Annotated in this window: 104 protein-coding genes, 3 rRNA genes, 2 pseudogenes and 1 riboswitch (2 of these 110 only partly in view); of the genes and pseudogenes, 49 read left to right on the forward strand and 60 right to left on the reverse strand. The window is 71.3% G+C overall.

All coding sequences use genetic code 11. From position 1 onward, the window contains the following. The 4 genes from recN to OHB41_RS12850 form a co-directional block, all read right to left on the reverse strand. Positions 1-629, reverse strand: the beginning of a protein-coding gene (gene recN, locus OHB41_RS12835; protein WP_266705831.1) for a DNA repair protein RecN. It extends 1,090 nt beyond the left edge of the window; only the first 629 of its 1,719 coding nucleotides appear in the window; its start codon is at positions 627-629; the stop codon falls past the left edge of the window. 448 nt (positions 630-1,077) lie between these two features. Further along, entirely contained in the window at positions 1,078-1,983 is a 906-nt protein-coding gene (locus tag OHB41_RS12840; protein WP_153291379.1) for an NAD kinase, read from the reverse strand. Beyond that, the gene (locus tag OHB41_RS12845) at positions 1,980-2,795 is read right to left on the reverse strand and encodes a TlyA family RNA methyltransferase (protein WP_266698100.1); all 816 of its coding nucleotides are present in this window, start codon (positions 2,793-2,795) and stop codon (positions 1,980-1,982) included. The genes OHB41_RS12840 and OHB41_RS12845 overlap by 4 nt, the downstream gene beginning before the upstream one ends. 55 nt (positions 2,796-2,850) lie before the next feature. Further along, complete coding sequence (locus tag OHB41_RS12850) at positions 2,851-3,168, reverse strand: hypothetical protein (RefSeq protein ID WP_266698101.1); 318 nt, start codon at positions 3,166-3,168, stop codon at positions 2,851-2,853. 42 nt (positions 3,169-3,210) lie between these two features. Between OHB41_RS12850 and OHB41_RS12855 the strand changes: the two genes are divergently transcribed. Further along, positions 3,211-3,558, forward strand: a complete 348-nt coding sequence (locus OHB41_RS12855; RefSeq protein WP_266698102.1) for an alkyl sulfatase C-terminal domain-containing protein — start codon at positions 3,211-3,213, stop codon at positions 3,556-3,558. A 190-nt stretch (positions 3,559-3,748) separates the two neighbouring features. Here the strand turns inward: OHB41_RS12855 and OHB41_RS12860 are convergent, their stop codons facing one another. The 4 genes from OHB41_RS12860 to OHB41_RS12875 form a co-directional block, all read right to left on the reverse strand. Further along, positions 3,749-4,612, reverse strand: a complete 864-nt coding sequence (locus tag OHB41_RS12860; protein ID WP_266698103.1) for an ABC transporter ATP-binding protein — start codon at positions 4,610-4,612, stop codon at positions 3,749-3,751. Further along, entirely contained in the window at positions 4,609-5,652 is a 1,044-nt protein-coding gene (locus tag OHB41_RS12865; RefSeq protein WP_266698104.1) for a FecCD family ABC transporter permease, read from the reverse strand. Before OHB41_RS12865 ends, OHB41_RS12860 begins: the two co-directional genes overlap by 4 nt. Further along, entirely contained in the window at positions 5,649-6,692 is a 1,044-nt protein-coding gene (locus tag OHB41_RS12870; protein WP_266698105.1) for a FecCD family ABC transporter permease, read from the reverse strand. Before OHB41_RS12870 ends, OHB41_RS12865 begins: the two co-directional genes overlap by 4 nt. Before the next feature lie 122 nt (positions 6,693-6,814). After that, a complete protein-coding gene (locus OHB41_RS12875) occupies positions 6,815-7,843 on the reverse strand; it encodes an HAD-IIA family hydrolase (protein WP_266698106.1) in 1,029 nt (342 codons plus the stop codon). A gap of 86 nt (positions 7,844-7,929) precedes the next feature. On the opposite strand from OHB41_RS12875, the gene OHB41_RS12880 reads away from it, so the two are divergent. After that, positions 7,930-9,222, forward strand: coding sequence for a DUF1015 domain-containing protein (locus OHB41_RS12880; RefSeq protein WP_266698107.1), 1,293 nt, complete (start codon positions 7,930-7,932; stop codon positions 9,220-9,222). A gap of 65 nt (positions 9,223-9,287) precedes the next feature. Here the strand turns inward: OHB41_RS12880 and OHB41_RS12885 are convergent, their stop codons facing one another. The 6 genes and pseudogenes from OHB41_RS12885 to OHB41_RS12910 form a co-directional block, all read right to left on the reverse strand. Next, entirely contained in the window at positions 9,288-10,202 is a 915-nt protein-coding gene (locus tag OHB41_RS12885; protein WP_266705833.1) for a tetratricopeptide repeat protein, read from the reverse strand. A gap of 186 nt (positions 10,203-10,388) precedes the next feature. After that, a pseudogene (locus tag OHB41_RS52605) lies at positions 10,389-11,069 on the reverse strand (hypothetical protein); the annotation flags it as partial. Between the two features lie 593 nt (positions 11,070-11,662). Next, positions 11,663-11,779 (reverse strand): 5S ribosomal RNA (gene rrf, locus OHB41_RS12895). 136 nt (positions 11,780-11,915) lie between these two features. Continuing rightward, a 23S ribosomal RNA gene (locus OHB41_RS12900) occupies positions 11,916-15,037 on the reverse strand. A gap of 314 nt (positions 15,038-15,351) precedes the next feature. Continuing rightward, positions 15,352-16,877 (reverse strand): 16S ribosomal RNA (locus OHB41_RS12905). Together the 16S, 23S and 5S rRNA genes form the textbook arrangement of a ribosomal RNA operon. Before the next feature lie 633 nt (positions 16,878-17,510). Continuing rightward, on the reverse strand, positions 17,511-18,152 hold the full coding sequence (locus OHB41_RS12910; protein ID WP_266698109.1) for a DNA-3-methyladenine glycosylase: 642 nt from the start codon (positions 18,150-18,152) through the stop codon (positions 17,511-17,513). Positions 18,153-18,337: 185 nt separating this feature from the next. Between OHB41_RS12910 and OHB41_RS12915 the strand changes: the two genes are divergently transcribed. The 3 genes from OHB41_RS12915 (at position 18,338) to OHB41_RS12925 (ending at position 20,361) form a co-directional block, all read left to right on the forward strand. Next, the gene (locus tag OHB41_RS12915) at positions 18,338-19,123 is read left to right on the forward strand and encodes a sporulation protein (protein WP_266698111.1); all 786 of its coding nucleotides are present in this window, start codon (positions 18,338-18,340) and stop codon (positions 19,121-19,123) included. 39 nt (positions 19,124-19,162) lie between these two features. Beyond that, complete coding sequence (locus OHB41_RS12920; protein ID WP_266698112.1) at positions 19,163-19,696, forward strand: YbhB/YbcL family Raf kinase inhibitor-like protein; 534 nt, start codon at positions 19,163-19,165, stop codon at positions 19,694-19,696. Between the two features lie 158 nt (positions 19,697-19,854). Then, positions 19,855-20,361 (forward strand): HNH endonuclease, encoded by a 507-nt coding sequence (locus OHB41_RS12925; RefSeq protein WP_148007559.1) that lies wholly within the window; start codon positions 19,855-19,857, stop codon positions 20,359-20,361. Positions 20,362-20,438: 77 nt separating this feature from the next. Here the strand turns inward: OHB41_RS12925 and OHB41_RS12930 are convergent, their stop codons facing one another. From OHB41_RS12930 to OHB41_RS12940, 3 genes are all read right to left on the reverse strand, one after another. Further along, positions 20,439-21,374, reverse strand: coding sequence for an SPFH domain-containing protein (locus OHB41_RS12930; protein WP_266698118.1), 936 nt, complete (start codon positions 21,372-21,374; stop codon positions 20,439-20,441). A 133-nt stretch (positions 21,375-21,507) separates the two neighbouring features. After that, entirely contained in the window at positions 21,508-21,942 is a 435-nt protein-coding gene (locus tag OHB41_RS12935; protein WP_266698119.1) for an NfeD family protein, read from the reverse strand. Positions 21,943-22,069: 127 nt separating this feature from the next. After that, a complete protein-coding gene (locus OHB41_RS12940) occupies positions 22,070-22,861 on the reverse strand; it encodes an ABC transporter ATP-binding protein (protein ID WP_168527423.1) in 792 nt (263 codons plus the stop codon). A gap of 121 nt (positions 22,862-22,982) precedes the next feature. Here OHB41_RS12940 and OHB41_RS12945 point away from each other — a divergent pair, with 121 nt between their 5' ends. Further along, positions 22,983-23,771, forward strand: coding sequence for an Rv1486c family protein (locus OHB41_RS12945; protein ID WP_266698120.1), 789 nt, complete (start codon positions 22,983-22,985; stop codon positions 23,769-23,771). 612 nt (positions 23,772-24,383) lie between these two features. Here OHB41_RS12945 and OHB41_RS12950 read toward each other — a convergent pair. From OHB41_RS12950 to OHB41_RS12965, 4 genes are all read right to left on the reverse strand, one after another. After that, positions 24,384-24,623 (reverse strand): chaplin, encoded by a 240-nt coding sequence (locus OHB41_RS12950; RefSeq protein ID WP_323138371.1) that lies wholly within the window; start codon positions 24,621-24,623, stop codon positions 24,384-24,386. 205 nt (positions 24,624-24,828) lie between these two features. After that, a complete protein-coding gene (locus OHB41_RS12955; protein WP_168527425.1) occupies positions 24,829-25,074 on the reverse strand; it encodes a chaplin in 246 nt (81 codons plus the stop codon). 152 nt (positions 25,075-25,226) lie between these two features. Further along, positions 25,227-25,868 carry a response regulator gene (locus OHB41_RS12960; RefSeq protein WP_266698121.1) on the reverse strand — a complete coding sequence of 214 codons (642 nt, stop codon included), beginning with the start codon at positions 25,866-25,868 and terminating at the stop codon, positions 25,227-25,229. Next, positions 25,861-27,006, reverse strand: a complete 1,146-nt coding sequence (locus tag OHB41_RS12965; protein WP_266698122.1) for a GAF domain-containing sensor histidine kinase — start codon at positions 27,004-27,006, stop codon at positions 25,861-25,863. The genes OHB41_RS12960 and OHB41_RS12965 overlap by 8 nt, the downstream gene beginning before the upstream one ends. A 185-nt stretch (positions 27,007-27,191) precedes the next feature. Between OHB41_RS12965 and OHB41_RS12970 the strand changes: the two genes are divergently transcribed. The 3 genes from OHB41_RS12970 (at position 27,192) to OHB41_RS12980 (ending at position 30,005) form a co-directional block, all read left to right on the forward strand. Beyond that, positions 27,192-27,887: an SDR family NAD(P)-dependent oxidoreductase gene (locus tag OHB41_RS12970; protein WP_266698123.1), complete on the forward strand. Its 696-nt coding sequence runs from the start codon at positions 27,192-27,194 to the stop codon at positions 27,885-27,887. Then, on the forward strand, positions 27,884-28,963 hold the full coding sequence (locus tag OHB41_RS12975) for an S-adenosylmethionine:tRNA ribosyltransferase-isomerase (RefSeq protein ID WP_266698124.1): 1,080 nt from the start codon (positions 27,884-27,886) through the stop codon (positions 28,961-28,963). Before OHB41_RS12970 ends, OHB41_RS12975 begins: the two co-directional genes overlap by 4 nt. A 304-nt stretch (positions 28,964-29,267) precedes the next feature. After that, positions 29,268-30,005: a transglycosylase SLT domain-containing protein gene (locus OHB41_RS12980; RefSeq protein ID WP_266698125.1), complete on the forward strand. Its 738-nt coding sequence runs from the start codon at positions 29,268-29,270 to the stop codon at positions 30,003-30,005. Positions 30,006-30,085: 80 nt separating this feature from the next. On the opposite strand, the gene OHB41_RS12985 is transcribed toward OHB41_RS12980, so the two are convergent. Then, complete coding sequence (locus tag OHB41_RS12985; protein WP_266698126.1) at positions 30,086-32,590, reverse strand: ABC transporter ATP-binding protein/permease; 2,505 nt, start codon at positions 32,588-32,590, stop codon at positions 30,086-30,088. Between the two features lie 242 nt (positions 32,591-32,832). On the opposite strand from OHB41_RS12985, the gene OHB41_RS12990 reads away from it, so the two are divergent. Both OHB41_RS12990 and serB read left to right on the forward strand, forming a co-directional pair. Beyond that, positions 32,833-34,605 carry a streptophobe family protein gene (locus tag OHB41_RS12990; RefSeq protein WP_266698127.1) on the forward strand — a complete coding sequence of 591 codons (1,773 nt, stop codon included), beginning with the start codon at positions 32,833-32,835 and terminating at the stop codon, positions 34,603-34,605. A 173-nt stretch (positions 34,606-34,778) separates the two neighbouring features. Then, entirely contained in the window at positions 34,779-35,990 is a 1,212-nt protein-coding gene (gene serB / locus OHB41_RS12995) for a phosphoserine phosphatase SerB (RefSeq protein WP_266698128.1), read from the forward strand. A 138-nt stretch (positions 35,991-36,128) separates the two neighbouring features. On the opposite strand, the gene OHB41_RS13000 is transcribed toward serB, so the two are convergent. The 4 genes from OHB41_RS13000 to OHB41_RS13015 all read right to left on the reverse strand — a co-directional run bounded on the left by OHB41_RS13000 (position 36,129) and on the right by OHB41_RS13015 (position 38,941). Next, positions 36,129-36,647 carry a SixA phosphatase family protein gene (locus OHB41_RS13000; protein ID WP_266698129.1) on the reverse strand — a complete coding sequence of 173 codons (519 nt, stop codon included), beginning with the start codon at positions 36,645-36,647 and terminating at the stop codon, positions 36,129-36,131. Positions 36,648-36,767: 120 nt separating this feature from the next. Further along, on the reverse strand, positions 36,768-36,983 hold the full coding sequence (locus tag OHB41_RS13005; protein WP_266705837.1) for a hypothetical protein: 216 nt from the start codon (positions 36,981-36,983) through the stop codon (positions 36,768-36,770). Between the two features lie 180 nt (positions 36,984-37,163). Continuing rightward, entirely contained in the window at positions 37,164-37,280 is a 117-nt protein-coding gene (locus OHB41_RS13010) for an SGM_5486 family transporter-associated protein (RefSeq protein WP_266698130.1), read from the reverse strand. A gap of 341 nt (positions 37,281-37,621) precedes the next feature. Then, a complete protein-coding gene (locus OHB41_RS13015) occupies positions 37,622-38,941 on the reverse strand; it encodes a CynX/NimT family MFS transporter (RefSeq protein ID WP_266698131.1) in 1,320 nt (439 codons plus the stop codon). Between the two features lie 111 nt (positions 38,942-39,052). Here OHB41_RS13015 and OHB41_RS13020 point away from each other — a divergent pair, with 111 nt between their 5' ends. Beyond that, on the forward strand, positions 39,053-39,745 hold the full coding sequence (locus OHB41_RS13020) for a FadR/GntR family transcriptional regulator (RefSeq protein WP_266698132.1): 693 nt from the start codon (positions 39,053-39,055) through the stop codon (positions 39,743-39,745). Here the strand turns inward: OHB41_RS13020 and OHB41_RS13025 are convergent. The 3 genes from OHB41_RS13025 to fabG all read right to left on the reverse strand — a co-directional run bounded on the left by OHB41_RS13025 (position 39,720) and on the right by fabG (position 41,723). Then, complete coding sequence (locus OHB41_RS13025) at positions 39,720-40,073, reverse strand: hypothetical protein (protein ID WP_266698133.1); 354 nt, start codon at positions 40,071-40,073, stop codon at positions 39,720-39,722. The genes OHB41_RS13020 and OHB41_RS13025 overlap by 26 nt on opposite strands. 157 nt (positions 40,074-40,230) lie before the next feature. Beyond that, positions 40,231-40,998, reverse strand: a complete 768-nt coding sequence (gene fabI, locus OHB41_RS13030) for an enoyl-ACP reductase FabI (RefSeq protein WP_266698134.1) — start codon at positions 40,996-40,998, stop codon at positions 40,231-40,233. 5 nt (positions 40,999-41,003) lie between these two features. Beyond that, complete coding sequence (gene fabG, locus OHB41_RS13035; RefSeq protein WP_148007539.1) at positions 41,004-41,723, reverse strand: 3-oxoacyl-[acyl-carrier-protein] reductase; 720 nt, start codon at positions 41,721-41,723, stop codon at positions 41,004-41,006. A 251-nt stretch (positions 41,724-41,974) separates the two neighbouring features. Here fabG and OHB41_RS13040 point away from each other — a divergent pair, with 251 nt between their 5' ends. The 3 genes from OHB41_RS13040 to tyrS are packed head-to-tail and all read left to right on the forward strand — an operon-like array spanning position 41,975 to position 46,211. Beyond that, the gene (locus OHB41_RS13040; RefSeq protein ID WP_266698135.1) at positions 41,975-43,498 is read left to right on the forward strand and encodes a TldD/PmbA family protein; all 1,524 of its coding nucleotides are present in this window, start codon (positions 41,975-41,977) and stop codon (positions 43,496-43,498) included. Then, complete coding sequence (locus tag OHB41_RS13045; protein WP_266698136.1) at positions 43,495-44,898, forward strand: metallopeptidase TldD-related protein; 1,404 nt, start codon at positions 43,495-43,497, stop codon at positions 44,896-44,898. The genes OHB41_RS13040 and OHB41_RS13045 overlap by 4 nt, the downstream gene beginning before the upstream one ends. A gap of 44 nt (positions 44,899-44,942) precedes the next feature. Next, positions 44,943-46,211 (forward strand): tyrosine--tRNA ligase, encoded by a 1,269-nt coding sequence (gene tyrS / locus OHB41_RS13050; RefSeq protein WP_266698137.1) that lies wholly within the window; start codon positions 44,943-44,945, stop codon positions 46,209-46,211. A gap of 80 nt (positions 46,212-46,291) precedes the next feature. On the opposite strand, the gene OHB41_RS13055 is transcribed toward tyrS, so the two are convergent. After that, positions 46,292-46,567, reverse strand: coding sequence for a GlsB/YeaQ/YmgE family stress response membrane protein (locus OHB41_RS13055; RefSeq protein WP_266698138.1), 276 nt, complete (start codon positions 46,565-46,567; stop codon positions 46,292-46,294). 242 nt (positions 46,568-46,809) lie between these two features. Here OHB41_RS13055 and OHB41_RS13060 point away from each other — a divergent pair, with 242 nt between their 5' ends. Continuing rightward, positions 46,810-47,220, forward strand: coding sequence for a DUF3099 domain-containing protein (locus tag OHB41_RS13060; RefSeq protein ID WP_266698139.1), 411 nt, complete (start codon positions 46,810-46,812; stop codon positions 47,218-47,220). A gap of 334 nt (positions 47,221-47,554) precedes the next feature. Then, positions 47,555-47,797 (forward strand): hypothetical protein, encoded by a 243-nt coding sequence (locus OHB41_RS13065; protein ID WP_266698140.1) that lies wholly within the window; start codon positions 47,555-47,557, stop codon positions 47,795-47,797. 20 nt (positions 47,798-47,817) lie between these two features. Here the strand turns inward: OHB41_RS13065 and moaA are convergent, their stop codons facing one another. The 3 genes from moaA to OHB41_RS13080 all read right to left on the reverse strand — a co-directional run bounded on the left by moaA (position 47,818) and on the right by OHB41_RS13080 (position 50,928). Then, on the reverse strand, positions 47,818-48,807 hold the full coding sequence (gene moaA / locus OHB41_RS13070; protein WP_266698141.1) for a GTP 3',8-cyclase MoaA: 990 nt from the start codon (positions 48,805-48,807) through the stop codon (positions 47,818-47,820). 145 nt (positions 48,808-48,952) lie between these two features. Next, positions 48,953-50,575, reverse strand: a complete 1,623-nt coding sequence (locus OHB41_RS13075) for a monocarboxylic acid transporter (protein ID WP_153291341.1) — start codon at positions 50,573-50,575, stop codon at positions 48,953-48,955. Next, positions 50,572-50,928, reverse strand: coding sequence for a DUF485 domain-containing protein (locus OHB41_RS13080; protein WP_266698142.1), 357 nt, complete (start codon positions 50,926-50,928; stop codon positions 50,572-50,574). The genes OHB41_RS13075 and OHB41_RS13080 overlap by 4 nt, the downstream gene beginning before the upstream one ends. 391 nt (positions 50,929-51,319) lie before the next feature. On the opposite strand from OHB41_RS13080, the gene OHB41_RS13085 reads away from it, so the two are divergent. The 3 genes and pseudogenes from OHB41_RS13085 to OHB41_RS13095 form a co-directional block, all read left to right on the forward strand. After that, complete coding sequence (locus OHB41_RS13085) at positions 51,320-52,846, forward strand: S8 family serine peptidase (RefSeq protein ID WP_266698143.1); 1,527 nt, start codon at positions 51,320-51,322, stop codon at positions 52,844-52,846. Positions 52,847-53,077: 231 nt separating this feature from the next. Continuing rightward, entirely contained in the window at positions 53,078-54,475 is a 1,398-nt protein-coding gene (locus tag OHB41_RS13090; protein WP_266698144.1) for a CoA transferase, read from the forward strand. A 144-nt stretch (positions 54,476-54,619) separates the two neighbouring features. After that, positions 54,620-54,912 (forward strand): annotated as a pseudogene (locus OHB41_RS13095) (hypothetical protein); the annotation flags it as partial. A gap of 73 nt (positions 54,913-54,985) precedes the next feature. Here the strand turns inward: OHB41_RS13095 and OHB41_RS13100 are convergent. From OHB41_RS13100 to OHB41_RS13135, 8 genes are all read right to left on the reverse strand, one after another. Beyond that, positions 54,986-56,035: a zinc-dependent alcohol dehydrogenase family protein gene (locus OHB41_RS13100; RefSeq protein ID WP_266698145.1), complete on the reverse strand. Its 1,050-nt coding sequence runs from the start codon at positions 56,033-56,035 to the stop codon at positions 54,986-54,988. Between the two features lie 42 nt (positions 56,036-56,077). Further along, positions 56,078-56,764: a lysoplasmalogenase gene (locus tag OHB41_RS13105; RefSeq protein WP_266698146.1), complete on the reverse strand. Its 687-nt coding sequence runs from the start codon at positions 56,762-56,764 to the stop codon at positions 56,078-56,080. Continuing rightward, positions 56,761-57,633 (reverse strand): sterol desaturase family protein, encoded by an 873-nt coding sequence (locus OHB41_RS13110; protein ID WP_266698147.1) that lies wholly within the window; start codon positions 57,631-57,633, stop codon positions 56,761-56,763. The genes OHB41_RS13105 and OHB41_RS13110 overlap by 4 nt, the downstream gene beginning before the upstream one ends. Positions 57,634-57,802: 169 nt before the next feature. Beyond that, positions 57,803-58,513 carry a VIT1/CCC1 transporter family protein gene (locus OHB41_RS13115; RefSeq protein ID WP_266698148.1) on the reverse strand — a complete coding sequence of 237 codons (711 nt, stop codon included), beginning with the start codon at positions 58,511-58,513 and terminating at the stop codon, positions 57,803-57,805. A gap of 24 nt (positions 58,514-58,537) precedes the next feature. After that, the gene (locus tag OHB41_RS13120) at positions 58,538-59,767 is read right to left on the reverse strand and encodes an amidohydrolase family protein (protein WP_266705839.1); all 1,230 of its coding nucleotides are present in this window, start codon (positions 59,765-59,767) and stop codon (positions 58,538-58,540) included. Between the two features lie 32 nt (positions 59,768-59,799). Then, a complete protein-coding gene (locus tag OHB41_RS13125; protein ID WP_266698149.1) occupies positions 59,800-61,083 on the reverse strand; it encodes an amidohydrolase family protein in 1,284 nt (427 codons plus the stop codon). A gap of 11 nt (positions 61,084-61,094) precedes the next feature. Continuing rightward, positions 61,095-61,979, reverse strand: coding sequence for an SDR family NAD(P)-dependent oxidoreductase (locus OHB41_RS13130; protein WP_266698150.1), 885 nt, complete (start codon positions 61,977-61,979; stop codon positions 61,095-61,097). Then, positions 61,979-62,776 (reverse strand): acetoacetate decarboxylase family protein, encoded by a 798-nt coding sequence (locus OHB41_RS13135; RefSeq protein WP_266698151.1) that lies wholly within the window; start codon positions 62,774-62,776, stop codon positions 61,979-61,981. The genes OHB41_RS13130 and OHB41_RS13135 overlap by 1 nt, the downstream gene beginning before the upstream one ends. Before the next feature lie 99 nt (positions 62,777-62,875). On the opposite strand from OHB41_RS13135, the gene OHB41_RS13140 reads away from it, so the two are divergent. From OHB41_RS13140 to OHB41_RS13165, 6 genes are all read left to right on the forward strand, one after another. Next, positions 62,876-63,493 carry a TetR/AcrR family transcriptional regulator gene (locus OHB41_RS13140; protein WP_266698152.1) on the forward strand — a complete coding sequence of 206 codons (618 nt, stop codon included), beginning with the start codon at positions 62,876-62,878 and terminating at the stop codon, positions 63,491-63,493. 75 nt (positions 63,494-63,568) lie between these two features. Beyond that, positions 63,569-64,609, forward strand: coding sequence for a DEDDh family exonuclease (locus tag OHB41_RS13145; protein ID WP_266698154.1), 1,041 nt, complete (start codon positions 63,569-63,571; stop codon positions 64,607-64,609). 290 nt (positions 64,610-64,899) lie between these two features. Beyond that, entirely contained in the window at positions 64,900-65,133 is a 234-nt protein-coding gene (locus OHB41_RS13150) for a metallothionein (protein WP_266698156.1), read from the forward strand. A gap of 67 nt (positions 65,134-65,200) precedes the next feature. Next, positions 65,201-65,992: an SURF1 family cytochrome oxidase biogenesis protein gene (locus OHB41_RS13155; protein ID WP_266698158.1), complete on the forward strand. Its 792-nt coding sequence runs from the start codon at positions 65,201-65,203 to the stop codon at positions 65,990-65,992. Positions 65,993-66,183: 191 nt separating this feature from the next. After that, positions 66,184-67,998 carry a glycoside hydrolase family 15 protein gene (locus OHB41_RS13160; RefSeq protein ID WP_266698159.1) on the forward strand — a complete coding sequence of 605 codons (1,815 nt, stop codon included), beginning with the start codon at positions 66,184-66,186 and terminating at the stop codon, positions 67,996-67,998. Positions 67,999-68,021: 23 nt separating this feature from the next. Then, on the forward strand, positions 68,022-68,777 hold the full coding sequence (locus OHB41_RS13165) for an SDR family oxidoreductase (protein WP_266698161.1): 756 nt from the start codon (positions 68,022-68,024) through the stop codon (positions 68,775-68,777). Positions 68,778-69,314: 537 nt separating this feature from the next. Here the strand turns inward: OHB41_RS13165 and amaP are convergent. The 5 genes from amaP to OHB41_RS13190 are packed head-to-tail and all read right to left on the reverse strand — an operon-like array spanning position 69,315 to position 71,651. After that, positions 69,315-69,893: an alkaline shock response membrane anchor protein AmaP gene (gene amaP / locus OHB41_RS13170; RefSeq protein WP_266698163.1), complete on the reverse strand. Its 579-nt coding sequence runs from the start codon at positions 69,891-69,893 to the stop codon at positions 69,315-69,317. Between the two features lie 5 nt (positions 69,894-69,898). Further along, positions 69,899-70,576 carry a DUF6286 domain-containing protein gene (locus OHB41_RS13175; protein WP_266698164.1) on the reverse strand — a complete coding sequence of 226 codons (678 nt, stop codon included), beginning with the start codon at positions 70,574-70,576 and terminating at the stop codon, positions 69,899-69,901. Beyond that, positions 70,573-70,959 carry an Asp23/Gls24 family envelope stress response protein gene (locus tag OHB41_RS13180; protein ID WP_526024912.1) on the reverse strand — a complete coding sequence of 129 codons (387 nt, stop codon included), beginning with the start codon at positions 70,957-70,959 and terminating at the stop codon, positions 70,573-70,575. The genes OHB41_RS13175 and OHB41_RS13180 overlap by 4 nt, the downstream gene beginning before the upstream one ends. Continuing rightward, positions 70,956-71,141, reverse strand: a complete 186-nt coding sequence (locus OHB41_RS13185) for a hypothetical protein (protein ID WP_266698166.1) — start codon at positions 71,139-71,141, stop codon at positions 70,956-70,958. The genes OHB41_RS13180 and OHB41_RS13185 overlap by 4 nt, the downstream gene beginning before the upstream one ends. A 33-nt stretch (positions 71,142-71,174) precedes the next feature. Then, positions 71,175-71,651, reverse strand: a complete 477-nt coding sequence (locus OHB41_RS13190) for an Asp23/Gls24 family envelope stress response protein (protein ID WP_168527460.1) — start codon at positions 71,649-71,651, stop codon at positions 71,175-71,177. Between the two features lie 87 nt (positions 71,652-71,738). Here OHB41_RS13190 and OHB41_RS13195 point away from each other — a divergent pair, with 87 nt between their 5' ends. Beyond that, positions 71,739-72,758 (forward strand): hypothetical protein, encoded by a 1,020-nt coding sequence (locus tag OHB41_RS13195; RefSeq protein WP_266698168.1) that lies wholly within the window; start codon positions 71,739-71,741, stop codon positions 72,756-72,758. A gap of 73 nt (positions 72,759-72,831) precedes the next feature. Here OHB41_RS13195 and OHB41_RS13200 read toward each other — a convergent pair whose 3' ends face one another. From OHB41_RS13200 to OHB41_RS13215, 4 genes are all read right to left on the reverse strand, one after another. Next, positions 72,832-73,635, reverse strand: coding sequence for an enoyl-CoA hydratase/isomerase family protein (locus OHB41_RS13200; protein WP_266698170.1), 804 nt, complete (start codon positions 73,633-73,635; stop codon positions 72,832-72,834). Between the two features lie 136 nt (positions 73,636-73,771). Then, complete coding sequence (locus OHB41_RS13205; protein WP_006123601.1) at positions 73,772-73,993, reverse strand: helix-turn-helix domain-containing protein; 222 nt, start codon at positions 73,991-73,993, stop codon at positions 73,772-73,774. 396 nt (positions 73,994-74,389) lie between these two features. Continuing rightward, positions 74,390-75,988 carry an ABC-F family ATP-binding cassette domain-containing protein gene (locus OHB41_RS13210; protein ID WP_266698172.1) on the reverse strand — a complete coding sequence of 533 codons (1,599 nt, stop codon included), beginning with the start codon at positions 75,986-75,988 and terminating at the stop codon, positions 74,390-74,392. 91 nt (positions 75,989-76,079) lie between these two features. After that, entirely contained in the window at positions 76,080-76,892 is an 813-nt protein-coding gene (locus OHB41_RS13215; RefSeq protein ID WP_266698174.1) for a PQQ-binding-like beta-propeller repeat protein, read from the reverse strand. A 314-nt stretch (positions 76,893-77,206) separates the two neighbouring features. Here OHB41_RS13215 and ypfJ point away from each other — a divergent pair, with 314 nt between their 5' ends. Then, positions 77,207-78,097 carry a KPN_02809 family neutral zinc metallopeptidase gene (gene ypfJ / locus OHB41_RS13220; RefSeq protein ID WP_266698175.1) on the forward strand — a complete coding sequence of 297 codons (891 nt, stop codon included), beginning with the start codon at positions 77,207-77,209 and terminating at the stop codon, positions 78,095-78,097. Between the two features lie 95 nt (positions 78,098-78,192). Beyond that, positions 78,193-78,606, forward strand: coding sequence for a VOC family protein (locus tag OHB41_RS13225; RefSeq protein ID WP_266698177.1), 414 nt, complete (start codon positions 78,193-78,195; stop codon positions 78,604-78,606). A gap of 61 nt (positions 78,607-78,667) precedes the next feature. Here OHB41_RS13225 and OHB41_RS13230 read toward each other — a convergent pair whose 3' ends face one another. From OHB41_RS13230 to OHB41_RS13240, 3 genes are all read right to left on the reverse strand, one after another. After that, on the reverse strand, positions 78,668-80,077 hold the full coding sequence (locus OHB41_RS13230; RefSeq protein WP_266698179.1) for a hypothetical protein: 1,410 nt from the start codon (positions 80,075-80,077) through the stop codon (positions 78,668-78,670). 269 nt (positions 80,078-80,346) lie between these two features. Continuing rightward, positions 80,347-81,474, reverse strand: coding sequence for an alpha/beta hydrolase family protein (locus OHB41_RS13235; RefSeq protein WP_266698180.1), 1,128 nt, complete (start codon positions 81,472-81,474; stop codon positions 80,347-80,349). Positions 81,475-81,663: 189 nt separating this feature from the next. After that, entirely contained in the window at positions 81,664-82,401 is a 738-nt protein-coding gene (locus OHB41_RS13240; protein WP_266698181.1) for a class II aldolase/adducin family protein, read from the reverse strand. 196 nt (positions 82,402-82,597) lie between these two features. On the opposite strand from OHB41_RS13240, the gene OHB41_RS13245 reads away from it, so the two are divergent. The 10 genes from OHB41_RS13245 (at position 82,598) to cobI (ending at position 96,340) form a co-directional block, all read left to right on the forward strand. Then, entirely contained in the window at positions 82,598-83,347 is a 750-nt protein-coding gene (locus tag OHB41_RS13245; RefSeq protein ID WP_266698182.1) for a lysozyme, read from the forward strand. Between the two features lie 179 nt (positions 83,348-83,526). After that, positions 83,527-84,771 (forward strand): inorganic phosphate transporter, encoded by a 1,245-nt coding sequence (locus OHB41_RS13250; RefSeq protein ID WP_266698183.1) that lies wholly within the window; start codon positions 83,527-83,529, stop codon positions 84,769-84,771. A gap of 12 nt (positions 84,772-84,783) precedes the next feature. Continuing rightward, entirely contained in the window at positions 84,784-85,008 is a 225-nt protein-coding gene (locus OHB41_RS13255; protein ID WP_266698185.1) for a hypothetical protein, read from the forward strand. 188 nt (positions 85,009-85,196) lie between these two features. After that, positions 85,197-85,337, forward strand: a riboswitch (cobalamin riboswitch). Positions 85,338-85,444: 107 nt separating this feature from the next. Beyond that, the gene (locus OHB41_RS13260) at positions 85,445-86,416 is read left to right on the forward strand and encodes a cobalamin biosynthesis protein (RefSeq protein ID WP_266698186.1); all 972 of its coding nucleotides are present in this window, start codon (positions 85,445-85,447) and stop codon (positions 86,414-86,416) included. Continuing rightward, entirely contained in the window at positions 86,413-87,921 is a 1,509-nt protein-coding gene (locus OHB41_RS13265) for a cobyric acid synthase (protein ID WP_266698188.1), read from the forward strand. The genes OHB41_RS13260 and OHB41_RS13265 overlap by 4 nt, the downstream gene beginning before the upstream one ends. Continuing rightward, the gene (gene cobN, locus OHB41_RS13270) at positions 87,918-91,571 is read left to right on the forward strand and encodes a cobaltochelatase subunit CobN (protein ID WP_266698190.1); all 3,654 of its coding nucleotides are present in this window, start codon (positions 87,918-87,920) and stop codon (positions 91,569-91,571) included. Before OHB41_RS13265 ends, cobN begins: the two co-directional genes overlap by 4 nt. Further along, the gene (locus tag OHB41_RS13275) at positions 91,568-93,595 is read left to right on the forward strand and encodes a putative cobaltochelatase (RefSeq protein ID WP_266698191.1); all 2,028 of its coding nucleotides are present in this window, start codon (positions 91,568-91,570) and stop codon (positions 93,593-93,595) included. The genes cobN and OHB41_RS13275 overlap by 4 nt, the downstream gene beginning before the upstream one ends. Then, entirely contained in the window at positions 93,595-94,194 is a 600-nt protein-coding gene (cobO, locus tag OHB41_RS13280; protein WP_266698192.1) for a cob(I)yrinic acid a,c-diamide adenosyltransferase, read from the forward strand. The genes OHB41_RS13275 and cobO overlap by 1 nt, the downstream gene beginning before the upstream one ends. After that, positions 94,188-95,612, forward strand: coding sequence for a cobyrinic acid a,c-diamide synthase CobB (locus OHB41_RS13285; protein WP_266698194.1), 1,425 nt, complete (start codon positions 94,188-94,190; stop codon positions 95,610-95,612). The genes cobO and OHB41_RS13285 overlap by 7 nt, the downstream gene beginning before the upstream one ends. Next, positions 95,609-96,340 carry a precorrin-2 C(20)-methyltransferase gene (gene cobI / locus OHB41_RS13290; protein WP_266698196.1) on the forward strand — a complete coding sequence of 244 codons (732 nt, stop codon included), beginning with the start codon at positions 95,609-95,611 and terminating at the stop codon, positions 96,338-96,340. Before OHB41_RS13285 ends, cobI begins: the two co-directional genes overlap by 4 nt. An 11-nt stretch (positions 96,341-96,351) precedes the next feature. On the opposite strand, the gene OHB41_RS13295 is transcribed toward cobI, so the two are convergent. Continuing rightward, a complete protein-coding gene (locus tag OHB41_RS13295) occupies positions 96,352-97,086 on the reverse strand; it encodes a ZIP family metal transporter (protein ID WP_266698197.1) in 735 nt (244 codons plus the stop codon). Between the two features lie 118 nt (positions 97,087-97,204). Here OHB41_RS13295 and cobM point away from each other — a divergent pair, with 118 nt between their 5' ends. Genes cobM through cobC form a run of 6 tightly spaced genes read left to right on the forward strand, consistent with a single transcriptional unit; the run spans position 97,205 to position 103,660 of the window. Then, entirely contained in the window at positions 97,205-98,029 is an 825-nt protein-coding gene (gene cobM / locus OHB41_RS13300; protein WP_266698199.1) for a precorrin-4 C(11)-methyltransferase, read from the forward strand. Beyond that, complete coding sequence (gene cbiE / locus OHB41_RS13305; protein ID WP_266698201.1) at positions 98,026-99,318, forward strand: precorrin-6y C5,15-methyltransferase (decarboxylating) subunit CbiE; 1,293 nt, start codon at positions 98,026-98,028, stop codon at positions 99,316-99,318. The genes cobM and cbiE overlap by 4 nt, the downstream gene beginning before the upstream one ends. After that, positions 99,315-101,024, forward strand: coding sequence for a precorrin-3B C(17)-methyltransferase (gene cobJ / locus OHB41_RS13310; protein WP_266698203.1), 1,710 nt, complete (start codon positions 99,315-99,317; stop codon positions 101,022-101,024). The genes cbiE and cobJ overlap by 4 nt, the downstream gene beginning before the upstream one ends. Beyond that, entirely contained in the window at positions 101,021-101,623 is a 603-nt protein-coding gene (locus OHB41_RS13315) for a precorrin-8X methylmutase (RefSeq protein ID WP_266698205.1), read from the forward strand. Before cobJ ends, OHB41_RS13315 begins: the two co-directional genes overlap by 4 nt. Continuing rightward, a complete protein-coding gene (locus tag OHB41_RS13320) occupies positions 101,620-102,564 on the forward strand; it encodes a sirohydrochlorin chelatase (RefSeq protein WP_266698206.1) in 945 nt (314 codons plus the stop codon). Before OHB41_RS13315 ends, OHB41_RS13320 begins: the two co-directional genes overlap by 4 nt. Then, positions 102,554-103,660: an Rv2231c family histidinol phosphate aminotransferase CobC gene (gene cobC, locus OHB41_RS13325; protein WP_266698208.1), complete on the forward strand. Its 1,107-nt coding sequence runs from the start codon at positions 102,554-102,556 to the stop codon at positions 103,658-103,660. The genes OHB41_RS13320 and cobC overlap by 11 nt, the downstream gene beginning before the upstream one ends. Positions 103,661-104,012: 352 nt before the next feature. On the opposite strand, the gene OHB41_RS13330 is transcribed toward cobC, so the two are convergent. From OHB41_RS13330 to OHB41_RS13350, 5 genes are all read right to left on the reverse strand, one after another. Continuing rightward, positions 104,013-104,948 carry an SCO1860 family LAETG-anchored protein gene (locus OHB41_RS13330; protein ID WP_266698209.1) on the reverse strand — a complete coding sequence of 312 codons (936 nt, stop codon included), beginning with the start codon at positions 104,946-104,948 and terminating at the stop codon, positions 104,013-104,015. A 189-nt stretch (positions 104,949-105,137) separates the two neighbouring features. Then, the gene (locus OHB41_RS13335) at positions 105,138-106,229 is read right to left on the reverse strand and encodes an amidohydrolase family protein (RefSeq protein WP_266698210.1); all 1,092 of its coding nucleotides are present in this window, start codon (positions 106,227-106,229) and stop codon (positions 105,138-105,140) included. A 10-nt stretch (positions 106,230-106,239) separates the two neighbouring features. Next, complete coding sequence (locus tag OHB41_RS13340; RefSeq protein WP_266698212.1) at positions 106,240-107,061, reverse strand: amino acid ABC transporter ATP-binding protein; 822 nt, start codon at positions 107,059-107,061, stop codon at positions 106,240-106,242. Further along, complete coding sequence (locus OHB41_RS13345) at positions 107,058-107,891, reverse strand: amino acid ABC transporter permease (protein WP_266698213.1); 834 nt, start codon at positions 107,889-107,891, stop codon at positions 107,058-107,060. Before OHB41_RS13345 ends, OHB41_RS13340 begins: the two co-directional genes overlap by 4 nt. After that, positions 107,888-108,736: a transporter substrate-binding domain-containing protein gene (locus tag OHB41_RS13350; RefSeq protein ID WP_266698214.1), complete on the reverse strand. Its 849-nt coding sequence runs from the start codon at positions 108,734-108,736 to the stop codon at positions 107,888-107,890. The genes OHB41_RS13345 and OHB41_RS13350 overlap by 4 nt, the downstream gene beginning before the upstream one ends. 292 nt (positions 108,737-109,028) lie before the next feature. On the opposite strand from OHB41_RS13350, the gene OHB41_RS13355 reads away from it, so the two are divergent. Continuing rightward, entirely contained in the window at positions 109,029-110,150 is a 1,122-nt protein-coding gene (locus OHB41_RS13355; protein WP_266698215.1) for a pyridoxal-phosphate-dependent aminotransferase family protein, read from the forward strand. A 74-nt stretch (positions 110,151-110,224) separates the two neighbouring features. Here OHB41_RS13355 and OHB41_RS13360 read toward each other — a convergent pair whose 3' ends face one another. Then, positions 110,225-111,037 carry a GbsR/MarR family transcriptional regulator gene (locus tag OHB41_RS13360; RefSeq protein ID WP_266698217.1) on the reverse strand — a complete coding sequence of 271 codons (813 nt, stop codon included), beginning with the start codon at positions 111,035-111,037 and terminating at the stop codon, positions 110,225-110,227. 246 nt (positions 111,038-111,283) lie between these two features. Between OHB41_RS13360 and OHB41_RS13365 the strand changes: the two genes are divergently transcribed. From OHB41_RS13365 to ectB, 3 genes are all read left to right on the forward strand, one after another. Further along, the gene (locus tag OHB41_RS13365) at positions 111,284-111,955 is read left to right on the forward strand and encodes a DUF4097 family beta strand repeat-containing protein (protein WP_266698218.1); all 672 of its coding nucleotides are present in this window, start codon (positions 111,284-111,286) and stop codon (positions 111,953-111,955) included. Between the two features lie 411 nt (positions 111,956-112,366). Beyond that, a complete protein-coding gene (ectA, locus tag OHB41_RS13370) occupies positions 112,367-112,924 on the forward strand; it encodes a diaminobutyrate acetyltransferase (protein WP_266698220.1) in 558 nt (185 codons plus the stop codon). Between the two features lie 29 nt (positions 112,925-112,953). After that, on the forward strand, positions 112,954-113,642 hold the 5' portion of the coding sequence (gene ectB, locus OHB41_RS13375) for a diaminobutyrate--2-oxoglutarate transaminase (protein WP_266698222.1). The gene runs 583 nt beyond the window's last position; the window shows 689 of its 1,272 coding nt (coding positions 1-689); it begins with the start codon at positions 112,954-112,956; its stop codon lies off the right edge, out of view.

A 113,642-nucleotide genomic window follows, 5' to 3' on the forward strand; every position in this document is an offset into this window, starting at 1 on the left:
GACAGCTCCGCGTCCTCGCCCGAGCGCGGCTCCACCGCGGCGATCTCGTCGAGTCCGAAGCGCAGCATGTCGGCTTCCTGGGCCCGCTCACGCGCGCGGGTGGTGATCTCGTCCAGCTCGGTCGTGATCGCCCGCAGCCGGCGGTAGGCACCGGCGTACTTGGCGAGCGGTGCGGCGACCGCGTCCCCGGCGTACCGGTCGAGTGCCTGCCGCTGCCGGGACAGTTTGAGCAGCCCCTGCTGATCGGTCTGTCCGTGCACGGCGACCAGCTCGTCGGCGAGTTCGGCCAGCACGCCCACGGGTACCGAGCGGCCGCCGATGTGCGCCCGCGAGCGCCCTTCCGCCGAGACGGTGCGGCTGATCAGCAGCGCGCCGTCGTCGAGTTCGGCTCCCGCCTCCTCGGCCCGCAGGATCGCCGTTCCTCCCGTGGGTACGGCGATCCGGCCCTCGACGACGGCGCTCTTGGCGCCGATCCGTACGAGGGCGGGGTCCGCGCGCCCGCCGAGCAGCAGCCCGAGGCTGGTGACCACCATCGTCTTGCCCGCACCGGTCTCACCCGTCACGGCGGTGAAGCCGGGCGACAATTCGACGACTGCGTCGTCGATGACTCCGAGCGACCGTATCCGCATCTCCTCCAACACGGACACGACCTTACGAGGTCAGGGACCCGATGTGCGACGGGCCCTGCCCTGCTTGTGCGAAGCCGCAGGTGGCGGGGGTCACCCGGGCACGTGTGTCACCCGCTGGGGTGGGGTTTGCCGATCGTGGCCCCGCGGTGCCCGTCCGGGACCCCGGACGGGCAGCCCGCGCGGCGGGCACCGGCGGGTGTGCCCCGCCGGCTCGCGGGCCTTTCCCGGGCCCAGGGGCCCTCCCCGGCCCTTCCCGGTCCCTCGTGGGTCCGCCCAGACCGTCCTGGGCCTCCCCGGGACTCCGTGGGCCTCCTGACGGGCCGCGGGAACCCGCGTGAAGTTCGCCGCGATCATCCCGGCCGTCGCGATCACCTCGTCCGTCGCGGCGAACCCCCGCCCCGCTCTCCTTCGAGCGCCCGCCGGACGGTCCTGCCGCCCGGCCGGCGGCTCAGTGCGGTGCTCCCCGCCACCCCGCCACCGGCAGCGCGAACTTCGCGACCAGCCGGTCGGTGAACGACGCGTGGTGCAGCCGTGCGAGCCGTACCGGAACGGCTCCGCGCCGTACCTCGACCCGTGCTCCCGGCGGCAGCTCCACCGTGCGCCGCCCGTCGCACCACAGCACGCCGGGCGGAATGTGCGGCAACACCTCCACCGCGAGCACGGAGTCGGGCGAGGTCACCAACGGCTTGGCGAACAGCGCGTGCGCGCTGATCGGCACCATGAGCAGCGCCTCGACCTCCGGCCACACCACGGGCCCGCCCGCGGAGAAGGCGTACGCCGTGGACCCGGTGGGGGTCGCGCAGACGATGCCGTCGCAGCCGAAGCCGGTGACCGGCCGTCCGTCGATCTCCAGGATGACCTCCAGGAGCTTCTCGGCGGAGACCTTCTGCACGGCGGCCTCGTTCAGCGCCCAGTCGGTGTGCACGATGTCGCCGTTGCGGTGCACGACGACGTCAACGGTCATCCGCTCCTCGACCTCGTAGGCCTTGGTGACCACCCGGTCGACGACCTTGTCGAGGTCGTCCCGCTCGGCCTCGGCGAGGAACCCGACGCTGCCGAGGTTGACGCCGAGCATCGGGACGCCGGACGCGCGGGCGAACTCGGCGCCGCGCAGCAGGGTCCCGTCACCGCCGAGCACGATCAGCAGTTCGCACCCGTCGAGGCACTGCGGGGTGGCCTCCCTGACGAGTTCCACCTCGGGCGGCAGCGGCAGGTCCGCCGCCTCCGCCTCCAGGACGCGGACCCCGAGTCCGGAGCGCAGCAGCCCCTGGACGACGAGTTCGGCGCTGCGGATCGCAGCGGGCCGCCCGGTGTGGGCGAGCAGGAAAACAGTACGAGCTCGGGTCTGTGTCAACGCGGCCCCTCCGCCACTGCACGGTCAACGTCGGCCGGGTCGAGTTCGGGTGACCCGGCACGCAGCCACAGAAAGTACTCGACATTGCCCGAGGGCCCGGGCAGCGGGCTGGCGGTCACGCCCTCCACCCCGAGCCCCAGTTCCGCGGCCCGTCCGGCCACTCCGCGCACCGCTTCGGCGCGCAGTTCCGGACTGCGTACGACTCCACCACTGCCCAGTCGTTCCTTCCCCACCTCGAACTGCGGCTTGACCATCATCACCAGGTCGGCGTCGGGCGCCGCGCACCGCACGAGGGCGGGCAGCACCAGTCCGAGCGGGATGAAGGACAGATCCCCGACAACAAGGTCCACGGGCTCCCCATCGATCGCCTCCAACGTCAACTCGCGTACGTTCGTACGGTCCTTGACGGTGACGCGTTCATCGCTCTGCAGAGACCAGGCGAGTTGACCGTAGCCGACGTCGACGGCGACGACATGGGCGGCGCCCGCGCGCAGCAGTACGTCGGTGAAGCCTCCGGTGGACGCTCCGGCGTCCAGTGCGCGCCGTCCCTCGACCCGCAGGCCCCGGGGTACGAAGGCCGCCAGGGCGCCCGCGAGTTTGTGCCCGCCGCGCGAGACGTAGTCGGGGTCGGCGTCGTCCCGGGTGACCACGATCGCGGCCGCGGTCTCCACCTGGGTGGCGGACTTGGTCGCCAGGGTCTTGCCGACGGTGACCCTGCCCGCGGCGATCAGCTGGCCGGCGTGTTCGCGCGAGCGGGCGAGTTTCCGGCGGACCAGCTCGGCGTCGAGGCGGCGGCGTGCCACTCCTGCCACGTTCGGTTCAGCTCCTGCGGTCGTACGGTCATGGAGAGGTGTGACCCGAAGGGTCTCATTGAGGGGCGCCGGTCGGGTGACGGGTGGGAGCCGTGGGTCCCGGGCGGACGTCGAGCGCGGTCAGCGCGTCACGCAGCCCCCGATGCACATCCTCGTACACCTCCAGGTGCCCGTCCGTGGCGAGGTGGTCGGCGTCGCCCAGCCGGTCGAGCTCTGCGTCGACCTCGGCACTCCCCGTGGGGACGCGTTCCACGTCCAGCGGGGCCGGCGCGGCGGGGTCGTACGCGGGTTCGACGGTGTCCCGCGCATCCTCCGCGGGCACCCCGGCCTCGGCCTCCGGCGCGACCCCGGACTCCGGCACTGACTCGTTCATGCCCCGACGCTACCCCGAAGCGCTGCGGTACGGTCGATCACGATGGCGACGACTGAGGAGTGCCGTGCGGCGCTCGACAAGCTCTCGGACAACCTGGCGGGTGCCGAAGGGGACGTACGCAGCGCGGCGGCCCTGGACCGCTCGCTGAGCTGCTGTGTCACCGACCTCGACACCACCTTCGTGGGACGGCTCAAGGACGGCCGGATCGAGGTGCTGGACACCATCCAGGGGCCGCCCCGCGAGAAGGCCCAGATCCGGCTGACCATGAGCGGCGACGACCTGGTCGCGATGGTCAACGGGAATCTGCACTTCGCGAAGGCGTGGGGTTCGGGCCGGGTGAAACTGGAGGCGGGTCTGCTGGACCTGTTCCGGCTCAGGAGCCTTCTTTAGATCCGCAGGGCCGCAGGACCCCGGAGCCGCGGAGCCCCGAAGCCGCGACGCCGCGACGCCGCGACGCCGCGGGGAGCCTGCTCCGCGGCTTCGTAAGCCCTTCCGCGCCTCTCGCCGGTTCGGGAACCCCCGTCCCGGGACCTCAACAGCCCAGAGGTCCTCGCCGCGTTCTCGGGAGCCTTCCAGGGCATCAGGAGCCTTCCGCCACCTTCACCGCGACCCGTGCCTTGCGGGCCGCCGGGACCACCAGCGGCGTCCCCGTCTCCGGGTCGTCGATGACCTGGCAGCGCAGCCCGAAGACCTCCTCGACCAGCTCCGCCGTCACGATGTCCCGGGGCGCGCCCTCGGCGACGACCCGGCCCTCGCGCAGGGCGATGAGATGGGTGGCGTACCGCGCGGCGTGATTGAGGTCGTGCAGGACCGCGACCAGCGTGCGCCCCCGCTCCTCGTGGAGATCGGCGCAGAGGTCCAGCACGTCGATCTGGTGCTGGATGTCGAGATAGGTGGTCGGCTCGTCGAGCAGCAGCAGCGGGGTCTGCTGCGCGAGGGCCATCGCGATCCACACGCGCTGCCGCTGACCGCCCGACAATTCGTCGACATAGCGGTCGGTCAGTGCGGCGACGCCGGTCGAGGCCATCGACTCCCGTACGACCCGCTCGTCCTCCGTCGACCACTGGCGCAGCAGCCCCTGGTGCGGATAGCGGCCCCGGCCGACCAGATCGCCCACCGTGATCCCGTCCGGCGCGATCGACGACTGCGGGAGCAGCCCGAGCGTCCTGGCCACCTTCTTCGCGGGCATCGACTGGATGACCTGCCCGTCGAGCAGCACCCGCCCCGCGGAGGGCTTGAGCATCCGCGACAGGGCGCGCAGCAGGGTCGACTTGCCGCACGCGTTCGGGCCGACGATCACGGTGAAGGAGTTGTCGGGGATCTCCACCGACAGTTTCTCCGCGATGACGCGCTGGTCGTAGCCGAGGGTGACGTTGTCGGCGGACAGGCGGTTCAGGCCGTTCACGGTGCTCCTTCGGGTGTTCTCGTTCGCGGGGGCGCTCATATCCGGCCCGCCTTGCGCTCGGTGACGAGCAGCCACAGCAGATAGATGCCGCCGAGGACGCCGGTGACGACGCCCACGGGTAGCTGGTCGGCGCCGAAGGCGCGCTGCGAGGCCCAGTCGGCGACGATCAGCAGGGCGGCGCCCATGCACATCGACGGCACCAGGTTGGGTCCCGGTGAGCGGGTCAGGCGCCGGGCGAGCTGCGGCGCGGTGAGCGCCACGAAGCCGACCGGACCGGCGGCGGCGGTGGCGCCCGCGGTGAGCAGGACGGCGGACAGCATCAGCAGCAGGCGTACGCGCTCGACCCGCACGCCGAGTGCGTACGACACGTCGTCACCCATCTCCATCACGCGCAGCCCCCGCGCGTTGCCGAGGACGAGCGGCACCAGAACGGCGCACATCGCCAGCAGCGGCCACACCTGCGCCCAGTCACGGCCGTTGAGGGAGCCGGTCATCCAGACGACGGCGCGGGCCGCGTCGACGAGGTCCGCCTTGGTGAGCAGATAGCCGTTGACCGCGGTGACGATCGCGGAGACGCCGATACCGACCAGGACGAGCCGGTATCCGTGCACGCCCCGCTTCCAGGCGAGCAGATAGATGGCGACTCCGGTCACCAGGCCGCCGACGAGCGCTCCGAGGGCGACCTGGTTCGCGGTCCCCGAGAACAGCACGATCATGATCAGCGCGCCGGCCGTCGCCCCCTGCCCCAGGCCGAGGACGTCCGGACTGCCCAGCGGGTTGCGGGAGACGGACTGGAAGATCGCCCCGCCGAGCCCGAGCGAGGCCCCGACCAGGAGACCGACGAGCACCCGGGGCAGCCGCAGCTCGTTGACGATGAACTCCTGACCCGCGTTCCCGTTGCCGGCCAGTGTCTTGAGGACGTCGGCGGCCGGGATCGGGAAGTCGCCGGTGCCGAGGAGCACCACGCTCGCGGCGAGCGCGGCCACCAGCAGCAGCACGACGACGACGAGCGCCCGCACGTCGAACCGGACCGACAGTCCGCCGCGCGCGCGTAGGAAGCGGGTACGTGTCGTGCTCACAGCTGGGCCGTCCTCCGCCGTCGTACGAGGTAGATGAAGACCGGGCCGCCGAGGACCGCGGTGACGATGCCGACCTGGAGTTCCGCGGGCCGGGCGATGATCCGCCCCACCACGTCGGCGCCGAGCAGCAGCACCGGCGACAGCACGGTCGCGTACGGCAGGATCCAGCGCAGGTCCGGGCCGGTGAAGGACCGTACGACGTGCGGGACCATCAGCCCGACGAAGACGATCGGCCCGCAGGCGGCCGTCGCGGCGCCGCACAGCACGGTGGCGGCGGCCATGGACAGCGCACGGGTGCGGTTCAGGTTGGCGCCGAGCGCGCGGGCGGTGTCGTCGCCCATGGCCATGGCGTTCAGCGGCCGGGCGAGGCCCAGCGCGAGCGCCGTACCGGCCACCAGGAACGGCAGCACCTGTCCGATGGTCGAGTCCGTCGCCGAGGCCAGCGAACCGACCGTCCAGAAGCGCATCTTGCCCAGCGCCGCGTCATCCATGATCATCACGGCCTGGAGATAGCCGTAGAGCGCGGCGCTGATCGCGGTGCCGGCGAGTGCGAGCCGCACCGGGGTGGCGCCCCGGCTGCCGCCGAGGAACCAGACCAGCGCCCCGACCGCGGCGGCGCCGAAGAAGGCGAACCAGACGTATCCGCTCAGGCTGGTGACGCCGAAGTACGTGATGGCGGTGACGACCGCGGCGGACGCGCCCGCGTTGATCCCGAGCAGTCCGGGATCGGCCAGCGGGTTGCGGGTGAGCGCCTGCAGGACGGCACCCGACAACCCGAGCGCTGCGCCGACGAGCAGTCCGAGGACGGTGCGCGAGAGCCGGTCGTCCACGACGACGTCGGCATACGTCCCCGAGTCGTGGAACAGGCCGTGCCAGACCTGGTCCAACGGCAGCGCTTTCGCACCGATCGCGATGCTCGCCAGCGCGACCAGCACGAGGACGGCCGCGGAAACGCCGAGCCCGACGGCACGTATCGCCCAGCGGTTCGGGGGCGCGGGGGCGGTCTCCGCGCGCTGTTCAAGGGGGCTGTCGACCAACACCTAGTTAGGTTAGCCTACCCTCGCCCTGGCGGGGTTCCCCCGGTCACCGCTCATCACCGCCGGCTTCCCGGCATCACCGCCCCCGAACCCCGTGAGCCGCCACCGAGCCCCGGAACGGGCCGTCAGAGTCCCAGCCGCGCCAGCGCCTTGGCGCCCTCCAGCGCGCACGTCCCGTCCCCGGCCGCCGTCCACGCCGCCGCGCACAGCGCCCGCAGGCCGTCCAGCGCCTCGCCTTCACCCTCCAGCTCCAGCCGCTCGCTCCCGGCCGTCGCCGTCCACCCTCCGCACCGGAACCCATCACCCGCCTGGGCGATCGCGGGCTGACCGGTCAGCAGACCGCGCAGATCGGCGTCGACATACGTCGGCCGGTGCTGCGGCGGGGCGGCGAGCAGCTGCGCGCCGTCCGTCACCCCGGTGAGCACGAGCAGCGAGTCCACGTCGCCGTTGAACGCGCCCTCGATGTCGGTGTCCAGCCGGTCGCCGACGACCAGCGGCCGCTTCGCCCCGGTCCGCAGGACCGTCTCACGGTGCATGGGGGGCAGCGGCTTGCCCGCCACCTGCGGCTCGGCGCCGGTGGCGATCCGTACGACCTCCACCGCGGCGCCGTTGCCCGGCGCGATACCGCGGGCGCTCGGAATGGTCAGGTCCGTGTTGGACGCGAACCACGGCACCCCCCGCGCGATGGCGTAGCAGGCCTCCGCGAACCGTCCCCACGCCAGGTCGGGACCGCCGTACCCCTGCACCACCGCCACCGGATCGTCGTCGGCCGACTCGACCGGTTCGAGCCCGCGCTCGCGCAGCGCGACCCGCAGCCCCTCCCCGCCGATGACCAGCACCCGCGCACCGGGCGGCACCTGCTCGCTGATCAGCCGGGCCGCCGCCTGGGCGGAGGTGATCACGTCAGCGGCGTCCGTCGGAACGCCCAGCTCACGAAGGTGTTCGGCCACGGCGTCGGGTGTCCGCAGCGCGTTGTTCGTGACATACGCGAGGTGCATCCCGCCGGACCGGGCGGTGCCGAGCGACTCCACGGCGTGGGCGATCGCGTTCCCGCCCGCGTACACCACCCCGTCCAGATCGAGCAGCGCCGTGTCGTACGCCTCACTCAGAGCCTGCTCGCTGCCCTCGGGCCGAGTCCTGACGGTCTGGCTCATTGCACATCGCTCCTCGTTCTAGCTCTTTCCCTCGATCATCGCGCATGGCATCGGCACACTCTGACGATCACACTTACGATGCGTCAATGAACACTGCAGGTCCCGCGGAGGAAACCCCGGTACGCAGCGGCCTCGAACTGGCCCCGTTCCGGGGCGTGCGCTATGACCCCGACCGGGTCGGCAGCCTCGCCGCCGTGACATCCCCGCCGTACGACGTCATCGTCCGGCCGGACGGTCTGCTGCACCTCGAATCGGCCGATCCGCACAACATCGTCCGGCTGATCCTCCCCCAGGACGCGACTCCCAACGCCCGTAACCGCCAGGCGGCGGACACCCTGCACGCCTGGCTGTCCAAGGGCGTCCTGACCACGGACCCCGAGCCGGGCCTGTACGTCTACGAGCAGCGCGACGACGACATGCTGCAGCGCGGCATCATCGGCACCCTGCGCCTGTCGGAGCCGGCCGACGGCGTCGTCCTCCCGCACGAGGACGTCATGCCCCACATCGTCGCGGACCGCGCGGCCCTGATGCGGGCGACCTCCGCCAACCTCGAACCCCTTCTGCTGACCTACCGGGGCACCGGTTCCCGGGTCGGCACGGCCGCCGTCATCGAGCGCACAGCGGAGCGCGAGCCGCTGCTGTCCACCACCACGGAGGACGGTCTGAGCCACCGTCTCTGGGCGGTCACCGACGCCGCCGATCTGGCCGAGATCCAGACGGACCTGGGCCGTCATCAGGCCCTCATCGCGGACGGTCACCACCGCTGGGCGACCTATCTGCGCCTGCGCTCCGAGCACCCCTCGCCCAGCCCCTGGGACTTCGGTCTCGTCCTCCTGGTGGACACCGCGCGCTATCCGCTGCGCGTCCGCGCGATCCACCGTCTGCTGCACGGGCTGCCTGTCGCTGAGGCGCTGGCGGCCCTCACGGACTCGTTCCGGGTTCGCCGCCTCGACGTTCCCCTCGCGAAGGCCCTGGAGGCCCTCGCCTCGGCGGCCGCGGAGGGCAACGCCTTCCTCCTCGCGGGCGACGGCTCGTTCCATCTGGTCGACCGCCCGGACCCGGACCTCCTCAACCGTACGATCCCGGTCGACCACCCCGAGGCCTGGCGCACCCTGGACGCGACCGTCCTGCACGCCACGCTCCTCGGGCACGTCTGGGGCATCCCGGAGGACTCGCCCGCCCACATCGCCTACATCCACGACACCGAGGCCACGGTCGCCAAGGCGGAGCTGGACGGCGGCACGGCGGTTCTCCTGCACCCGGTGCGCGAGGAAGTCGTACGCGAGCTCGCACGCCAGGGCGTCACGATGCCCCGCAAGTCGACGTCGTTCGGCCCCAAGCCGGCGTCGGGACTGGTTCTGCGGGCGCTCTCCGACTGAAACGCCGGGCGGCGGGACCCCTTCCGGAGTCCCGCCGCCCGTGTTCTCACCGCGGGGTTCAGACGTCAGCCGCGAGGGGCGTCCTCGTCGTCGCCGTCGTTGCCGCCTTCTTCGTCGCCTTCTTCAGCACGCTCTTCCTCGCGCTCGTCCTCGGCGTCGTCGAGGTCCTCGTTGTCGATCTCGTCGATCTCGTCGATCTCGTCGATCTCGTCGGCCTCGGCCTGGATCGCCCGGTCGGCCTCGCGTACGGACTTGGGCTGGGCCTCGGTCTCGGAGTCCGCCCCGGGCTCGCTCTCGTCCTCGACCAGCGCGTCGACGAACTCGACACCGTCCAGCTCCGCGAGCCGGTCCGAGGCGTCGGTGCTGCCGTCCTTGTCGGACTCGACAGCCTTAGCGAACCACTCGCGCGCCTCGTCCTCACGGCCGGCGGCGAGAAGCGCGTCAGCGTACGCGTAGCGCAGTCGCGCGGTCCAGGGCTGCACGGAGTGCGAGGCCAGCTCGGGGCTCTGGAGGGTCACGATGGCGGCGTCGAGCTGCCCCATGTCCCGCCGCGCTCCGGCAGCCACGAGCCGCATCTCGACCTGACCGGCCTTGTCCAGCTTCTGCACATCCGGCGCACCGGCCATGTCCAGCGCCTTCTCGGGCCGGCCCATACCGCGCTCGCAGTCCGCCATGACGGGCCACAGGTCCACGTTGCCGGTCATCCGACGCGCCGCACGGAACTCCGCGAGCGCCTCGCTGTACTTCTGGCTCGCGTAGGCGGCGAATCCGGCCGCCTCGCGTACGGCGGCGACCCGCGATGCCAGACGCAGGGCGATCCTGGAGTACGCGTACGCGCCCTCGGGGTCCTCGTCGATGAGCCGGGCGACCATCACCAGGTTCCTGGAGACCTCTTCGGCAAGTCCCTTCGGCAGGCTCTGGAGCTCCTGCCGGACGTCCTTGTCGATCTCATCGCCCGTGACGTCGTCCGGGATCGGCAGCCGCTTGATCGGCTCGCGGTCCCGGTCGCGGTCGCGGTCGTCGCGGCCACGGAAGCCGCCACCCCGGCTGTCGCCCCGACGGTCGTCACGGCCTTGGAAGCCGCCGGGACGGCCACCCCGGTCGTCACGACGCGGGCCGCCACGGCCACGGTCGTCGCGCCCACGGAAGCCGCCACCCCGGCTGTCGCCACCCCGGTCGTCACGGCGGAAGGCGGGACGGTCCCCCTCGCGGCGGTCGCCACGGTCGTCGCGCCGGAAGTCGTTGCGGTCGTCGCGGCGGAACCCACCGCGGTCGCCACCGTCACGGCGGTCGTCACGGCGGTCGTCACGACGGAAACCACCACGGTCATCGCCCCGACGGTCATCACGCCGGTCGTCACGGCGGAAGTCGTTGCGGTCGTCACGACGGAAACCGCCGCCACCGCTGGGGCTGCCGCCACGGTTGTCGTCGCGGCGGAACCCACCACGATCGTCATCACGACGCGGAGCACCGGAACGCTCGTCACGACGGAACGGCGGACGATCCCCGTCACGCCGGGGAGCCCTGTCGTCTCCTCGGCGATCGTCACGGCGGTCGTCACGGCGGAAGGCGGGACGGTCCCCCTCGCGGCGGTCGCCACGGTCGTCGCGCCGGAAGTCGTTGCGGTCGTCGCGGCGGAACCCACCGCGGTCGCCACCGTCACGGCGGTCGTCACGGCGGTCGTCACGACGGAAACCACCACGGTCATCGCCCCGACGGTCATCACGCCGGTCGTCACGGCGGAAGTCGTTGCGGTCGTCACGACGGAAACCGCCGCCACCGCTGGGGCTGCCGCCACGGTTGTCGTCGCGGCGGAACCCACCACGATCGTCATCACGACGCGGAGCACCGGAACGCTCGTCACGACGGAACGGCGGACGATCCCCGTCACGACGCTCACCGCGGTCGTCGCGGCGGAAGGCCGGCCTGTCCCCGTCCCGGCGGAAGCCGCCACGGTCACGGTCGTCACGTCGCGGCCCGCTGGGGCGGTCGTCACGACGGAACGGCGGACGGCTCCCACGGTCACCTTCCCGACGGTCGTCGCGGCCACGGAAGCCGCCACCGCTGCCACCACTGCCGCCGCTGCCACCACGGTTGTCATCCCGGCGGTTGTCGTCGCGGCGGAAACCGCCGCGGTCGCCGCCTCGGTCGCCACCACGATCACCGTCGCGGCGGTCATCACGCCGGCCGGCGCCACCGCGGTCGCCGTCGCGCCGGTCGTCGCGGCGCGGGCCCCCGCGGTAGCCGCCGCGGTCACCACTGTCCCGGCGTCGCTGATCGCGCTCCGGTCGCTCATCGGGAGAGTTGGTGGACATGGGTGACTCCTGTCTTCGGTACCGCAAGTCATTCTCGCGCAGCCGGGTACCCGGCGCGCTTCGTAAAAACAAAAAAGGACCTCTGGTCCCAGCGAGTCGCTGGGACCAGAGGTCCTCCAAATTTTGTTCGGCGGCGTCCTACTCTCCCACAGGGTCCCCCCTGCAGTACCATCGGCGCTGTAAGGCTTAGCTTCCGGGTTCGGAATGTAACCGGGCGTTTCCCTCACGCTATGACCACCGAAACCCTTTCAGACATCTCGTCGTGAAACGAGACCTCGAACGGGCAGCGAACAAGCACACTATTCAGTTCATTAGTGAAACTGTTCAGCCAGCACAACCGTTCGTTGTCTGGGAACTACACAGTGGACGCGAGCAACTGAGGACAAGCCCTCGGCCTATTAGTACCGGTCACCTCCAGCGGTTACCCGCCTTCCAGATCCGGCCTATCAACCCAGTCGTCTACTGGGAGCCTTAACCCCTCAAAGGGGGTGGGAATACTCATCTCGAAGCAGGCTTCCCGCTTAGATGCTTTCAGCGGTTATCCCTCCCGAACGTAGCCAACCAGCCATGCCCTTGGCAGGACAACTGGCACACCAGAGGTTCGTCCGTCCCGGTCCTCTCGTACTAGGGACAGCCCTTCTCAATATTCCTACGCGCACAGCGGATAGGGACCGAACTGTCTCACGACGTTCTAAACCCAGCTCGCGTACCGCTTTAATGGGCGAACAGCCCAACCCTTGGGACCGACTCCAGCCCCAGGATGCGACGAGCCGACATCGAGGTGCCAAACCATCCCGTCGATATGGACTCTTGGGGAAGATCAGCCTGTTATCCCCGGGGTACCTTTTATCCGTTGAGCGACGGCGCTTCCACAAGCCACCGCCGGATCACTAGTCCCGACTTTCGTCCCTGCTCGACCCGTCGGTCTCACAGTCAAGCTCCCTTGTGCACTTACACTCAACACCTGATTACCAACCAGGCTGAGGGAACCTTTGGGCGCCTCCGTTACTCTTTAGGAGGCAACCGCCCCAGTTAAACTACCCATCAGACACTGTCCCTGATCCGGATCACGGACCCAGGTTAGACATCCAGCACGACCAGACTGGTATTTCAACGACGACTCCACCATGGCTGGCGCCATGACTTCAAAGTCTCCCAGCTATCCTACACAAGCCGAACCGAACACCAATATCAAACTGTAGTAAAGGTCCCGGGGTCTTTCCGTCCTGCTGCGCGAAACGAGCATCTTTACTCGTAGTGCAATTTCACCGGGCCTATGGTTGAGACAGTCGAGAAGTCGTTACGCCATTCGTGCAGGTCGGAACTTACCCGACAAGGAATTTCGCTACCTTAGGATGGTTATAGTTACCACCGCCGTTTACTGGCGCTTAAGTTCTCAGCTTCGCCAAACCGAAGTTTGACTAACCGGTCCCCTTAACGTTCCAGCACCGGGCAGGCGTCAGTCCGTATACATCGCCTTACGGCTTCGCACGGACCTGTGTTTTTAGTAAACAGTCGCTTCTCGCTGGTCTCTGCGGCCACCCCCAGCTCACCGAGTAAATCGGATCACCAGTGATGGCCCCCCTTCTCCCGAAGTTACGGGGGCATTTTGCCGAGTTCCTTAACCATAGTTCACCCGAACGCCTCGGTATTCTCTACCTGACCACCTGAGTCGGTTTAGGGTACGGGCCGCCATGAAACTCGCTAGAGGCTTTTCTCGACAGCATAGGATCATCCACTTCACCACAATCGGCTCGGCATCAGGTCTCAGCCTTGATGTGCGACGGATTTACCTATCACACGGCCTACACCCTTACCCCGGGACAACCACCGCCCGGGATGGACTACCTTCCTGCGTCACCCCATCACTCACCTACTACAGGTCTGGACCATCGGCTCCACCACTCCCCTTTGCCCGAAGGCTCCAGGGCGGCTTCACGGACTTAGCATCGCCTGGTTCAATGTTTGACGCTTCACAGCGGGTACCGGAATATCAACCGGTTATCCATCGACTACGCCTGTCGGCCTCGCCTTAGGTCCCGACTTACCCTGGGCAGATCAGCTTGACCCAGGAACCCTTAGTCAATCGGCGCACACGTTTCTCACGTGTGTATCGCTACTCATGCCTGCATTCTCACTCGTGAACCGTCCACCACTGCCTTCCGGCGCGGCTTCACCCGGCACACGACGCTCCCCTACCCATCACAGCAGGCGTTGGCCCTATTGCTGCAATGACACGACTTCGGCGGTACGCTTGAGCCCCGCTACATTGTCGGCGCGGAATCACTAGACCAGTGAGCTATTACGCACTCTTTCAAGGGTGGCTGCTTCTAAGCCAACCTCCTGGTTGTCTGTGCGACTCCACATCCTTTCCCACTTAGCGTACGCTTAGGGGCCTTAGTCGATGCTCTGGGCTGTTTCCCTCTCGACCATGGAGCTTATCCCCCACAGTCTCACTGCCGCGCTCTCACTTACCGGCATTCGGAGTTTGGCTAAGGTCAGTAACCCGGTAGGGCCCATCGCCTATCCAGTGCTCTACCTCCGGCAAGAAACACACGACGCTGCACCTAAATGCATTTCGGGGAGAACCAGCTATCACGGAGTTTGATTGGCCTTTCACCCCTAACCACAGGTCATCCCCCAGGTTTTCAACCCTGGTGGGTTCGGTCCTCCACGACCTCTTACAGCCGCTTCAACCTGCCCATGGCTAGATCACTCCGCTTCGGGTCTTGAGCGCGCTACTAAATCGCCCTATTCGGACTCGCTTTCGCTACGGCTTCCCCACACGGGTTAACCTCGCAACACACCGCAAACTCGCAGGCTCATTCTTCAAAAGGCACGCAGTCACGAGATATGTGCAAGCACATATCCGACGCTCCCACGGCTTGTAGGCACACGGTTTCAGGTACTATTTCACTCCGCTCCCGCGGTACTTTTCACCATTCCCTCACGGTACTATCCGCTATCGGTCACCAGGGAATATTTAGGCTTAGCGGGTGGTCCCGCCAGATTCACACGGGATTTCTCGGGCCCCGTGCTACTTGGGTGTTTCTCAAACGAGCCGTTGACGTTTCGACTACGGGGGTCTTACCCTCTACGCCGGACCTTTCGCATGTCCTTCGCCTACATCAACGGTTTCTGACTCGTCTCACGGCCGGCAGACCGTGAAAGAGAAATCCCACAACCCCACATACGCAACCCCTGCCGGGTCTCACACGCATATGGTTTGGCCTCATCCAGTTTCGCTCGCCACTACTCCCGGAATCACGGTTGTTTTCTCTTCCTGCGGGTACTGAGATGTTTCACTTCCCCGCGTTCCCTCCACTTGCCCTATGTGTTCAGGCAAGGGTGACAGCCCATGACGACTGCCGGGTTTCCCCATTCGGAAACCCCCGGATCAAAGCCTGGTTGACGACTCCCCGGGGACTATCGTGGCCTCCCACGTCCTTCATCGGTTCCTGGTGCCAAGGCATCCACCGTGCGCCCTTAAAAACTTGGCCACAGATGCTCGCGTCCACTGTGCAGTTCTCAAACAACGACCAACCACCCATCACCCTGCCCGAAGGCAAGTTCACTGGGGCCGGCACTGAAGGCAGCCAACAATCGGCCGTACCTTCAGACACCCAACAGCGTGCCCGACACACTCCCCGCTTCCCTCATTCGTTCCACGCCCCGAAGGACAGTACTGGAAGGAGAAGACGATCAAGTGTGCCGAATAATCAACGTTCCACCCATGAGCAACCACCGTCGAACATTTGCCGACGTAGTGGCCTCTGACCTCACCCCGGAGGGATCGGTAAGAAGTGCTCCTTAGAAAGGAGGTGATCCAGCCGCACCTTCCGGTACGGCTACCTTGTTACGACTTCGTCCCAATCGCCAGTCCCACCTTCGACAGCTCCCTCCCACAAGGGGTTGGGCCACCGGCTTCGGGTGTTACCGACTTTCGTGACGTGACGGGCGGTGTGTACAAGGCCCGGGAACGTATTCACCGCAGCAATGCTGATCTGCGATTACTAGCAACTCCGACTTCATGGGGTCGAGTTGCAGACCCCAATCCGAACTGAGACAGGCTTTTTGAGATTCGCTCCGCCTCACGGCTTCGCAGCTCATTGTACCTGCCATTGTAGCACGTGTGCAGCCCAAGACATAAGGGGCATGATGACTTGACGTCGTCCCCACCTTCCTCCGAGTTGACCCCGGCAGTCTCCTGTGAGTCCCCATCACCCCGAAGGGCATGCTGGCAACACAGAACAAGGGTTGCGCTCGTTGCGGGACTTAACCCAACATCTCACGACACGAGCTGACGACAGCCATGCACCACCTGTACACCGACCACAAGGGGGGCACTATCTCTAATGCTTTCCGGCGTATGTCAAGCCTTGGTAAGGTTCTTCGCGTTGCGTCGAATTAAGCCACATGCTCCGCTGCTTGTGCGGGCCCCCGTCAATTCCTTTGAGTTTTAGCCTTGCGGCCGTACTCCCCAGGCGGGGAACTTAATGCGTTAGCTGCGGCACCGACGACGTGGAATGTCGCCAACACCTAGTTCCCACCGTTTACGGCGTGGACTACCAGGGTATCTAATCCTGTTCGCTCCCCACGCTTTCGCTCCTCAGCGTCAGTAATGGCCCAGAGATCCGCCTTCGCCACCGGTGTTCCTCCTGATATCTGCGCATTTCACCGCTACACCAGGAATTCCGATCTCCCCTACCACACTCTAGCTAGCCCGTATCGAATGCAGACCCGGGGTTAAGCCCCGGGCTTTCACACCCGACGTGACAAGCCGCCTACGAGCTCTTTACGCCCAATAATTCCGGACAACGCTTGCGCCCTACGTATTACCGCGGCTGCTGGCACGTAGTTAGCCGGCGCTTCTTCTGCAGGTACCGTCACTTTCGCTTCTTCCCTGCTGAAAGAGGTTTACAACCCGAAGGCCGTCATCCCTCACGCGGCGTCGCTGCATCAGGCTTTCGCCCATTGTGCAATATTCCCCACTGCTGCCTCCCGTAGGAGTCTGGGCCGTGTCTCAGTCCCAGTGTGGCCGGTCGCCCTCTCAGGCCGGCTACCCGTCGTCGCCTTGGTGAGCCACTACCTCACCAACAAGCTGATAGGCCGCGGGCTCATCCTTCACCGCCGGAGCTTTCAACCCACCCAGATGCCCAGGCAGGTATTATCCGGTATTAGACCCCGTTTCCAGGGCTTGTCCCAGAGTGAAGGGCAGATTGCCCACGTGTTACTCACCCGTTCGCCACTAATCCACCCCGAAGGGCTTCATCGTTCGACTTGCATGTGTTAAGCACGCCGCCAGCGTTCGTCCTGAGCCAGGATCAAACTCTCCGTGAATGTTTTCCCGTAATCGGGACGACACCACGAGAGCGGAACCAGGAAGAGGAATAATCCTCCCGGTTCACAGCGTCCTCGCTGTGCGCCTACCCCGAAGGGGCAGGACTTTTTCAAAGGAACCTCGTCCCAGCCGATCGGCCGGAGACGGGGTATCAACATATCTGGCGTTGATTTTTGGCACGCTGTTGAGTTCTCAAGGAACGGACGCTTCCTTTGTACTCACCCTCTCGGGCTTTCCTCCGGGCGCTTCCCTTCGGTCTTGCGTTTCCGACTCTATCAGACCGTTTCCGTATCCGATTTCCTCGATGCTTTCCAGGTTTTCGCTTTCGCGTTTCCCTTTCCAGCGGTTCCGACTCTATCAGATCCTTTCGGGCCTGTTTCCCAGTCGGTGGGTTTGCCTTTCGGCCTTTGAGTTCTTTCGACTCGCGGCCTTTCGACATTCACTACGCTAGCCGATTCCCCGCGCAGCTCATAATCGAGCTCCGCGAGTTTGAATTCAGACATGAGGACACGCCGAATTCGCCCCCGCTGAGGGGAGGTCGTAGGTAGTGGGTTGGCCGCTTCCGGCTGCTGGCGTAACGCCGTACCCGGGTCAAGCGGCTCGGGCTACATTACGGACCCCCCGGAGGCGAGTCAAGTTGAGCGGCGGCGGGGCGAATGGGCCCGATAAGGGCTCACGGTGGGGTCGTTGGCGACCCAGAAGCGCCAGGGGTGGATGCCTCCGTCGCCGGACACCCCGGTTCGTGGACCGTTGCGTACCTGGTCGGAGCTGACGGGGGTCCCCGTCAGCAGGGTCAGCGGGCCCCCCTCCGGAGCGCAGGCATCGGCGCCGTCGAGGGACCGGTCCACGTCCAGCGCCGTCGCCAGACGGGCGGGCCCTTTGGCCAGTTCCTTGTCATTTCGGGCCGAGAGTCGACGTTTGCGGGCGAGCTCCGCGCCCTCGACGACCTCGCCGGCCCTCAGCAGGACCCCGCTGGGCCTGCCCGCCGGACCGCACACCAGGTTCATGCAGAACCACATGCCGTAGGTGAAGTAGACGTAGACATGCCCGGGCGGGCCGAACATCACGCCATTGCGGGCCGTGCGGCCGCGATAGGCGTGGGAGCCGGGGTCGTCCGGGCCGTCGTACGCCTCTACCTCCGTGAGGCGGAGCTCGATCGGACCGTCCGGTGTGGTGCGCACGAGAACCCGCCCCAGGAGGTCGGGGGCGACCTCCAGTACGGGGCGGTCGAAGAACTCACGCGTCAGGGGCGTACGGTCAGGGGCCGCGATCATGGCGTACGAGCGTAGTCCAGCGACACGGGCACGTGGGTACGGGTGGGTGCCGACGGGTGGTCAAGGAGCGTTCCCCTTGTAAGGGTGAGAACGCGGAACCGGCCGCGGTCGGATCGCGTTTGTAGGGATCAGGAATCCAGACGCAGTACTACGGAGCACAGGCGTTGCCTGGGGAGGTTTGAGACATGGGGTTCAAGCGGCTGCTTGCGAGCCTGGGAGCCGGTGGGGCTTCGGTCGAGACGGTGCTGACCGAGGTCAACGTCGTTCCGGGCGGTGTCGTGCAGGGTGAGGTGCGGATCCAGGGCGGATCCGTGAACCAGGCCATCGAGGGGCTGTCGGTGGGGCTCCAGGCCAAGGTCGAGGTCGAGGGGCACGACGACCAGGAGTACAAGCAGGACGTCGAGTTCGCGAAGCTGCGGCTCGGCGGGGCCTTCGAACTGCAGGCCGGTGCCGTGCACGCGGTTCCGTTCGGGCTCGACATTCCGTGGGAGACCCCGATCACCACGATCGACGGGCAGAGCCTGCGGGGCATGCACATCGGTGTGACCACGGAGCTGGAGATCGCGCGCGCCGTGGACTCCGGGGACCTGGACCCCATCAACGTGCACCCGCTCCCCGCGCAGCAGGCCATCCTGAACGCCTTCATCCAGCTGGGCTTCCGCTTCAAGAACGCGGACATGGAGCGCGGCCACATCCGGGGCAGCCGCCAGAAGCTGCCGTTCTACCAGGAGATCGAGTTCTTCCCGCCGTCGCAGTACCGCGGGCTGAACCAGGTGGAGCTGAGCTTCGTCGCCGACGACCGCGAGATGGACGTCATCCTGGAGATGGACAAGAAGCCGGGCCTCTTCAGCGAGGGCAGCGACTCGTACCGCTCCTTCCAGGTGGGCCTGCACGACTTCCAGGGCACGGACTGGGCCGCGTACCTGAACCAGTGGCTGTCCGAGGTCGGCAGCAAGCGCAGCTGGTTCTAGGCTCGGACCGAGAGATTCCGCCGTTCAGGAGGTACTGACGTGACCGAGCTCAAGAGGGCGCCGCTCCCGCACGACTTCCATCCGCCCGTGCCGGCCTTCACGGTCACCAGTGAGGACGTCGCGTCGGGTGCGGTGCTGAAGGACGCCCAGGTCTACGCGGCAGGAAACACTTCGCCGCACCTGAGCTGGGAGGGCTTCCCCGCCGGGACCAAGAGCTTCGCCGTGACGTGCTTCGACCCGGACGCCCCGACGGGCAGCGGGTTCTGGCACTGGGTGGTGTTCGACATCCCGGCCTCCGTCACCGAGCTGGTGACGGGCGCGGGCAGCGGCAAGTTCGAGGGCCTGCCGGAAGGTGCGGTCCAGGTGCGCAACGACTACGGGACCAAGGACTTCGGTGGTGCCGCGCCGCCGGCCGGGGACCCCGCGCACCGGTACCTCTTCACGGTGTACGCCGTGGATCAGGAGAAGCTCGGCCCCGACGCGGAGGCCTCGCCGGCCTATGTCGGATTCAACCTGCGGTTCCACACGCTGGCCCGCGCCCAGCTGATGGGCGAGTACGCGGCTCCCGCGTAAAGCGTCGCAGACGGACGTTCACTGAACGTTTGCCCGCCTCTGGTCTTGGAAGTGATCAGGGGCGGGCATTTTTATTGCGTTGTCCATCTCGGCGTGCCCGGCCAGAGTTGATCCAAGCCCGCCAGGGGGTGGGCCGGTGCATACGGGAGGTGGGCAGGATGCGGGACACGCTGGTTCTGAACGCGAGCTTTGAGCCGCTGTCGACGGTGACGTTGAACCGAGCCGTCGTTCTGGTGCTGCAGGACAAGGCCGTCGTCGAGCAGGCCCACCCCGAACTGCGTATGCGCGGCGCCGCCCTCGACATACCCGTGCCGCGGGTGATCAGGCTGTGCAGGTACGTCAGGGTGCCTTTCCGAAGACAAGCCCCGTGGTCGAGGCGCGGTGTCCTCGTGCGCGACCGCCACCGCTGCGCGTACTGCGGCAGGCGGGCGACGACGGTCGACCACGTGGTACCCCGCGCGCAGGGCGGCCAGGACTCCTGGCTGAACACGGTCGCGTCGTGCGCCGAGGACAACCACCGCAAGGCGGCCCGTACGCCGGAGCAGGCGGGGATGCCGCTGCTCAGGCAGCCGTTCGAGCCGACACCGGCGGACGCGATGCTGCTGACACTGGACCGCGACGACCTCGACGCCCTGCCGGAGTGGCTGGTGCAGCCCGCGGCCTAGGTGTATTGCCCTGTGGGGTCGTACGACGAGGGGGCCCCTCTCCGGTCGGAGAGGGGCCCCCTCGTCGTACGTCGTCGTCAGTCGGTGACGGACGGCTTCTCGCGGCGCTCCGAGCCGCCGTTGCCCGAACCGCCGCCCATGGGGCCGAAGTTGCCCATGGCGCCGCTCAGTCCCTTGAGGGCGTCGCCGATCTCGCTGGGGACGATCCAGAGCTTGTTGGCGTCCCCCTCGGCGATCTTGGGGAGCATCTGAAGGTACTGGTAGGCGAGGAGTTTCTGGTCGGCGTCGCCGGCGTGGATGGACTCGAAGACCGTGCGGATGGCCTGGGCCTCGCCCTCGGCGCGCAGGGCGGCGGCCTTGGCCTCACCTTCGGCGCGCAGGATCGCGGACTGCTTCTCACCCTCGGCGGTGAGGATCTGCGACTGGCGGATGCCTTCCGCGGTGAGGATCGCGGCGCGCTTGTCACGGTCGGCGCGCATCTGCTTCTCCATCGAGTCCTGGATGGAGGTGGGCGGCTCGATCGCCTTGAGTTCCACGCGGTTGACGCGGATGCCCCACTTGCCGGTCGCCTCGTCGAGGACACCGCGCAGGGCCGCGTTGATCTCCTCGCGCGAGGTGAGGGTCCGCTCCAGGTCCATGCCACCGATGATGTTGCGCAGCGTGGTGACGGTGAGCTGTTCGATCGCCTGGATGTAGCTGGCGACCTCGTAGGTCGCTGCGCGGGCGTCGGTGACCTGGTAGTAGATGACCGTGTCGATGTTGACCACCAGGTTGTCCTGGGTGATCACCGGCTGCGGCGGGAAGGGCACGACCTGTTCACGCAGGTCGATGCGGTTGCGGATCGAGTCGATGAACGGGACCACGATGTTCAGGCCTGCGTTCAGGGTCCGTGTGTACCGGCCGAAGCGTTCGACGATGGCGGCACTGGCCTGTGGGATGACCTGGATGGTCTTGATCAGGGCGATGAAAACCAGCACCACCAGAATGATCAGGACGATGATGATGGGTGCCATCGATAACTCCCCGTACCCTTCTCCGCCTCGGTGTTTCCGAAAGATCTTATGGTTGTTGAAGATCTTGCTGGACGAGTCTGACAGACCGTCGTCTGCCGCGTGGGGCGTTCGGTTCAGTTGGCGTCGCGCGAGGTCACATGACGATCGCCGTGGCTCCTTCGATGTCCACGACGTCCACCTCCTGGCCCACCTCGTAGGCCTGTCCGGTATCCAGGGCGCGTGCCGACCAGATCTCTCCGGCGAGCTTGATCCGGCCGTCGCCCGAACCGTCGACCCGCTCCAGGACGACGGCCTGTCTGCCCTTCAACGCCTCGACGCCCGACATGAGTTGGGGTCGTTGGGATCGGTGCCGCGTCGCGATGGGGCGTACGACCGCGATGAGCGCGACGGAGACGGCGCAGAAGACGAGCACCTGGAGGACGACACCGCCGCCGAGGCCGGCCGTGACCGCGGCAGCCGCGGCGCCTGCGGCGAACATGCCGAACTCCGGCATCGCGGTCACCACGAGCGGGATGCCCAGCGCGGCCGCGCCGACCAGCCACCACACCCATGCGTTGATGTCGTCCACGTGGTCATGGTAGGTCCGCGGGTCCGTTCGGCGACAGGGCGCAGATCGGGTGGAGAAGGGGCTCGTACCGGGTCCCGCGGAGCAGGTGCTTCCCAAGGGGCGGTTCGTGCCGGCTGCTTCGTACGGGTCAGGCCATCGGGAGACCCTGCGCGGTCCAGCGCTCGCCGACCTGTTCGACGACGAGGGGGAGACCGAAGCAGCGGGAGAGGTTGCGGGAGGTGAGTTCGAGTTCCAGGGGGCCCGCGGCGAGCACCTTGCCCTGGCGGATCATCAGGACGTGGGTGAAGCCCGGGGCGATCTCCTCGACATGGTGCGTGACCATGATCATGGACGGCGCGATCGGGTCGCGGGCGAGGCGGCCGAGACGGCGTACGAGGTCCTCGCGGCCGCCGAGATCGAGGCCGGCGGCGGGCTCGTCGAGCAGGAGCAGCTCGGGGTCGGTCATCAGGGCGCGGGCGATCAGGGTGCGCTTGCGCTCGCCCTCGGAGAGGGTGCCGAACCTGCGGTCGAGGTAGTCGCTCATGCCGAGGCGGTCGAGGAAGGCGCGGGCGCGCTGCTCGTCGATGTCCTCGTAGTCCTCGTGCCAGCCCGCGGTCATGCCGTAGGCGGCGGTGAGCACGGTCTGCAGGACGGTCTGGCGCTTGGGGAGCTTTTCGGCCATGGCGATGCCGGCCACGCCGATCCGCGGGCGCAGCTCGAAGACGTCGACCTTGCCGAGGGTCTCGCCGAGGATGGTGGCGGTGCCCTGGCTGGGGAAGAGGTAGCTGGAGGCGAGGTTGAGGAGGGTCGTCTTGCCGGCGCCGTTCGGGCCGAGGATGACCCAGCGTTCCCCTTCCTTGACCGACCAGGAGACCTGGTCCACCAGAGCCCGGCCCTCGCGGACCACGGACACGTCCTCCAGCTCCAGTACATCGCTCATGAGCGCGTTGTCTCCCATTGCAGTCTCGGCCGTCGCTTACGTCTGTGGACGCAGCCCCCAGGGAAAACCTACGCCACCGGCCGGGCGCTCCTGTCCATCGGCCGGTCCTTAGGGTGGAGGCATGCTCTCGGAACCACGCTCAGGACGCCTGGCCGCATGGGGAAATGCCCTTTTGGCCGGTTTTGTATCTCCGGATGACGCGGTACTCGCCATCGTCGGCGAGGACGCGGTGCACCGGGTCGAGGGGCTGCCGGGCGAGGCGGGGCCCGTCGGGCTCACGCTCGCCCTCGGCCGACTGCGGGCGCTCGGGGTCGCCGGGCTGCGGGTCGCGCTGCCCGCGCCGGGGCATCCGCTCGGGCTGAGCGGGCCGCCGGTCTTCAACGCGCGTGCCCTCGACGCCGAGGAGGCGGTCGTCTGCCACGGCGCCGCGCTGGGGCTCGTGCCGGAGGTCCACGAGGCCGGGCCGGCGGGTGACGTCCACGTCGAGGTCGTCTGGCACTGCCTCCCGGTGCGGGAGGCGCCGCCCGCCGACGTGCCGTCCCTCGGTGAGGCCGAGCGGGAACTGGCGGAGGCGCTGCGTGAGGCGACGGACGTGTTGTCGCGGCTGGACGTGGCCGGGTCGGGGCCGGTCGCGGAGGCGGCGGTGGACGCGTACCGGGCGCGGGCCGAGCGGGGTCGCGAGGTGCTGGCGCCCGGGTATCCGCCGCGTGCGGTACGGGTGTTGGAGCTCGCCCAGCGGGTGGGCCTGCTGATCTCCGTCGCGTACGAGAACGGGCACGGCGGGGCGGTGAGCGCCTCGGAGATGGCGGCGCGGACCGAGGCGTTGCGGCCGGTGGAACGGACGGCCCGGCGGGCGCAGGTGGCGGCGTACAACGCGTTCGTGGAGGAGCGCGAGCGGGGCGTGCGGTGAGCGCGGCGCGTGCTGGGCGCGGCGCGTGCTGGGCGCGGCGCGTGCTGGGCGCGGCGCGTGCTGGGCGGGGTGCGTGCTGGGCGGGGTGTGCGGTGAGCGGCGCGTGCTGAGCGGGGTGTGCGGTGAGCAGAGGGGTGGGCCGGTGAGGTGTTGATCCGCGCGTCACGGCTTCGCCCGAAGGGCTCGTCCTCATACGCCGGACGGGCTGAGTATGCGGGCCTGCGCCGGAAGCGATCCGTTCAGCGAGTTCCCGCGTGCGGAGCAAGCGGCCTGAGCGAGTCCCCGCGTCTGGAGCGGACGGGGTGTTCGGCCGCCGGACCGGCTGGAAATGCCTGCCTACGCCAGGAACGGCACGTTCAGGGAATCCCCGCACCCGGAGCAGGCGGCCTGTTCGACCGCCGGACCGGCTGAAAATGCGGGCCTGCGCCGGGAGCGTCCCGTTCAGCGGGTCCCCGTGTCCGGGGTGGGCGAGTGTTCGGTGCGAGCTGTGCGGTCGGGGCGAACCGTCTGGTGGCGTGGGTTTCCTGGTTCGCACGGGCCGCGGCGGCTCGGTGGCGGGGACGGCGCAGGGCCCCGCGGATGGTCCGCGGGGCCCTGTCGTGACGGGGTGGGTCAGTCGTTCACGCCGGCGTTGCCGAACGCCGGGTTCAGGAGGCCGATCACGTTCACGCTGTCGCCCACGACGTTGACGGGGATGTGGATCGGCGCCTGGACGGCGTTGCCCGAGGCGACGCCCGGCGACTGCGCGGCCGCGCCCTGGGCGCCCGCGTCGGCCACGGCCGCGCCGGCCGAGGCTCCCGCGGCGATACCGGCGACGGTGAGGGCCATGGCTGCCTTCTTGGCGATGTTCATGAGAAACGTTCCTCCTGCGTTTGCGGTTCCGACCCGGCCGCGGGTCGTACGTTGAGCAACGCGGGAGACCGCCTCACGGCACGGAAATGCGGGCCGAAGTGACCGTTCGGGCCATTTGGATGATGTACAGATGGGCCGACAACACCTGACCGGCCCCCCAGGAGTGCCTGAGGGGCCGGTGGTCATGACGAGTGCGGTACGGACCTCAGTGGTTGAGGCCGAGGTTGCCGAAGGCCGGGTTCAGGACACCGATCACGTTCACGCTGTTGCCGACCGCGTTCACGGGGATGTGGATCGGCGCCTGGATGACGTTGCCCGAGACGACACCCGGGGAGCCCGCGGCCTGACCGCCCGCCCACGAGCCGTCCGTCGCGGAAGCCATACCGGCACCGGCGGCGACCAGGCCGCCCGCCACCATCGCGACAGCCGTGGCCTTCTTCAGGTTCTTCACTTCTGAGCCCTCCCTAGCGATCACCGCGGCAGATCACCGCGGCACGCACTGGAGAACGGCCGGGGTCCGCGAAGGATGCGCCATCCGGGTGACATACACCCGACGGTATGAATCTCAGCCCGGAGCGGAACCTTTCGTATTGTCGTGCCCGGTCAGCCCGCAGCCCCATGGCGTACGGCCCACAGCGCGGCCTGCGTCCGGTCGGCGAGGTCGAGCTTCATCAGGATGTTCGAGACATGCGTCTTGACGGTCTTCTCGGAGAGGACGAGCGCGCGGGCGATCTCCCGGTTGGAACGGCCGTCGGCGATCAGGCCGAGCACCTCGCGCTCCCGCTCGGTCAGCGAACCTCCCCTGCCCTGCCCCGAGTTGGCTTCCTCCTGGGACAGCAGGACGCCCGCCACCTCGGGTTGCAGCAGGATGTGCCCGGCGTGCACGGAGCGGATGGCGCCGGCGAGGGCGTCGGGGTCCACGTCCTTGTAGACGTATCCCGCCGCGCCGGCGCGCAGGGCCGGGACGACCGTGCGCTGCTCGGTGAAGCTGGTGACGATCAGCACGCGCGCGGGGTTGGCGAGTTCGCGGAGTTTGCGCAGCGCGTCGATGCCGTCCATGCCCGGCATCTTGACGTCCATGAGGACGACGTCGGGCCGCAACTCCTCGGCGCGGGCGACTCCTTCGGCGCCGTCGGACGCCTCTCCCACGACCTCGATGTCGTCCTGCACCTCGAGGAAGGTGCGCAGGCCCCGGCGGACCACCTGGTGGTCGTCGACGAGCAGCACCTTGATTGCTTCAGCCACCAGGGACCTCCATCTCGATCGTGGTGCCCTTTCCGGGCGCCGATTCCACGGTCAGCGTGCCGCCGACCCCGCTCGACCGGTCACGCATGGAGACCAGGCCGAGGTGGCGTCCCGCGGTGCGTATCGCCGTCGGATCGAAGCCGCCGCCGTCGTCGCGGACGCGCAGCACGGCGCCCGGTCCGCGCTTCTCCAGGAGGACGTCGACGCGGGCCGCCCCGGAGTGCCGCAGCGCGTTGTGGAGGGCCTCCTGGGCGACGCGCAGCACGGCCTCCTCCTGGGCGGCGGGCAGGGCGCGCACGCCCCGGCCCGTGAAGGTCACCCGCGCGGAGTGGGCGCGGTCGAGCACCTGGATCTGGGTGCGCAGCGTGGCCACGAGGCCGTCCTCGTCGAGGGCGGCGGGGCGCAACTCGATGACGGCGGCGCGCAGTTCCTCGGTGGCCTCGGCGGCGAGCGCGGCCACCTGGTGCAGTTCGCCCTTGGCGCGTGCGGGGTCGCGGTCGACGAGGGCGGCGGCGGCCTGCGCGGTCAGACGCAGGGAGAACAGCTTCTGGCTGACGGCGTCGTGCAGTTCGTGAGCGAGCCGGGAGCGCTCCTCGGCGATGGTGAGTTCGCGGCTGCGCTCGTACAGGCGGGCGTTGGTCAGGGCGATCGCCGCGTGCTGGGCGAGGATCGTGAGGAGTTCCTCGTCGTCCTCGGTGAAGCCGCATCCGCCGTCGGGCCTGGTGCCGTTCTTGTTGGCGAGGAACAGGGCCGCGATGGTCTCGTCACCGTCGCGGACGGGCAGGCCCAGGAAGTCGGACATGTCCGGGTGGGCGGCGGGCCAGCCCTCGAAGCGGGGGTCCTTGCGCACGTCGGCGAGGCGCTCGGGGCGTGCCTCGTGCAGCATCGCGGCCAGGATGCCGTGCTGGCGCGGGAGCGGGCCGATGGCCTTCCACTGGGCGTCGCTGACGCCGTCGACCACGAACTGGGCGAAGCCGCCGTGGTCGTCGGGGACCCCGAGCGCGGCGTACTGCGCGTCGAGCAGGTCGCGGGCCGAGGCGACGATCGTCTTGAGGACGTCGCGCACCTCCAGGTGCCTGCTCATGGCCAGCAGCGCGGAGCTCACCGCGTACAGACCGGACCGGGGACCTTGGCTCATGCCCCCAACGTACCCGTGGGGTGTGACAGTGCGTATCCGCCCTGTGGTGGCCGTCCCTGGGCCGGTGGGCCTAGGCCGAAGGGCCCCCGGTCGCCGGGACCCGCGTACGAGGCGGCGGGAGCGGTCCGGTTCCTACGTTGAGGACACCTGCCGGAAGCGGCGGGCTGGACGAGGGGACGGACGTCATGCCGGTAGCGATCATCACGGGGGCTTCGAAGGGGCTGGGGCGGGCGCTCGCCGCGGCCCTGGCGCGGCGCGGCTGGGATCTGGTGCTCGACGCCAGGACCGCCGGGGTTCTGGAGGAGACGGCGAAGACGCTGTCCGTGCACGGGACCCGGGTGGCGGCCCTGCCCGGGGACGTCACGGACGCCGGGCACCGGGCGGCGCTGGTGGCGGCGGCCCGTGAGCTCGGGGGCGTCGATCTGCTGGTGAACAACGCGAGCGCGCTCGGCGCCGAGCCGCTGGTCCGGCTGGAGGATCTGACACCGGGCGGGCTGCGGCGGGCTCTGGAGGTCAACGTGGTCGCGGCGCTGGGCCTGGTCCAGGAGGCCCTGCCGCTGCTGCGGGCCGCCGAGGCGGGCGCGGTCGTCGCGGTCAGCTCGGACGCGGCGGCCGAGGCGTACCCGACGTGGGGCGGTTACGGGGCGTCGAAGGCGGCCCTCGACCATCTCGCGGCGGTGCTCGCCGAGGAGGAGCCGGGCCTGCGGGTCTGGGCCGTGGACCCCGGGGACATGGCCACGGACCTGTACGCGGCGGCCGTGCCGGACGACGGGGGGCCGCGACCGGCGCCGGACAGCGTGGTGCCGGCCTTCCTGAGGCTGCTCGACGAGCGGCCGGCCAGTGGCCGCTACGCGGCGCCCGCACTGCTGGAGGAGGGGTGACGACCGTGACGCGGGTCCCCGAGGAGTTGTCGGCGCGGGTGCCGGCCGAGCAGCGCGGGCCCGGGCGGGACCGGGACTCCGTACGGCTGCTCGTCTCGCGGGGCAGGGAGGTGTCGCACCACACGTTCGCGGAGCTGCCGCGGCAGCTGCGGGCCGGGGACCTGCTGGTCGTGAACACCTCCCCCACGTCGGCCGCGGCCGTCGACGGACGGATCGGGCACGCGCGCGTGGTGGTCCATTTCTCCACCCGGGGCGATGACGGGCGGTGGGCCGTCGAGCTGCGGGATCCCGACGGGAGGGGCACCACGCGTCCGCGTGCGGGCGGGCCCGCGGGGACGGAGGTGTGTCTCGCGGGTGACGTGCGTCTCGTGCTGGAGGAGCCGGTGACGGCGGGCGGCGCGCGGTTGTGGTGGGCGAGGGTGCCGGGTCCGGACGTGCCCGGGCTGCTGCGGCGGCACGGGCGTCCCATTCGGTACTCCTATACGGAGCGGGACCAGCCGCTCTCCGTCTATCAGACGGTGTTCGCGCTGCCGTCGGCCGACGGCGCGGGCAGCGCGGAGATGCCGAGCGCGGCGCGGCCCTTCACCGCGCGTCTGGTGACGGAGCTGGTGAGCCGGGGGGTGCAGTTCGCTCCGATCAGGCTGCACACGGGCGTCTCCTCGGCCGAGGCCCACGAGCCGCCGTCGACAGAGTGGTACGAGGTGCCGGAGGCGTCGGCGCGGCTGATCAACGCGGCGAGGGCGGGGGACGGGCGGATCGTCGCGGTCGGTACGACGGCCGTACGTGCCGTCGAGTCCGCGGCGGGCGCCGACGGGGTGGTCCGCGCCCGCCGCGGATGGACGGATCTCGTGGTGACCCCGCGGCGGGGCGTGCGGGTGGTCGACGGGCTGCTGACCGGGCTGCACGAGCCGGAGGCCTCCCATCTGCTGATGCTGGAGGCCGTCGCGGGAAGGGCCGCGGTCGAGCGCGCGTACGCCGCGGCGGTGCGCGGGCTCTACCTGTGGCACGAGTTCGGGGACGCCCACCTCATCCTCCCGGAGGAGAACGCTCACCCTGGGCGTTGCTCCAGCAACTAACGGTGAGAACGATCTAGGCGCCATGTGAGCCCGCACATAGGGCGCACATCACGTACGAACGGACATAGGAGATAAAGGGTGCCGCGATGAGCGGGGCAGACGTGCCACTATGTCCCGATTTGCCCCCCACGGCCCTACTACTCGGCGTCGTACGTCACACCTTTGCCACACAATTTTGCGGCCGCTAACAATGGCTCCAGTCGCTCAACGCCGCAGGTTCCTACCCGCGGCGTTTGATCCGGAAACGAACTGTCCCCACCGGACCGAGAGCGGCATCCGCGCTATTCGAAGAGGTCCTCCAGTTATGCCCAAGAACATCATCACTCCTGGTCATAGTCCGAAGCTGACCAAGGTCCACAAGCTTTCGATCGCCGGTATCGCCACCCTCGGTGCAGCGGCCCTGGCGTTCACCGCGGCGCCCAGCGGCGCACAGACCCGCACCACGAACGACGCCGCCGTCTCGCAGGCTCCGGTCGCCTTCGGTCAGCAGCCCATCAAGGACGTGAAGGCCAGCATCACCGACCAGATGGCCGGCGCCAGCCTGAAGGCTCAGAGCATCGCGGCGAAGAAGGCCGCCGACGCGGCCGTCGCCAAGAAGAACGCCGAGCTCGCCAGGAAGACCGCCGCCGCGAAGGCCGCCCAGGACGCGCGCACGAAGGAGCAGGCCGCGAGCCGCTCCGTGCAGCGCATCCACGTCGAGACCGTCGCCGCGAAGTCGTACACGAACAACCTCGACGGCTGGATCCACGAGTCGCTCGACATCATGAAGAAGCACAACATCCCCGGCTCGTACCACGGGCTGTACCGCAACATCATGCGGGAGTCCTCGGGCAACCCCCAGGCCATCAACGGCTGGGACATCAACGCCATCAACGGCATACCGTCGAAGGGCCTGCTGCAGGTCATCCCCCCGACCTTCAAGGCCTACCACGTGGCCGGTACCTCGTGGAACATCTACGACCCGGTCGCCAACATCACCGCCGCCTGCAACTACGCGGCCGACAAGTACGGCTCGATGGACAACGTGAACAGCGCGTACTGAGGCAGGGCGCGGACCTCTCCGCCGTACGCCGAAGGGCGGCACCCCGACCGGGGTGCCGCCCTTCGCGCACATCCGCGTGACTACTTGCGCATGACCTCGGGCTCGTGGCGGCGCAGGAAGCGGGCCACGAAGAAGCCACAGATCACGCCGAGGGCGATCAGGGCGACCATGTCCACGGCCCAGACCCCGGCCGTGTGGTTCCACAGCGGGTCCGTGCTCGTCGGATCGTCCTGGTTCGGGAAGATGTTGTTGAAGTCCAGCGTGGCCCCGGACGCGGCGACGGCCCAGCGGGCCGGCATCAGGTACGAGAACTGGTTGACGCCGATCGTGCCGTTCAGGATGAACAGGCAGCCGGTGAACACGACCTGGACGATCGCGAACATGACCAGCAGCGGCATCGTCTTCTCGGCGGTCTTCACCAGCGAGGAGATGACCAGGCCGAACATCATCGACGCGAAGCCCAGCGCCATGATCGGCAGGGTGAGCTCGACCTTGGGCAGGCTGGTCAGGACCAGGCCCTTGTCCGGGACCGTGCGGCTGCCGAAGCCGATGGCACCGACCAGGGCACCCTGCAGCAGCGTCACCACGCCGAGGACGATCACCTTGGACATCAGATACGCGGAACGCGACAGACCCGTCGCGCGCTCCCGCTCGTAGATCACCCGTTCCTTGATCAGCTCACGGACGGAGTTGGCCGCACCCGCGAAGCACGCGCCGACCGCGAGGATCAGGAGCACCGTCGTCGCCGTGCCGTTCGCGACGTGCACGCCGGACTTGGTGACGATCGGGTTGACCAGCAGGGTCTTGTCCGAGTCGATGAGCAGGCTCACCGAGCCCAGCACCGCCGGCAGGATCACCGTCAGCGCCAGGAAGCCCTTGTCGGACGCGATCACCGAGACGTACCGGCGGACCAGGGTCGTCAGCTGGGAGCCCCAGCTCTGCGGCTTCGGCGGCTTCATCGCCTGCTGCGGCGCCACGTTCACCGACTGCGGGGCGACCGCGTCGATGTCCGCGGCGTACATCTGGTAGTGCTGCGAGCCCTTCCAGCGGCCCGCCCAGTCGTAGTCGCGGTAGTTCTCGAACGCGGAGAAGACGTCGGCCCAGGTCTCGTAGCCGAAGAAGTTCAGCGCCTCCTCGGGCGGCCCGAAGTACGCCACCGAGCCGCCGGGGGCCATCACGAGCAGCTTGTCGCAGATGGCCAGTTCCGCCACGGAGTGCGTGACCACGAGGACCGTACGGCCGTCGTCGGCGAGGCCGCGCAGCAGCTGCATGACGTCACGGTCCATACCCGGGTCGAGGCCGGAGGTCGGCTCGTCCAGGAAGATCAGCGACGGCTTGGTCAGCAGCTCGAGGGCCACCGAGACGCGCTTGCGCTGGCCACCGGAGAGGGAGGTGACCTTCTTCTCCTTGTGGATGTCCAGCTTCAGCTCGCGCAGCACCTCGTTTATCCGTGCCTCGCGCTCCTCGCCCGTGGTGTCGGCGGGGAAGCGCAGCTTGGCCGCGTACTTGAGGGCCTTCTTGACGGTCAGCTCCTTGTGCAGGATGTCGTCCTGCGGGACCAGACCGATGCGCTGACGCAACTCGGCGAACTGCTTGTACAGGTTGCGGTTGTCGTAGAGGACGTCACCCTGGTTGGCGGGGCGGTAGCCCGTGAGCGCCTTCAGGAGCGTCGACTTGCCGGAGCCCGACGGGCCGATGACCGCGATCAGCGACTTCTCGGGCACGCCGAAGGAGACGTCCTTGAGGATCTGCTTGCCGCCGTCGACCGTGACGGTCAGGTGACGGGCCGAGAAGGACACCTCGCCGGTGTCGACGAACTCCTCCAGCCGGTCGCCGACGATACGGAACGTCGAGTGGCCGACGCCGACGATGTCGTTCGGGCCGAGCAGCGCCGAGCCGCCCTTGGCGATCGGCATACCGTTGACGTACGTGCCGTTGTGCGAGCCCAGGTCACGGATCTCGAAGCGGCCGTCGGGCGTCGCGTGGAACTCGGCGTGGTTGCGCGAGACCTGGAGGTCGGAGACGACCAGCTCGTTCTCCAGCGCGCGGCCGATGCGCATCACCCGGCCGAGGGCCAGCTGGTGGAAGGTCGTCGGGCTGCGGTCCCCGTAGACCGGCGGCGCCCCCGCGGCACCACCGGATCCCTGCTGCTGCGGCACATGCGCCGCGGGCTGCCGCGGCGGCTGGTGGCCCTGCTCGGGCGCCTGCTGCTGCGGCGGTGCCTGCTGGGCCCAGCCGGGCCCCGCGCTCTGCGCGGCGTACGGCTGTTGCCGGGGCTGCGCGGCCGGGACCGCGGCGCCGGACAGCGCCAGACGCGGACCGTCGGTCGCGTTGCCGAGGTGCACGGCCGAACCGGGCCCGATGTCCATCTGATGGATCCGCTGCCCCTGCACGAACGTGCCGTTGGTGCTGCCGTGATCCTCGATGACCCAACTGCGGCCGCTCCAGCTGATCGTGGCGTGACGCCAGGACACCCTGGCGTCGTCGAGCACGACGTCCCCCTGCGGATCACGTCCGAGGGTGTATGGCCTGGACGCATCGAGCGTCCAGGTCCGTCCGTTCAATTCCAGTACGAGTTCCGGCACTCCATGCCCCACTGAGTTGTCCCCCGAGTTACCCCCATCACAGGGAGTCTAGGGATGTCGAACATCGGGGGGAACTATTTCAGGAGCAGGCCCCTGACCGAAAGCCGGGCCCTGCGAAGACCGGCTACGGGTGGGTTGCACGTTTCCGTTGACGGGGTTGATACCGGACCGGAGAGTGGTAATCCCACGCGAGGGGGACATCCGTGGTGGTGGTACCGCGGCGCGGATCGGGGGGTCTGACGATGAGCATCGACACCGTGGGGCGTGGCAGGCGCGTGCCGTGGGGGGATGTGCTGCTGTCCGCGATCGCCTCGGTGAGCTGGGCGTTGATCGCGATGGCGGGCACGGCCGCGCTCGGCCTCCATCTGGTGGGCGCGGACAGGGCCGGCTCGCTCGGGCCGATGACCGCGGCCGTGGTGGCACTGGGGGCGAACGGCGCGGTCGAACCGTCCGGCAACGTGTCGGCCTTCGGGTTGAAGGGCGCCGAGGCACACACCGCCATCCAGATCACGCCACTGGGTGTGGGACTGGTCGGCGCGCTCCTGCTCTCCTACTTCTTCCTGCGCTCCCTGCGCGGAGCGGGAGTTGTGATCGCGCCGTCCGAACTCCTGGCGCGCGCGGGCGCGGTGGTCGTCCTGTTCGTGGCGACCCTGGGCGGGCTCGCCTGGGCCGGTCACGACGTCATCACCATCGACGGGAGCGGGCTCGGGCTCGACCGGGTGACGGGCGGCGGCGGGCTCGGGAGGATCACCGACAAGCTCCCGGGCGGCCTCGGTGACCTCGGCGGACTGCTGCCGGGCAGGATCGACGACCTCGTGGACGCGAAGGCTGCCGTGGGGTTCACCGTGGACACGGTGCCCACACTGCTCGGCGGTGCCGCCTGGGCCGCCGGAATCCTGGTGATCTCCCTGCTGGCCTCCCGGCGCACCCCGCTGCCGCGCGGCTGGGAGGGTGTGCACCGGACGGTGCGGCCGGCCGCGTCCGCGCTGGTCACAGTGGCGCTGGTGGCGGTCGTGGCGGGGCTCGCGGCGGCGGCGTACGCGGCGATCGGTGACCCCCACCCCAAGCTGATCGCGGGCGCGGCCCTGCTCGGCGCGCCCAACGGGGTGTGGCTCGGTGTGCCGGTCGGCCTCCTCGTCCCCTGGGACGGCAGGGCCTCCGGCGAACTCGCCAAGGTGCTCCCCGACCCCCTGGACAAGCTGCTGAGTGTCGACTCCGACCGGCCCGTGACCCTGAGCCGTCTCGCCGAACTCGACGGTCGGGTGTGGCTGTTGGGGGTCGCGGCCGCGCTCATGATGCTCTTCGCGGGCGTCCTCGCGGCCACGCGTACGCCTTTTGTACGGCGGTGGGACGCCGCTTCCGGGGGGATCCCGGATGCCCCCGATGTACGAGGCACGGGCGCTCTCGGGTTCGCGGGTCGCTGCGCTCTTCGGCTGGGGGTCGCGACGGCGCTGGCACTGCCGCTGCTGGCGTGGCTGACGGACGTGTCCGTGGACGCCTCGCTGTCGGTGTTCGGCATCGACGCGTTCGGCGCCGGGATCCGGCTGCACGGCCGCCTGGGTGTCGCACTGCTGTTCGGCGCCGCGTGGGGCGCGGGTGCGGGGGCGGCGGGGGCCCTGCTGGCGTACGCGAGCGGGGCCGCGGGACGGCGGGCGGCGCCCCTGGCACTGGGTGACGCCGGCGCCCCGCCCGCCCCGGGGCACCCGGACGTGCCGCCCGGCCCCGGTCACCCGCCGCGGTCGGGACCGTACGAGCCGAGCGCGCCGTACCGGCCCGCGAACCCCGACACCAATCCGTATCTGCGGCTGCCGGACGAGCTGCGGGAGCCGCGCGGCGGACATCCGCCCGAGCGCAAGCGGGCTCCCGACGACGTGTACGGCGCACCGACGGTCGCCCGGCCGCTTCCGCGGCCGCCCGGACCGCGCGGGCGGCCACCGGGGCAGAGCGTGCCTCCTCCCCCGCAGCCCCCGCCCGACCAGGGACAGCCTCCGCCCGGTCCCGGCCGGAGGGACTGAGCCCCGCCGCCCGCCCCCGACGTCGGGCCCGAACCCCGCCGCCCACCGCGCGGCGGGGCTGGGCGTCGGCTCCGGGAAACGCGCGCGACACCACCCCGACACCCAGAGTTCCCTGTCCGCTGGACGGACCGCGGGGGCGGAAGGCACTGGGTGCCGGATACGGTGGAAGCACCATGAGCGCTACGCAGACCCCCGATATCCCCACCCTCCTTGTCAAGATCTTCGGCAAGGACCGGCCGGGCATCACGGCCGGACTCTTCGACACCCTCGCCGCCTACTCCGTCGACGTGGTCGACATCGAGCAGGTCGTCACCCGTGGCCGGATCGTGCTGTGCGCGCTCGTGACCGAGCCGCCCTCCGGTCTGGAGGGCGATCTGCGGGCCACCGTGCACAGCTGGGCGGACTCGATGAAGATGCAGGCGGAGATCATCTCCGGCCTCGGCGACAACCGCCCGCGCGGGATGGGGCGTTCGCATGTCACCGTGCTCGGGCATCCGCTCACCGCGGAGTCCACGGCCTCGATCGCCGCGCGGATCACCAAGACCGGCGGGAACATCGACCGCATCTTCCGGCTCGCCAAGTACCCGGTGACGGCAGTGGAGTTCGCGGTGTCCGGTGCGGAGACCGAGGCGCTGCGCACCGCGCTGGTGACGGAGGCCTCGGCACTCGGGGTCGACATCGCCGTGGTCGCCTCGGGGCTGCACCGGCGGGCCCAGCGGCTGGTCGTCATGGACGTCGACTCGACCCTGATCCAGGACGAGGTGATCGAGCTCTTCGCCGCGCACGCCGGGTGCGAGGACGAGGTCGCCGAGGTGACGGCGGCCGCGATGCGCGGGGAGCTGGACTTCGAGCAGTCGCTGCACGCGCGCGTGGCGCTGCTGAAGGGGCTGGACGCCTCGGTGGTGAACAAGGTGCGCGAGGAGGTACGGCTGACGCCCGGCGCGCGCACGCTGATCCGTACGCTGAAGCGGCTCGGCTTCCAAGTCGGGATCGTGTCGGGCGGGTTCACCCAGGTCACGGACGACCTGAAGGAGCGGCTCGGGCTCGACTTCGCGCAGGCCAACACGCTGGAGATCGCCGACGGGAAGCTGACCGGCCGGGTCACCGGGGAGATCGTGGACCGCGCGGGCAAGGCGCGGCTGCTGCGCCGGTTCGCCGCGGAGGCGGGGCTGCCGCTCGTCCAGACCGTGGCGATCGGCGACGGTGCCAACGACCTCGACATGCTCAACGCGGCGGGTCTCGGGGTCGCGTTCAACGCCAAGCCCGTCGTACGGGAGGCCGCGCACACCGCGGTGAACTTCCCCTTCCTGGACACCGTGCTGTATCTGCTGGGGGTCACCCGCGAAGAGGTCGAGGCGGCGGACATGCATCTGGACGACCACTGACCGTGCGTTCCCGCCGCGCGACCACGAGCGCGCACTTCTGACACCCGTCGGTCGCCCACCGGGGTCCTGGCCGGTACGACACGGGGGTCCGGCACCGTCAGGACGGTGCCGGACCCCCGTGTCGTCCGCACGGGTGGGTTACTCGGTCGGGGCCCAGTAGTCGATCAGCGTGGTCACGCCGGGCTCCAGGGATTTCCAGGGGCCATCGAAGGACAGCACGGCGAAGGCGGCGGTGGGGAAGCCGCGCTCGGTCATCCGGGCACGGGCTTCGCCGTCGGCCTGGCCGGCCAGGACTTCGGAGAGACCCTGGATGCCGGGGTTGTGCCCGATCAGGAGCACGTCCTGCGCGTCGTCCGGGGTTTCGTTGAGTACGGCGATCAGCTCGCCCGGCGAGGCCTCGTAGAGCCGCTCCTCATAGACCGTTTTCGGCCGGTGCGGGAGCTCATGGACGGCGAGCTTCCAGGTTTCACGGGTCCGGACGGCTGTGGAGCAGAGGGCCAGATCGAAGGGGATGCCGGTGTCGGCCAGCCTGCGTCCGGCGACGGCGGCGTCCATACGGCCCCGGTCAGCGAGCGGCCGCTCATGGTCGGACACCTGCGGCCAGTCGGCTTTCGCATGCCGGAAGAGGACAATCCTGCGGGGTTCTGCGACGCTCATGAGTCCCAGCTTCGCACGAAACACGCCATGTGGCTCAAGGAGTTGACGGGCTCCTTCACCACGGGACACCGGCCTTTCGGCACGGTGCGCGAGGGGTGCGGCACAGTGTGTGAAGGCGGCTCAGGAGGCCTGGTGCTGCACGGTCTGCTGGAGGCGCTCGAAGAGGTGGGTGAGCGCGGGGTCGCCGACCGCGGCATGCGCGTCCGCCGGGTTCAGCAGCAGGAGCAGCAGGGTGGCGAAGGCGAGGGCCGGCAGGGCGAGGGCCCACCAGGGCAGACGGATCTCGACGCGGCCCGAGGTCGCCGGGTGGGGCCGGGTGTGCGTACGGGCCGACATGCCGCCTCCGTGGGTCTTCGCGTGGTCCGTGTTCCGCGTCCTCGCGGCCACATCTCGAAGTTACGGAATCCGGGTCCGTCAACCCATCCGGTGATCCACCCACTTGACCCTGACACTCACCCCCTAGGGGACAGGGGGGCTAGCCCCACCATCGCCGTCCCCGGGGGTCGTGGGCCGGGGTCACGGCGAGGCGATGGTCGCGATGACGGCGATGATCACGGTGATGGCGAGGAACGTGCCGAAGACGAGCAGCATCTTCTTCTGGCCGTTCGGGGGGTTCGGATCGAGCACTGGCATACGCCCAGTCTCGCACCCTTCGGCCGGTCTCCGGTGGGTGGGGTCGGCCGTCCGGCCCCGGGCCGCCCCGCCGTCCGGGGTCCGGTGGACGCCTCCGGTCGGACGGCGGGGCGGCCCGGGGTCCGGTCGGGGACGCGCATCGGCGTCCGGGCCCCGGCACGACCCGGGGTCCCGTCAGGTGCGCCCGGGAGACTCCCGGCCGACGACCTCCCGGAGCCCGGACGCACGGGCCCCCCGAGAGCCCGGGTCGCCCGCATCCTCAGGGCCTCGCGTCCGCCGACCCCCCGGGACCACCCGCGACCCAAGGCCTCGCGTCCGCCGACGCCCTGGGGCCCGTGTCCTCAGGGGCTGGGGACGGGGGTGGCCTCGTCCTCTACCGTGCGGTCGCGGCCCGCCAGGACGCCCACCGCGATCTGCGGGATCATCAGCGCGGCCATGAGCGCGATCGGCAGCCCCCAGCCGCCACTGTGCTGGTAGAGCACGCCCACGAGCAGGGGTCCCGGGATCGAGAGCAGATAGCCGGTGCTCTGCGCGAAGGCCGAGAGCTGTGCGACGCCCGCCCCGGTCCGGGCGCGCATGCCGACCATGGTGAGGGCGAGCGGGAAGGCGCAGTTGGAGACGCCGAGCAGCAGGGCCCAGGCCCAGGCGCCGCCTGCCGGGGCGGCGTAGAGACCCGCGTATCCGGCGAGTCCGCAGGCGCCGAGCGCGACCACGATGGGGCCCTGGTGGGGCAGCCGGGTGGCCAGCCGCGGGATGACGAAGGCCAGCGGCACGCCCATCACCATCGTGACGGCGAGGAGCAGTCCCGCGGTGCCCGCGGAGACGCCCGCGTCGCGGAAGATCTGCGGCATCCAGCCCATCGTGATGTAGGCGGCGGTGGCCTGGAGCCCGAAGAAGACGGCGAGGGCCCAGGCGGTACGGCTGCGGGTGACGCGCAGCCCGTCGGGCTCGTGCGGGGCGGCGTCCGCGGCAGGCGCGCGCTCACCGCCGGGAGAAGCGGCGCCCCGGGTGCGGACGAGCGCGATCCAGGGCAGTACGGCGATCCCGGCGAGCCCCGCCCACACGGCGAGCCCCGAGCGCCAACTGCCACCCAGGGCGTCGGTCATGGGCACGGTCAGGGCGGCGGCCGCCGAGGTGCCCAGGGCGAGCGCCATCGAGTAGAGGCCGGTCATGGAGCCGACCCGGTCCGGGAACCAGCGCTTGACGATCACCGGCATGAGCACGTTGCTGACGGCGATGCCCATGAGCGCGAGGGCGCTGGCGGCCAGGAAGCCGGCCGCGCTCCCGGTGTACGGGCGGATCGCGAGCCCCGCCGTGATGGCGATCATCCCGGCGCAGACGACCGCGCCGGGCCCGAAGCGGCGGGCGAGCCGCGGCGCCATGACGCCGAAGACGGCGAAGCAGAGCGGTGGCACGGAGGTGAGCAGTCCGGCGACGCTGCCGCTCATGCCGAGTCCGTCGCGCACCTCCTCGAGGAGGGCGCCGAAGCTGGTGATGGCGGGCCGCAGGTTGAGGGCCGCGAGGACGATGCCCACGATCACCAGCCGCGTCGTCCACGCGCGCGGGGAAGCATGCGGGGATGCCGTCTCGCTCCTGGGCTCCTGACCCGCGGAGCCGCGTATCGGGGGGGACATGGTGGTCCGGGTTTCCTCGATGGCCATGGCGCCATCATAGAATCATGGGATGATTGGGTGTCCAATCCCGCTGCGTTAATCTCCGGAACCTCCGGCCCCGCGCGAACGACCACACCCGGGCCCGTACGAAGGACCGCCATGCCGCTGAGCCACCCCCGCCGTTCGGCGCTTTCCGAGCAGGTCATCGCCGAGCTGCGGAACCAGATCACCTCCGGCGAGTGGCCGGTCGGCTCCCGCATCCCGACCGAGCCGGAGCTCGTCGAACAGCTGGGCGTCGCCCGCAACACGGTCCGGGAGGCCGTCCGCGCGCTCGCCCACAACGGCCTGCTCGACATCCGCCAGGGTTCGGGCACCTATGTCGTCGCGACCAGCGAACTCGCGGGCGTGATGCACCGGCGCTTCGCCGACGCCGATCCCCGGCACATCGCCGAGCTGCGCTCCACACTGGAGTCGAGCGCCGCGAAGCTGGCCGCCGAACGGCGCACCGAACGCGATCTCAAGCAGCTCGACGCGCTGCTGAGCCGGCGTGAGGACGCCTGGGAGTCGGGCGACACGGAGGCCTTCGTGACCGCCGACGCGACGTTCCATCTGGCGGTGGTGGCCGCGTCCCACAACGACGTCATGACGGCGATGTACGCGGACCTGGGCGAGGTGCTGCGCGACTGGCTGCGCGACGACGTCGGCGAGGCGCTGACGCCGGAGACGTACATGGACCACACACGGCTCGTCGACGCGATCCGCGGGGGTGACACGGAGGCGGCGGCCGCGGAGGCCGCGGGCTATCCGTTCCAGTGCCGCCCGTGGCTCAGGCGTCCGCCTTCCGGTGGCTGACCCACACCGAGCGGATCTCCTTCCAGCACCGGCCCTCCATCCGCACCGTCATCGCGGGTCCCGCCTCGACCGGGGCGCTGTCGGTGTCGATGTCCCACCAGCGGTCGCACTCGATGTGCAGACTGACCCGGTCCGTCCCCGGATAGGGGTTGTGGCAGTAGGCGACCGCGTGGGAACCGGCGACCGTGGTGCGGCACGCGGCGCCGAACGGCTGGGGCACGGCGGTGCTCTCGTGGCGCCCGCTCGCGCTGGGCATCGCGTCGTACGGCAGAGCGATCATCAGCGTGACGGCGGCGAACACCGGGGCAAAACGGCGGGACAGGCGCACAAGGGGACCTCCTCGGCCGTACGGCTGCGGGGCGGTGCGTACTCCAATCGTGCGCGGTGCGGTGCCTGTGCCGCCCGGCCGACTGGGCCGAACGGGCGACGCCCCGCTCCCCGCGCGAGGCGGGAGACGGGGCGTACGAGAACCGTGGTCCGAGCGCCTACGCGCCGATCGCGTGCAGACCGCCGTCGACGTGGATGATCTCGCCGGTGGTCTTCGGGAACCAGTCGCTCAGCAGGGCGACGACGCCCTTGCCGGCCGGCTCCGGGTCCTTCAGGTCCCACTCGAGCGGGGAGCGGTTGTCCCACACGGCGGCCAGGTCGCTGAAGCCCGGGATGGACTTGGCGGCCATCGAGGCGAGGGGGCCCGCCGAGATGAGGTTGCAGCGGATGTTCTGCTTGCCCAGGTCGCGCGCCATGTAGCGGCTGGTGGCCTCCAGCGCGGCCTTGGCCGGGCCCATCCAGTCGTACTGCGGCCAGGCGTACTGCGCGTCGAAGGTGAGGCCGACGACCGAGCCGCCGTTCTGCATCAGCGGCAGGCACGCCATGGTCAGCGACTTCAGGGAGAACGCCGAGACGTGCATGGCGGTGGCGACCGACTCGAAGGGCGTGTTCAGGAAGTTGCCGCCGAGGGCGTCCTGCGGGGCGAAGCCGATGGAGTGCACGACGCCGTCCAGGCTGCCCAGCTCCTCGCCGACGATGTCGGCCAGCCGCCCGAGGTGCTCGTCGTTGGTGACGTCGAGCTCGATGACCTTGGTCGGCTTCGGGAGCTTCTTGGCGATGCGCTCGGTCAGCGTGGGCCGCGGGAACGCGGTCAGGATGATCTCGGCGCCCTGCTCCTGGGCCAGCTTGGCGGTGTGGAACGCGATGGAGGACTCCATCAGCACACCGGTGATCAGGACGCGCTTGCCCTCGAGGATTCCACTCATGGTGATCAGTGACCCATTCCCAGTCCGCCGTCAACCGGAATGACGGCTCCAGTGATGTACGAGGCGTCGTCCGAGGCGAGGAACCGCACCGCGGCGGCGATCTCCTCGGGCTGCGCGTACCGGCCGAGCGGCACCTGGGCGACGATGCCCGCACGCTGCTCGTCGGTGAGCACCTTGGTCATGTCGGTGTCGACGAAACCGGGCGCGACGACGTTGAAGGTGATGTTCCGCGAACCGAGCTCCCGCGCGAGCGACCGCGCGAAGCCGACCAGGGCGGCCTTGGAGGCGGCGTAGTTCGACTGCCCCGCGGAGCCCAGCAGCCCCACGACCGAGGAGATGAGGACGACGCGCCCCTTCTTGGCGCGGAGCATGCCGCGGTTGGCGCGCTTGACGACCCGGAAGGTGCCGGTGAGGTTCGTGTCGAGGACGGAGGTGAAGTCCTCCTCGGACATGCGCATCAGGAGCTGGTCCTTGGTGACGCCGGCGTTGGCGACCAGGATCTCGACGGGCCCGTGCTCGGCCTCGATCTCCTTGTAGGCCTGCTCCACCTGCTCGGTGTCGGTGATGTCGCACTTGACGGCGAGGCAGCCCAGGGCGGTGAGGGCGGCCGGCGGCTCCCCCGAGCGGTATGTGATCGCGACTTTGTCGCCGGCATCGGCGAACGCGCGGGCGATGGCGAGGCCGATGCCCCGGTTGCCTCCGGTGACGAGAACCGAGCGGCTCAACGGATCACCCTTTCGATAGCAGACTGAAACCCCTGCAGGACAGGCGCCTTCCCCGAAAACCTATCGGTCCGGTCCGTCTCCCGGAGAATCGGTCCCCGACAGTGGCGCGGGGGGCTCGCTGTCGGATCCCTACAGAAAGGCGCCTTCGGCCGACGGAAAGATCCGGCCTCGGCCGGGGCAAAGCCGTGGCCGCCGGACCCACCCGCGCGACATGATCGGACCCGACAGGCCACGACAGCAGGGAGACCTCCGTGCCTCATTCCATCGACGAAGCCTTCACGGCACTGCCGCTGCGGGCCCTGGCCGACGCCGCGCTGGCGCGCGCCCGTGCCCTGGGCGCCGAGCACGCGGACTTCCGGTTCGAACGTGTGCGCAGCGCGTCCTGGCGGCTGCGCGACGCAAAACCCGCCGGATCGTCGGACACCACCGACCTGGGGTACGCGGTGCGGGTGGTGCACGGCGGGACCTGGGGGTTCGCCTCGGGCGTGGATCTGACGATGGACGCGGCCGCGAAGGTCGCCTCCCAGGCCGTCGCGATGGCGAAGCTGTCGGCCCAGGTCATCAAGGCTGCGGGGTCCGACGAGCGCGTGGAGCTGGCCGGCGAGCCGGTGCACGCGGAGAAGACCTGGATCTCGTCGTACGACATCGACCCGTTCTCCGTGCCCGCCGAGGAGAAGGCCGGGCTGCTCTCGGACTGGAGTGCCCGGCTGCTGGCGGCCCCCGGCGTCAACCACGTCGACGCCTCGCTGCTGACCGTGCACGAGAACAAGTTCTACGCCGACACCGCGGGGACCGTCACCACGCAGCAGCGCGTCCGGCTGCACCCGCAGCTGACCGCCGTCGCGGTCGACGAGTCGAGCGGCGAGTTCGACTCGATGCGCACCATCGCGCCGCCGGCCGGACGCGGCTGGGAGTACCTGATGGGCACCGGCTGGGACTGGGACTCCGAGCTGGAGCGGATCCCCGAGCTGCTCGCCGAGAAGATGCGGGCACCGAGCGTCGAGTCGGGGCTGTACGACCTCGTGGTCGACCCCTCCAACCTGTGGCTGACCATCCACGAGTCCATCGGCCACGCCACCGAGCTGGACCGCGCGCTGGGCTACGAGGCGGCGTACGCGGGCACCTCCTTCGCCACCTTCGACCAGCTCGGCAAGTTGAGGTACGGCTCCGAGCGGATGAACGTCACCGGTGACCGCACCGCCGAGCACGGCCTCGCGACCATCGGGTACGACGACGAGGGCGTCGAGGGCCAGTCCTGGGACCTCGTGAAGGACGGCACCCTCGTCGGCTACCAGCTCGACCGCCGTATCGCCCGGCTGACCGGCTTCGAGCGCTCGAACGGGTGCGCCTACGCCGACTCCCCCGGGCACGTGCCCGTGCAGCGGATGGCCAACGTGTCCTTGCAGCCGGACCCCACGGGCCTCTCCACCGAGGACCTGATCGGGGGTGTGGACCGCGGCATCTACGTCGTCGGCGACCGGTCCTGGTCGATCGACATGCAGCGCTACAACTTCCAGTTCACCGGGCAGCGGTTCTTCAGGATCGAGAACGGCCGGATCACCGGTCAGCTGCGGGACGTCGCGTACCAGGCGACGACGACCGACTTCTGGGGGTCCATGGCCGCGGTGGGCGGTCCGCAGACGTACGTCCTGGGCGGTGCCTTCAACTGCGGCAAGGCCCAGCCGGGCCAGGTCGCGGCGGTCTCGCACGGCTGCCCGTCCGCCCTCTTCAAGGGCGTCAACATTCTGAACACGACGCAGGAGGCCGGTCGATGAGCGCTCGCTCCAACCAGCAGAACAAGCCGCACGAGGTCGTCGAGCGTGCCCTCGAACTCTCCCGCGCAGACGGCTGTGTGGTGATCGCCGACGAGCACTCGACCGCGAACCTGCGCTGGGCGGGCAACGCGCTGACCACGAACGGGGTGACGCGCGGGCGCACGCTCACCGTCGTCGCGACCGTCGACGGCCGCGAGGGCACGGCGTCCGGGGTCGTCTCGCGCGCGGCGGTGACCGCGGACGAACTGGAGCCGCTGGTGCGGGCCGCGGAGGCGGCGGCACGCGGTGCGGGCCCCGCCGAGGACGCCCAGCCGCTGGTCACGGGTGTACCGGAGTCCCCGGACTTCACGGACGCGCCCGCCGAGACCTCCTCCACGGTCTTCGCGGACTTCGCCCCCGCGCTCGGCGAGTCGTTCGCACGCGCGCGTGCGGGCGGCCGTGAGCTGTACGGCTTCGCCAACCACGAGCTGGTCTCCAGCTACCTCGGTACGTCGACGGGGCTGCGTCTGCGGCACGACCAGCCCAACGGGACGCTGGAGCTCAACGCCAAGTCGCCGGACCGTACGCGCTCGGCGTGGGCGGGGCGCTCCACCCGTGACTTCAAGGACGTGGATCCGGCGGCGCTGGACGCCGAGCTGGCGGTCCGGCTGGGCTGGGCCGAGCGGCGCGTCGATCTGCCGGCGGGGCGCTACGAGACGCTGTTGCCGCCGACCGCCGTCGCGGACCTGCTGATCTACCAGATGTGGTCGGCGGCGGCCCGGGACGCGGCCGAGGGCCGGACGGTCTTCAGCAAGCCGGGCGGCGGCACCCGCGTCGGCGAGAAGCTCACCGAGCTGCCGCTGACGCTGCGCAGCGACCCGAACGAGCCGGGACTGGAGTCCGCGCCCTTCGTGCTCACGCACTCCTCCGGCGACGACGCGTCGGTGTTCGACAACGGGCTCCCGCTGTCCGCGACGGACTGGGTGAGCCAGGGCACGCTTGCCCGTCTCTCCACCACCCGGCACAGCGCGGGCCTGACCGGGCTGCCCGTCGCGCCGACGATCGGGAACCTGATCCTGGACGGCGGCGACGACCGCTCCCTGGAGGAGATGGTCGCCGCCACCGAGCGCGGTCTGCTGCTGACCTGTCTCTGGTACATCCGCGAGGTCGACCCGGCGACGCTCCTGCTGACGGGCCTGACCCGGGACGGCGTGTACCTCGTGGAGAACGGCCAGGTCGTCGGCGAGGTCAACAACTTCCGGTTCAACGAGTCACCGGTGGACCTGCTGGGGCGCGCGACGGAGGCCGGGCGTACGGAGAAGACCTTGCCGCGCGAATGGAGCGACTGGTTCACGCGTGCCGCGATGCCCGCGCTGAGGGTGCCCGACTTCAACATGAGCTCGGTCAGCCGGGGCGTATAACCTCGTACCTGATTCACGAGACCACTCAAGGAGATACGAGAACCGTGACGGACATCGTCGACGAACTGAAGTGGCGGGGGCTGATCGCCCTCTCCACGGACGAGGACGCATTGCGCAAGGCGTTCGCGGACGGTCCCGTCACGTTCTATTGCGGCTTCGACCCGACCGCGCCCAGCCTGCATCTCGGCAACCTCGTGCAGATCCTCACGATGCGCCGGATCCAGCGGGCGGGCCACCGTCCACTGGGCCTGGTGGGCGGTGCCACCGGTCTGATCGGTGACCCGAAGCCGAACTCCGAGCGCACGCTGAACTCCCCCGAGGTCGTCGCCGAGTGGGTGGAGCGGCTGCGCGCGCAGATCGCCCCGCTGCTGGACTTCGAGGGCCCGAACGCCGCGGTGATGGTCAACAACCTGGACTGGACCCAGGGCATGTCGGCCATCGAGTTCCTGCGCGACATGGGCAAGCACTTCCGGGTCAACAAGATGATCGCCAAGGAGGCCGTCTCGCGGCGGCTCAACTCCGACGCGGGCATCAGCTACACGGAGTTCAGCTACCAGATCCTGCAGGGCATGGACTTCCTGGAGCTGTACCGGAGGTTCGGCTGCACCCTGCAGACCGGCGGCAGCGACCAGTGGGGCAATCTCACCTCGGGCACGGACCTGATCCACCGGGTCGAGCCGGAGGCCGTGGTGCACGCGCTCGGCACTCCGTTGATCACCAAGGCGGACGGCACCAAATTCGGCAAGACGGAGTCCGGCACGGTCTGGCTGGATCCCGAGATGACCACGCCGTACGCGTTCTACCAGTTCTGGCTGAACGCGGACGACCGGGACGTCTCCAAGTTCCTGCGCATCTTCAGCTTCCGGTCCCACGAGGAGATCGAGGAGCTGGAGCGGCAGACCGAGGAGCGCCCGCAGGCCCGCGCGGCACAGCGCGCGCTCGCCGAGGAGCTGACCACGCTGGTGCACGGCGCCGACCAGACGGCCGCCGTGATCGCCGCGTCCCGGGCGCTGTTCGGCCAGGGCGAGCTGGCGGAGCTCGACGCGAAGACGCTGGCCGCGGCCCTCTCCGAGGTGCCGCACATCCAGGTCGCCGAGCTCGGCCCCGCGGTGGACCTCTTCGCGGAGGTCGGCCTGGTGGCCAGCAAGTCCGCCGCGCGCCGCACGGTCAAGGAGGGCGGCGCCTACGTGAACAACGCGAAGGTCACCGCCGAGGACGCGGTCCCGGCCCAGGAGGACCTGCTGCACGGGCGCTGGCTGGTGCTGCGCCGTGGCAAGAAGAACCTGGCCGCGGTGGAGGTCACGGGCGCCTGAGCGCGCGTGCGTACGCACGACCGAGGGGGCGGCTCCGTCAGGGGCCGCCCCCTCGGTCGTGCGGTCAGGACGCCGTGCCCTCAGGCCCGCTGTCTGTTGCCCCGCAGCGACATGTAGACCATGTCGCCCAGGAAGACGATGACGATGGCGGCCACCAGTTGCAGCGCGTGCCGGCCCCAGTCGATGCCCTTGGTCTCGGCGATGCCGAGCCAGCCCGCGATGGCGTTGCCGACGATCGCGCCGATGATGCCGAAGATCGTGGTCAACCAGAGGGGGCTGTGCTGCTTGCCCGGAAGGATCGCCTTGGCCAGCAGGCCGAGCACGAAGCCCACGATGATCGCCCACAACCAGCCCATGTCTGCCTCCTAGTACGGCTCCGCGTGAGCAGTACGCCCAGTCTCGGTCCGGCCGTCGTACGCCGCATGTCGGGCTCGGCCATACGCGGGACGGCGCATCAGGTCCCCTCGGATCGGACCCGCCCCGGTCTCGAAGGCGACGCAGTCGCGGCGTAACGTGGAACCTGTTCGGGCCCGCTCCCTGACCGGGTCCGCGCGGGGGTACGGGCCGGGGAGAGTCCGACACAGGCAGGTGGTGGCACATGCTGCGGAAGCAGAGCGGCGGTCAGGTCTTCCGGATCACCGGGGCCAGGCAGGGGCTCGACGAGGATGTCCGCGGCAGACAACGCCGTTACATCATCTCGATGTCCGTCCGCACCCTCTCCGTGATCCTCGCCGCCACCCTCTGGAACGTCGAGCGGCACGTCGCGATCGTCGCGCTGGTGCTCGGGATCCTGCTCCCCTATGTCGCCGTGGTGATCGCCAACGCGGGCCGCGAGAACGCGCCGTCGCTCCCCTCCACCTTCGTCACCCTCCCCGGCCCCGCGATGATCTCCCCGCCCCGGCCGGACGCCTACGCGAAGCCGGTTCCGGAGGATGTCTCCGCCGACGCCGGGGCAGCACCGGGGGCCGCCCGCACGAGCGCACAGGACTCCGAATCGCCCCTCGCCTGACCACGGACGATCCGCCGAAAACGGAATCCGGCCGCGCGCCAAGCTCAAGAAAAGCTCAGATCAATCATGTTGTTCCGGTGCCGGGCAGCGGGTTACCCGTGACATACTTCGTACGCGCTCCGCATCCCCCGTCGGAGCGACAGACCGACGCCGGGCAGCTCCCCCCGTGGCTGCTCGGCGTCGCCTTTTGGGAGCCGTTCCGGGCCCGGATCAGAGTCCGATCGAGGACCGGGAGAAGACCCGTCGAGAACCGGTTTCCGGCCGTCCACGGGGTCGCCCGGGGCTCGTCCGGGGTCCGTTCGGAGGGGGTCCCGCAGCCGCCTAGGGTTGAGGCGTGAACTTCCCGCTCTTCGACCCGTCGCCCGCTCCCACCTCTCCGCAGTGCTCCGCCAAGGCCTGTCGCGCCGACGCGGTGTGGGTGCTCGCCTGGAACAACCCGAAGCTGCACACCCCGGAGCGCCGCAAGACATGGCTCGCGTGCGACGAGCACCGCGAGCACCTGTCCCAGTTCCTCGGCGTGCGGGGGTTCTTGAAGGACGTGGTCCCGCTGGCGGACTGGGTGGCCCCCGGCGCCTGAGCGCTCCCTCGGCGGCTGTCTCAGCCGCCGATCGCCGACATCGGGCGCTCCGGCTGCAGGAACGACGGATCGTCCAGGCCCGAGCCCGCCTTCTTGCCCCACATCGCCAGACGCCAGATGCGGGCGATCTCCTCGTCGGGAGCCTCCGAACGCAGCGCGGCGCGGAGGTCGGTCTCCTCGGTGGCGAACAGACACGTGCGTATCTGACCGTCCGCCGTGAGCCGCGTACGGTCGCAGGCGGCGCAGAACGGGCGGGTGACGGAGGCGATCACACCCACGCGGTGCGGGCCGCCGTCGACGAGCCAGCGCTCGGCCGGGGCGGAACCGCGCTCGCCGGCACCCTCCTCGACGAGCTCGAAGCGCGTACGCAGCGAGTCGAGGATGTCGCCGGCGGTGACCATGCCATCGCGCTTCCAGCCGTGCTGGGCGTCGAGGGGCATCTGCTCGATGAAACGCAGCTCGTAGTCGTGCGCGACGGCCCAGGTGAGCAGGTCCGGGGCCTCGTCCGCGTTCAGGCCCGGCATCAGGACCGTGTTGACCTTGACCGGGGTCAGGCCCGCTTCGTGGGCGGCTTCGAGGCCCGCGACGACGTCGTGGTGGCGGTCCCGGCGGGTGAGGATCTTGAAGACCTCGGGGCGCAGCGTGTCCAGTGACACGTTCACCCGGTCCAGTCCCGCCGCCTTCAGGGCGGCGGCGGTGCGCTTGAGTCCGATGCCGTTGGTGGTCAGGGACATCCGCGGGCGGGGCGTGAGGGCGGCGACCCGCTCCACGATGCCCACCAGACCGGGGCGCAGCAGGGGCTCACCGCCGGTGAAGCGGACCTCGGTGATGCCCAGCCCCGTGACGGCGATCCCGATGAGACGGACGATCTCGTCGTCCGTGAGCAGGTCCGGCTTGGACAGCCACTGCAGGCCTTCTTCGGGCATGCAGTACGTGCACCTCAGATTGCACTTGTCCGTCAGGGAGACGCGCAGATCGGTGGCTACCCGGCCGTAGGTGTCGATGAGCATGTGGGCCCCCTCCCTCGATGCGGATCATCCTTACCCGACACGATCGAGCCTACGTGACGGGACCGGCATCCAGAGCGGCCGGATCCCACGAGGTACGGCGCGGCCGCGTCGTAGGGATCTACGACGCGGCCGTCGGCGAGGGGCGTCAGTGCGCTCCGGTGCCTGTCAGGGAGCGGACCTCCAGCTCGGCGTACTTGCCGGTGTCGGGCTCCTCCTTGGACAGCAGGGTGCCCAGCCAGCCCAGCAGGAAGCCGACCGGGATCGAGATGATGCCGGGGTTCTCCAGCGGGAACCAGTGGAAGTCGACGTCCGGGAACATCGAGGTGGGCTTGCCGGACACGACGGGCGAGAACAGCACCAGGCCGACCGCCGTGACCAGACCGCCGTAGATCGACCAGAGGGCGCCCGGGGTGGTGAACCGCTTCCAGAAGAGGCTGAAGAGGATCGTCGGCAGGTTGGCGGACGCGGCGACCGCGAAGGCGAGGGCGACCAGGCCGGCGACGTTGAGGTCACGGGCGAGGGCGCCCAGGAGGATGGACACGGCGCCGATCCCGACCGTCGCGTACCGAGCCGCCCTGATCTCGTCCTTCTCGTCGGCCTTCCCCTTCTTGATGACGTTCGCGTAGATGTCGTGCGCGAACGACGAGGAGGATGCCAGCGTCAGGCCCGCGACGACCGCGAGGATCGTGGCGAAGGCGACGGCGGAGATGGAGGCGAGCAGGATGGCGCCCCAGTCGGAGTCGACGCCTCCCAGGTGCAGCGCCAGCAGGGGCGCGGCCGTGTTGCCCGCCTTGTTGGAGGCGATGATCTCGTCGGGTTTGATCAGCGCGGCGGCGCCGAAGCCGAGGGCGAGGGTCATCAGGTAGAAGGCGCCGATGAGGCCGATCGCCCAGTTCACGGACTTCCGCGCGGTCTTCGCCGTGGGCACGGTGTAGAAGCGGATCAGGATGTGCGGAAGGCCAGCGGTGCCCAGGACCAGGGCCATGCCGAGGGAGAGGAAGTCCAGCTTGGTCGTGGAGGTGGCGCCGTACTTCAGGCCGGGCTCCAGGAAGGGCGCGCCCTTGCCGCTGTTGTCGGCCGCCTTGCCGAGCAGGTCGGAGATGTTGAAGTTGAACTTCAGCAGAACCAGGAAGGTGAGAAGCAGCGCGCCGATGATCAGCAGGACGGCCTTGACCATCTGCACCCAGGTGGTGCCCTTCATGCCGCCGATGGTCACGTACACGATCATCAGGACGCCGACGAGGGCGACGATGGCGACCTTGCCGCCGTCGCTGGTGATACCGAGGAGCAGCGAGACCAGGACGCCCGCGCCCGCCATCTGGGCCAGCAGGTAGAAGATCGACACGACGATCGTGGAGGTGCCGGCGGCCGTCCGTACCGGGCGCTGGCGCATGCGGTACGCCAGGACGTCGCCCATGGTGTAGCGGCCGGAGTTGCGCAGCGGTTCGGCGACCAGGAGCAGGGCCACCAGCCATGCGACGAGGAAGCCGATGGAGTAGAGGAAGCCGTCGTAGCCGAAGAGGGCGATGGCGCCGGCGATGCCGAGGAACGAGGCCGCGGACATGTAGTCGCCGGAGACGGCCAGTCCGTTCTGGAATCCGGTGAACTGGCGGCCGCCCGCGTAGAAGTCGGCGGCGTCCTTGGTCTGGCGGCCCGCCCAGACGGTGATGACGAGGGTCGCGGCGACGAACACCGAGAACAGGGTGATGATCAGCGGCCGGTGCTGGCTTGCTTCACCGGCTGCGAGCAGGGTCGGTACGGAGCTCATGCGCCGCCCTCCATCCGGGACTTGATCGCCTCGGCCTTGGGGTCGAGCTGCGCGGCGGCGTGCCGCGAGTACCACCAGGCGATGAGGAACGTGGTGAGGAACTGGGCGAGCCCGAGGATCAGGGCGACGTTGACGTTGCCGGCCACCTTGGTGCCCATGAAGTCGCCCGCGTAGTTCGAGAGCAGGACGTACAGCAGGTACCAGGCGATGAAGCCGACGGTCAGGGGGAAGGCGAAGGAGCGGTGCGAGCGGCGCAGTTCGGCGAACTCGGCGCTCTGCTGCACCTCCGCGAACTCCTCGGTCGAGGGCAGCCCGGGATCGGCCTTCGAGGGGGGCGGTGCGTCGGTAGCCACGGAGTCTCCTCGCGTTGCGGGTGCGGATGTGACGGTGGACGGGGGCGAGTTGGGGCTCGCGGACCGGGACGGGACGGGCACGGACGTTGTGCGAACCTCACAGTGGCACGGATCACGTTGACCGGGTGGAGACGGTGTGCATCGGGTGTGATCCGCCGGGAGCCCGAGCGGGCTCACGCTCCCGTTCAAGGTCACGGCGCCGCGCGGGGCCCGGTTCAACTCCCCCCGGTTCTTTCGGAAGTCGACTCCCGCTTGTTTCGGAAGTCATCTCCGGAAATCGTTGCTGGCCAGCTCGGACCGGGGATAGCTTCGGCCTGCACCACTCGTCATGTACCTGCCCGAGCGCCCCGTGTGTTCGGGCGGCTTTCGTCCCGGATGATGTGGAGATCCCATGGCTCATCTGCGATCCAGACGCCGGCTCGCCCTCGCGGTACCGGTCGTCCTGTCGCTCACCGCCTCGCTCGGCTTCCTGCCGGGTGCCGCGTCGGCCGCACCACTCACCGCGTCCGCCGCCACCCGCGCGGACGGCCCCAATCTGGCGTACGTGGTCAACACCCGGACGGACCACCGCACGATCGCGTCGGTGGAGAGGGCGATCACCGCGGCCGGCGGCAGTGTCGTCATCGCCTACGAGCAGATCGGTGTGATCGTCGTCCACTCCGCCGACCCGGACTTCGGCAGGCGGATCCGCGCCGTGCGCGGGGTGCAGTCGGCCGGCGCGACACGGACGGCGCCGCTGGCGGCCGCGGGGACGACGGACGAGGGCGCGGCGCAGGTGCTGTCGGCCGCGGAGGCCGCCAAGGTCTCCCGGAGCGCCGCGGCGGGCCAGGAGCCCCTGGAGGCCGACCAGTGGGACCTGCGCGCGATAGGCGCCGACAAGGCGGCGAAGACCGACCCGGGCAGCAGGAAGGTGACGGTCGCCGTGATCGACGTGGGCGTCGACGACACCCACCCGGACATCGCCCCGAACTTCTCCGCCTCCCAGTCCGCGAACTGCGTGGGCGGCAAGCCGGACACCACGTACGGCGCCTGGCGCCCGGTGGACGCCGACCACTACCACGGCACGCATGTCGCGGGTGAGATCGCCGCGGCCCGCAACGGCGTCGGGGTCGCGGGCGTCGCGCCGGGTGTGAAGGTCTCGGGTATCACGGTGGCCGAGCCGGACTCCACCCAGTTGTTCTACCCGGAGAGCGTCGTCTGTGCCTTCGTGTTCGCCGCCGACCACGGCGTGGAGATCACCAACAACAGCTACTACGTGGACCCGTGGCTCTACAACTGCCTGGACGACCCCGACCAGCGGGCGATCGTCGACGCGGTCAACCGGGCCCAGCTGTACGCCCAGCGGAAGGGCACTCTCAACGTCGCCGCGGCGGGCAACTCCAACGACGACCTCGACGCGGACGCGCTCGCCGACGCGTCCAGCCCCGACGACTCGACGCCCGTCCCCCGCACCGTCGACCCGCACAACTGCTTCGACGTGCCGACCCAGCTGCCGGGTGTCGTCACGGTGAGCTCGACCGGTGTCACCGGAGCCAAGTCGTACTTCTCCAGCTACGGCAAGGGCGTCATCGACGTCGCGGCGCCCGGCGGTGACAGGTTCCAGATCCCGGACACGCCGTCGAAGGACGGCCGCATCCTGTCCACCCTGCCGAACAACCAGTACGGCTTCCTGCAGGGCACCTCGATGGCGACACCCCACGTCGCGGGCGTGGCCGCGCTGCTGAAGTCCAAGTACCCCTGGGCCGGCCCTGCGACGCTCCAGAGGCTCCTGAAGGCCGAGGCGGACAACCCCGGCTGCCCGACCGGCCCGTACGACGGGAACGGCGACGGCGTCGTCGACGCCACCTGCGTCGGCAACAAGCACCTGAACGGGTTCTACGGAGCCGGGATCGTCAACGCGCTGCGAGCGGTCAGGTAGCCCGGGACCGGGACCCGAGGTCTCCGGCACGCCCGTCGGGACGACGAACACGTCGGTGACACGGGCGTGATGACGGCGCCCCGTCCGCGCCGCCGGTGCCATGGCCGCCGTCGAGGACGGCCATGGCACCGGGGCGGAAGCGGTCGCGAAAGGAGCCTCACCGGAGTCGACAGCGGCGACGACGAGAACAGCGGCGCCGGCCGCGCGGAACCCGCCTGGCATAGTGCCCGTATGACGCGACCGGCTGCTGGTACGGAGTTCGTGTGGGCGGCACTGGGCGGGGACCCCGCGCTGCTGTCCCGGCTTTCGACGGTCACGCGGGCGGGGGCGCTCGACGCCCGGTTGCCCGTAAGGGAGTTGGCGCGGGCGTGCGTGGCGGCGTGCGCGCTCGCGGGCGCCGAGCTGACCGCGGTCCGCACCGGAAGGGACGTTCCCGGGGTACGGGTCGACGACGGGGCCGTCGCCACCGCGTTCGTCAGCGAGCGGCATCTGCTCGTCGGCGGACGAGCGCCCGTGAACTTCGCGCCGCTGTCCCGGTTCTGGCGGACCGCCGACGGCTGGGTGCGCACACACGCCAACTATCCCCACCACCGAGCGCGGCTCCTGGAGGCGTTGAAGCTGGACACGGACGCGTCCGTGGAGACGGTCGCCGCCTGCCTCGCCGGGCGTTCCGCCGCGGAGGTGGAGGACACCGTGTACGCGGCCGGGGGCCTGGCCGTCGCCCTGCGTACGGCCGCGGAGTGGGCGGCGCACGAGCAGGGGGCGGCCGTCGCGCGTCAGCCCCTGCTGAGCCGGGAGTCCGTCGCCGAGGCGGACCGCTCCGCGCCGCGCACGCCGACCCGGCTCTCCGGTGATCCGCTGCGGCCCGCGGCCGGCGTGCGGGTGCTGGACCTCACCCGGGTCATCGCGGGGCCGGTCGCGACCCGCACCCTCGCCCTGCTGGGCGCCGACGTCCTGCGCGTGGACACACCGCGGCTGCCCGAGGACCCCGACGCGCACGCCGACACGGGCTTCGGGAAACGTTCCACGAAGCTCGACCTGAGCGTGCGCGCGGACCGCCGCACCTTCGAGGGCCTGCTCGCCGAGGCCGACGTCGTGGTCACCGGGTACCGGCCCGGCGCCCTCGACCGCTTCGCGCTGACGCCGGAGGCACTGGCCGTGCGGCGGCCCGGGCTGGTGGTGGCGCAGTTGTCGGCCTGGGGCCGGTACGGGCCGTGGTCCGGGCGGCGCGGCTTCGACAGTCTGGTGCAGGTCGCCACCGGGATCGCGGCGATCGAGGGGTCCGCCGAGCGGCCGGGTGCGCTGCCCGCGCAGGCCCTCGACCACGGCACGGGGTACCTGCTGGCCGCCGCGGTGCTCCGGTCGCTCACCGAGCGGTCCCGGGAGGGCGGGACGCGACTCGTCCGGCTGGCGCTCGCCCGGACCGCCGCGTGGCTGGTCGGCGGGCTCGCGCGCCCGGACGGGGAGCGCCCGGAGGCCCCGTACGACCCGGGCCCCTGGCTCGCCGAGACCGACAGCGATCTGGGCCGGCTCAAGTACGCCAGGACGCCCGTCTCCTTCACCGGCGGGCCGGCCGACTGGGCGCGGCCACCGGGGCGTTGGGGGACGGACCCGGCCCGGTGGGCCTGAGCCGCCGGGCCGGTCCGGACGCCGGCTGCGCCGGGCGGGCGCGAGCGAGGGCCCGTCAGGCACGTGTTCCGTCGGCGGACTGCCGAACCACCGGTTGTCTCCCCGCACTTGCCCGGGTCCGTGCCGGCCGGCGACGAACCCGGGGTGACCGCGACACGACCGGCGGCCGAGGCGCCGGGCGCGAGTGGTCCGGCGCGGCGCCCCGCAGCCGGACGGGCCGTGGCCCTGCTCGTCCTGGTGGCCCTGGCCGCCCTGATCCCGCCGATCGGCCCGCGCCCCGCGCTGGACGGCACCGGCGAGGCCGCGCCCTCGGAGTCGGCGGCGCCGCACTGCTGCGTACGATCCTGTTCGCGGCCCTGTTCGCGGCGCTGTGCGTCCCCGCGGGCGAGTTGTTCGCTGCCCGGCCGGCCCACCGAGTGCCGGGCTCACCCTCGACGCCCGGCCGCCGGCGGATCGCCGTCCTCCGCCGGACCGTCGACCGCGCCCAGGTCGTCAGCGGTCGTCGGGCCGTCAGCAGCCGTTGGTGACAAGCACCTTGAGGGCGGTGCGCTCGTCCATCGCCTTGTAGCCCTCGGGCACACCCTCCAGGTCGACGGTCCGGTCGAAGACCGGCGACGGGTCGATGGTGCCGTCGAGGACGTCGGGCAGCAGCTCCGGGATGTACGCGCGCACCGGTGCGACACCGCCGCGCAGCGCGATGTTCCGGTCGAACATGACGCCCAGGTCCAGGCCCGTGCCACTGCCGTGCGGCACTCCGACGAAGCCGATGGCGCCGCCGTCGCGGGTGATGTTCACCGCCGTCCGCATGGACTGCTCGGTGCCGACCGCCTCCACGACGGCGTGCGCGCCCTGTCCGCGGGTCAGCTCGCGCACGGCCTCGACGGCCGCCTCGCCGCGCTCGGCGACAACGTCCGTGGCGCCGAAACGGCGCGCGATGTCCGTACGCACCTCATGGCGTCCGAGTGCGATGATCCGCTCGGCGCCGAGCCGCTTGGCGGCCAGGACGGCGCACAGGCCCACGGCGCCGTCCCCGACGACCGCGACGGTGGCGCCCTTGCGGGCCCCCGCGCCGAGGGCCGCGTGGTGGCCGGTGCCCATGACGTCGGACAGCGTCAGCAGTGCCGACAGCAGACGGTCGTCGGAGGCCGCCTCCTTGGGCAGCTGGACGAGGGTGCCGTCGGCGAAGGGGACCCGCACGGCCTCGCCCTGCCCGCCGTCGTACCCCACGGCGCCCCAGAAGCCGCCGTGCTCGCACGAGGTGGTGAGCCCCTCGCGGCAGTAGTCGCAGACGCCGTCGGACCACATGAAGGGCGCGACGACCAGGTCACCGCGCCGCACACCGGTCACGTCCGAGCCGGCCTCCTCGACGATGCCGAGGAACTCGTGCCCGATTCGCTGCCCCGGCTTGCGCGCCGCCTCACCGCGGTAGGCCCACAGGTCACTGCCGCAGATGCAGGACCGCAGCACCCGGACGACCGCGTCGGTCGGCAACTGCACCACGGGCTCGGGCACGTCCTCCACGCGCATGTCGTAAGGAGCGTGGATGGTGGTGGCGCGCATGACGAGGATCCTTCTCGGCTGATCGGCTGGGGTGAGATGCGCTCAGGGGGTGGTTGAGCGCATCTCACCGTACGCCGCCCTCGGCGCGGGCCGCGCGCCGAGGGTGTTCAGGACTCCGCTGACCAGCAAGAACTGGGCGGCGGCATAGGTCGACATGATCCAGAAGTCCGGTCTCGGGAGCTGCGGCCAGTCGGCGACGCCGGTGGCGATGAGCGTGTCCGAGAGCATGAAGAGCGCCCCGCCGGCGGCCGCGAGGCGGCCGAGTCCGGTGGCGCCGTACGCCATCGCGGTCAGCAGCAGGCTGTAGCCCGCGACGGGGATCCGGAGACCGGCGGGCAGTCCGGGCCAGAGCAGGGTGACCGTGGCGGTCAGGGCGAGGGCGTAGACGGCGGCGAGCAGTGCTCCCCGTGCGCGTGCGGCCGGGAGCGCGGCGGCTCCGCGGAAGAGGACGAGGTAGCAGACGTGTCCGGCCGCGAAGGAGGCCATCCCGACCAGGAACGCCGGGTCGGCGTCGGAGAGCAGCAGGACGTCGCCGCCCCAGCCGCAGAGCAGGGCCGCGACCAGGAGCCGCGGTCCGCCGCGGGCGACCGTGTGGGCGGCGAGCAGCGGCATCAGGAGGGGCTTGGCGACGAGGTGCCCCGGTGTGAACCCGGCGGCCAGCGAGACGAGGTCCACGAGGGCCGCCGCGCCGAAGGAGACGAGCAGCACGCGCGCGTGCCGTGGGCTCACGCGATGGACTCCGTGACCGGCTCGCGCTCGGCGCGGGCCGGGGCCGGCTGCCAGCCGGGGCCGCGGAACACCCGTCCCGCGCGCTCGCGCCAGCTCGCCGCCGCCCTCAAGTCCCTGGCGATGGCGGCGTACTCATGGGTGGCGACGCGCAGCGGGTTGTACGTGGCGATGTTCTTGGTGAGCCCGTAGACGGGCCGCTCGGTCTCGGCGACGAAGGACCCGAAGAGCCGGTCCCACACGATGAGGATCCCGCCGAAGTTCCGGTCGAGGTAGCCGCCCTGGGAGGCGTGGTGCACCCGGTGGTGCGACGGCGTGTTGAAGACGAACTCGAACCAGCGGGGCATCCGGTCGATCCGCTCGGTGTGGATCCAGAACTGGTAGACGAGGTTCGCGGACGAGCAGAACGCGAGCGCCGCCGGGTGTACGCCGAGGGCGATCAGCGGCACGTAGAAGGGCCAGACGGTCCAGGTGGTCCAGGGCTGGCGCAGCGCCGTGGTGAGGTTGAACTTCCGGCTGGAGTGGTGGACGACGTGACAGGCCCACAGGATGCGGATGACGTGGTGTCCGCGGTGCGACCAGTAGTAGAAGAAGTCCTGCCCGAGCAGCATCAGCGGGACGGTCCACCACAGTACGGGCACCCGCAGCGGCGTCAGTTCGTAGATCGCCGTGTAGAGCGCGACGATCGGGATCTTCCACAGGAAGTCGAAGACGAGGCTGCCGAGACCCATGCCGACGCTGGTGGCGGCGTCCTTTGCCTCGTATCCCGCGTCCTCCTCGTCCGGATGGATCCTGACGCTCACGATCTCGATCACGGTGAGCAGCACGAAGGCGGGTATCGACCACAGCACGACATCGGGCAGGTTCGGCATGGATGCACCGTAGGACGGCGGATCGGCCACGGCTAGACGTTGTTACCGACAAGTATTACCGGCGGTACGCGCTTGCTTCTTGGTGATCTCCGCCAATGGGCGGCCGGCGTCGGCAGATGTGGGCGGGACGCGGAGGCCGCCTGCACCGGTCGTCCACCGCCACGGCCCCTCATGTCCCGGCCGCCCCCAGCAGCACCCCCGCCAGGTATGTGACCCCCATCGCCAGCGCTCCGCCCGCCACGTTCCGCAGAACCGCGTGGCGCGGCTCCGCCGCGCCCAGGCGGGCGCTCACCCAGCCGGTGACGAACAGGGAGGCGAGGACGGAGACCACGGTGACGGGCAGGCGCCAGCCGCTCGGCGGGAGGACGATCGCCAGCAGCGGCAGCAGGGCGCCCACCGTGAAGGACACGAAGCTCGCCCAGGCGGCGTGCCACGGGTTGGTGAGATCGTCGGGGTCGATGCCGAGCTCCACGCGCGCGTGGGCCCTGAGCGCGTCCCGTTCGGTGAGCTGCTGCGCCGCCTCGCGGGCCACCCCGTGCGACAGGCCGCGCTGCTCCAGGAGGTCGGTCAGCTCCTCGAGTTCGGCCTCGGGCTGTTCCCTGAGTTCGCGTCGCTCCATCGCCAGCGCGGCCTTCTCGGAGTCCAGCTGGGTGGAGACCGAGACGTACTCGCCCGCCGCCATCGACATCGAGCCGGCCAGCAGGCCCGCGAGCCCGGCCGTCAGCAATGTGCCGCGGTCGTCCGTGGCGCCCGCGACGCCGACGACGAGACCCGCGGTGGAGACGATCCCGTCGTTGGCGCCCAGGACCCCGGCCCGCAGCCAGTTCAGCCGCGATCCGAGGGCTCCTTTGTGGGCCTCGTCGTGCGTCGCTTCGGTCACACGGCGAGGATCGCACCCCGCGCATCACCACACACGCACCGACCCTCCCTTCGCGAACGCCGGGCTCGTCGCGTCGGCGGGCGGTTCGCCGAGCGGCTCGGCGAGTTCCGCCACCGTCGGTCCCGCCTTGGCCGCGAGCGGGGCGAGACGTTCCAGGTCGAAGCCGTACACCCGGGCCGCGTTGCCGCCGACCATGGCCGCGACCTCCTCCCGCGGCAGGCCCGCGTAGGCGATCCGCAGCCCCTCGCGCGAGTAGGGGTGGGTGCCCTCGTCGTGCGGGTAGTCGCTGCCCCACATGATCTTGTCGAGGCCGATGCGGTCGCGCAGCGGCACCTCGTGCGGGCGCATGAAGCTCGCGCCGACCCAGCAGTTCTCGCGCCAGACCTGGGAGGGCCGCTCGCCCATCGAGTCCCCGAGGCCCGCGCCGAACTTGGCTTCGGCGGTGGACGCCTTCGTACCGGCGGCGACCAGTCGCCCGTGGTAGTAGTCCAGCATGTCGAGCACTCCGGGGATCCAGCCCGAGCCCTGCTCGGTCAGCACCAGCTTCAGACCGGGGTGCCGGCGGAACGCGCCGCCGAAGACCAGGTGCCACAGCGCCCGGTGCGAGAACCATGTCGTCTCCACCATGAAGACCGCCCGTGCGGCCGGCTCGTCGCCCAGCGGCGGCGACGCGGAACCCGCGTGGTGGTTCACGGGGACGCCCAGCTCGGCACAGGCCGCCCAGATCGGGTCGTACGCCGTGGAGTGCAGCTCGGGCAGGCCCGACCCCGGGGGCGTGCCGGGCAGCAGGAGACCGCCGGTGAGACCCGCGTCGGCCGCGCGGCGGATCTCCCCCACCGCCTCGTCGACGTCGTTCAGGAGGATCTGGAACACACCCGCCCGGCGACCCGGCGCGGCCGCGCAGAAGTCCGCCAGCCACCGGTTGTGGGCGCGCAGCCCGGCCCACCGCTGTGCGAACTCCCGTGCCGTGGGCGCGGGCGCCGTCAGGGACGCCGACGGGAAGAAGGGCGGGATGGTGTTCGGGAAGACGACCTCCGCGACGATGCCGTCCCGCTCGAGTTCCGCGAGGCGCCGCTCGGAGTTCCAGTTCCTGTCCGCGGTGTCGGCGAGCAGGTCCTGGTAGGGGTTGACGTAGGCGGCCGCCCACGCGTCGAACGCCTCGTGGTGCTCCTTCTCCAGGTAGGGCCTGTAGTCGAGGAGATCCGCGCCCGCGTGGCAGTCGGCAGATATCACCGTGTACCGGTCGTCGTCCAGGGACGGCGCAGAGGTGCCGGGGGGTGCCGGGGTCACGGGGTGGCCCCCAGTACGGGGAAGTCGTGGTCCGTGAGCCAGTGGCGGCCCACTTCGCGGGAGCGTGCCCAGGACGCCGTCACGGCCGCCTGGTCCTCGGACTGGCCGAGGTCGGCGGGGGTCGGGCCGATGCGCCGGGCGAGCGGGGCCAGTTTCGCGGTGTCGAAGCCGAAGACCTCGGCGGCCGCGAGACCGAGTATGCGGCGGGTCTCCGCCACCGGGATGTCGTGGAACGTTCTCGACAGCCACGCGCGCGTGTCGGGCCAGGTGCCCTCGGGATGCGGGAAGTCGCTGCCCCAGAGGATGTTGTCGACGCCGATCTCGTAGCGCTGGGCGAGTTCGCGCCGCTTGGTGTTGGTGGCGCAGACGAACACCTGGCGGTCCAGGTACTCGTGCGGGGGACGCTTCAGCTCCGCGAAGGGCGACAGCTTCTTGCCGCCGTGCGCGCCGAGGTAGAGACGGTCCATGAACCAGAGGAGGTTCGGCAGCCACCAGCAGCCCGACTCCGCGACGCCGAACCTGAGGCCCGGGTGCCGCTCGAAGACTCCCGACCAGAGCAGGAACCACAGCGGACGCGCCGGCCACCAGGTCACCTCGCTCACATAGATTCCGAGGTGGTCGCCGTACTCGTGGCGCGGCGCCGCCCCGGAGTGGGTGACCACCGGGAGCCCGCACTCGGCGGCCGCGGCCCACACGGGGTCGTAGCGGCGGTCGTGGTAGGGCTCCTTGTCGACCCACATGGCGGGGATCATCAGGGCGCCGAGCCCCGACTCCTTGGCGCGGTACACCTCCGCGACGACCCGCTCGGTCTGCGCCGTGACGGGCAGCAGGGCGACCCCGCAGTGCCGTTCGGGGTTCTCGCCCACGAACTCGGCGAGCCAGCGGTTGTGCGCCTGGGCACCCGCCATGCCCAGCGCCGGGTCCTGGTCGCCGGAGAGACCGAGGCCCACGCCGAAGGGGGCGGCCGTCCGGCTGTCCACGGCGTCGGCGTCCGGGAAGACCACCTCCCCGGCCACCCCGTCGCCGTCCAGCTCCTTCAGGCGCTGCCCGGTGTCCCAACCGCCGCGCAGACCCTCCTCGTTGTCCTGGAACCACTTGTCCGCGAACGCCTCGTTGCGGACGCCGAGCCGTGTCATCTCCTCGCGGCGCCGGTCCCGGCCCGCGAGGAACTCGTCGAAGTCCCGGTGGAAACGGGAGTCGAGATAGGGCCGGTACTCCTCGGTGGGGAGCCCGGCATGGCAGTCGGAGGAGATGATCAGATAGGGATCCAGGTCGGGCATCGCCCGCCTCCTCAGTCCAGGATGAAGGGTTCGAGGTACGACGGGTCCGCGCGGTCGAGCATCGACTGCGAGCGCGCGCGGATCTGCCGGTCGCTGTGCTCGCTCTCCGGCAGCAGCCAGAAGCGGTCCGCCCCGATGCCGTCCGCCACCAGGTCGGCGACCTCCTCGACCGGTGTGAACCGCACCTCCCGACCCGCCTCCCTCATCGCGGCCTCCCACTGGTCGAGGCCGCGGTACGGGGTCCTGCGCGGCCGCTGCTTCGCGTACCGCGACGGCCGGTTGCGGTGCGACTCCCACAGCCCGGTACGGAGCATGTGCGGCCCGGGGAAGAGCACGGACGCCCCCACGCGCGACTGCTCCGCCTTCAGATGCGCGTAGAGGGACTCGGTCATCGTCACGACGGCGGCCTTGGTGACGGCGTAGACGGAGGCCGTGGGCAGCGGGGCGATCCCGCCGTCACCGGACGAGGTGTTGACGACGTGCCCCGGCTCTCCCCCGGCGATCATCCTCGGCACGAACGCCTGGATGCCGTGGAAGACACCCCAGACGTTGACGGCGAAGGCCCACTTCCAGTCGTTCGGGTCGTGCTCCCACATCCGGCCCTCGGCGCCGGAGCCGACCCCGGCGTTGTTGCACAGGACATGTACGGCGCCGTACCTCCCGTAGACGTCCTCGGCGAGCGCGACGACGTCCGCGCGCTCCCCGACGTCGACCACGCGCGCGTGCACGTCGGCCCCGTCCTGGCGCAGCCCGCTCGCGGCCTTCTCCAGGGCGCTCTCCTCGATGTCCGCGAGGACCACCTTCAGACCGTCGGCCGCGAACCGCCGTGCCATGGCCAGCCCGATGCCGCTCGCCGCGCCGGTGACGACGGCGACCTGTCCCGCCCGCAGCCGCATCAGACGCTCCCCTCGGGAGGCCCGTCGAGCAGCTGCCGCGGATCGTCGTAGCGCTGGTGGGCGTAGGGCAGCAGGGCCCGCGCGTCGACGCGCTCGACGACCTTGCCCCGTTGGTCGGTGGTCTTCTCGCCGAGGGTGATCCCGACGAGCTCGCGGACGGGAAGGTCGGCCACCGGGTCGTACATCGACTCGCGCAGGACCACGTCCCCGGTGACGCGCTCCAGCCGGCGCACTCTCTCCTCGCGCACGCAGTGCACGAGGACGGGGTCGGCGTCGAAGCCCGAACCATCCACGGCGGGGAGGAACTTGAAGTAGAAGTCGGTCCTCCGGGAGGGCTCGGGCAACGGCAGGTCACCGCTCACCGCGCCGCGCACCTCGACGAACGCGATGCCGTGCCGGGCGAGCGTGGCGCGCACCACGAGACCGTCCCGCTCGACCGTCACCTCGCCGAGCTTCTTGGGCTCGCCGAAGACCTCGCGGCCACCGGTCAGGGCGCGTTCGTGGGTCATCGGCATCACGAGCGGGTACCAGCCCTCGACCCCGTCGTGCGCCGCGGCGACGGCGAACGAGCCGGCGCCCAACGGGTATCCGGGCAGGTCGACCTTGCTGATGTTCACCCGCGCCAGCGGCCGCGCGGTGGGTTTGAGCGGGGGCGGCAGGACCGCCGCGACCGCGTCCGGATCGCTCTCCCAGACGGCCACCACACCGGTGGACCAGATGTCGGGGAGCCTGGCGCTCGCGGCGCGCGCGGCGGTGATCTCCGCCTCGCTGCGCGCGCCGTACCTCACTCGTGCCATGTCGTACCGCCCTTCTCTGATGGGCCGTCAGCTGTAACACAGTTACAGCAGACCTCGCGAAGGGTAAATACGCGTGCACGAAACGGACTTGGGGGCGTCATGACGAGACCGGCAGTCAGCCGCGAGACGGTCCTCGACGCTGCCGGGGCCCTGGTGAGGCTGCACGGCCCGGACGCCCTGACGATGCGCAGGCTCGCGGCCGAACTGGGCACGGCGGTCACCTCGATCTACTGGCACGTCGGCAACCGCGAGTCGCTGCTGGACGCACTGGTCGAACGGACCGTCGCCGACCTCGGCGAGATCCGGCCCACCGGGCGCACCCCGGCGGCACGTGTCGTGTCGGTGGCCCGCGCCCTGCGCCGCCAACTGCGTGAGCATCCGCACCTCATCGCGATGGTGCACGAACGCGGGCTGACGGAACGGATGTTCCTGCCCGCGCAGCAGGCGCTGGTGCGCGAGGTGCGCGCGGCGGGGCTGCGGGGCGCGCGCGCCGCCCGGGTCGTGCGGGCCGTGCAGTTCCAGGTCGTCGGGCACGTCCTGGTCGAACGCAACCGCGAGCGCGCTCCGGCTCAGCGTCCCGGTGAGGAGGAGCTGTGGGGGGCGCGCACCGCCGAGTGCGACCCGGCGCTCGCGCGGGCGCTGGCGGGACCGGTCGACACCGACCGGCTGTTCACGGCGTCCGTCAAGGCGCTGGTGGCCGGGTTGTTGACGCCGTAGGAGGCGGCCCGGCCCCGGCGGGCGCGCGGAGTCCGGGGGCGGGGCTGTCGGTCGTGGCCCGTATCCTCAATGACCATGCTCGAAGACCTGACGACCGCAGCGTCCCCAGCCTCCTGGCCGGCCGCGTATCCGCAGGGGTACGCGGTCGTCGACGTGGAGACCACCGGCCTGGCCCGGGACGACCGGATAATCTCGGCCGCCGTCTACCGGCTGGACGCGCGCGGCGAGGTCGAGGACCACTGGTACACGACGGTCAACCCGGAGCGGGACCCGGGCCCGGTGTGGATCCACGGTCTGACGAGCGACGTACTCGAAGGAGCCCCGCTCTTCCAGGACATCGCCGAGGAGTTCGCCGCCCGGCTAGACGGCCGCGTCCTCGTCGCGCACAATGCCGTCTTCGACTGGTCGATGATCGCGCGGGAGTACGCGCGCGCCGAGCGTGAGGCGCCGGTGCGTCAGCGGCTGTGCACCATCGCGCTCTCCAAGGAGCTGGGCCTTCCGCTGCCCAACCACAAGCTGGAGTCGCTGGCCGCGCATTTCGGCGTCGTGCAGCAGCGCGCGCACCACGCGCTGGACGACGCGCGGGTGCTGGCCGAGGCGTTCCGGCCGAGCCTGCGGGCGGCCGCGCGCGAGGGGATCCGGCTGCCGTTGCTGGAGTGCCGGCCGCTCAAGGAGTGGTCGGAAAGCCCCGCCGCGCCCCGCGTCGGGCGGCAGTCCGGCGGGTACGGGGACGGGTCCTCCGGAGGCGGATACGGGGGCGGCTACGGGTCCGGGGGAGGCTATCCGTCGGGGAGTTGGCGCCCCTCACGCAAACGCCCCGCATGCCCCTATCCCAACCCAGGACGTTACGAACCGGGTGAACCGCTCAAGCAGGGCATGCGGGTGGCGTTCTCCGGGGACACGTCCGTCGACCGCGAGCTGCTGGAGGACCGTGCCGTCGAGGCCGGCCTGCACGTGGCGACGAGCCTGTCCCGGCTGACCAGCCTGCTCGTCACGAACGATCCGGACTCCGGCACGTCCAAGGTGGTCAAGGCCCGGCAGTTCGGCACGCCGGTGATCGACGAGGCGGCGTTCGGCCAGCTGCTGCGGGACGTGGAAGCGGCACCGGCCAGGTGACCGGGCACCGCCGGCGCGCCCTCGGGTGACCGGCGCCCGCGCTGGCGACCGGGCGCACGCCGCGGTGGCCGACGCACGTACGGATGACCGGCGCACGTACGGATGACCGGCGACCGACCGGCGCACCGGTGACCGGTCGACTTACGAGCGACCGACCGGCCCACCCCTGACAGATCCACGTGCGGGCGACCGACCGGCGTACGGGTGACAGACCGACGTACGGGTGATTGGCGCGCGACTCGCCCGGCGCCCGCTCGCCGGTGCCGCGTCGGCCCCGCACCCTGTGGCGCATGGCCAGATGCGAAGTATGCGGCAATGACTACGGCATGACGTTCGAAGTGCACGCGCAGGGCGCGGTGCACGTCTTCGACTGCTTCTCCTGCGCGATCCACCGGATGGCCCCGATCTGCGAGCACTGTCGTGTCCAGATCATCGGCCAGGGGGTCGAGGTCGAGGGCCACTGGTTCTGCGGAGCCCACTGCGCCCGCGCGGAGGGGAGGGTGGGGATCATCGACAAGGTGTGAGCCGGAGCCCGGCCCTCGGCGGGACCCTCCCGTCGAGGGCCGAATCGTGCCGAGTACCGTCAATGGGGTGTACCGCTTCCTGTTGTCCCGGCAGTGGGTGATTCTCACCCTCGTGGCCCTCGCCCTCATCCCGACGATGATCAAGCTGGGCTTCTGGCAGCTGCACCGGCATGAGCACAAGGTCGCGCTGAACGCGGTGATCTCCGCCTCGCTGTCCGCGAAGCCGGTACCCGCCGAGTCGCTCACCGCGCCGGGACGGCTCGTCCCGCACGACGACCTGTACCGCCGGGTGACCGCCAAGGGGACCTACGACACCGCGCACGAGGTCGTCGTACGGCGCCGCACCAACGCGGACGGCGAGGTCGGCTTCCACGTCCTGACCCCCTTCGACCTGGACGACGGACGGGTGCTGATGGTCAACCGGGGCTGGATCCCGGCGAACGGCGCGCAGACCGCGTTCCCGAGGATCCCGGCGCCCGCGAAGGGCGAGGTCACCGTCACCGGACGGCTGATGCCGGACGAGACGACCGGTGCCAGCGGTATCAAGAACGTCGCGGGGCTGCCCGACCGTCAGGTCATGCTGATCAGCAGCGGGCAGCAGGCGAGGAGCCTCGGCAAGCAGGTCCTGGGCGGCTACATCGAGCAGACCGCGCCCGCCCCCAAGGGCGACTCGCCCGAGCTGCTCCCCGACCCCGAGCACGGCGACATCGGCCCGCACATGGCGTACGCGATCCAGTGGTGGCTCTTCTCCGCGGGCGTTCCCGTGGGCTGGGTGGTCCTGGTCCGCCGCGAACGCCGTGAGCGCGCGACGGCCGCCACCGCCGAGACAGCGCCGGAACCGGCACCGGCCGCCGTTTAGACCACGCCGGAACGGCACCGGCCACCGTGCAGGCCACGCCGGAACGGCCCCGGCCCGTGCGGTCCACGCCCGCCCGCGGGAGCGTTTCTCCCCGCCCGGCGCCGCGGACGGTCCACGGCGGAACGTCCCCCGGTTCACCCGGTCGGCCCCCGACCCGATTGGCCCCGGCCCCTGCCGGGAACCCGCCCCACGTGCACCCACGTATCGAGGACTACGCGCTCATCGGGGACGAACAGACGGCCGCACTGGTGGGCCGGGACGGGTCGATCGACTGGCTATGCGTGCCACGGTTCGACTCGGCCGCCTGCTTCGCCGCGATGCTCGGCGACGAGAACAACGGCCACTGGCGGATCGCACCCAAGGGAGAGGGCCCCTGTACCCGGCGCGAGTACCGGCCGGACTCCCTGGTGCTCGACTCGGAATGGGAGACGGACGACGGCGCGGTCCGGGTGACCGACTTCATGCCGCAGCGCGACAAGGCCCCCGACCTCATCCGTATCGTGGAAGGCCTCAGCGGCCGCGTCACGGTGCAGAGCACCCTGCGGCTGCGCTTCGACTACGGCTCCGTCGTGCCGTGGATGCGCAAGTCGGACGGTCACCGGGTGGCGGTCGCGGGCCCGGACTCGGTGTGGCTGCGCAGCGAGCCCGAGGTACGCACCTGGGGCAAGGACTTCCGTACGCTCTCGGAGTTCACCGTGGAGGCGGGCGAGAAAGTCGGCTTCGTACTGACCTGGCACCCCTCGCACTGGCCGCGCCCCCCGCTGATCGACCCGTTCGAGGCGCTGCGGTCCAGCGTCTCCGACTGGCAGGAGTGGGCGGCGCGCTGCCGTTACCAGGGCCCCTACCGGGACATCGTGGTCCGCTCCCTGATCACCCTCAAGGCCCTCACCTACGCGCCGACGGGCGGCATCGTGGCGGCCCCCACCACCTCGCTCCCGGAGGAGCTGGGCGGCGTCCGCAACTGGGACTACCGCTACTGCTGGCTGCGCGACTCCACGCTCACCCTCGGCGCGCTCCTGGCGGCCGGGTACCACGAGGAGGCCGAGGCCTGGCGCGACTGGCTGCTGCGCGCGGTCGCGGGCGACCCGGCCGACCTGCAGATCATGTACGGGCTCTCCGGCGAGCGCCGGCTGCCCGAGTTCGAGCTGCCGTGGCTGCGCGGCTTCGCCGGTTCGTACCCGGTCCGGATCGGCAACGAAGCGGTGAAGCAGCTGCAGCTGGACGTGTACGGCGAGGTCATCGACTCGCTCGAACTGGCCCGGCGTTCCGGCCTGCCGTCCAAACCGCACGTGTGGCGGCTGCAGTGCGCGCTGATGGACTTCCTGCGGACCGCCTGGCGGCAGCCCGACGAGGGGATCTGGGAAGTGCGCGGTCCCCGTCGGCACTTCGTGTACTCGAAGGTGATGGCCTGGGTGGCCGCCGACCGCGCCGTGCGCTCCCTGGAGGCGGACCCGGGGCTCACCGGCGACCTGGACGGCTGGCGCGAGATGCGCGACGAGGTGCACAAGGAGGTGTGCGAGCGCGGGTTCGACGCGGAGCGGAACACCTTCACGCAGTCCTACGGTTCACGTGAGCTGGACGCGTCGCTGCTGCTCATCCCGCGCACCGGTTTCCTGCCGCCGGACGATCCTAGGGTCATCGGCACCATCGACGCGGTCCGCGCGGAACTCGAACGCGACGGCTTCCTGCTGCGCCGCTACAGCGAGGAGGGCACGGACGTCGACGGCCTGCCCGGCGGCGAGGGCGCCTTCCTCGTCTGTTCGTTCTGGCTCGCCGACGCACTGCAGATGACGGGCCGTACGCAGGAGGCCCACGACCTGTTCGAGCGGCTGATCGGGCTCACCAACGACGTGGGGCTGCTCGCCGAGGAGTACGACCCCGTGGGGCGCCGCCAGCTCGGCAACTTCCCGCAGGCCTTCAGCCATCTCGGCCTGGTGGGCACCGCGTTCAACCTGTTCGGGGGCGAGAGCGCGGAGACGATGGGAGGGGCCGAACAGACGGAATGACGGGATGGGGGAGGATGGATGCCATGGATCTTGGACTGAAGGACCGTGTGTACGTCGTCACGGGAGCCACCCGTGGTCTGGGCAACGCCGCCGCGCGCGAGCTCACCGCCGACGGCGCGAAGGTGATCGTCTCGGGACGCGACGAGAGGAGCGCCGCCGACGCCGCGTCCGCGCTCGGCCCGAACGCGGTCGGGGTGGCCGCGGACAACGCCGACCCGCGGACCCCGGCCCGGCTGATCGCGGCCGCACGCGAGCACTTCGGCGGATTCGACGGCATCCTCATCAGCGTCGGCGGGCCGCCGCCCGGGTTCGTCGCGGACACCACGGACGAGCAGTGGACGTCGGCGTACGAGTCGGTCTTCCTGGGCGCGGTCCGGCTGGCCCGCGCGGCCGTCGCGGAGCTGGGTGACGGCGGTGTCGTCGGCTTCGTCCTGTCGGGTTCGGTGCACGAGCCGATCCCGGGCCTGACCATCTCCAACGGTCTGCGTCCGGGGCTCGCCGGCTTCGCCAAGTCCCTCGCGGACGAGCTGGGTCCGCGGGGCATCCGCGTGGTCGGTCTGCTCCCGGCCCGCATCGACACGGACCGCGTCCGCGAGCTCGACGGTCTCTCCGCCGACCCGGAGGCCACCCGGGCGGCCAACGAGGCCCGCATCCCGCTGCGCCGGTACGGCGCCCCGGAGGAGTTCGGCCGCACGGCGGCCTTCCTGCTCTCCCCCGCGGCGTCCTACCTGACGGGCATCATGCTGCCGGTGGACGGCGGCATGCGGCACGGGTTCTAAAGGGCTGTCCCGTAATCCCCGGTGGATCAGCGCGCGGCGTCGGATGCGGTGCATCGCAAGCCGGAGGGTCGTCCTCATACCGGGGTGTGTTCGGGCGATCCGACAACGCGGCGAGGTGCCGTGGCTGTCGTCGTGCGCCCGCCGGGGATCACGGGACAGCCCTCAGCGGCAGCGGCACCGGTTCCGGCGGTACGGACGCCGGCGGCGCTTCTGGCGGTACGGGTGCCGGCGGTACCGGTTCTGACGGCACGGGGTGCCGACTGAACGGGTATCTGCGGCGGCCGGTTCTCGCGGTACAGGCGCCGGCGGCCGGCTCCCGCGGACCAGGTACCGACGCGGCCGGCCCTCGCGGACCAGGTACCGACGCGGCCGGCTATCGCGGACCGGGTTCCATCCGTACCGGTGTCGGCGGCTTCCGTCGGTCCGGTGGCGGCCGCCGGGATCATCCCCATCGGCTTCGGCGGTCGGTGGGGGCTCGGCCTGACACTGTCTTCGGCGGCAGGCGGCCGGGGAAGCCCCGGCCGCCTGCCGTCCGGCTCAACTCACGCGTTCCGCACGGTGCTTGACCGAGCGCAGGCGCACCTCCGCGGGGAACGCGGCGAGGCCCGCCGAGTCACGGGCGTGCGCGAGCGCCTCCGTCGTGAGCAGGTGCAGCGTGTGTCCGGGGTCCACATGGGGTTCCATCAGGAGCTGCACCCGTGCGCCCGGAGCGCCCCGCCGCCCGGTCAACTGCACCTGGGCGTGCGTGACACCGTCCAGACGCCCGGCGTCCTCGGCGAGAACGCCCTCCAGGGCCCGGCCGCGCAGCAGCGCGCCCTCACCGTCGCCGACGTCGACCAGCACCTCCGCCAGGCGGCGCCGGCGCAGCACCGCCGCCAGCCACCACAGGGCGAGCAGGACGAGCACCGCGAGCCCGGCGATGACGGCCGGCCACCACCAGCCCTGGTCCCGCCAGCGGGTCCGTCCGGCGTCGCTCAGCAGCACGTCGTGCCGCCCGTCGTATATCCACCAGGAGGGCGGACGCACCCCCAGTCCGATGGCGAGCACGGAGCCGCCGAGGACGACCAGGGCGAGCCCGACGACTCCCAGCACCACCCGGTTGACGATCCTGAGCATCGTACTCACCCCTTCCGTCCGGGACGCCTCACGTGCACCGAGAGCGAGGGGGGCCGGGAGAGCCCCAGACCCCTGATGCCGTCGGCGAGTGTGGCGTCCAGGTCGGCACGTACCTCGTCGAGTTCACGGAAGTGCGAGACCGCGTGGACGTCCACCGTGCGCCTCCCCGTACGGACCCTGGCCGACTGCACTCCGGAGACCTCCATGGCCCGGTCGCGCAGTGCCGTGGCGGCGGCGTCCCGGTGCAGCCCGGCCCGTACGTCGTGGTGGGTGCGCCGCATCGGCAGGACGCCGCGCAGTCCCGGGGTCACCGCGAGGACGATCAGCCAGAGCCCGACGGCCGCGGCGATCCCGGCGCCGACGAGAACCCAGGTGTCGTCGAGGGGGCGTTCCGCCAGTTGCCGGGCGAGAGACCTGCGCCAGTGCAGCGCGGGCCGGTGGGCGCGGACGGCCGCGACGTCGTACAGGAAGACGCCCGCGCCGATCAGGAGGACCAGTGCGACGATCCCCGCGGGGACGCGGCGCGGCGACCAGAACCGTCCCTGGGCGCCGTCCTCCTCGCCGAGGGTGCGCGAGGGGTCGTGGGCGTCCGCCGACGGGGACCGGTCGAGTGGGTCCTCGGGCGGCTTCTCCATCACGGGCAAGCGTCGGGTCGTGCTGTCGGAGCCCTGAGGCTCGCTCATTGCGTCCTCCCCTTTGCCACGCCGGGTACCGGTATCAGGTGCAGCCGTTCCACCTGGACGGTCACCTCCGGCACTTCCATCCCCGTCAACGCGCTTACCCGCTCGACGACATGACAACGCACCGCTTTGCAGCGGGCGCCGATGTCGGTGGGGTAGGCGAGTTCGAGGTGGACGTGGACGCGGGCGCTGTCGTGGCGCACGAGGACCGTCGCGTGCGGAGGCGCGGCGTCCGGGGGCAGCGGCCCGAGGGCCTCGCGGGCCGCCTGCGCGGCGGTCTTGGCCACGACGCGGTCGGCGATCCGGGTCGCGCCGCGCTCGGCCGCCGCGACAACCGTCGCAGTCCGCCGGGTGTCGCCGGCCGCCGCGCCGGTCACGGGTGTCACCGCCGCCGGTCGTCACGCGGACGGAAGAGGGCGCCCAGGTCCAGATCCCCTTCGAGGAACCGTCCGACGACGAAGCCGACGGCTCCCAGGGCGGCCACGAGCAGGAAGGCCCCGAATCCCCCGAAGTATCCGGCGAAGCCCAGCGCCATTCCGGCGATCATGCCGATCACGGCCATGCTCATGTGCGCTCCTCAGCAGTTCGGTGGCCGGCCCGGTCACTGGAGGCGTGACTCCGGCTCCTCGTCCTCTTCATCGGGAAGCTTCACGTCACTCACGGCGATGTTGACCTCGACGACCTCGAGACCCGTCATGCGCTCCACGGCCGTGATGACGTTCTCCCGGACCGCGCGGGCCACGTCCGCGATCGACACCCCGTACTCGACGACGATCTCCAGGTCGAGCGCGGTCTGCACCTCTCCGACCTCGGCCTTGACGCCCCTGGCGACGGACTTCGAGCCGCCCGGCACCCGGTCGCGCACCGCCCCGAAGGTACGGCTCAGCCCGCTGCCCATCGCGTGCACGCCGAGCACGTCCCTGGCCGCGAGTCCGGCGATCTTCTCCACGACGCCGTCGGCGATCGTGGTCCGCCCCCGGGTGGCGGGATCACCGCCGCCGCGCCGGGTGGGTTTACGGGTCTGGGGCGTCTCGCCCTCGGGGTTCTCCGTCCGGTTCCGCTCCGTCATGTCGGTCATCGCCGCACGTCCCTTTCGGTCGTCCTCCTCCGCCCACACTAAGTGCGCCCCCGCGATTGCGCGCCGGGGATACGGCAGGCTGGTGGAATGACGGCGGACCGATGGACGCGGGCGGTAAGACAGCGGCTCGGGCTGGGGCGACTCCTCCCTCTCGGCCACCGCCGCGACGGAGCGTGGATCACCGAGGAGGCGGCCGGCACGGTGCTGCGGCGTGCGGCGGCCGGTGTCCCCGGTGTCCGCCTCGGCGCGCTGCGGGTCTCCCTCACGGATCCGGAGCAGACGTACGAGCCCGCCGTGCCGCCTCCGCCCGGCGCGCTGCCGCCCGGTCCGCTCCGGGTCACCGGGGAGTTCACCGCCTCGGCGGACCCTTCGGCACCCGGCGGCGAACCTCTCCCGACGGCGGCGGCCCGGCTGCGTTCGGCCCTGGCCACGGCGGCGACGGAACGTCTGGGGCTCATGGTGACGGAGGTGGACCTGCGGGTGACGGGACTGGTGGACACCGACGCGCCGCCCACCACCGTGGACCTCGGCGCCCCGGGTCCGACCGGCGGCCCGGCTTCGGTCGCCGGCCCGGCTTCGGTCGACGGCCCGGGTCCGCTCGAAGAGCCGAGCCCGCTCGGGGAGCCGGGTCCGCTCGGGGAGCCGGGTCCGCTCGGGGAGACGCCTCCGGCCGGTGGGGCGCGTCCGGTCAACAAACCGGCTCCCCTCGATGGGCCAGGTCCGCGCGACGAGACGGCTCCGGGCGGCGGGCCCGCTGCGGACGGCGGGCAAGGTCCGGACGGCGGGCCAGGTCCGGACGGCGGGCCAGGTCCGGACGGCGGGCCAGGTCCGGGCGGTGGGTCGGTCGCGGCCGAGGAGGAGCGTGTGGTGGCCGCCGTCCTGTCCGTCCCGGGTGTGGACGGGCTGACCGGCGCGCTGGGCCGTCCGGTCCACTTCACCGAGGTCCGCGGTACGGAGCCGGCGCTGCCGCGCCGCCATGTGCGGGTCGAACTGGCGGTCTCGGCCGCCGAACGGACGGCCGACGTGGCTCGGGCGGTCAGAGCCGGCGTCGCCGAGGTCCTGCCGGACGTCCCGTCCGTGGCCGTACTGGTGACCGACGTGCGTTAGCGGCGCTCGACGTTCGGTTCAGGGGCGCGAGGGACCGCACGAGCGGCCCCCCGTGACCGCCGCCGGAGGACGGTCAGTCCCCCACGCCGGCGAGGTCCCGCAGTCGCCGGGCCTGGGCGGCGCGCTCGGCGCGGCGCTGCTCCTCGTACGTGCGCTCCCGCGCCCCCCGCAGCAGCGCCTTGGTCTCGATGACGGCGTCGCGCGGCGCAGAGAGCAGGGCGGCGGCGAGGTCCCGTACCGCGTCGTCGAGCTGTCCCGCCGCGACCGCGAGGTTGGCGAGACCGGTGCGCTCGGCCTCCTCGGCCGCGACGAAGCGGCCCGTCGCGCAGATCTCGAGCGCGCGGGCATAGCCCACCAGACCGACCAGCGGGTGCGTCCCCGTGAGGTCGGGCACGAGCCCGAGGCTGGTCTCGCGCATGGCGAACTGCACGTCGTCGGCGACGACGCGCAGGTCACAGGCAAGGGCGAGCTGAAACCCGGCTCCGATGGCGTGCCCCTGCACGGCGGCGATGGACACGACGTCGCTGCGCCGCCACCAGGTGAACGCCTCCTGGTACTCGGCGATGGTCGCGTCGAGGTCGGCATCCGTGCCGCGCGCGAGGTCGATGAACGACGGTTCGCCGTCGAAGCCCTCGGGCGTGAACGCCTGCCGGTCGAGCCCTGCCGAGAACGACTTGCCCTCGGCACGCAGCACGACCACCCGGACGGTGCCCGGCAGTGACCGTCCGGCCTCCGTCAACGCCCGCCACAGAGCGGGACTCTGGGCGTTGCGCTTGGCCGCGTTGGTCAGCGTCACCGTGGCGATCGCGTCGTCGACGGTGAGCCGTACGCCGTCCTTGTCGAGTACGGGGTCGAGATCCTTGTCGAGCGAAGCCATGGGCTGCCTCCGATGGGTGCGGTCGGATCAGGCGCGCACCCACAGGGGACACGCCTAAGTGACTGCACAGTAACCACCCGGTCGATCACCCGACCGACCGGGTGGCCACCACCGAAGCCGATGGGGACGCCCGGCCTCAGGCCGAGGCGGCCTTCTTGCCCCTCGTCGCTCCGCCACGCCCACGGAGCGTGACTCCCGACTCGCTGAGCATCCGGTGCACGAAGCCATACGAGCGGCCGGTCTCTTCGGCCAGCGCTCGGATGCTCGCACCGGAGTCGTACTTCTTCTTCAGGTCTGCCGCGAGCTTGTCGCGCGCGGCGCCGGTTACCCGGCTGCCCTTCTTCAGAGTCTCGGCCACCCGTGCCTCCTCATGGGAAGTGCGCTCTGGACTTCTCATGATCACCCCTCAAGGGCTTCATGGCCAGCCATTCGGCAAGGTCCGTGAGACAAGGTTTTGACGACAGGAGCCCGTCCCCACGAGTGGAATAACAGGTTCCGCGCTGGTCCGTCCGTACGGCCGAACGGGTTCTTCGGCAAAGTGCCAGGTCAGCGACGCACAATGGCCGAGCCCTTGTGAACAAAGGACTCGGCCGCGAATTCGATGTAGGACACACTTCGGTACGAGGAGATCTCACACAGATGATGGATCACGGATCGGCCGAATGATCCATACGCAGTGGATCAGCCATTCGATCACGTCGTGCTGACGGCGGCCCCGGGGCTGTCCATGCGGTCCCCGGGGCCGTACGAGGGCTCAGGCGAGTGCGACGAGGTCCGCGTAGTCGGCGCCCCACAGGTCCTCGACGCCGTCCGGCAGCAGGATGATCCGCTCCGGCTGGAGCGCCTCGACGGCGCCCTCGTCGTGGGTGACGAGGACGACGGCGCCCTTGTACGTGCGCAGCGCGCCGAGGATCTCCTCGCGGCTGGCCGGGTCGAGGTTGTTCGTCGGCTCGTCGAGGAGGAGGACGTTCGCGGAGGAGACCACCAGGGTCGCGAGCGCGAGTCGGGTCTTCTCGCCGCCGGAGAGCACGCCGGCCGGCTTGTCGACGTCGTCGCCGGAGAACAGGAACGAACCGAGCGTCTTGCGGACCTCGACCAGGTCCAGGTCGGGGGCGGCGGAGCGCATGTTCTCAAGGACCGTGCGCTCGGGGTCGAGGGTCTCGTGCTCCTGCGCGTAGTAGCCGAGCTTGAGGCCGTGGCCCTCGATGACGTCTCCGGTGTCGGGCTTCTCGGCGCCGCCGAGCAGGCGCAGCAGCGTCGTCTTGCCCGCGCCGTTCAGGCCGAGGATGACGACGCGGGAGCCCTTGTCGATGGCCAGGTCGACGTCGGTGAAGATCTCCAGGGAGCCGTACGACTTCGACAGGCCCTCGGCCATGAGCGGAGTCCTGCCGCAGGGCGCGGGCTCCGGGAAGCGGAGCTTGGCGACCTTGTCGGAGGCCCGGACGGCCTCGAGGCCGGCGAGCAGCCGGTCGGCGCGCTTGGCCATGTTCTGCGCGGCGACGGTCTTGGTGGCCTTGGCGCGCATCTTGTCGGCCTGCGCGTTCAGCGCCGCGGCCTTCTTCTCGGCGTTCTGCCGCTCGCGCTTGCGGCGCTTCTCGTCGGCCTCGCGCTGCTGCTGGTAGAGCTTCCAGCCCATGTTGTAGACGTCGATCTGGGCGCGGTTGGCGTCCAGATAGAAGACCTTGTTGACGACCGTCTCGACGAGGTCGACGTCGTGGGAGATCACGATGAACCCGCCGCGGTACGTCTTCAGGTAGTCACGGAGCCAGACGATCGAGTCGGCGTCGAGGTGGTTGGTGGGCTCGTCGAGCAGCAGCGTGTCGGCGTCGGAGAACAGGATCCGGGCCAGTTCGATACGGCGCCGCTGGCCGCCGGAGAGCGTGTGCAGGGGCTGGCCGAGCACGCGGTCGGGCAGGTTGAGCGCCGCGGCGATGGTGGCGGCCTCGGCCTCGGCGGAGTACCCGCCCTTGGTGAGGAACTCCGTCTCCTGGCGCTCGTACTGCCGCATGGCCTTGTCGCGGGTGGCTCCCGAGCCGTTGGCGATCCGCTGTTCGTTCTCCCGCATCTTGCGCAGCAGGGTGTCCAGGCCGCGCGCGGAGAGGACGCGGTCGCGGGCGAGCACGTCGAGGTCGCCGGTGCGCGGGTCCTGCGGCAGGTAGCCGACCTCTCCCGAGCGGGCGACGTTGCCGGCGGCGGGCATGCCCTCCCCCGCGAGGACCTTGGTGAGGGTCGTCTTGCCGGCGCCGTTGCGCCCGACCAGGCCGATGCGGTCGCCCTTGGTGATGCGGAAGGTGGCGGACTCGATGAGAATGCGGGCGCCGGCGCGCAGCTCGATACCGGAGGCGGAGATCACGGACAGACTCCTGGGCAGGGTCGTTGGCGGGGTGGGCGGCTGAGGACGTTCCCGCCGTCTAATGCGCGAGGAGAATGGCCATGGGCCAAGTCTAACGGGGCGGTGCAACCACTTTTCCTGGGCGCGGAGGTTCGGCACCGTGACGCTCGCCCCGCTGTCCGTTGCCCAGCGGCGCGCGGTGCGGGGCGACGACGCCCAGGTCGTCCACCGCGACGAGCCCGGCCGTCCAGCGGTCCTCGGCGGGGCAGGGCCGGGCGATCAGGAGCACCGCGCCGTGACGAACGGCACGTGCGGGCGCGAAGCGGCAGCCGGGTCGGGCGGGCAGGATCCAGCGCAGATCGCCGTCGGCGACGCGGTAGACGGCGACGCGCTCGGGGGTGATCACGGCGAGCATGCCGTCGCCCAGGAGCCGCAGCACGCCGGCCGCCTCGTGGTCCGCGAGCCAGCGGGCGGTTCCGGGCAGCGCCCGGTGCCGGCGGACGGCGCTCCCGTCGCGCCGGGTGGTGTCGGTGACCAGCCCGTCGCCCCAGAGCGCGATCGCGTCCCCGCGCGCGGGAAGCACGGCGAGCGGGCGGTGGCCCTGGCGCGCGTACGTCCAGCGGGCGCGGCCGGTCGCCGCGTCGTAGGCCTCGACGGTGGCGCCGGTCGTCCGCAGCGGGGGCCTCGACGGCAGCGGCGTGTCCTGTGGGTGCTCCCCGCGCGCGTGGAGCACGAGCCGGTCTCCGTAGGGGGCGGGACGTGCCTGGTGGGCGACGGCGAGCAGCAGCGCGACGGCGACGAGGAGCAGCCCGCGAGCCGTACGGCGGCGGACCGCGGGGGTAGGCGGCTCGGGAAGCGTTCCGCCGGCGCCCGCCGGGGCGGGCCGAGCGGACCCAGCCGTCCATGCGGATCCAGCGGTCTGCACAGGCCCGGTGGTCTCTCCGGTTCCAGTGGTCTGCACAGGCCCAGTGGTCTCTCCAGGTCCAACGGTCCGTGCAGGCCCAACGGTCCGTCCGGACCGCGTCGTCCCGACCGGCACAGTGACCACCCCTGCCCCCTCCTTCACCCCTGCCCGGGCTCCGGCGCAGAGCGTAGGCGTGTCCCGGCGGGGCCTCGCGGGGACACGGGGCCTGCGGAGGTCCCCCGTTCGGCCCTCCGTCCGGAGCCGGGGGGCCGGGCGCGTACGAGGATGGCGGCACCGATCGACACACGCGGCCGTACGCGGAGGATGGTGCGCCCATGCAGTTCGACGACGACGCCGACCTGGACACCTCCGAGGTCCAGGACGAGCGCGGCAGCCGGATCCCCGGCGGCCGGGCGACCGTCGGCGGCGGCATCGCCGGCCTGGTCGCGCTGCTGCTCGGGCTGTTCTTCGGAGTGGGACCCGACCAGCTCGGACTCTCCTCCGGCGACGACCAGCCCGCGGCGACCTCCTCCTCACTCGACCAGATCAAGGAGACGTGCCGGACGGGGCGGGACGCGAACGCCAAGGAGGACTGCCGCGTCGTGGCCGTGGTCAACAGCGTGCAGGACTTCTGGACACAGGAGTTCGCGCGGCGCGACGGCGTGTACACCCGCTCGCCGACCGTCTTCTTCAGCAACCGGGTGGCCACCGCCTGCGGCACCGCGACCTCGGCCGTCGGGCCGTTCTACTGCCCCGCCGACCGCAAGGTCTACGTGGACCTGGGCTTCTTCGACGACCTGCGGACCAAGTTCGGGTCCAGCGGCGGTCCGTTCGCGCAGGCCTACGTGGTGGCGCACGAGTACGGCCACCACGTGCAGGACCTGATGGGGACGCTGGGCCGGGCCCAGGACGGTGTCTCGGGCGCGACCAGCAACTCGGTGAAGGTGGAACTGCAGGCCGACTGCTATGCCGGGGTGTGGGCGCACCACGCGACGACGACGAAGGACCCGTCGACGGGCAGGCCGCTGCTCAGCAGCCTCACCGCGGCCGACATCCGCGACGGGATGGACGCGGCGGCGGCCGTGGGCGACGACCGGATCCAGCAGAGGTTCCAGGGGCGGGTGACGCCGGAGACCTGGACGCACGGCTCGGCCGCGCAGCGGCAGCAGTGGTTCTACCAGGGTTACCGCACCGGCGACATGGCGCAGTGCAACACCTTCCGCTGACGGCCCCGTCCCGCTCGTGGGGGCGTTGTCAGTGACCGGTGCGAGACTGTGGGGCAGGTCACATTCCGGCGGCGGGACGAGAAGGAGTGGTCGGTATGACGGGTATGGGCGGCGGACGTCCGAGCATCTACCCGACACTGCTGTACGCGGACGCGAAGGGGGCGATCAGGCAGCTCACGGAAGCCTTCGGCTTCACCGAGCTGTCGGTGTACGAGAGCGAGGACGGCACGGTGATGCACGCCGAGCTGGTCCAGGGCGGCGGAGCGGTGATGCTCGGCTCCAAGGGCCGCGGCGGCGTCTTCGACACCGCGATGAAGGACGCCGGCCCCACCGGGGTGTACGTGGTGGTGGACGACGTCGACGCACACCACCAGCGCGCCGTGGACCACGGCGTGGAGATCCTGATGCCCCCGACCGACCAGGACTACGGCTCGCGGGACTATCTCGCCCGCGACGCCGAGGGCAACGTCTGGAGCTTCGGCACGTACGCGCCGGAGACGGGCGCCTAAGGGCTGTCCCGTAATCCCCGGTGGGCGGGCGCTGGGGCGGGCACGGCCTGAGCGCCGCCCTTCAGCTCCCCCCGGTGTGCACCTGGAAGGCGGCCCGGCGGACGGCCTTGGCGAGCGCCGGGTCCGGGTGCGCGGCCGCGAGCGCGACCAGGACCTGGACGGTGCGGGGGTGGCCTACGGCGCGCACCTCGTCGAGGAGCGCGGGCACGGTCGGCTGCACGGCGGACTCCAGGTGGCGCACGAGGAGCGGTGCCTCGCCGTGGTCGGCGACCGCGGCGGCGGTGTCGACCCACAGCCAGGTGGACTCCTCGCGGGTGAGGACCTCGTGGGCGTCCTCGGGGTCGTGGCCGTCGTGCTCGGCGAGCCACAGCAGGGCGTAGGGGCGCAGCCAGCTCTCGTCGGCCACGGAGCGCACATCGGGCTCGGCCGGGGCGCCGACCACCCGCAGTGCCTCGAAGGCGAGGCCGCGGGTGAGGGCGTCCTCGCCGCGGGCGGCCTCCAGGAGCTCGGTGACGGCGCTGCCGACGGGGCGGGCGGCGAGCCAGGCGCGGTACTCGGCGCGGGCCGCGTTGGGGCGCAGTTGGGCACAGCCGCGGAGCATGTCCGCGGCGGGCTGCTCGATGTTCCCGGCGGGGCTCTGCGCGGCGACGCAGATCTGCTCCAGCTTGACCCAGACCGCCCAGCTGCCGAGCGGGGTGAGGGTGGCCTGTCCGTCGGCGCAGGTGAGCGCTCCCACGGCGGCGAGGGCGTGCAGGGCCCAGTCGAGGAGAGGGGCGAGCGGGGCGTCCGGGTCCGGGGGCGCGGCGGTCTCCGGGGCGGGCTCCGGCTGGGGGCCGTAGGGGATTTCGCACCGCTCGGTGCGCAGCTCCGTGACCCGCTGTTCGAGGAGGTCGAGGAGCTGCTCCACGGGGACGGGCCCGGCGGAGAGCTGGAGGAAGGAGAGCACCTGGGGCATCGCGGAGACGACCTCGGCGACGGCGGACGCCTCACGGTCCGCGGGCTCCGGATGGGCGAGCGACCAGGCGTCGAAGAGGGCGACCCAGCCGCGCAGGACGGCGCTGTCGTCGCGGTTCCAGGCGCGCAGACGCCAGCCGGGGCGGGCGATGTCGCCGTGCACCTCGACGAGGCCCGCGAGGCGGGCGGTGTCCCAGTCCGCGCGGACCTGAGCCGGGGTCAGGCCCAACTCCTGGGCGGCCCGTTCGGCGGTTGACGCGGAGAGTGTGCCCTTGCCGTCGGGGGTCGCGCCGTCGCGCCCCGGGCCGAGCAGGGAGTCGGCCCAGCGGGCGACGCGGGCCGCGTCGGCGAGGCCGGCACGTGCCATGCGGGCGAGTTCCGCCGGCGGCGGGGTGCCCTCGGGGGGCCGGGGTGCGGGTCGGCGCGAGCTGCGCTGGGTCACCGCTCGGGGGGCGGCAGCCAGGGGCCGCGGGCGGACGAGTCGGAGCCTGGAGTCGCGCGGGTTACGGGACGTCACAGGTGCAGTCTTCCGGTTGGCGGTCCGAAAACCCAAACGGAATGTCACAGCAGGCGACAGGGGTGGCCAATGCACGGGGTTTTGCGGGGGCTCGACATGTGTACGCGGGGCCCCGCGCGAGTTGACCCGATCCGAACCGGAAGCGTGCCGGTGCTTCGTCGGAGCGCCGTACGAAAGGGGCGGCACGGCACGGCGCTCCCGGACCCCGTGCGGGAGGAGCGGCGCTGTGCGCCGGAGCGGTCGCGGGGCCTCGTGCGTGAGGCCGGCCCCTACATCAGGGGGGTCAGGAAGCGGCGGAGGACCTCTTCGTACTCCGTGGGGTCGGCGTTCCACAGGGCGCCGTGCGGGGCCTGCGCGACCGTGTGCAGGGTGACCAGGTCCGGGCGGCGCCGGGCGAGACGGCGCGAGGGTCCCCAGGGGGCGAGGACGTCGTCCGGGCCGTGCAGCACCAGCGTCGGCACGTTGAGCCGGTCGGGATCGGCGGCCTGCCAGGTGCGGTCGCCGTGCAGTCCGGTGCGGCCCTGGGCGGCCCGGACCGCGAGCGGCAGCAGGGCTCTCGGGGTGTGGCGGGCGGTGGCGAGGGCACGCAGCGTGGCTTCCCAGTCGAGGACGGGGGAGTCCAGGACCAGCCCGGCGATCCGGTCCCGCAGGGCGGAGTGGGTGGCGGTGCGCAGGGCCATGGTGGCGCCGGTGGACCAGCCGTACAGGACGACCTGCGCGGCGCCGTAGCGGATCGCGTAGCGCAGCGCGGCGTCCAGATCGCGCCACTCGGTCTCGCCGAGGTGGCCGAGGCCGTCCGGGGGACGGGGGGCGCCGACGTCTCCCCGATAGGCGAGGTCGAGGACGGGGAGCCTGCTGCGGTGCAGGAACTCCATCACGTTCATCGGGAGTTCCCGGGTGGCACCCAGGCCGTGCACGGTGATCACCCAGGTGTCGCGGACGCCGGGCACGAACCAGGCGGGCAGCGGACCGAGCTCCCCGGGCACGTCCACGTCGGCGTGGTCGAGGCCGAGTGCGGTGCCCGGGTTGCCGACGTACAGGTTGGGGGTGAGCCAGACCCGGTCGCCGGGTCGCAGGGTGCCGTGGGTGACGCGTTCGAGGCGGCGTACGACCGTGTCGGCGCTGTGGGGCGCGTTCTCCAGGACCGGGCCGACGACCGCGTGCGAGCCGTCGCCGGCCAGTCCGTACGTTCCCGGTCGCCGGGAGGCCAGGGCGCGGGTGAGCGTGATCCGGCCCGGGGCCGTGGCGTGCACGGTGAGCCGTGGCTCGGTGGGCAGGGGCCTGCCGGGCGGCGCCTTGAGCGCGGCGTCGCTGGCGAACCGTCCCACCGCCACGGAGGCCGCGCTCGCGGCCAGGGCTACGGTGACGGCCGCGGCCGTCGCTTTGGCAGTACGCACGGATTCAGTCTCACGGCGCATCCCGTTGTCGGCCAGTGGGCGCGCGGCCCGACGACTCCGCCGTCCGGGCACGGCGAGGGGCGTCTCGCGCGGCCGTGGGGGGGGGAGGGGCTCGCTCCGCGGCGACGGTCGCGGAACGGACCTGCCGTCCCGCGACCGTCACGGAACTGGCCTGCCGTCCCGCGACCGTCACGGGACGGACACACCGTCCGCGCCGGGGCCGGGCTGACCGTACCCCCGCAGTCGCTCCCCCGCCTCCTCCAACTGTTCCCGCGACAGCAGCGCGGGCGAGAGTCCCGGTACGGACGACGCCAGGAGCCACACACGGGACATCCACTCCAACTGGGCGGTGCGGTCGTACGCCTGGTCCAGGGATTCGCCGTGGGCGACGGTGCCGTGGTTCTGGAGGAGACAGGCCGTGCGCCGGGTCAGCGCCTGAAGCATGTTCTCGGCCAACTCGGGGGTTCCATATGTGGCATAAGGGGCAACACGGACGGGTCCACCGAGGGCGCCCGCCATGTAATGGATCAGGGGAAGTTCCGTCACGAGCGTCGACACCGCCGTCGCGTGCGCGGCGTGGGTGTGGACGACGGCGCGCGCGTCGGTGGCGCGGTAGACCGCCAGATGCATCGGCAGTTCGCTGGTCGGACGGAGAACACCGAGGGTCTGCCGGCCGTCGAGGTCGACCGCGACGGCGTCGTCGGGCGTGAGCCGGCCGTAGGGCACTCCGGTCGGCGTGACCAGGACCGTGTCGCCGACCCGTACCGAGACGTTGCCCGAGGTTCCGACGACCAGCCCGTCGGCCACCGTCCGGCGGGCCGTCGCGACGAGTTCGTCCCACGCGTCGGCCACCTCCCGCGTCCGCGCACCGCGTGCGCCCTCCCCCACGTCCCGCCCGACCCGCGCGTCCCGCCGCCGCTCCGCCATGCCCGCGATCCTGTCAGCACGGACGTCAACCGGGTGGCGGCGAGGGCACTTCAGGGCGGAAGACGTACGTCCGTAAGGGTTCATATACGGACACATCACCTCTTTGAATCTATTGGTTGGCGATCGACATGTATTGAATGATCTTCCACTAACCTCTGGGGGATTTACCGTGCACGACGCCATTCCGGGGGGAAACATGGCCCGTGGTCACCAACCGTTCCGTCGCCGCGCCCGCGCCCTCGCGGCCGCGGCCGCCCTGGCGGCGCTCGCCGCCACCGGAGCCGCGCTCGCGGGTACGCCGGCCGCCGCGACCGGTGCGCCCAGAGGCCATGACGTCTCCTCGCACCAGAAGAACGTCGACTGGCGGGGCGCGAAGGCGAAGGGCGCCCGGTTCGTCTACGTGAAGGCCACCGAGTCCCACACGTACCGCAACCCCTATTTCGACCAGCAGTACAACGGGGCGTACGACGCGGGGATCCTCCGCGGCGCCTACCACTTCGCACTGCCGGACAAGTCGTCCGGCGCCACCCAGGCCGAGTACTTCGTACACAACGGGGGCGACTGGCAGGCCGACGGCCGGACCCTGCCGCCGGCGCTCGACATCGAGTACAACCCGTACAGCAAGCACAAGTGTTACGGCATGAGCAAGGCCGGACTCGTGAGCTGGATCCAGGACTTCAGCGACGAGCTCGAACGGGAGACGGGCCGCCGACCGGTGATCTACACGACCGCCCACTGGTGGGACACCTGCACCGGCGACAGTCGCGCCTTCGCCGCGGACCACCCCCTCTGGCTGGCCCGCTACGACGCACCGGACGCCGGCGCCCTGCCGGGCGGCTGGTCGTCCTGGACGTTCTGGCAGTACGACAACAACGGGACCCTGCCGGGTGACCAGAATCTCTTCCACGGATCCATGGCCCGGCTGAGGATGCTCGCGAAGGGCTAGCGGAGCCCGATATTCCGCCTTCGTTCGAACCACGGGCCACCCCTCCGGCATCCACGCCGGCGCAAGCGGAGGGGCGATCCGTGGTTCGATACACCCCTAAGCCTGCCTCAGTTCATCTTCCGTTCACTCAGGTTGCCTACGGTCCACTTGCCACTGACGTCAAACAGAAGCCTGGGTAAATGGAACACATCACGCTCCTCCTCGGAATCGTGATCGTCACCGCTCTCGTGTTCGATTTCACGAACGGTTTCCACGACACTGCCAACGCGATGGCGACGACCATCTCGACCGGCGCTCTGAAGCCCAAGACGGCGGTGGCCATGTCCGCCGTGCTGAATCTCGTCGGTGCGTTCCTCTCCGTGGAGGTCGCCAAGACGATCTCCGGCGGACTCATCAACGAAGAGGGCATACGCACCGAAGTGATCTTCGCGGCGCTCGTCGGCGCCATCCTCTGGAATCTGCTGACCTGGCTCCTGGGTCTGCCCTCCAGTTCCTCCCACGCACTGTTCGGCGGCCTGATCGGCGCCGCGGTCATGTCGGCCGGCTGGTCGTCGGTGAACGGCTCGACCGTCGTCACCAAGGTGCTGCTCCCCGCGGTCGCCGCGCCCATCGTGGCCGGACTCGCCGCGATGCTGGCCACCCGGCTGACGTACCGGATCGGCAACCGCGCCGACCCGAAGGCGACCGCCAAGGGCTACCGCGCCGGTCAGATCGCCTCGGCCGGCCTGGTCTCGCTGGCGCACGGCACGAACGACGCCCAGAAGACGATGGGCATCATCACCCTCGCCCTGGTCACCGGCGGCGTGATCGCCCCCGGCTCGAACCCTCCCACCTGGGTCATCGTCTCGGCCGGTACCGCCATCGCGCTCGGCACCTACCTGGGCGGCTGGCGCATCATCCGCACGATGGGCAAGGGTCTGACCGACCTCGCGCCGCAGCAGGGCTTCGCCGCCCAGACCAGCGCCGCGACGGCCATCCTGGCCTCCTCGCACATCGGCTTCTCCCTCTCCACCACCCAGGTCTGCTCGGGTGCCGTGATGGGCTCGGGCCTCGGCCGCAAAAACGGTGTCGTCCGCTGGTCGACCGCGACCCGGATGTTCGTCGCCTGGGGCCTGACCCTGCCGGCCGCCGGCCTGGCCGGTGCCGCCGCCGAGTTCCTGACCAAGCAGGGCACCTGGGGCATCGTCCTCACCGGCGCGCTGCTGGTCGCCGGCGCCGGCGTCATCTGGAGGCTGTCCCGCCGTCAGCCGGTCACCGTCGACAACGTCAACGAGGCCGCCGCCGAGCCGGCCGGCATCGTCACCACCGCGATGGCCGCGGTCACCCCGCCGCCCGCGGGCCCCGTCACCGGAGACCTGTCCGGTGATCTGAAGACCACCATCCCGTCCCCGGACGCGGAGCCCACCCGCCCGGCCACGGTGTAAGGACAGAACAGCATGAACATCGACTGGGCAGCCCTCGGCTCCGTCTTCGGAGTCAGCCTCGTGGTCACCGTGGCCCTCGTCGGCCTCTTCACCCTCGGCATCGTCGGTCTAACCAAGCGCGAGTCCGCGTCCGCCCAGGGCGGTTCGGCCGCTCTCGCGGTCACCGGCGCCTACGTCTGCTTCGCCGCGTGCGCGGCGGCGGTGGCGTACGGGATCTTCCTCATCGTCGGCAAGTGACCGCGCACGGGTGACCGCGCTCCGGCAAACAGCTTGAAACGGGCATCACTTCACGTGGGGTGCGGGACGGATCACCGTCCCGCACCCCACGCGTATGTCGTCCCGCACCTCACGCGCACGCCCTCCACCGCCCCGCGCCATGTGGGCCTTCGCACACTCTCCCCTCGCAGGTCAACGGCAAGTTGACGGGTCCTGCAACCCGTGGTGGACTGCCGGAGCCAAGTACGGCGACAGAAGAGGAAGCCGGTGTGAATCCGGCGCGGTCCCGCCACTGTGACCGGGGAAGGAACTCCCCGGGAGCCAGGAACTCTCACCGCCGGTCTCGTCGAACCAGGGCGCGGACACCCTGAGTGAGGACATATCGCCATGCGCGGCTGCCCGTTGCGGGTCTTGATGAGTACGAGGGTTCCACTTCACCCCACGGCGGGCTGACCCCGTGCGTGCCGATCGCGTCTTCGCGTACGGCGCCGCCACCGGCCTCCTCGGCGACCTGCTGCTCGGCGATCCCCACCGGGGTCATCCGGTCGCCGCGTTCGGGCGGACCGCGGCGGCCGTGGAGCGGATGCTGTGGCGGGACCACCGCGGATGGGGAGCGCTGCACACCACCGTCTGCGTCGGGGGCGCCGGTGCGCTCGCCGCGCTCGCGAGCCGTGGCGTACGACGTTCCCGTACCGCCTCCATCGCCCTGACCGCCGCCGCCACTTGGGCCGTCGTCGGGGGCACCTCCCTCGGGCGCGAGGCGCGGGCGATCGGTGCCGCGCTCGACGCCGGTGACGTCGGGGCCGCCCGCGCGCGGCTGCCGCACCTGTGCGGGCGCGACCCCCAGTCGCTGGACCGCGACGGCATCGCGCGGGCCGTCGTCGAGTCCGTCGCCGAGAACACCTCCGACGCCGTGGTGGGCGCCCTGGTGTGGGGAGCCGTCGGCGGTGTGCCCGCACTGGTCGCGTTCCGCGCCGTGAACACGCTCGACGCCATGGTCGGGCACAGATCCGCCAGGTACCTGCGCTACGGCTGGGCTTCCGCCCGTCTCGACGACGTCGTGGGCTGGCCGGGAGCACGGCTGACCGCGGCGCTCGCCACCGTCGCCGGCGACGACCCGCGCGGGGCGGCGCGCGCCTGGCGCACCGACGCCCGCCGGCACCCGAGCCCCAACGCCGGGCCCGTGGAAGCCTCGTTCGCCGGATCGCTCGGGGTACGGCTCGGCGGGACCCTCTCGTACTCCGGCCGCGTCGAGCACCGGCCCGTCCTCAACGACGGGGGGCGTGCCGTGCGCGTCGGCGACATCGAACGGGCCGTACGGCTGTCGCGGCGCGTCGGCTGGCTCGCCCTCGGCGTGAGCGCCGCGGGGCGGCTGCTGGCCGGGCGGCTGCTCAGCAAGGGACCTCTCACGAAGGGGCGTACGACATGAGTGGCGGTCTCCTCGTCGCCGGAACCACCTCCGACGCCGGCAAGAGCGTCGTGACCGCCGGGATCTGCCGGTGGCTGGTGCGGCGGGGCGTCAAGGTCGCGCCCTTCAAGGCGCAGAACATGTCCCTGAACTCCTTCGTGACCCGCGAGGGCGCGGAGATCGGGCGCGCGCAGGCCATGCAGGCGCAGGCCGCCCGGGTGGAACCGACCGCGCTCATGAACCCCGTCCTGCTCAAGCCGGGCGGCGACCGGAGCAGTCAGGTCGTGCTCATGGGCAGGCCGGTGGGCGAGATGACCGCCCGCGGCTACCACGGCGGCCGGCAGCGACAGCTCCTGGGCACCGTGCTGGACTGCCTCGCCGAGTTGCGGGGCACGTATGACGCGGTGATCTGTGAGGGGGCCGGCAGTCCTGCCGAGATCAATCTGCGGCGGACCGACATCGTGAACATGGGGATCGCGCGCAACGCGCGGCTGCCCGTGCTCGTCGTCGGCGACATCGACCGCGGCGGCGTGTTCGCCTCGTTCTTCGGGACGGTCGCGCTGCTGTCCCCCGAGGACCAGGAGTTCGTCGCCGGGTTCCTGGTCAACAAGTTCCGCGGCGACGTCGGCCTGTTGGAGCCCGGGCTCGACATGCTGAAGGACCTCACCGGACGCCGTACGTACGGCGTCCTGCCCTTCCGGCACGGCCTCGGGATCGACGAGGAGGACGGCCTGCGTGTGTCGCTGCGGGGTGCCGTGCGGGAGTCGGCGGTCGCCGAGCCCGCCGGCGAGGACGTCCTGCGCGTCGCGGTCTGCGCGGTCCCGCTGATGTCCAACTTCACGGACGTGGACGCGCTGGCCGCCGAACCCGGCGTCGTCGTGCGGTTCGTGGACCGGGCCGCGGAACTGGCCGACGCCGACCTGGTCGTCGTGCCCGGGACCCGGGGCACCGTGAAGGCGCTGGCGTGGCTGCGCGAACGGGGCCTCGCGGACGCGATCGCCCGCCGGGCCGCCGAGGGCCGCCCGGTACTGGGGATCTGCGGCGGCTTCCAACTCCTCGGGGACCACATCGAGGACGAGGTCGAGTCGCGGGCCGGGCATGTCGACGGGCTCGGACTCCTCCCCGTCCGGGTGCGGTTCGCGCGGCAGAAGACCCTCACCCGCCCGTCCGGCGAGGCCCTCGGCGAACCCGTCGAGGGGTACGAGATCCATCACGGCGTCGCCGAGGTGACCGGTGGCGAGCCCTTCCTGGACGGGTGCCGGGTGGGTGCCGTCTGGGGTACCCACTGGCACGGCTCGCTGGAGTCGGACGGCTTCCGGCGTGCCTTCCTGCGCGAGGTGGCGGCCGCCGCGGGCCGCCGCTTCGTACCGTCCGCCGACACGTCGTTCGGGGCGCTGCGCGAGGAGCAGCTCGACCGGCTCGGCGATCTGATCGAGGAACACGCGGACACGGACGCGCTGTGGCGGCTCATCGAGTCGGGCGCGCCGCAAGGACTGCCTTTCATTCCACCGGGAGCGCCCGCATGAGCACAGTGTTGTTGTTGTCGACCGCCGACACCGATCTGCTGGCGGCCCGGGCCTCCGGCGCCTCGTACCGGATCGGCAACCCGACCCGGGTGGAGGTGGGTGAGGAACTCCCCCGGCTCGTCGAGGGCGCGGACGTCGCCGTCGTCCGGCTGCTGGGCGGCAAGCGTGCCTGGGAGGACGGGCTCGCCGTGCTCAAGGCGTCCGGTGTCCCGACCGTGCTGCTCGGCGGCGAGGCCGTCCCCGACGCCGAGTTGATGGCCGAGTCGTCGGTGCCGGCCGGTGTGGTGGCCGAGGCGCTGCGCTATCTGGTCGAGGGCGGTCCCGAGAACCTCACCGAGCTGGCCCGGTTCCTCTCCGACACCGTGCTGCTCACCGGCGAGGGCTTCGAGGAGCCGCGCGAGATGCCCGAGTACGGCATCCACGGCGAGCGCCCCTTCGTCGAGGGCCGCCCGACCGTCGGTGTGCTCTTCTACCGCGCCCACCAACTGGCCGGCAACACGGCCTTCGTCGACACGCTGTGCGACGCGATCGAGGCGCGCGGCGCCAACGCGCTTGCCGTGTACTGCGGTTCACTGCGCGGCGCCGACAACGGCCTGTACGAGATCCTCGGCAGGGCCGACACGCTGGTCGCCACCGTGCTCGCGGCGGGCGGCACGCACGCCTCGGAGGCGTCCGCGGGCGGCGACGACGAGGCCTGGGACATCGGCGCGCTCGCCGATCTCGACGTCCCCGTGCTGCAGGGGCTCTGCCTGACCTCGTCGAAGCGGGCCTGGGACGAGTCGGACGCCGCCCTCTCCCCCATGGACGCGGCGATGCAGGTCGCCATCCCGGAGTTCGACGGGCGACTCATCACCGTGCCGTTCTCCTTCAAGGAACAGGGCCCCGACGAGGTCCCGGTGTACGTGGCCGACCCCGAGCGGTCCGCGCGCGTCGCCGGGATCGCCGTACGGCACGCCCTGTTGAGGCATAAGCCGAACGCGGAGAAGAAGCTCGCGCTCGTCTTCACCGCGTACCCGACCAAGCACTCACGGGTCGGCAACGCGGTGGGCCTCGACACGCCCGCCTCGGCCGTACGGGTGCTGGACGCGCTGCGCGACGCCGGGTACGCCCTCCCCGAATACCCCGACAACGGCGACGAGTTGATCCACCGTCTCATCGCCGCCGGCGGCCATGACGTCGAGTGGCTCACCGAGGAGCAGCTGGCCTCCGCACCGGCGCGGGTACCGCTCGCCGACTACCGCGCGTGGTTCGACCGGCTCGACCCCGGGCTGCGGAACGGCATGCTGGAGGCGTGGGGCGAGCCGCCGGGCAACCTGTACGTGGACGGCGACGACATCGTGCTGGCGTCCCTGCGGTTCGGGAACGTCGTCGTGATGATCCAGCCGCCGCGCGGCTTCGGCGAGAACCCGATCGCGATCTACCACGACCCGGACATGCCGCCGTCGCACCACTACATGGCGGCCTACCGCTGGCTGGAGAACAGCTTCGGCGCGGACGCCGTCGTGCACATGGGCAAGCACGGCACGATGGAGTGGCTGCCCGGCAAGGGACTCGGGCTCAGCGGCGGCTGCGCGCCCGACGCCGTGCTCGGCGAACTCCCGCTCGTCTACCCCTTCATCGTCAACGACCCGGGCGAGGGCACCCAGGCCAAGCGGCGCGGGCACGCCACCGTCGTCGACCACCTGGTGCCGCCGATGGCACGCGCCGACACCTACGGCGACCTCGCCAAGCTGGAGCAGCTCCTCGACGAGTACGCCCTCGTCTCCGACCTGGACCCGACGAAGGCCCCGGCGGTCCGCGCGCAGATCTGGACGCTGGTCAAGGCGGCCGAGCTCCATCACGACCTGCACGTCGACGACCAGCCGGACGACGGCGACTTCGACGCGTTCGTGATGCACATCGACGGCTATCTCTGCGAGATCAAGGACGTGCAGATCAGGGACGGCCTGCACGTCCTGGGCGGCGGCCCGGAGGCCGAGCCGCGCGTCAACCTGGTCCTGGCCGTGCTGCGCGCCTCCCAGGTGTGGGGCGGCGCCGCGAACGCGCTGCCGGGTCTGCGGGCCGCCCTCGCCGAGCACTTCGGTCTGTCCGAGAAGGAGTTGCTGGGCGAGCCCGGCGCGCCGGTGAAGGTGCCGGTGGAACTGACGGACCTCGTCGGGGGCCCGGCGCGGACGGGCGCCGACGCGATCGACCTGCTGGAGCAGCTGTGCCGCCGCGCGGCCGAGGGCATGGAGGAACGCGGCTGGGACGGCGCGGCCGTGCCCGCGCTGGTGCGCGAGGTGCTGGGCACCGAACTCCCGGACGCCGTCGCGGTGCTGGAGTTCGCCTGCCGCGAGGTCGTGCCGCGACTGGCCAGGACGACGGACGAGATCACCCACATCCTGCGTGCCCTGGACGGCGGTTACGTCCCGGCCGGTCCGTCGGGCTCGCCGACCCGTGGACTGGTGAACGTCCTGCCGACCGGCCGCAACTTCTACTCGGTCGACCCCAAGGCGATTCCCTCCAGACTCAGTTGGGAGGTCGGGCAGTCGCTCGCCGACTCGCTGGTGCAGCGGTACCTGCAGGACACCGGCGCGTACCCGAAGTCCGTCGGTCTGACGGTCTGGGGCACGTCCGCGATGCGCACCCAGGGCGACGACATCGCGGAGATCCTGGCGTTGCTGGGCTGCCGCCCGGTCTGGGACGACGCCTCGCGCCGGGTGACCGGTTTCGAGATCGTCTCCGCCGAGGAGCTGGGCCGGCCGCGCATCGACGTCACGGTGCGCATCTCCGGCTTCTTCCGGGACGCGTTCCCGCACGTGGTCGGCCTCATCGACGACGCGGTGCGGGCGGTGGCGGAGCTGGACGAGCCGGCCGACCTCAACTACGTCCGCGCGCACGCCGACGAGGACACCGCCGAGCACGGCGACCGGCGGCGCGCCACCTCGCGCATCTTCGGCTCCAAGCCGGGTGCCTACGGGGCCGGTCTGCTGCCGCTGATCGACGCCCGCAACTGGCGCTCCGACGCGGACCTCGCCGAGGTGTACGCGGTGTGGGGCGGCTACGCCTACGGGCGCGGCCTGGACGGCCGGGCGGCGCGCGGCGACATGGAGACCGCGTTCCGCCGCATCGCGGTGGCGGCGAAGAACGTCGACACCCGCGAGCACGACCTCGTCGACGCGGACGACTACTTCCAGTACCACGGTGGCATGGTGGCCATGGTGCGCCATCTGACGGGCGCGAGCCCGGAGGCGTACGTCGGTGACTCGGCCGTGCCCGACCAGGTGAGGACCCGCACCCTCGGCGAGGAGACGCACCGTGTCTTCCGCGCCCGGGTGGTCAACCCGCGCTGGATGGCGGCGATGCGCCGGCACGGCTACAAGGGGGCCTTCGAGATGGCGGCGACCGTCGACTACCTCTTCGGCTACGACGCCACGGCCGGGGTCGTGGACGACTGGATGTACGAGAAGCTCAGCGCGAAGTACGTCTTCGACGCGGAGAACCAGGACTTCATGAAGAAGTCCAACCCGTGGGCGCTGCGCGGGATCACCGAACGCCTCCTGGAGGCCGCCGACCGGGGGCTGTGGGCCGAGCCGGACGCGGACACCCTGGAGCGGCTGCGCGCCACCTATCTGGAGCTCGAAGGCGACTTGGAGGGCGACGACCAGTGAGTACCCCGTTCCCGTTCACGGCCGTGGTCGGCCAGGACGACCTGCGGCTCGCGCTGCTGCTGAACGCCGTCTCACCGGCGGTGGGCGGTGTGCTGGTCCGCGGCGAGAAGGGCACCGCCAAGTCCACGGCCGTGCGCGCGCTCTCCGTGCTCATGCCGGAGGTGGACGTCGTCGCCGGGTGCCGTTTCTCGTGCGATCCGGACGCGCCGGACCCCGCGTGCCCGGACGGGCCGCACGACGGCGGCCCGTACGTGTCGCGTCCGGCCCGTACGGTCGAGCTGCCCGTCGGCGCCTCCGAGGACCGGCTCGTCGGCGCGCTCGACATCGAGCGGGCGCTCGCGGAGGGCGTGAAGGCCTTCGAGCCGGGCCTGCTGGCCGACGCGCACCGCGGGATCCTGTACGTGGACGAGGTCAACCTCCTCCACGACCACCTGGTCGACCTGCTGCTGGACGCGGCGGCGATGGGTGCGTCGTACGTCGAGCGGGAGGGCGTCTCCGTACGGCACGCGGCCCGCTTCCTGCTCGTCGGCACCATGAACCCCGAAGAGGGCGAGCTGCGGCCGCAGTTGCTCGACCGGTTCGGGCTGACCGTCGAGGTCGCGGCCTCCCGTGAGCCCGACCAGCGGGTCGAGGTCGTCCGGCGCAGGCTCGCCTACGACGACGACCCGGACGGCTTCGCCGCGCGGTGGGCCGACGAGGAGTCCGCGGTACGGGCCCGGATCGCGGCGGCGCGCGCGCTGTTGCCGTCGGTGCGGCTCGGGGACGCGGCGCTGCGGCAGATCGCGGCGACCTGTGCGGCGTTCGAGGTGGACGGTATGCGGGCCGACATCGTGATGGCCCGGACCGCGACCGCGCTGGCCGCCTGGGCGGGGCGCACCGAGGTGCTGCCCGAGGACGTACGGCAGGCGGCGCTGCTCGCGCTGCCGCACCGGCGCCGGCGCAACCCCTTCGACGCTCCGGGGCTCGACGAGGACAAACTCGACGACACGCTGGAGGAGTTCGGCGGTTCCGACGACGATCCGCGACCCGACACGGACACGGACCCCGACCCCGACCCGGACGGTCCCGGCGGGGGCGGGCAGCCGCCGCAGGACGGGCCGGAGGGCGACGCGCCCGCCGGTGACGTGCCGGCGCGGGGCGAGCCCTCGCAGGACGGGCGGGCACCGGCCGCGCAGGGCGCCGGTGAGCAGTCCCCGGTACGGGCCGCCGAGCCCTTTCGCACGAAGGTGCTGAGTGTGCCCGGTCTCGGCGAGGGCGCCGCGGGCCGGCGTTCCCGGGCGCGGACCGAGCACGGCCGGACGACCGGCTCGCGGCGGCCCCGGGGCACGCTCACCAAGCTGCATCTGGCCGCGACCGTGCGGGCGGCGGCGCCGCACCAGCGGGCGCGTGGACGCTCGGGTCCCGGTCTGGTCGTACGACGGGACGATCTGCGCCAGGCCACCCGTGAGGGGCGGGAGGGCAACCTGGTGCTGTTCGTGGTGGACGCCTCCGGGTCGATGGCGGCGCGGCAGCGGATGGGCGCCGTGAAGGGTGCGGTGCTGTCGCTGCTGCTCGACGCCTACCAGCGGCGGGACAAGGTGGGTCTGGTGACCTTCCGCGGCTCCGCCGCCGAGGTCGCACTGCCGCCCACCTCCTCGGTGGACGCGGCAGCCGCGCGGCTGGAGTCGCTGCCCACGGGCGGGCGGACGCCGCTCGCGGCCGGGCTGCTGCGCGCGCACGAGGTGCTGCGGGTCGAGCGGCTGCGGGACGCGGCGCGCCGGCCCCTGGTCGTCGTGGTGACCGACGGACGGGCCACGGGCGGCCCCGAACCGGTCGCGCTCGCGGGGCGCGCGGCGCGGCTGTTCGCGGCCGAACAGCTCGCCTCCGTGGTCGTCGACTGCGAGGCGGGGCCGGTGCGGCTCGGGCTCGCGGGGCGGCTCGCGGACGACTTGGGCGGGACGGCGGTGACGCTGGACGAGCTGCGCGCCGATTCCATCGCCGGGCTCGTGCGGGACGTGCAGGGAACTTCGAGGAGGGCCGCGTAATGCCGCAGGGGCAGCCGAGTGTCGTACCCGACGACGGACTGACGACTCGTCAGCGGCGCAACCGGCCACTGCTCGTGGTGCACACGGGTGTGGGCAAGGGGAAGTCCACCGCCGCCTTCGGGCTCGCGCTGCGGGCCTGGAACCAGGGGTGGCCCATCGGGGTGTTCCAGTTCGTCAAGTCGGCGAAGTGGAAGGTCGGCGAGGAGAACGCGCTGCGGGTGCTGGGCGCCAGTGGTGAGGGCGGTTCCGTCGACTGGCACAAGATGGGCGAGGGCTGGTCCTGGGTGCAGCGCGACTCTCAGATGGACAACGAGGAGAAGGCCCGCGAGGGCTGGGAGCAGGTCAAGCGGGACCTCGCGGCCGAGACGTACCGGCTGTACGTCCTCGACGAGTTCGCCTACCCCATGCACTGGGGGTGGGTGGACGTGGACGAGGTGGTCGCCGTGCTGCGCGAGCGGCCCGGGACCCAGCATGTCGTGATCACCGGACGCAACGCCCCCGAGAAGCTGGTCGGAGCCGCCGATCTCGTCACCGACATGTCGAAGGTCAAGCATCCGATGGACGCCGGCCAGAAGGGCCAGAGGGGCATCGAGTGGTGACGTCCGTCCCCCGGCTGGTCATCGCCGCGCCCTCCTCGGGCAGCGGCAAGACCACCGTCGCCACGGGGTTGATGGCGGCCTTCGCCGCGCGGGGGCTCACCGTCTCCCCGCACAAGGTGGGGCCCGACTACATCGACCCCGGGTACCACGCGCTCGCGACCGGGCGTGCGGGGCGGAACCTCGACGCGTACCTGTGCGGCACCGAGTTGATCGCGCCGCTGTTCGCGCACGGGGCGCGGGGGTGCGATCTGGCCGTCGTCGAGGGCGTGATGGGGCTCTACGACGGGGCGGCCGGCCAGGGGGACCTGGCGTCCACGGCGCAGGTGGCGAAGCTGCTGCGGGCGCCGGTGGTGCTGGTGGTCGACGCCTCGTCGCAGTCGCGGTCCGTGGCCGCGCTGGTGCACGGGTTCGCCTCCTGGGATCCGGAGGTGCGGGTCGCGGGGGTGATCCTCAACAAGGTGGGGTCCGACCGGCACGAGGAGATGCTGCGGGAGGCGCTGGACGCGTCGGGGGTGCCGGTGCTCGGTGCCCTGCGGCGTGCACCGCAGGTGGACACGCCTTCCCGGCACCTGGGGCTGGTGCCGGTCGCCGAGCGGCGCGCGGACGCCGTGGACGCCGTGGCGGCGATGGCCGCGCAGGTGCGGCGCGGGTGCGATCTGGACGCGTTGTTCGCGTTGGCGCGTGGTGCGGGTGAGTTGTCCGGTGCGGTGTGGGACGCGGCTGAGGCCGTCGTGTCCGCGTCCCCTCGGAAACCGGACGGGCCGCGGGAGCGGACACCGGCCGGGGCAGAAGAGCGTGGGACAGGCCCGCTTGGGGCGCCGCGCGTCGCTGTCGCCGGAGGGGCCGCCTTCACCTTCTCCTATGCCGAGCATGCCGAGCTGCTCGTCGCCGCCGGGGCCGAGGTCGTCGTCTTCGACCCCCTGAGGGACGAACAACTGCCGGAAGGGACCCGCGGGTTGGTCATCGGTGGCGGGTTTCCGGAGGTGTACGCGCCCGAGTTGTCCGCCAACGAGCCGTTGCGCAAGGCCGTGGCCGAGCTGGCGTTCGGCGGGGCGCCCGTCGCCGCCGAGTGTGCCGGACTGCTGTATCTCGCGCGCGAGCTCGACGGACAGCCGATGTGCGGGGTGCTCGATGCCAGGGCCCGGATGGACGAACGGCTCACCCTGGGCTACCGGGACGCCGTGGCAGTCTCCGACAGCGCGCTCGCCGCGGCCGGTACCCGGATGCGCGGGCACGAGTTCCACCGGACGGTGGTGGAGCCCGGTGCCGGGGCGGCTCCCGCCTGGGGGGTGCGCGGCCCGCGACCGCGCGTAGAGGGTTTCGTACAACAAGGTGTGCACGCGAGTTATCTGCACACGCACTGGGCGTCCGGACCCGGTGTCGCCCGTCGGTTCGTGGAGAGGTGCCTGACGTCATGAGCAGCAAGCTGATCGGAGTCGGCGTCGGCCCCGGAGATCCGGAGCTGGTGACCGTCAAGGGCGTCAACGCACTGCGTGCCGCCGAGGTGGTCGTGGTGCCCGTCATGGACACCGGGGAACGCGGGCGCGCCGAGGCGACCGTGCTGCACTACGTGCCCGCGGAGAAGGTCCTGCGGATCGTGTTCGCGCTCAACGAGCGGACCGACCGGACGCGCCGCGAGGCCGCCTGGGACGCCGCGGGTACGCGGGTCGCGGAGCTGCTGGAGCGGCACACGACCGTCGCCTTCGCGACCATCGGCGACCCCAACGTGTACTCGACCTTCACCTATCTCGCGCACACCATCGGCGCGCTCGTGCCGGGGACGGAGATCGAGACCGTGCCCGGCATCACCGCCATGCAGGACCTCGCCGCCCGCTCGGGGGCCGTGCTCACGGAGGGGACCGAGCCGCTCACCCTGGTACCGGTGACGGCCGGGGCCGCCGTGCTCAAGGACGCCCTGAGCGGTCCCGGCACGGTCGTCGCCTACAAGTTCGGACGGCAGGCGCACGAGGTCGCCCGGGCGCTGCGGGAGACCGGGCGGATCGACGACGCCGTGTGGGGTTCGGCGCTCGGCCTGGAGGACGAGTCCATCCGGCCCGCGGCCGACCTGGACGGCGAGCCGCTGCCGTATCTCTCCACCCTCATCGCGCCCGCCCGGCGGGACGGCGGACGCGGCGGAAAACTGTGAGCCACGGAAGATCATCCGGTTCCGGCGAGGCCGACCACCAGCCAGATGAAGGCCGCGCCGCCGACCGTGAACAGCAGGGTCGAGCGGGCCGGGTGCTCGTGGTGCGCCTCGGGCAGGATCTCGGCGGCGGCGAGGTACAGCAGTACGCCGCCGAAGAGGCCGAGATAGCCGCCGAGCAGGTCCACCGGGATGGTGAAGAAGAGCGTGGAGGCGGCGCCGACGACCGGGGCCGCCGCGTCGGCGAACAGCATCGTGATCGCCTTGCGGCGCGCGTTCCCGTACAGGCTCGTGATCGTGTATGTGTTGAAGCCGTCCGCGAAGTCGTGCGCGACCACCGCGAGGGCGACCGCCAGGCCCATGCCGCCACCCACCTGGAAGGCGGCGCCGATCGCGACGCCGTCCATGGCGCTGTGGCCGACCATCGCGGCGGCGGCCGTCAGGCCCACCTCCGGCGCCCGGCCGGTGCACTCCTCGCCGCCGTGCGCGGCCTGCCGGGCCGCCAGCAGCCGTTCCACCAGATGGGCGAGGAGGAACCCGGCGACGAACAGCAGCAGCGCGGCCGGTACGCCGAAGACCTCGTCGCCCGCCGTGCGCAGCGCCTCCGGCAGCAGGTCCAGGCCGACCACGCCCAGCATCAGCCCACCGGCCAGACCGAGCACCAGATGACGGCGGTCGGTCACCCGCTGTGCCGTCCAGCCGCCGGCCAGCGTCATCAGGAACGCGCCGAGCGCGACGAGGACCGCCATAAGCCCTTGCTATCCGATCAGGCCCCGGTCTCGCATGTCCAACGGCCGGGAAGCCACCGATCCGGCTACCGAAATCTTTTCGCAGCACCCGAGTTTTCGTAGGAGAGGACCGATTCCCATGGCCGATGCCCCCACCGGCAAGGTGACCTTCGTCGGGGCCGGGCCCGGCGCCGCCGACCTGCTGACGTTCCGCGCCGCGCGCGCGATCGCCGAGGCCGACGTCGTGATCTGGGCGGCCAGCCTGGTGCAGGCCGAGGTCCTCGAACACGCGCGAGAGGGCGCGGAGATCCTGGACTCGGCGACGATGTCCCTGGAGGACGTCGTCGCCGTGTACGAGCGCGCCGCCCGTGAGGGCCTGAAGGTGGCCCGGATCCACTCCGGCGACCCGGCCCTGTGGGGCGGCACGCAGGAGCAGCTCGACCGGTGCGCGGACCTGGACGTCGAGACCGAGATCGTGCCCGGTGTCTCCTCCTTCTCCGCGGTGGCCGCGCTCGCCCTGCGCGAGCTGACGATTCCCGAGGTCGCGCAGTCCGTGATCCTCACCCGGCTCGGCGGCGGCAAGACGCCGATGCCGCCCGGCGAGGAGGTGCGGGAGTTCGCCCGGCACGGGACGACCATGGCGCTGTTCCTGTCGGCGGCCCGCAGCGGCCAGCTGGTACGGGAACTGCTGGAGGGCGGCTATCCGACCTCGACACCGGTCGTGGTCGCCTACCAGGCGACCTGGCCCGAGGAGCTGGTCGTCCGGTGCACGATCGGGACCCTGGAGGAGACGGTCAAGGAGCACAAGCTCTGGAAGCACACGCTGTTCCTGGTCGGTCCGGCGCTCGACGCGAGCGGCACCCGTTCGCACCTCTACCACCCCGGTCACTTCCACGGCTTCCGCAAGGCCGACCCGCGGGCCCGCGCGGAGCTGCGTGCGGCGCGGCGCGGCAGCACGTCGTGATCACCGTCGTCGGTACGGGGACGGGGGCGCCGCTGCCACCGGACGCCGAGGCCGCCGTGGCGCGGGCCGACCTGGTCGTGGGGGCCCGGCGCCATCTGGCGGCCGCGCGGCCGCCGGCGGCCGCCGAACAGGTCGTCCTCGGGCCGCTCGCCCCCGCCCTCGACACCGTCGAGCGGTACGTGGCGAAGACGGAGCACGAGGACCGGGGAGAGGGCGCGGAAGGGGCGCGGGGCGGCCGGGTCGTCGTGCTCGCCTCCGGCGACCCCGGGTTCTTCGGGATCGTGCGGGCACTGGCCGAGCGGTTCGGGCCGGAGCGGCTGGACGTCCGGCCCGGTGTCTCGTCGGTCGCGACCGCCTTCGCGCGGCTCGGGCTGCCCTGGGACGACGCGGTGGTGGTGAGCGCCCACGGGCGTGACCTGCGCACCGCCGTACACGTCTGCCGGTCCCACCCGAAGGTGGCCGTGCTGACCGGGCCCGGCTCCGGCCCCGCCGAACTCGGCGCCGCCCTCACCCACCGCTCCGACGCACGCGTCCTCGTCGTGGCGAGCGCCCTCGGCGATCCCGCGCGCGAACGCGTGGAGCGGGTCACGCCCGCCGAGGCCGCGGCCCGCGACTGGGGTACGGCGGTCAGCGTCGTCCTGTGCCTGGACGAGTCGCGTGCCCTCGCTCCCGTGCGGACGGTCGCCGGGCCGGCCGCCGGCCCCGACCGCTGGGCCCTGGACGAGAGCGAGTTCGCCCACCGCGACTCGATGATCAGCAAGTTCGAGGTACGGGCGCTCGCGCTGGCCCGGATCGGGCCACGCGTCGGTGACCTGGTCTGGGACGTCGGGGCGGGCTCCGGGTCCGTCGCCGTCGAGTGCGCGCGGTTCGGTGCCGCCGTCACCGCGATCGAGAAGACGCGGGACGGCTGCGACCGGATCCGCGCCAATGCCGGGGCGCACGGGGTCGAGGTGCGGGTCGTGCACGGGGCGGCGCCCACCGTGCTGTCCCATCTGGACGATCCGGACGCCGTCTTCATCGGCGGTGGCGGGCGGGAGCTGCCCGCCATCGTGACGGCCTGCGCGCGGCGCGCCCGGCGGGCCGTCGTCGTCGCCATGGCCGCGCTGGACCGGGTCCCGGCGGCCCGGGACGCGCTCGACGCCGCCGGGTTCGCCTGCGACGGCGTGCTTCTGCAGTCCTCCCGGCTCGCGCCGCTGCCGGGGAACGTCACCCGGCTCGCGGCCACCAATCCCGTCTTCCTGCTGTGGGGCGTCCGGCCCCCGGCCCGTACCGAAGGAGTCCCCCAGTGATCGGCCTGATTTCCGCCACGGCGGCGGGCGCGGCTGCCCGTGACCGGCTGGCCGCCGCCTGGCCCGCTCGTACCCGCGTGTACGACGGGTCGGGCGGGGACGCCGGGTCCGTCGGGGACGCCGTACGGCGCGCCTTCGGGGAGTGCGACCGGCTGGTGTGCTTCCTCGCCACGGGCGCGGTGGTGCGGCTGATCGCACCGCTGCTGGACGACAAGACGACCGACCCCGGGGTCGTGTGTGTCGACGAGGCCGGGCGGTTCGCCGTGTCCCTCGTCGGTGGGCACGGCGGCGGAGCGAACGAACTGGCGCGTGAGGTCGGCGATTTGCTCGGCGCCGAGCCCGTGGTGACGACGGCGACGGACGCGGTGGGGGTGCCCGGCCTGGACACGCTGGGCCTTCCCGTGGAGGGAGACGTCGCCGGGGTGAGCCGGGCCCTGCTGGACGGTGAACCCGTCGGCCTGGACGCCGCAACGGTCTGGCCGCTGCCCGCGCTGCCGTTCGCGGCGGACGGTGCGTACACGGTCCGGGTCACCGACCGGGTCGTCGCGGCCGCCGAGCGTCTGGTGATCCTCCGCCCGCCTTCCCTCGTCGTCGGCGTGGGGGCCTCGAAGGGCGCCCCCGTGGACGAAGTGCTCGGGCTCGTCGAGGACGCCCTGCGGGACGCGGGGCTGTCCGCGCGGTCCGTCGCCGAGCTCGCCACCGTCGACGCCAAGGCCGAGGAGCCCGGCGTCGTCGGGGCCGCCGCGCGGCTCGGGGTGCCCCTGGTCACGTACACCGCCGGGGAGTTGGCGACGGTCGACGTGCCGAACCCCTCCGGCGCGCCGCTCGCCGCCGTGGGCACGCCCTCCGTGGCCGAGGCCGCGGCCCTGGTGCGCGGCGGTGAACTCCTGGTCCCCAAGCGGAAGTCGGCGCGGACGGACGGGCAGCCCGCCATGGCCACCTGTGCGGTCGTACGCCGCCCGGCGCGCGGCCGACTGGCGGTGGTCGGGCTCGGTCCCGGCGCCCGTGACCTGCTCACCCCCCGGGCCAGGGAGGAGTTGCGCCGGGCCTCGGTGCTCGTCGGGCTCGACCAGTACGTCGACCAGATCCGCGATCTGCTGCGGCCCGGCACCCGGATCCTGGAGTCGGGGCTCGGCGCCGAGGAGGAGCGGGCGCGCACGGCGGTGTCCGAGGCCCGGCGCGGGCAGGCCGTCGCGCTGATCGGCAGCGGGGACGCGGGCGTGTACGCGATGGCCTCCCCCGCGCTGGCCGAGGCGTCCGACGACATCGACGTGGTCGGGGTGCCCGGGGTGACCGCCGCCCTCGCGGCGGCGGCGATCCTCGGCGCGCCCCTCGGCCACGACCACGTCTCGATCAGCCTCTCCGACCTCCACACCCCCTGGGAGGTCATCGAGCGGCGGGTACGGGCGGCGGCCGAGGCCGATATCGTCGTGACGTTCTACAACCCCCGCAGCCGGGGCCGCGACTGGCAGCTCCCGAAGGCGCTCGCGATCCTCTCCGGGCACCGGGAGCCGACGACGCCGGTGGGCGTCGTCCGCAACGCCTCGCGCCCCGACGAGAGCAGTCGCCTCACCACCCTCGCGGGACTCGATCCCGCGACGGTGGACATGATGACCGTCGTGACCGTGGGCAACACGGCGACCCGCGAGATCGCCGGGCGCATGGTGACGCCGCGCGGCTACCGCTGGCAGGAGGAGCCCAAGTGAGCCAGGCCTTCCCGGAGTCCCGGGTCGTGCACCCCATCGAGCAGGAGTCCTTCCGGCGGCTGCGCGCCCGTCTGGACACCTCGCACTTCCCGCCACTGACACGTGCCGTCGTGGAGCGGGTCGTCCACTCCGCGGCGGACCTCGGCTACGCGAGCGACCTCGTCACCGACGAGGGCGCCCTGGCCGGGGCACACACCGCGCTGCACGCCGGGGCACCGGTCGTGGTGGACGTGGAGATGGTCGCGGCGGGCATCACCCGCCGCGACACCGTCTGCCGCCTCAGGGACGCCAGGTCCGGTCCGGGGCTGACCCGGTCGGCCCACGCGATCCGGCTCGCGTACGAGGACGTCGGGCCCGGCGCGCTCTGGGTGATCGGCTGCGCGCCGACCGCCCTGGAGGAACTCCTCACCCTGCACGCCGATCCGGCGCTCGTCATCGGTCTGCCCGTCGGCTTCGTCGGCGCGGCCGAGTCCAAGGCCGCGCTGCGCGAGAGCGGACTGCCCGCTGTCAGCAACGTGTCCGAGAAGGGCGGGTCGGCGGTCGCCGCCGCCGCGCTCAACGCCCTGCTGTACCACCCCGTACCGAAGGAGAAACCGTGACCACCCCGCCCCCCGCCCTGCTCATCGCCGGACACGGCACCCGGGACGAGGCCGGAGCCGAGGCCTTCCGCTCCTTCGTAAGGGAGTTGGGCCGCCGCCACCCCGAACTTCCCGTCGCCGGCGGCTTCATCGAACTGTCGCCGCCCCCGCTCGCCGAAGCGGTGGGCGAGCTGGTGGACCAGGGTGTACGACGGTTCGCCGCCGTCCCGCTGATGCTGGTGTCCGCCGGACACGCCAAGGGCGACATCCCGGCCGCGCTGGCCCGCGAGAAGGAGCGGCACCCCGGGATCTCCTACACGTACGGGCGCCCGCTGGGTCCGCACCCGTCCCTGCTCGCGGTGCTGGAGCGGCGGCTCGACGAGGTCCTCGGCGGCACCGCCCGTACCCCCGCGGACCGGGCCGACGTCACCGTGCTGCTCGTCGGGCGGGGCTCCACCGACCCGGACGCCAACGCCGAGGTGCACAAGGCGGCGCGGCTCCTGTGGGAGGGACGCGGGTACGCCGGGGTGGAGACGGCGTTCGTGTCGCTGGCCGCGCCGGACGTGCCGTCGGGTCTGGACCGCTGTGTGCGGCTGGGCGCCCGCCGGATCGTCGTCCTGCCCTACTTCCTCTTCACGGGCATCCTGCCGGACCGGGTGCGGCAGCAGACCGAGGGCTGGGCGGCGGCGCACCCCGACGTCGAGGTGCGCTCGGCCGACGTCATCGGTCCGGAGCCGGAGCTGCTCGACCTGGTCATGGAGCGGTACCGGGAGGCCGTGCGGGGGGACCTGCGGATGAACTGCGACTCCTGCGTCTACCGCGTCGCGCTGCCCGGCTTCGAGGACAAGGTGGGGCTCCCCCAGCAGCCGCACTTCCATCCGGACGACGACGGCCACCACCACGACGGTCACCACGGGCACCACCACGGTGGTCCCGCGCACTCCCCCTCCCATGCGCACTGACGACGCCGGGAATCCCGGGCACGACGGGAACGCCACCCGGGCGGACGGGCACGATCTGCGGCACCACGGCGACGCCGAGGTGCGGGACGGCGGTCCGGCTCTCACCGACCTCGCGGTGAACGTCCGCGCGGACACGCCTCCGGTGTGGCTGCGCGAGCGGATCGCAGCGTCGCTGGGCGGCCTCGCCGCGTATCCGGACGGACGGGCCGCACGGGCCGCGGTGGCGGCGCGGCACGGGCTGCCGCTGGAGCGGGTGCTGCTGACCGCGGGCGCCGCCGAGGCCTTCGTGCTGCTCGCCCGCGGCCTGAAGGTCCGTCAGCCCGTCGTGGTGCACCCACAGTTCACCGAGCCGGAGGCGGCGCTGCGGGACGCGGGGCACGCCGTCGACCGGGTGCTGCTGCGCGAGGAGGACGGCTTCCGGCTTGATCCGCGGGCGGTGCCGGAGGACGCGGACCTCGTCGTGATCGGGAATCCGACCAACCCGACGTCGATACTGCACCCCGCCGCGTCGCTCACGGAACTCGCCCGGCCCGGACGGACGTTGGTCGTCGACGAGGCGTTCATGGACGCGGTGCCGGGAGAACGCGACTCGCTGGCCGGGCGGACGGACGTGCCCGGACTGGTCGTGCTGCGCAGCCTCACGAAGACGTGGGGGCTGGCCGGGCTGCGGATCGGCTACGTCCTCGCCGATCCCGGGACGATCGCGGAGCTGTCGCGGGCGCAGCCGCTGTGGCCGGTGTCCACGCCCGCGCTCACCGCGGCCGAGGCCTGTGTGTCGCCCCGGGCGCTGGCGGAGGCCGGCCACGCGGCCCGGCGGGTCGCCGCGGACCGGGCCCATCTGGTGGCGGGCCTCCGGGAGTTCGAACCGGACGGGTTGCGGGTCGTGGAGCCCGCGGACGGTCCGTTCGTCCTGGTGCGGTTGCCCCGGGCGGCGGCGGTGCGGGACCGGCTGCGCGGGCTGGGGTTCGCGGTGCGGCGCGGGGACACGTTCCCGGGGCTCGGGGAGGAGTGGCTCCGCCTGGCCGTACGCGACCGGGCGACCGTCAACGGGTTCCTGCAGGCGCTGGACCGGGCGATGGCGGCGGCGGGGAGCTGAGACGGGGGGTGCGGCAGGGGGTTCTTTCGCCCCCGCCGCCCCTACCCTCCCCCAAGCTCTCGGCTTCGCTCGAACAGGGGGACCCCCATCATCCGTACCAGGGGGCTCCGCCCCCAGACCCCCGATCGCCCGAAGGGCTCGCCCTCGAACGCCGGACGGGCTGGACAGGCGAGCCCGCGCCGAAAGTTCCCGCACTGATGACGCCGGGCACGGCCATTCCCCCTTAAGGGGCGCGGGGAACTGCGCGACCAGCCCCCACCGGCCGGCACCCGACCACCCCACCCGCCGGGGCCGGGGCACGGGAACCGCGCGACCAGCCCCCACTCACCCGCACCCGGCGAGGACCCCGGCGTCAGGGACGCGTGCGGCGCCGGCCCAGAGCGATCGCTCCCGCGCCCGCGGCCAACAGCACCACCCCGGCCCCGACGGCATAGGGCGTCGCCGACGACCCCCCGGTCTCGGCCAGCCCCTCCGTCTTCGCCTTCGCCGCAGGGGGCGCCTGCGCCGCCGCCCCCTGCGGCGTCACCTCGGACACGGGCGCGGCACCGCCGCCCGGCCGCGCCGGCGCGGCCGGAGCCTCGCACGAGACACCCGCGAGGGTCAGCGTCCCCTCCACCTCGGCCACGTTCAGCTTCAACGGGTTGATGGACACCTTGAGGACGAGCGCGGACGCGGCCGCCGTACGCGACGAGGTCTGCGCCTTGGAGAAGTCGATACGGACCTCACCCACCCCCGGCACCTTCACCTCCGTCGGGCCGCCCGCCGTGACGGTGACCTTCTTGCCGAGGACCGTCACCGCGCCCAGCACGTTCGTCGAGGCGACCGGCTTCCGGCCCGCCTCACAGGTCGCCGTGGAGGTGACCTGTGAGACCTCGACCAAGGAGAGCAGCGGAAGCCCGGGGACATGGATCCTGGCGTGCGCGAGGTTCGTGGACGCCTCCGCCTTCGACGGTGACACCGTCGCCTTCGCGGTGGCGGCGTCCGCGCGCACCACACTGAACGGCCGGCCGCCGGCCACACCGTCCAACCGGGCTGTCAGCGCGGTGCGTTCGGCGCTCCGCGGCGCCTGCACCTCGTTGAGGGAGACGGCGAGCGGGACCTTCACCGTCTTGTTGAGCAGGGACACGTCGAGCCCGGTACGCAGGACGACGGCGCTCGCCCGGCCCTGCGCGCCGGTGGCGTGCGCGGAGCCCGCACCGGCCAGCGCCACCGGACCGGCGGCGAGGACGGTGGCCGCCGCGGTGGCGGTGAACCGGCGTGCGGGCATGCGGAAGTAGTGGGTGTTCAAGGGTGGGACCCCCAGGAGAGAAAGCTTGGGACCCGGAAAGAATTACGTACTAAGAGTGAACGGTCAGCAACCTGGCGTGACTTCACTCCAACGTGGCGCATCCGTGAATCCATTCGATTCCCACGGCACGGGAGTTGCCCGGCGTCCCACCACCGAGTGCGCCGCCTCGAACACCCAGGTCACCGTCCGCTACCCGACCGGTCGCCCGTTCAGCACCACGAGGCGCGGAGCGCGCAGCACGCGTACGTCCGCGCGCGGATCCCCCTCGTACACCACCAGGTCCGCCGGCGCCCCCTCGTCGAGCCCCGGCCTGCCGAGCCACCGCCGGGCGCCCCAGGTCGTCGCGGAGAGCGCCTCGACCCGTGGGATGCCCGCGGTCACCAGCTCGGCGACCTCGCCCGCGACCAGTCCGTGCGGGAGCGTGCCGCCCGCGTCCGTACCGACGTAGACCGGGATTCCGGCGTCGTACGCGGCGCGCACGGTGTCGTACCGCCGCTCGTACAGCCGACGCATGTGCGCGGACCAGCGCGGGAACTTGGCGTCACCCCCGTCGGCGAGCCGCGGGAAGGTGGCGATGTTCACGAGGGTGGGGACGATCGCGACCCCGCGCGAGGCGAACAGCGGGATGGTGTCCTCGGTCAGCCCGGTCGCGTGCTCGATACAGTCGATGCCGGCCTCGACCAGGTCGCGCAGGGAGTCCTCGGCGAAGCAGTGCGCGGTGACCCGGGCGCCCAGCCGGTGGGCCTCGGCGATCGCGGCCTCGACGGCGTCCCGGGGCCAGCAGGCGCCCAGGTCGCCCGTGCCGCGGTCGATCCAGTCGCCGACCAGTTTCACCCAGCCGTCGCCGCGCGCGGCCTCCCGGGCGACGTACGCGACCAGGTCCTCCGGCTCGATCTCGTGCGCGTAGTTGCGGATGTAGCGGCGGGTGCGGGCGATGTGGCGGCCCGCGCGGATGATCTTCGGGAGGTCGGCGCGGTCGTCGATCCAGCGGGTGTCGGAGGGTGAGCCGGCGTCCCGGACGAGCAGGGTGCCCGCGTCCCGGTCGGTCAGCGCCTGCTTCTCCGAGACCTCGTCGGGAACGGGCCCGTGCTGGTCGAGTCCGACATGGCAGTGCGCGTCGACGAGGCCGGGCAGCACCCAGCCTTCGACGCCGCGGACGTCACGGGCGCCGGCGGGGCGCTCGTAGGAGATTCTCCCGCCGACGACCCAGAGTTCGTCCCTGACCTCGTCGGGCCCGACGAGCACCCGCCCCTTCACGTGCAGCACCGCGCGATCGCTCATGGACTGCACCCTAGTTCGGGCCCTGACCCTCCCGGTCCACCCGGTCCACCCGGTCCACCTGGTCGGGAGTCCCCTCCTCCACGTCCGCCATCGCGGGGTCCAGCAGCCGGGAGAGGAAGTGGCGGGTGCGCTCGTTGGCCGGGGCGCCGATGACCTGCTCGGGGGTGCCGTCCTCGACGATCACCCCGCCGTCCATGAAGACGACCCGGTCGGCGACCTCGCGCGCGAACGTCATCTCGTGGGTGACGACCATCATCGTCATGCCCTCGTTCGCCAGCCTGCGCATCACCGCGAGCACGTCGCCGACGAGTTCGGGGTCCAGGGCCGAGGTCGGCTCGTCGAAGAGCATCACCTCGGGACCCATGGCGAGCGCGCGGGCGATCGCCACCCGCTGCTGCTGGCCGCCGGAGAGCGAGGCGGGGTAGGCCTCGGCCTTCTCCGACAGGCCCACCCGCCTGAGGTTCTCGGCGGCCACCTTCGCCGCCTGTTCCTTGTCCCGCCCGAGCACCCGGCGCTGCGGCAGCGTGAGGTTCTCGGTCACCGACAGGTGCGGGAAGAGGTTGAACTGCTGGAAGACCATGCCGATGCGGCGGCGCACGGCGTCGATGTCGACATCGGGGTCCGTGACCTCCGTCCCGCCGACGAGGACCTGACCCCTGGTGGGTTCCTCCAGGAGGTTCACGCAGCGCAGCAGCGTGGACTTGCCGGAGCCGGACGGCCCGATGACGCAGACGACCTCGCCCGAGCCGATCTCCAGGTCGATGCCGCGCAGCACCTCGTTGTCACCGAAGGACTTGTGCAGGTCCTTCACTTGGATCTCGGGCCTGCTCACTTGGTGGCCTCCCCGGCCTTCGCCTCAAGACGGCGTACGACGAATCCGAGCGGGATCGTGACCAGCAGATAGCACAGGCCCGCGACCAGGATCGGCGTGGAGTTGGCGGTCTGGCTGGCCAGGTCGCGCCCGAACTTGGTGAGTTCGCGCTCCTCCAGCGTGACGCCGAGGAAGAGCACCAGCGAGGAGTCCTTGAAGAGGAGCACCAGTTCGTTGGTGAGCGGCGGGATCACGATGCGGAACGCCTGCGGGATGATGATCGAGACCATGGCCCTCGCGTGCGAGAAGCCCAGCGAACGGGCCGCCTCCATCTGGCCCTTGGGGACCGCCTGGATGCCCGCCCGGATCGTCTCGGCCATGTACGCGGCCGAGACCAGGCCGAGCGCGAGCGCCACCTTGCCGTACGTACCGCCGGGAATCTCCGTCCCCGGGAAGGCCAGCGGGACCGCGACACCCACGAAGACGAAGATCAGCAGGGCGGGCAGGCCCCGGAAGATCTCGATGTAGATGCCGGCGACCCAGCGGTAGGGGCCCACCGGGGACAGCCGCATCAGGGCGATGACCATGCCGAGCACGAGACCGACGACGAATCCGGACATCGTGTAGAGCACGGTGTTCTTCAGCGCCAGCGTGATGACGTCCGGGAACATCTGCCGGACCAGGTCCCACTGGGCGAACTGGTTCTTCAGACGTCCCCAGTCGGCCGTGACGGCGAAGGCGATCACGGCCGCGACGAAGACGACGTACTGGGCGCCGCGCGAGAGCGTGCGCTTCTGCCGCCGGGTCAGGCCGGACCTGCGGGGCTGTACTTGTGCGTCGCCGCCCCTCATGAGGCGGACGGTGAGGCCGTGGCGGCGCTCTCGTCGTACGGGCCGATCCACTTCTCGTACAGCTTCTTGTACGTGCCGTCCGCCTTCGCGTCCTTGATCGCCGTGTTGATGGCGTCGACGAGCTTGGTGTTGCCCTTCTTCACCGTGAAGCCGTACTGCTCACCGGTGTTGAGGTTGTCCACCACCTTGAAGGCGCCCGCGTTGGCCTTGTCCTTCAGCCAGCCCTGGACGACCGGGTAGTCGATGATGACGGCCTGGACCTGGCCGGTGCGCAGGCCGTTGAGCACCGCGTCGGAGGACTCGAAGGAGACCGGGTCGAAGCCCTGCTTGCGCGCGTAGTCCTCACCGGTGGTCTGCGCCTGGGCGCCGAGCTTCTTCCCCTTGGCCTTCACTCCCGCGAGGGAGTCGATGCCGCTCTTCTTGTCGACCAGGACGGCCTGGGTGGCTTCGAAGTACGGGTCCGAGAAGTCGACGTTCTTCTTGCGCTCCGGGGTGATCGTCATGCCGGCCGCGGCGAGGTCGCACTGGCCGGAGTTGAGGAACGCGCCCGTCTTGAAGTTCTCGAAGGGCGTGTCCACGATGGCCTGCTTCACGCCGAGGTTCTTGGCGACCAGGTCGATCAGCGAGACGTCGAAGCCCTGCACCTTTCCGCCGATCTCCGACTGGAAGGGCGGGTACGGAAGGTGGGTGCACGTCGTGAGCTGCCCCGCCTTCACCAGGGGAACGCCGTGGGCGGTGGTCTTGCCCCCGCCGCCGCCCGAGGAACACCCGGCCACGAGCAGCAGCCCGGCCGTCGCGGTGGTGGCGGCCAGCATGCGCGTCCGGCGTCCGGGGACCGAGTTCACGGAGACCTCCTGTGGGGGAACTAAGGCTTCCGATTATAAGGAAAAGTTTGACTTACTCAAACCAATCCGATGGCTGTTGCGCCGTTCGGCCTCAGAAGTCATGCCTCCCGAGGCTCCCTGACCATGACCCACGGCCCGTCCGGACGTGGGTCCGACGGTCGCCGCGGAGTCGGTCCGCACCGTCCCCATCTGCCCCGCCGGCGCCCGGCGCACACACGCGCCACCGGCGACACCGCCCGTCCTCCGGCCGCCCGGGGGTGCCGGATACGCTCGGAGCTGCGCATTGGAACCCGTGAGCGAAGAGAGCAACGCCGTGACCCACCCCTTCCTGGACCTCGCCCCGCTGAGCGCCGCGCACTTCGCGTCGATCGAGGACCGGGTGGCGCGGCTGCTCTCCACCGAGCAGGACGTCGTGATCACCCAGGGCGAGGCGCTGCTGCCGCTGGAGGGCGCGATCCGCGGCACCGCCGGACCCGGCACCACCGCGCTCAACGTGATCACCGGGCCGTACGGGCAGACCTTCGGGGACTGGCTGCGGGACTGCGGGGCCACGGTCATCGATCTCGCGGTGCCGTTCCACACCGCGGTGACGGCCGCGCAGGTGCGCGACGCCTTCGCCGAGCACCCGTCGATCGACTTCGTCTCGCTGGTGCACGCGGAGGCCGCGACCGGCAACACCAACCCCGTCGCGGAGATCGGCGAGGTGGTCCGCGAGCACGGCGCGCTGTTCTACCTGGACGCCGTCGCGTCGATCGGCGCGGAGCCGGTGCTGCCGGACGCGTGGGGAGTCGACCTGTGCGTGATCGGGGCGCAGAAGGCCATGGGCGGCCCGGCCGGTGTGTCGGCCGTGTCCGTGAGCGAACGGGCGTGGGCGCGGATGGCGGCCAACCCCGGGGCGCCCCGGCGGTCCTACCTGTCCCTGCTGGACTGGAAGGAGCGGTGGGTCGACGGCGGGCGCAAGGCGTTGCTGCACGCGCCGGCGCAGTTGGAGATGCTGGCGCTGGAGGCGTGTGTCGAGCGGATCGAGGGTGAGGGGCTCGACGCGGTGATGGACCGGCACGCCTCGGCCGCGGCGGCGACGCGGGCGGGGGCGGTGGCTCTCGGCGGGGGGCTCGAGCCGTATGTGCACCGGGCCGGGGACGCGGCGCCGGTCGCGACGACCCTGCGGGTGCCGGCCGGGGCCGACGCGACGGCGCTCGTCGCCAGGGCGCTGGCGGCGGACCCGGTGCTGCCGCTGGTCGCGGGCGGGGGCGCGCTGGCGAAGGAGATGATCCGCGTCAACCACTACGGTCCCGATGCGACGCGGGGCGTCGTGCACTCCTGTCTCGCCGCCGTCGGCGCCGCGCTGACCGAGTCCGGACATGCGGTGGACCTGGAGGGGGCCCGGCGTGCGGTGACGGAGGTGTGGGGGTAGGCCGAGGGCGCGACCGCCCCGCCTCGCCTCGCCGGGCTCCGGGCTCCTGGCTCCTGGCTCCTGGCCCGCCGTGCCTACCCCTCCCCGTCGCCCTCCGAGGGCTCGCCCCCGGACCTGCGTGCCGCCTCGACGGTCTCGTCCTCGGACACCGGGCGCGCCGGCTGCCCGGCGGCCGACTCGGGTTTCGCGTGGAGGATGTCACGGGCCTGCTCGGCGGCGCGGGCGATGCTCTCGGAGACGAAGTCGAGGAAGCGCGCGATGTTCTCCAGGCGGGTGGCGGCCGGGGTGCCCGGACCCAGGACGCGGACGCCTTGCCGGGTGGTCTCGACGAGCTGTGCGGTGGACCGGGCGCTGGCCATCATCGACTGGTACCAGATGTCGTCGTCGACGATGTAGCGCTCGCGGCGGCGTTCGTCGCGCTCCCGGCGGACAAGGCCCTGGCTCTCGAGGAACGCGATCGCCTTGGAGACGGACGCCGGGCTGACCTGGAGGCGCTGGACGAGTTCGGACGCGGTGAGGCTGCCCGCGTCGCTGATGCAGAGGCAGGCCAGCACCCGGGACATCATCCTGGACATGCCCGACTGCATGATCACCGTGGTGAACGTCTCCTCGTACTCGCGCACCGCCTCGGCGTCCCGGCCGTGGGGCTGCGGGGGCGCTTCCGCCTCCTGGGGCGCGGTCTGCCTGCGGCGGTGGGCGCGGCGTTCGGTGGCGCGGTGGGCGAGGTCGGCGCGGTACGCGGCCGGACCGCCGTTGCGCATGACCTCGCGGGTGATGGTCGAGGTCGGACGGTCGAGACGTCTGGCGATCTCCGCGTAGGCGAGGCCGTCGGCCAGTCCCAGCGCGACCTGCTGACGTTCCTGCTGGGTGAGTCTGCCTCCCGGCATCGCGGTCTCCTTCATCGTCCGTGGTGCCTCCAGCATAGCGTTCACCCCCAATTCATTGCAACGCATCAAGCGATCCCTGTTGCATTAGCTTTAAACTCATTGCAACGAAATCTCACCATCTACCTGCAACGTTCGCTCTTCTACGCAACGAACCTGTTGTCAGACCATTGAACGCAACGTAGCGTTTCCAACAACAGAAACGACGACGGGCGACAGGAGTCCGCGTCGCAGAAGAAGGAGAGCACGATGCAGAAGTACGACACCCCCGCCCCCGTCTCGGCCGTCCTCGACATCCCCGCGGGCCGCGTCCGGTTCGTCGCCGCCGACCGGACCGACACCACGGTCGAGATCCTGCCCGCGGACGCCTCCAAGAGCCGCGACGTCGAGGCGGCGGAGCAGACCGAGGTCACCTACGGCGACGGCGTCCTGCGGATACGGACCGCGGCGGCGAGGCACCGGGTCCTCGGCGCCTCCGGAGCCGTCGAGGTGACGGTCCGGCTGCCCGCCGGCTCCCGCGTCGACGCGAAGGCGGCCGACGCCGGACTCCGGTGCGTCGGACGGCTCGGCGACGTCGCCTTCGAGGGCGGCCGGGCCACGGTCGAGCTCGACGAGGCCGAGAGCACCCGCCTCACCCTCCTCGCCGGCGACATCTCGGTCGGCCGCCTGGCCGGCCCCGCTGAGATGAGCACCCGGAAGGGCGACATCCACATCACCGAGGCCGTACGCGGCACGGTCGCGCTGCGCACCGAGCACGGCGAGATCTCGGTCGGCGCCGCCCACGGGGTCTCCGCGTCCCTGGACGCCGGCACCGGCTACGGCCGGATCCACAACGCGCTCAAGAACACCGGCGGCGCCGGAGCCGGCCTGAGCATCCGGGCGACCACCACCTACGGCGACATCAGCGCCCGCGCCCTGTGAGACGGAGAGCACCCCTCGGGCGGTGCGCACCGACATCCGTCGGTGCGCACCGCCCCTTTCGTGTGCGAGATCCGGGGGGACATCCACGGACTCGACACAACGTGCATTCACTCCGCTTATTCGGGTATTAATTCAGCGTAGGTTCCCATATTCTCCTGCCCGCTTTCTCTGTCGCTAAACGCAAAGATTTCGCGAACGCCAATCGACATGATTCGGGCAGATCTCATGGCCATTACATCGCTGTGACACACTCCACAGGACGTCCGCTTCCTCCCCCAATATACGGACAGAACCGTACCTTTCGATGGCCGCCGGGCAGGTGCTTACGAGCACGGGATAACACACGACCGCTCCGCACGTAACCCCCCTCGACGATGCATTTTCAAATTTCCATCGGTAAATTCAATCCGCATGACCGCCGCACAGACAGACCTGCCAGCGGAATTCCTGGAAATGCCAGAGGGCCTTCGGATCGACCGTCCGGAGGTGGCCGACGGGGCCGCCCTCTGGCGTATCGCCAAGGACTCCGGAACCCTCGACCTGAACTCCTCGTACAGCTATCTGCTGTGGTGCCGTGACTTCGCCGGCACCTCGGTGGTCGCCCGCGACACGGCGGACCCCGACGGGCTCCCCGTCGGTTTCGTCACCGGGTACGCCCGGCCCGAGCGCCCGGACACCCTGCTCGTCTGGCAGGTCGCCGTCGACGCCTCGCACCGCGGACGGGGACTGGCCGCGGCCCTGCTCGACGGGCTGACCGCGCGGGTCGCCCGGGAGCGGACGATCAGCGGGGTCGAGACCACCATCACTCCCGGCAACATCGCCTCCGAACGCCTCTTCACCTCGTACGCCGCCCGCCACGGCGCGAGTGTCGAGCGCGAGGTGCTGTTCGGGTCGGGGCACTTCCCGAACAGCCCGGACGGGCCCCACGACCCCGAAGTCCTGTACCGCATCGGTCCCCTCTCCCTCTGACCCCCCACGCACCGAGGAGCGATTCCGCCGTGACCATCACCCCGCCCGACCTGAGCGTCTTCGAGACCCTGGAGTCGGAGGTGCGCAGCTACTGCCGCAGCTGGCCCACCGTCTTCGACCGGGCGCAGGGCAGCCGGATGTACGACGAGGACGGCCACGCGTACCTCGACTTCTTCGCCGGCGCCGGTTCCCTCAACTACGGGCACAACAACCCGGTACTCAAACGCGCGCTGATCGACTACCTGGAACGCGACGGCGTCACCCACGGTCTCGACATGTCGACGACCGCCAAACGCGCGTTCCTCGAGACCTTCCAGAACCTCGTGCTGCGACCGCGTGACCTGCCGTACAAGGTGATGTTCCCGGGCCCCACCGGCACCAACGCCGTGGAGTCCGCGCTGAAGCTGGCGCGGAAGGTGAAGGGGCGCGAGGCGATCGTGTCCTTCACCAACGCCTTCCACGGGATGTCGCTCGGGTCGCTCGCCGTCACCGGCAACGCCTTCAAGCGCGCCGGAGCCGGAGTGCCGCTCGTGCACGGCACCCCGATGCCGTTCGACAACTACTTCGACGGCCAGGTGCCGGACTTCCTCTGGTTCGAACGTCTGCTGGAGGACCAGGGGTCCGGCCTCAACCGGCCCGCCGCGGTCATCGTGGAGACCGTCCAGGGTGAGGGCGGCATCAACGTCGCCCGGCCCGAGTGGCTGCGCGCCCTCGCCGA

Origin of the sequence: Streptomyces sp. NBC_01571 (genome assembly GCF_026339875.1) — a bacterium.
Classification (GTDB): Bacteria; Actinomycetota; Actinomycetes; order Streptomycetales; family Streptomycetaceae; genus Streptomyces.

Excerpts from the sequence above, each read along its gene's own strand:
- OHB41_RS12850 (WP_266698101.1), bottom strand. The coding sequence starts at position 3,168 with ATGAACGAGTCAGTGCCGGAGTCCGGGGTCGCGCCGGAGGCCGAGGCC.
- OHB41_RS12855 (WP_266698102.1), top strand. The coding sequence starts at position 3,211 with ATGGCGACGACTGAGGAGTGCCGTGCGGCGCTCGACAAGCTCTCGGAC.
- OHB41_RS12860 (WP_266698103.1), bottom strand. The coding sequence starts at position 4,612 with ATGAGCGCCCCCGCGAACGAGAACACCCGAAGGAGCACCGTGAACGGC.
- OHB41_RS12875 (WP_266698106.1), bottom strand. The coding sequence starts at position 7,843 with ATGAGCCAGACCGTCAGGACTCGGCCCGAGGGCAGCGAGCAGGCTCTG.
- OHB41_RS12880 (WP_266698107.1), top strand. The coding sequence starts at position 7,930 with ATGAACACTGCAGGTCCCGCGGAGGAAACCCCGGTACGCAGCGGCCTC.
- OHB41_RS12910 (WP_266698109.1), bottom strand. The coding sequence starts at position 18,152 with ATGATCGCGGCCCCTGACCGTACGCCCCTGACGCGTGAGTTCTTCGAC.
- OHB41_RS12915 (WP_266698111.1), top strand. The coding sequence starts at position 18,338 with ATGGGGTTCAAGCGGCTGCTTGCGAGCCTGGGAGCCGGTGGGGCTTCG.
- OHB41_RS12925 (WP_148007559.1), top strand. The coding sequence starts at position 19,855 with ATGCGGGACACGCTGGTTCTGAACGCGAGCTTTGAGCCGCTGTCGACG.
- OHB41_RS12930 (WP_266698118.1), bottom strand. The coding sequence starts at position 21,374 with ATGGCACCCATCATCATCGTCCTGATCATTCTGGTGGTGCTGGTTTTC.
- OHB41_RS12940 (WP_168527423.1), bottom strand. The coding sequence starts at position 22,861 with ATGAGCGATGTACTGGAGCTGGAGGACGTGTCCGTGGTCCGCGAGGGC.
- OHB41_RS12945 (WP_266698120.1), top strand. The coding sequence starts at position 22,983 with ATGCTCTCGGAACCACGCTCAGGACGCCTGGCCGCATGGGGAAATGCC.
- OHB41_RS12950 (WP_323138371.1), bottom strand. The coding sequence starts at position 24,623 with ATGAACATCGCCAAGAAGGCAGCCATGGCCCTCACCGTCGCCGGTATC.
- OHB41_RS12965 (WP_266698122.1), bottom strand. The coding sequence starts at position 27,006 with ATGAGCCAAGGTCCCCGGTCCGGTCTGTACGCGGTGAGCTCCGCGCTG.
- OHB41_RS12970 (WP_266698123.1), top strand. The coding sequence starts at position 27,192 with ATGCCGGTAGCGATCATCACGGGGGCTTCGAAGGGGCTGGGGCGGGCG.
- OHB41_RS12980 (WP_266698125.1), top strand. The coding sequence starts at position 29,268 with ATGCCCAAGAACATCATCACTCCTGGTCATAGTCCGAAGCTGACCAAG.
- OHB41_RS12990 (WP_266698127.1), top strand. The coding sequence starts at position 32,833 with ATGAGCATCGACACCGTGGGGCGTGGCAGGCGCGTGCCGTGGGGGGAT.
- serB (WP_266698128.1), top strand. The coding sequence starts at position 34,779 with ATGAGCGCTACGCAGACCCCCGATATCCCCACCCTCCTTGTCAAGATC.
- OHB41_RS13000 (WP_266698129.1), bottom strand. The coding sequence starts at position 36,647 with ATGAGCGTCGCAGAACCCCGCAGGATTGTCCTCTTCCGGCATGCGAAA.
- OHB41_RS13005 (WP_266705837.1), bottom strand. The coding sequence starts at position 36,983 with ATGTCGGCCCGTACGCACACCCGGCCCCACCCGGCGACCTCGGGCCGC.
- OHB41_RS13010 (WP_266698130.1), bottom strand. The coding sequence starts at position 37,280 with ATGCCAGTGCTCGATCCGAACCCCCCGAACGGCCAGAAGAAGATGCTG.
- OHB41_RS13015 (WP_266698131.1), bottom strand. The coding sequence starts at position 38,941 with ATGGCCATCGAGGAAACCCGGACCACCATGTCCCCCCCGATACGCGGC.
- OHB41_RS13020 (WP_266698132.1), top strand. The coding sequence starts at position 39,053 with ATGCCGCTGAGCCACCCCCGCCGTTCGGCGCTTTCCGAGCAGGTCATC.
- fabI (WP_266698134.1), bottom strand. The coding sequence starts at position 40,998 with ATGAGTGGAATCCTCGAGGGCAAGCGCGTCCTGATCACCGGTGTGCTG.
- OHB41_RS13045 (WP_266698136.1), top strand. The coding sequence starts at position 43,495 with ATGAGCGCTCGCTCCAACCAGCAGAACAAGCCGCACGAGGTCGTCGAG.
- OHB41_RS13055 (WP_266698138.1), bottom strand. The coding sequence starts at position 46,567 with ATGGGCTGGTTGTGGGCGATCATCGTGGGCTTCGTGCTCGGCCTGCTG.
- OHB41_RS13060 (WP_266698139.1), top strand. The coding sequence starts at position 46,810 with ATGCTGCGGAAGCAGAGCGGCGGTCAGGTCTTCCGGATCACCGGGGCC.
- moaA (WP_266698141.1), bottom strand. The coding sequence starts at position 48,807 with ATGCTCATCGACACCTACGGCCGGGTAGCCACCGATCTGCGCGTCTCC.
- OHB41_RS13075 (WP_153291341.1), bottom strand. The coding sequence starts at position 50,575 with ATGAGCTCCGTACCGACCCTGCTCGCAGCCGGTGAAGCAAGCCAGCAC.
- OHB41_RS13085 (WP_266698143.1), top strand. The coding sequence starts at position 51,320 with ATGGCTCATCTGCGATCCAGACGCCGGCTCGCCCTCGCGGTACCGGTC.
- OHB41_RS13090 (WP_266698144.1), top strand. The coding sequence starts at position 53,078 with ATGACGCGACCGGCTGCTGGTACGGAGTTCGTGTGGGCGGCACTGGGC.
- OHB41_RS13100 (WP_266698145.1), bottom strand. The coding sequence starts at position 56,035 with ATGCGCGCCACCACCATCCACGCTCCTTACGACATGCGCGTGGAGGAC.
- OHB41_RS13110 (WP_266698147.1), bottom strand. The coding sequence starts at position 57,633 with ATGCCGAACCTGCCCGATGTCGTGCTGTGGTCGATACCCGCCTTCGTG.
- OHB41_RS13125 (WP_266698149.1), bottom strand. The coding sequence starts at position 61,083 with ATGCCCGACCTGGATCCCTATCTGATCATCTCCTCCGACTGCCATGCC.
- OHB41_RS13130 (WP_266698150.1), bottom strand. The coding sequence starts at position 61,979 with ATGCGGCTGCGGGCGGGACAGGTCGCCGTCGTCACCGGCGCGGCGAGC.
- OHB41_RS13135 (WP_266698151.1), bottom strand. The coding sequence starts at position 62,776 with ATGGCACGAGTGAGGTACGGCGCGCGCAGCGAGGCGGAGATCACCGCC.
- OHB41_RS13140 (WP_266698152.1), top strand. The coding sequence starts at position 62,876 with ATGACGAGACCGGCAGTCAGCCGCGAGACGGTCCTCGACGCTGCCGGG.
- OHB41_RS13145 (WP_266698154.1), top strand. The coding sequence starts at position 63,569 with ATGCTCGAAGACCTGACGACCGCAGCGTCCCCAGCCTCCTGGCCGGCC.
- OHB41_RS13150 (WP_266698156.1), top strand. The coding sequence starts at position 64,900 with ATGGCCAGATGCGAAGTATGCGGCAATGACTACGGCATGACGTTCGAA.
- OHB41_RS13165 (WP_266698161.1), top strand. The coding sequence starts at position 68,022 with ATGGATCTTGGACTGAAGGACCGTGTGTACGTCGTCACGGGAGCCACC.
- amaP (WP_266698163.1), bottom strand. The coding sequence starts at position 69,893 with ATGCTCAGGATCGTCAACCGGGTGGTGCTGGGAGTCGTCGGGCTCGCC.
- OHB41_RS13175 (WP_266698164.1), bottom strand. The coding sequence starts at position 70,576 with ATGAGCGAGCCTCAGGGCTCCGACAGCACGACCCGACGCTTGCCCGTG.
- OHB41_RS13185 (WP_266698166.1), bottom strand. The coding sequence starts at position 71,141 with ATGAGCATGGCCGTGATCGGCATGATCGCCGGAATGGCGCTGGGCTTC.
- OHB41_RS13190 (WP_168527460.1), bottom strand. The coding sequence starts at position 71,651 with ATGACCGACATGACGGAGCGGAACCGGACGGAGAACCCCGAGGGCGAG.
- OHB41_RS13195 (WP_266698168.1), top strand. The coding sequence starts at position 71,739 with ATGACGGCGGACCGATGGACGCGGGCGGTAAGACAGCGGCTCGGGCTG.
- OHB41_RS13200 (WP_266698170.1), bottom strand. The coding sequence starts at position 73,635 with ATGGCTTCGCTCGACAAGGATCTCGACCCCGTACTCGACAAGGACGGC.
- ypfJ (WP_266698175.1), top strand. The coding sequence starts at position 77,207 with ATGCAGTTCGACGACGACGCCGACCTGGACACCTCCGAGGTCCAGGAC.
- OHB41_RS13225 (WP_266698177.1), top strand. The coding sequence starts at position 78,193 with ATGACGGGTATGGGCGGCGGACGTCCGAGCATCTACCCGACACTGCTG.
- OHB41_RS13240 (WP_266698181.1), bottom strand. The coding sequence starts at position 82,401 with ATGGCGGAGCGGCGGCGGGACGCGCGGGTCGGGCGGGACGTGGGGGAG.
- OHB41_RS13245 (WP_266698182.1), top strand. The coding sequence starts at position 82,598 with ATGGCCCGTGGTCACCAACCGTTCCGTCGCCGCGCCCGCGCCCTCGCG.
- OHB41_RS13250 (WP_266698183.1), top strand. The coding sequence starts at position 83,527 with ATGGAACACATCACGCTCCTCCTCGGAATCGTGATCGTCACCGCTCTC.
- OHB41_RS13255 (WP_266698185.1), top strand. The coding sequence starts at position 84,784 with ATGAACATCGACTGGGCAGCCCTCGGCTCCGTCTTCGGAGTCAGCCTC.
- OHB41_RS13265 (WP_266698188.1), top strand. The coding sequence starts at position 86,413 with ATGAGTGGCGGTCTCCTCGTCGCCGGAACCACCTCCGACGCCGGCAAG.
- cobN (WP_266698190.1), top strand. The coding sequence starts at position 87,918 with ATGAGCACAGTGTTGTTGTTGTCGACCGCCGACACCGATCTGCTGGCG.
- cobO (WP_266698192.1), top strand. The coding sequence starts at position 93,595 with ATGCCGCAGGGGCAGCCGAGTGTCGTACCCGACGACGGACTGACGACT.
- cobI (WP_266698196.1), top strand. The coding sequence starts at position 95,609 with ATGAGCAGCAAGCTGATCGGAGTCGGCGTCGGCCCCGGAGATCCGGAG.
- OHB41_RS13295 (WP_266698197.1), bottom strand. The coding sequence starts at position 97,086 with ATGGCGGTCCTCGTCGCGCTCGGCGCGTTCCTGATGACGCTGGCCGGC.
- cobM (WP_266698199.1), top strand. The coding sequence starts at position 97,205 with ATGGCCGATGCCCCCACCGGCAAGGTGACCTTCGTCGGGGCCGGGCCC.
- cobC (WP_266698208.1), top strand. The coding sequence starts at position 102,554 with ATGCGCACTGACGACGCCGGGAATCCCGGGCACGACGGGAACGCCACC.
- OHB41_RS13335 (WP_266698210.1), bottom strand. The coding sequence starts at position 106,229 with ATGAGCGATCGCGCGGTGCTGCACGTGAAGGGGCGGGTGCTCGTCGGG.
- OHB41_RS13345 (WP_266698213.1), bottom strand. The coding sequence starts at position 107,891 with ATGAGGGGCGGCGACGCACAAGTACAGCCCCGCAGGTCCGGCCTGACC.
- OHB41_RS13360 (WP_266698217.1), bottom strand. The coding sequence starts at position 111,037 with ATGCCGGGAGGCAGACTCACCCAGCAGGAACGTCAGCAGGTCGCGCTG.
- OHB41_RS13365 (WP_266698218.1), top strand. The coding sequence starts at position 111,284 with ATGCAGAAGTACGACACCCCCGCCCCCGTCTCGGCCGTCCTCGACATC.
- ectA (WP_266698220.1), top strand. The coding sequence starts at position 112,367 with ATGACCGCCGCACAGACAGACCTGCCAGCGGAATTCCTGGAAATGCCA.